The organism is Terriglobus saanensis SP1PR4, assembly GCF_000179915.2.
GTDB classification, from domain to species: domain Bacteria; phylum Acidobacteriota; class Terriglobia; order Terriglobales; family Acidobacteriaceae; genus Terriglobus; species Terriglobus saanensis.
In genome coordinates, this window is the sequence record NC_014963.1 from 1,840,736 (window position 1) to 1,956,078 (window position 115,343).

Annotated in this window: 77 protein-coding genes (2 of these 77 running past the window's edge); 36 read left to right on the forward strand and 41 right to left on the reverse strand. The window is 54.8% G+C overall.

Features of this window, described 5'->3' with window-relative positions; translation table 11 throughout:
* From ACIPR4_RS07670 to ACIPR4_RS07685, 4 genes are all read left to right on the forward strand, one after another.
* Positions 1 to 687 carry the final stretch of an ATP-binding protein gene (locus tag ACIPR4_RS07670; protein WP_144312611.1) on the forward strand. 738 nt of this gene lie to the left of the window's left edge, so the window shows 687 of its 1,425 coding nt (coding positions 739-1,425); the start codon falls outside the window, past its left edge; it ends in the stop codon at positions 685 to 687.
* Between the two features lie 158 nt (positions 688 to 845).
* Complete coding sequence (locus ACIPR4_RS07675; RefSeq protein ID WP_013568093.1) at positions 846 to 1,613, forward strand: acid phosphatase; 768 nt, start codon at positions 846 to 848, stop codon at positions 1,611 to 1,613.
* 60 nt (positions 1,614 to 1,673) lie between these two features.
* The gene (locus tag ACIPR4_RS07680) at positions 1,674 to 4,382 is read left to right on the forward strand and encodes a TonB-dependent receptor (protein WP_013568094.1); all 2,709 of its coding nucleotides are present in this window, start codon (positions 1,674 to 1,676) and stop codon (positions 4,380 to 4,382) included.
* Between the two features lie 71 nt (positions 4,383 to 4,453).
* The gene (locus ACIPR4_RS07685; protein WP_013568095.1) at positions 4,454 to 5,035 is read left to right on the forward strand and encodes a hypothetical protein; all 582 of its coding nucleotides are present in this window, start codon (positions 4,454 to 4,456) and stop codon (positions 5,033 to 5,035) included.
* A gap of 151 nt (positions 5,036 to 5,186) precedes the next feature.
* Here the strand turns inward: ACIPR4_RS07685 and ACIPR4_RS07690 are convergent, their stop codons facing one another.
* The 3 genes from ACIPR4_RS07690 to ACIPR4_RS23055 form a co-directional block, all read right to left on the reverse strand.
* Positions 5,187 to 6,494, reverse strand: a complete 1,308-nt coding sequence (locus tag ACIPR4_RS07690; RefSeq protein ID WP_013568096.1) for a glycosyltransferase — start codon at positions 6,492 to 6,494, stop codon at positions 5,187 to 5,189.
* Positions 6,495 to 6,895: 401 nt separating this feature from the next.
* Entirely contained in the window at positions 6,896 to 8,476 is a 1,581-nt protein-coding gene (locus ACIPR4_RS07695; protein WP_245536480.1) for a M1 family metallopeptidase, read from the reverse strand.
* Positions 8,477 to 8,575: 99 nt separating this feature from the next.
* Positions 8,576 to 8,935, reverse strand: coding sequence for a hypothetical protein (locus ACIPR4_RS23055; protein WP_245536481.1), 360 nt, complete (start codon positions 8,933 to 8,935; stop codon positions 8,576 to 8,578).
* 136 nt (positions 8,936 to 9,071) lie between these two features.
* Between ACIPR4_RS23055 and ACIPR4_RS07700 the strand changes: the two genes are divergently transcribed.
* Together ACIPR4_RS07700 and ACIPR4_RS07705 are read left to right on the forward strand one after the other, a co-directional pair.
* A complete protein-coding gene (locus ACIPR4_RS07700; RefSeq protein ID WP_013568097.1) occupies positions 9,072 to 9,761 on the forward strand; it encodes an MOSC domain-containing protein in 690 nt (229 codons plus the stop codon).
* A gap of 96 nt (positions 9,762 to 9,857) precedes the next feature.
* Positions 9,858 to 10,001 (forward strand): DUF3309 family protein, encoded by a 144-nt coding sequence (locus tag ACIPR4_RS07705; protein WP_083811990.1) that lies wholly within the window; start codon positions 9,858 to 9,860, stop codon positions 9,999 to 10,001.
* Between the two features lie 92 nt (positions 10,002 to 10,093).
* On the opposite strand, the gene ACIPR4_RS07710 is transcribed toward ACIPR4_RS07705, so the two are convergent.
* Positions 10,094 to 12,487, reverse strand: a complete 2,394-nt coding sequence (locus ACIPR4_RS07710; RefSeq protein WP_245536482.1) for an alpha-galactosidase D — start codon at positions 12,485 to 12,487, stop codon at positions 10,094 to 10,096.
* Between the two features lie 646 nt (positions 12,488 to 13,133).
* On the opposite strand from ACIPR4_RS07710, the gene ACIPR4_RS07715 reads away from it, so the two are divergent.
* Together ACIPR4_RS07715 and ACIPR4_RS07720 are read left to right on the forward strand one after the other, a co-directional pair.
* Positions 13,134 to 16,673, forward strand: a complete 3,540-nt coding sequence (locus ACIPR4_RS07715; protein WP_187290264.1) for a TonB-dependent receptor — start codon at positions 13,134 to 13,136, stop codon at positions 16,671 to 16,673.
* Positions 16,674 to 16,859: 186 nt separating this feature from the next.
* Entirely contained in the window at positions 16,860 to 18,872 is a 2,013-nt protein-coding gene (locus tag ACIPR4_RS07720; protein ID WP_041586542.1) for a glycoside hydrolase family 97 protein, read from the forward strand.
* Between the two features lie 7 nt (positions 18,873 to 18,879).
* Here the strand turns inward: ACIPR4_RS07720 and ACIPR4_RS07725 are convergent, their stop codons facing one another.
* Positions 18,880 to 19,956 (reverse strand): LacI family DNA-binding transcriptional regulator, encoded by a 1,077-nt coding sequence (locus ACIPR4_RS07725; RefSeq protein ID WP_013568102.1) that lies wholly within the window; start codon positions 19,954 to 19,956, stop codon positions 18,880 to 18,882.
* A 120-nt stretch (positions 19,957 to 20,076) separates the two neighbouring features.
* Here ACIPR4_RS07725 and ACIPR4_RS07730 point away from each other — a divergent pair, with 120 nt between their 5' ends.
* Together ACIPR4_RS07730 and ACIPR4_RS07735 are read left to right on the forward strand one after the other, a co-directional pair.
* Complete coding sequence (locus ACIPR4_RS07730) at positions 20,077 to 23,454, forward strand: DUF5107 domain-containing protein (RefSeq protein WP_013568103.1); 3,378 nt, start codon at positions 20,077 to 20,079, stop codon at positions 23,452 to 23,454.
* A complete protein-coding gene (locus ACIPR4_RS07735; RefSeq protein ID WP_013568104.1) occupies positions 23,454 to 24,863 on the forward strand; it encodes a sugar porter family MFS transporter in 1,410 nt (469 codons plus the stop codon). Before ACIPR4_RS07730 ends, ACIPR4_RS07735 begins: the two co-directional genes overlap by 1 nt.
* Before the next feature lie 72 nt (positions 24,864 to 24,935).
* Here the strand turns inward: ACIPR4_RS07735 and ACIPR4_RS07740 are convergent, their stop codons facing one another.
* From ACIPR4_RS07740 to ACIPR4_RS07755, 4 genes are all read right to left on the reverse strand, one after another.
* Complete coding sequence (locus tag ACIPR4_RS07740; RefSeq protein WP_041586543.1) at positions 24,936 to 28,217, reverse strand: TonB-dependent receptor; 3,282 nt, start codon at positions 28,215 to 28,217, stop codon at positions 24,936 to 24,938.
* A gap of 77 nt (positions 28,218 to 28,294) precedes the next feature.
* A complete protein-coding gene (locus ACIPR4_RS07745; RefSeq protein WP_013568106.1) occupies positions 28,295 to 30,622 on the reverse strand; it encodes a glycoside hydrolase family 2 protein in 2,328 nt (775 codons plus the stop codon).
* A gap of 28 nt (positions 30,623 to 30,650) precedes the next feature.
* The gene (locus tag ACIPR4_RS07750; protein ID WP_013568107.1) at positions 30,651 to 32,915 is read right to left on the reverse strand and encodes an alpha-N-acetylglucosaminidase; all 2,265 of its coding nucleotides are present in this window, start codon (positions 32,913 to 32,915) and stop codon (positions 30,651 to 30,653) included.
* Positions 32,916 to 33,077: 162 nt separating this feature from the next.
* Complete coding sequence (locus tag ACIPR4_RS07755; protein ID WP_013568108.1) at positions 33,078 to 34,352, reverse strand: hypothetical protein; 1,275 nt, start codon at positions 34,350 to 34,352, stop codon at positions 33,078 to 33,080.
* Between the two features lie 287 nt (positions 34,353 to 34,639).
* Here ACIPR4_RS07755 and ACIPR4_RS21550 point away from each other — a divergent pair, with 287 nt between their 5' ends.
* The 3 genes from ACIPR4_RS21550 to ACIPR4_RS21555 all read left to right on the forward strand — a co-directional run bounded on the left by ACIPR4_RS21550 (position 34,640) and on the right by ACIPR4_RS21555 (position 38,189).
* Complete coding sequence (locus ACIPR4_RS21550) at positions 34,640 to 35,776, forward strand: sensor histidine kinase (RefSeq protein WP_013568109.1); 1,137 nt, start codon at positions 34,640 to 34,642, stop codon at positions 35,774 to 35,776.
* Positions 35,773 to 36,543 (forward strand): LytR/AlgR family response regulator transcription factor, encoded by a 771-nt coding sequence (locus ACIPR4_RS07765; RefSeq protein WP_041585977.1) that lies wholly within the window; start codon positions 35,773 to 35,775, stop codon positions 36,541 to 36,543. Before ACIPR4_RS21550 ends, ACIPR4_RS07765 begins: the two co-directional genes overlap by 4 nt.
* Before the next feature lie 140 nt (positions 36,544 to 36,683).
* Positions 36,684 to 38,189, forward strand: a complete 1,506-nt coding sequence (locus ACIPR4_RS21555) for an energy transducer TonB (RefSeq protein ID WP_013568111.1) — start codon at positions 36,684 to 36,686, stop codon at positions 38,187 to 38,189.
* Positions 38,190 to 38,284: 95 nt separating this feature from the next.
* Here ACIPR4_RS21555 and ACIPR4_RS07775 read toward each other — a convergent pair whose 3' ends face one another.
* From ACIPR4_RS07775 to ACIPR4_RS07805, 7 genes are all read right to left on the reverse strand, one after another.
* Positions 38,285 to 40,768 (reverse strand): hypothetical protein, encoded by a 2,484-nt coding sequence (locus ACIPR4_RS07775; RefSeq protein ID WP_013568112.1) that lies wholly within the window; start codon positions 40,766 to 40,768, stop codon positions 38,285 to 38,287.
* A 102-nt stretch (positions 40,769 to 40,870) separates the two neighbouring features.
* On the reverse strand, positions 40,871 to 41,314 hold the full coding sequence (locus ACIPR4_RS07780; protein WP_013568113.1) for a hypothetical protein: 444 nt from the start codon (positions 41,312 to 41,314) through the stop codon (positions 40,871 to 40,873).
* A gap of 445 nt (positions 41,315 to 41,759) precedes the next feature.
* Positions 41,760 to 43,676 carry a GMC family oxidoreductase gene (locus ACIPR4_RS07785; RefSeq protein ID WP_013568114.1) on the reverse strand — a complete coding sequence of 639 codons (1,917 nt, stop codon included), beginning with the start codon at positions 43,674 to 43,676 and terminating at the stop codon, positions 41,760 to 41,762.
* Positions 43,677 to 43,689: 13 nt separating this feature from the next.
* On the reverse strand, positions 43,690 to 44,433 hold the full coding sequence (locus ACIPR4_RS07790) for a hypothetical protein (RefSeq protein WP_013568115.1): 744 nt from the start codon (positions 44,431 to 44,433) through the stop codon (positions 43,690 to 43,692).
* Positions 44,434 to 44,452: 19 nt separating this feature from the next.
* On the reverse strand, positions 44,453 to 47,377 hold the full coding sequence (locus tag ACIPR4_RS22905; protein WP_222829267.1) for a c-type cytochrome: 2,925 nt from the start codon (positions 47,375 to 47,377) through the stop codon (positions 44,453 to 44,455).
* Positions 47,378 to 47,542: 165 nt separating this feature from the next.
* Entirely contained in the window at positions 47,543 to 48,922 is a 1,380-nt protein-coding gene (locus tag ACIPR4_RS07800; protein WP_013568117.1) for an HD-GYP domain-containing protein, read from the reverse strand.
* A 455-nt stretch (positions 48,923 to 49,377) separates the two neighbouring features.
* Positions 49,378 to 49,962: a KdsC family phosphatase gene (locus ACIPR4_RS07805; protein WP_013568118.1), complete on the reverse strand. Its 585-nt coding sequence runs from the start codon at positions 49,960 to 49,962 to the stop codon at positions 49,378 to 49,380.
* Between the two features lie 130 nt (positions 49,963 to 50,092).
* Here ACIPR4_RS07805 and ACIPR4_RS07810 point away from each other — a divergent pair, with 130 nt between their 5' ends.
* Entirely contained in the window at positions 50,093 to 51,562 is a 1,470-nt protein-coding gene (locus tag ACIPR4_RS07810; RefSeq protein WP_245536483.1) for a DHA2 family efflux MFS transporter permease subunit, read from the forward strand.
* A gap of 9 nt (positions 51,563 to 51,571) precedes the next feature.
* Here the strand turns inward: ACIPR4_RS07810 and ACIPR4_RS07815 are convergent, their stop codons facing one another.
* Positions 51,572 to 52,936, reverse strand: coding sequence for a hypothetical protein (locus ACIPR4_RS07815; RefSeq protein WP_013568120.1), 1,365 nt, complete (start codon positions 52,934 to 52,936; stop codon positions 51,572 to 51,574).
* A 75-nt stretch (positions 52,937 to 53,011) separates the two neighbouring features.
* On the reverse strand, positions 53,012 to 56,485 hold the full coding sequence (locus ACIPR4_RS07820) for a TonB-dependent receptor (RefSeq protein ID WP_013568121.1): 3,474 nt from the start codon (positions 56,483 to 56,485) through the stop codon (positions 53,012 to 53,014).
* A 730-nt stretch (positions 56,486 to 57,215) separates the two neighbouring features.
* Here ACIPR4_RS07820 and ACIPR4_RS07825 point away from each other — a divergent pair.
* Both ACIPR4_RS07825 and ACIPR4_RS07830 read left to right on the forward strand, forming a co-directional pair.
* Positions 57,216 to 60,506, forward strand: coding sequence for a carboxypeptidase-like regulatory domain-containing protein (locus tag ACIPR4_RS07825; protein WP_013568122.1), 3,291 nt, complete (start codon positions 57,216 to 57,218; stop codon positions 60,504 to 60,506).
* 109 nt (positions 60,507 to 60,615) lie between these two features.
* Entirely contained in the window at positions 60,616 to 60,948 is a 333-nt protein-coding gene (locus ACIPR4_RS07830) for a CHY zinc finger protein (protein ID WP_144312353.1), read from the forward strand.
* Between the two features lie 31 nt (positions 60,949 to 60,979).
* Here the strand turns inward: ACIPR4_RS07830 and msrB are convergent, their stop codons facing one another.
* The 8 genes from msrB to ACIPR4_RS07870 form a co-directional block, all read right to left on the reverse strand.
* Positions 60,980 to 61,609, reverse strand: coding sequence for a peptide-methionine (R)-S-oxide reductase MsrB (gene msrB / locus ACIPR4_RS07835; RefSeq protein ID WP_013568124.1), 630 nt, complete (start codon positions 61,607 to 61,609; stop codon positions 60,980 to 60,982).
* Positions 61,610 to 61,656: 47 nt separating this feature from the next.
* Positions 61,657 to 63,387 carry a cytochrome c biogenesis protein DipZ gene (locus ACIPR4_RS07840; protein WP_013568125.1) on the reverse strand — a complete coding sequence of 577 codons (1,731 nt, stop codon included), beginning with the start codon at positions 63,385 to 63,387 and terminating at the stop codon, positions 61,657 to 61,659.
* Positions 63,388 to 63,644: 257 nt separating this feature from the next.
* On the reverse strand, positions 63,645 to 65,156 hold the full coding sequence (locus ACIPR4_RS07845; RefSeq protein ID WP_013568126.1) for a sulfatase: 1,512 nt from the start codon (positions 65,154 to 65,156) through the stop codon (positions 63,645 to 63,647).
* A 67-nt stretch (positions 65,157 to 65,223) separates the two neighbouring features.
* On the reverse strand, positions 65,224 to 68,586 hold the full coding sequence (locus ACIPR4_RS07850) for an outer membrane beta-barrel protein (RefSeq protein WP_187290265.1): 3,363 nt from the start codon (positions 68,584 to 68,586) through the stop codon (positions 65,224 to 65,226).
* A gap of 222 nt (positions 68,587 to 68,808) precedes the next feature.
* Positions 68,809 to 70,224, reverse strand: coding sequence for an arylsulfatase (locus tag ACIPR4_RS07855; protein WP_013568128.1), 1,416 nt, complete (start codon positions 70,222 to 70,224; stop codon positions 68,809 to 68,811).
* A gap of 451 nt (positions 70,225 to 70,675) precedes the next feature.
* Positions 70,676 to 71,839 (reverse strand): CehA/McbA family metallohydrolase, encoded by a 1,164-nt coding sequence (locus ACIPR4_RS07860; protein ID WP_144312354.1) that lies wholly within the window; start codon positions 71,837 to 71,839, stop codon positions 70,676 to 70,678.
* A gap of 171 nt (positions 71,840 to 72,010) precedes the next feature.
* Entirely contained in the window at positions 72,011 to 75,400 is a 3,390-nt protein-coding gene (locus ACIPR4_RS07865; protein WP_425358316.1) for a TonB-dependent receptor, read from the reverse strand.
* Between the two features lie 511 nt (positions 75,401 to 75,911).
* On the reverse strand, positions 75,912 to 76,712 hold the full coding sequence (locus ACIPR4_RS07870; RefSeq protein WP_144312355.1) for a hypothetical protein: 801 nt from the start codon (positions 76,710 to 76,712) through the stop codon (positions 75,912 to 75,914).
* A 411-nt stretch (positions 76,713 to 77,123) separates the two neighbouring features.
* Between ACIPR4_RS07870 and ACIPR4_RS07875 the strand changes: the two genes are divergently transcribed.
* Entirely contained in the window at positions 77,124 to 78,161 is a 1,038-nt protein-coding gene (locus ACIPR4_RS07875; RefSeq protein WP_013568132.1) for an acetamidase/formamidase family protein, read from the forward strand.
* Positions 78,162 to 78,262: 101 nt separating this feature from the next.
* Here ACIPR4_RS07875 and ACIPR4_RS07880 read toward each other — a convergent pair whose 3' ends face one another.
* On the reverse strand, positions 78,263 to 79,156 hold the full coding sequence (locus ACIPR4_RS07880) for an SMP-30/gluconolactonase/LRE family protein (protein WP_013568133.1): 894 nt from the start codon (positions 79,154 to 79,156) through the stop codon (positions 78,263 to 78,265).
* 373 nt (positions 79,157 to 79,529) lie between these two features.
* Here ACIPR4_RS07880 and ACIPR4_RS07885 point away from each other — a divergent pair, with 373 nt between their 5' ends.
* The 4 genes from ACIPR4_RS07885 (at position 79,530) to ACIPR4_RS07905 (ending at position 84,887) form a co-directional block, all read left to right on the forward strand.
* Positions 79,530 to 82,226: a TonB-dependent receptor gene (locus ACIPR4_RS07885; RefSeq protein ID WP_245536484.1), complete on the forward strand. Its 2,697-nt coding sequence runs from the start codon at positions 79,530 to 79,532 to the stop codon at positions 82,224 to 82,226.
* 74 nt (positions 82,227 to 82,300) lie between these two features.
* Complete coding sequence (locus tag ACIPR4_RS07895; protein ID WP_013568135.1) at positions 82,301 to 83,443, forward strand: sensor histidine kinase; 1,143 nt, start codon at positions 82,301 to 82,303, stop codon at positions 83,441 to 83,443.
* Positions 83,440 to 84,219 (forward strand): LytR/AlgR family response regulator transcription factor, encoded by a 780-nt coding sequence (locus ACIPR4_RS07900; protein ID WP_013568136.1) that lies wholly within the window; start codon positions 83,440 to 83,442, stop codon positions 84,217 to 84,219. Before ACIPR4_RS07895 ends, ACIPR4_RS07900 begins: the two co-directional genes overlap by 4 nt.
* A 176-nt stretch (positions 84,220 to 84,395) precedes the next feature.
* Positions 84,396 to 84,887: a GAF domain-containing protein gene (locus ACIPR4_RS07905; RefSeq protein WP_245536485.1), complete on the forward strand. Its 492-nt coding sequence runs from the start codon at positions 84,396 to 84,398 to the stop codon at positions 84,885 to 84,887.
* 98 nt (positions 84,888 to 84,985) lie between these two features.
* Here ACIPR4_RS07905 and ACIPR4_RS07910 read toward each other — a convergent pair whose 3' ends face one another.
* From ACIPR4_RS07910 to ACIPR4_RS07920, 3 genes are read right to left on the reverse strand one after another with little or no spacing between them, the layout of a single operon-like run.
* Positions 84,986 to 85,393, reverse strand: coding sequence for a c-type cytochrome domain-containing protein (locus ACIPR4_RS07910; RefSeq protein ID WP_013568138.1), 408 nt, complete (start codon positions 85,391 to 85,393; stop codon positions 84,986 to 84,988).
* Positions 85,394 to 85,446: 53 nt separating this feature from the next.
* Positions 85,447 to 86,454 carry an MBL fold metallo-hydrolase gene (locus ACIPR4_RS07915; protein ID WP_041585981.1) on the reverse strand — a complete coding sequence of 336 codons (1,008 nt, stop codon included), beginning with the start codon at positions 86,452 to 86,454 and terminating at the stop codon, positions 85,447 to 85,449.
* Positions 86,455 to 86,486: 32 nt separating this feature from the next.
* Complete coding sequence (locus tag ACIPR4_RS07920) at positions 86,487 to 86,900, reverse strand: hypothetical protein (protein WP_013568140.1); 414 nt, start codon at positions 86,898 to 86,900, stop codon at positions 86,487 to 86,489.
* Between the two features lie 362 nt (positions 86,901 to 87,262).
* Here ACIPR4_RS07920 and ACIPR4_RS07925 point away from each other — a divergent pair, with 362 nt between their 5' ends.
* A complete protein-coding gene (locus ACIPR4_RS07925) occupies positions 87,263 to 88,150 on the forward strand; it encodes a hydroxypyruvate isomerase family protein (RefSeq protein WP_013568141.1) in 888 nt (295 codons plus the stop codon).
* A gap of 163 nt (positions 88,151 to 88,313) precedes the next feature.
* On the opposite strand, the gene ACIPR4_RS07930 is transcribed toward ACIPR4_RS07925, so the two are convergent.
* The gene (locus ACIPR4_RS07930; protein ID WP_222829268.1) at positions 88,314 to 89,843 is read right to left on the reverse strand and encodes a sulfatase family protein; all 1,530 of its coding nucleotides are present in this window, start codon (positions 89,841 to 89,843) and stop codon (positions 88,314 to 88,316) included.
* Between the two features lie 161 nt (positions 89,844 to 90,004).
* Here ACIPR4_RS07930 and ACIPR4_RS07935 point away from each other — a divergent pair, with 161 nt between their 5' ends.
* From ACIPR4_RS07935 to ACIPR4_RS07975, 9 genes are all read left to right on the forward strand, one after another.
* Entirely contained in the window at positions 90,005 to 90,661 is a 657-nt protein-coding gene (locus tag ACIPR4_RS07935; RefSeq protein ID WP_245536486.1) for a GntR family transcriptional regulator, read from the forward strand.
* A 349-nt stretch (positions 90,662 to 91,010) separates the two neighbouring features.
* Positions 91,011 to 94,415, forward strand: a complete 3,405-nt coding sequence (locus ACIPR4_RS07940; protein ID WP_013568144.1) for a TonB-dependent receptor — start codon at positions 91,011 to 91,013, stop codon at positions 94,413 to 94,415.
* A gap of 59 nt (positions 94,416 to 94,474) precedes the next feature.
* Positions 94,475 to 96,427 carry an alpha/beta hydrolase family protein gene (locus ACIPR4_RS07945; RefSeq protein ID WP_013568145.1) on the forward strand — a complete coding sequence of 651 codons (1,953 nt, stop codon included), beginning with the start codon at positions 94,475 to 94,477 and terminating at the stop codon, positions 96,425 to 96,427.
* 59 nt (positions 96,428 to 96,486) lie between these two features.
* Entirely contained in the window at positions 96,487 to 98,142 is a 1,656-nt protein-coding gene (locus tag ACIPR4_RS07950; RefSeq protein ID WP_013568146.1) for a M28 family peptidase, read from the forward strand.
* 111 nt (positions 98,143 to 98,253) lie between these two features.
* Entirely contained in the window at positions 98,254 to 99,258 is a 1,005-nt protein-coding gene (locus ACIPR4_RS07955) for an ATP-grasp domain-containing protein (protein ID WP_013568147.1), read from the forward strand.
* Complete coding sequence (locus ACIPR4_RS07960) at positions 99,248 to 100,297, forward strand: LLM class flavin-dependent oxidoreductase (RefSeq protein WP_013568148.1); 1,050 nt, start codon at positions 99,248 to 99,250, stop codon at positions 100,295 to 100,297. Before ACIPR4_RS07955 ends, ACIPR4_RS07960 begins: the two co-directional genes overlap by 11 nt.
* 1,135 nt (positions 100,298 to 101,432) lie before the next feature.
* Complete coding sequence (locus tag ACIPR4_RS07965) at positions 101,433 to 102,092, forward strand: LysR family transcriptional regulator (protein ID WP_049780804.1); 660 nt, start codon at positions 101,433 to 101,435, stop codon at positions 102,090 to 102,092.
* On the forward strand, positions 102,017 to 102,706 hold the full coding sequence (locus ACIPR4_RS22080; RefSeq protein ID WP_245536487.1) for a helix-hairpin-helix domain-containing protein: 690 nt from the start codon (positions 102,017 to 102,019) through the stop codon (positions 102,704 to 102,706). The genes ACIPR4_RS07965 and ACIPR4_RS22080 overlap by 76 nt, the downstream gene beginning before the upstream one ends.
* Positions 102,693 to 102,986, forward strand: a complete 294-nt coding sequence (locus ACIPR4_RS07975; RefSeq protein ID WP_013568150.1) for a hypothetical protein — start codon at positions 102,693 to 102,695, stop codon at positions 102,984 to 102,986. Before ACIPR4_RS22080 ends, ACIPR4_RS07975 begins: the two co-directional genes overlap by 14 nt.
* A gap of 246 nt (positions 102,987 to 103,232) precedes the next feature.
* Here the strand turns inward: ACIPR4_RS07975 and ACIPR4_RS07980 are convergent, their stop codons facing one another.
* The 5 genes from ACIPR4_RS07980 to ACIPR4_RS21565 all read right to left on the reverse strand — a co-directional run bounded on the left by ACIPR4_RS07980 (position 103,233) and on the right by ACIPR4_RS21565 (position 106,369).
* Positions 103,233 to 103,682: a hypothetical protein gene (locus ACIPR4_RS07980; protein ID WP_144312356.1), complete on the reverse strand. Its 450-nt coding sequence runs from the start codon at positions 103,680 to 103,682 to the stop codon at positions 103,233 to 103,235.
* A 148-nt stretch (positions 103,683 to 103,830) separates the two neighbouring features.
* Positions 103,831 to 103,929 (reverse strand): DUF4113 domain-containing protein, encoded by a 99-nt coding sequence (locus tag ACIPR4_RS23615; RefSeq protein WP_144312357.1) that lies wholly within the window; start codon positions 103,927 to 103,929, stop codon positions 103,831 to 103,833.
* Positions 103,908 to 104,381, reverse strand: coding sequence for a transposase (locus tag ACIPR4_RS22910; RefSeq protein WP_041585984.1), 474 nt, complete (start codon positions 104,379 to 104,381; stop codon positions 103,908 to 103,910). Before ACIPR4_RS22910 ends, ACIPR4_RS23615 begins: the two co-directional genes overlap by 22 nt.
* Before the next feature lie 155 nt (positions 104,382 to 104,536).
* Complete coding sequence (locus ACIPR4_RS07990; RefSeq protein ID WP_041585985.1) at positions 104,537 to 105,070, reverse strand: hypothetical protein; 534 nt, start codon at positions 105,068 to 105,070, stop codon at positions 104,537 to 104,539.
* A 786-nt stretch (positions 105,071 to 105,856) separates the two neighbouring features.
* Positions 105,857 to 106,369 (reverse strand): hypothetical protein, encoded by a 513-nt coding sequence (locus ACIPR4_RS21565; RefSeq protein WP_049780805.1) that lies wholly within the window; start codon positions 106,367 to 106,369, stop codon positions 105,857 to 105,859.
* Here ACIPR4_RS21565 and ACIPR4_RS08000 point away from each other — a divergent pair.
* The gene (locus ACIPR4_RS08000) at positions 106,368 to 106,880 is read left to right on the forward strand and encodes a hypothetical protein (protein ID WP_013568155.1); all 513 of its coding nucleotides are present in this window, start codon (positions 106,368 to 106,370) and stop codon (positions 106,878 to 106,880) included. The genes ACIPR4_RS21565 and ACIPR4_RS08000 overlap by 2 nt on opposite strands.
* Positions 106,881 to 106,970: 90 nt before the next feature.
* Positions 106,971 to 107,369 (forward strand): hypothetical protein, encoded by a 399-nt coding sequence (locus ACIPR4_RS08005; RefSeq protein ID WP_013568156.1) that lies wholly within the window; start codon positions 106,971 to 106,973, stop codon positions 107,367 to 107,369.
* A gap of 11 nt (positions 107,370 to 107,380) precedes the next feature.
* Here ACIPR4_RS08005 and ACIPR4_RS08010 read toward each other — a convergent pair whose 3' ends face one another.
* The 5 genes from ACIPR4_RS08010 to ACIPR4_RS08025 all read right to left on the reverse strand — a co-directional run bounded on the left by ACIPR4_RS08010 (position 107,381) and on the right by ACIPR4_RS08025 (position 111,293).
* On the reverse strand, positions 107,381 to 107,848 hold the full coding sequence (locus tag ACIPR4_RS08010; protein WP_013568157.1) for a cupin domain-containing protein: 468 nt from the start codon (positions 107,846 to 107,848) through the stop codon (positions 107,381 to 107,383).
* Positions 107,849 to 108,090: 242 nt separating this feature from the next.
* Positions 108,091 to 109,167 carry an ISL3 family transposase gene (locus tag ACIPR4_RS08015; RefSeq protein WP_049780806.1) on the reverse strand — a complete coding sequence of 359 codons (1,077 nt, stop codon included), beginning with the start codon at positions 109,165 to 109,167 and terminating at the stop codon, positions 108,091 to 108,093.
* Complete coding sequence (locus ACIPR4_RS23390; protein WP_342612436.1) at positions 109,152 to 109,679, reverse strand: transposase family protein; 528 nt, start codon at positions 109,677 to 109,679, stop codon at positions 109,152 to 109,154. The genes ACIPR4_RS08015 and ACIPR4_RS23390 overlap by 16 nt, the downstream gene beginning before the upstream one ends.
* Positions 109,680 to 110,031: 352 nt before the next feature.
* Positions 110,032 to 110,361, reverse strand: a complete 330-nt coding sequence (locus tag ACIPR4_RS08020; RefSeq protein ID WP_013568158.1) for a hypothetical protein — start codon at positions 110,359 to 110,361, stop codon at positions 110,032 to 110,034.
* Positions 110,362 to 110,372: 11 nt separating this feature from the next.
* On the reverse strand, positions 110,373 to 111,293 hold the full coding sequence (locus ACIPR4_RS08025; RefSeq protein WP_013568159.1) for a lipoprotein: 921 nt from the start codon (positions 111,291 to 111,293) through the stop codon (positions 110,373 to 110,375).
* 722 nt (positions 111,294 to 112,015) lie between these two features.
* Here ACIPR4_RS08025 and ACIPR4_RS08030 point away from each other — a divergent pair.
* From ACIPR4_RS08030 to ACIPR4_RS22470, 3 genes are all read left to right on the forward strand, one after another.
* Positions 112,016 to 112,954, forward strand: coding sequence for a hypothetical protein (locus ACIPR4_RS08030; RefSeq protein ID WP_041585986.1), 939 nt, complete (start codon positions 112,016 to 112,018; stop codon positions 112,952 to 112,954).
* Positions 112,951 to 114,126, forward strand: coding sequence for a hypothetical protein (locus ACIPR4_RS08035; protein WP_013568161.1), 1,176 nt, complete (start codon positions 112,951 to 112,953; stop codon positions 114,124 to 114,126). Before ACIPR4_RS08030 ends, ACIPR4_RS08035 begins: the two co-directional genes overlap by 4 nt.
* A gap of 528 nt (positions 114,127 to 114,654) precedes the next feature.
* Positions 114,655 to 115,343, forward strand: partial view of a hypothetical protein gene (locus tag ACIPR4_RS22470; RefSeq protein ID WP_013568162.1) — the 5' portion only. 373 nt of this gene lie beyond the right edge of the window; 689 of the gene's 1,062 nt are visible here — the first part of the coding sequence; its start codon is at positions 114,655 to 114,657; its stop codon lies off the right edge, out of view.

Here is a 115,343-nt window from a genome sequence, read left to right on the forward strand (position 1 = left end):
TCCCATGATCTGCGCACCTCGATGACTGTCATGCTCGCCACCGCGCAGCTCTCATTGCGTCGCCCGCGCAGCGAAGAGGAGTATCGCGATGCGCTCGAAAAGATCGTTACCGAGTGCCGCACCGGATCGACGTTGCTCGACGCGCTTCTTTCGCTCACGCAGAGCGACAACTTCATGCATGAGTTTGCCTTCAAGAAGATCGACCTCTGCGCCCTTGTCATCAGCGGATGCCGTCGTGTCGAGGATTTGGCCGAGTCCAGCGGGATTCTGCTCGACTGGCATCTTCCTACAGAGACCGTTTTCATCGAAGGCGACGACCTTCTTCTCCAGCGGCTCCTCGGCATCCTCCTGGACAACGCCATTCGTTACACGCCTGTGGACGGCGAGATCCGCGCGGAGGTATCCACGGAAGAGGAGTATGCTCTCGTCGCCGTGCGGGACACAGGCGTCGGCATGACGGAGGAGGTGCGCCGGCGTGTCTTCGATCGCTTTTACCAAGCTGACCTGCGGGAGCGGAAATCGAGTGCCGGTAGTGGCCTTGGTCTTTCGATCGGACGCTGGATCGCCGACGCGCACGCCGCCGAGCTCACCGTGCGCAGCACGCCGCTGGAGGGCTCTGTCTTCGAAATCAGGTTCCCCTTAAAAGCCAGTCCGACCACGCAGGAATCCATGCTCACGATGAAGTGAGTTTCGCGTGTAGAAATTAAGGTTGCTGATATAAACCTGAAATCAACCTTAAGATCAAGAGCAATCTTCGAAAATTCTCGGTTCGCACTGCTATTTAACCTTCCTGTAACCTTGCCGTCTCCCTACATTCACAAACGACTCCTACTCTCAGTCTCGCAATGAGACAAAACAAAGCTTCTTTCAGCGTGGTCTTCCTCCTCGCCATCACAGCGGTGTGTGCCTATGCACAATCCGCCAGCCCCAACCCTGCAAAGGCCACGATCGATGTGGCCGTGCACAGCAACCTCTATCTCGATCAGGATTCGTTTTCTCTCGATCTCATCCTCCCATCACCCCCGCCGAAGAACTCCGCTATCGCTCTCTCGGAACTCGCGGAGTTGCACCGGATCGAAGAGAGGCGCACTGCGGAGCAGGTAGCTCAAGCGCAGATCGACGATCGCGAAGAAAGTATCTTTCTATTCGAGTCGGTGATGGGAAAGCAGTTCAACGCAGACGCGCTCCCGTTGACCTCGGCCCTCTCCAAACGCATTCGCAAGGATGAATCCGCAGCAAGCAGCGGCCTTAAGAGCACGTATCACCGTCCACGTCCTTACCAGGCGGATGCCACGTTGCATCCTGTCTGCACCCTTACACAGGAGCCGAACTCATACCCCAGCGGGCACTCTCTCTCCGGCTATCTGCTTGGCTTCACGCTTATCCAGATGGTGCCGGAGAGGCGCCAGCAGATTCTCGATCGTGCCGACGAGTTCGCGCATAACCGCCTGGTCTGCGGTGTGCACTACACCAGCGATACCGAGGCTAGCCGCCGTCTTGCGTATGCCCTCTTCGGCTCTCTCGCGGCATCCCCGCAGTTTCAGAAAGACCTTGCTGCAGCTCGCACCGAGACACGCCAGAAGCTTGGCCTGCCGGCGGCAATCAACCGATAAAGCGGGCCCACCGCTTGCGATTCACTGCTCTATTCAACGAAGTATTTCCTGGAGGAACTCATGACACAACCCACTCTGAAACGCTGTGCCGCAGCCTTTCTCCTCTTCGTCTGCGCTTTTGCCCTCCCGGCTATCTCGGGCTATGCCCAGACGGCGGCCACCACGCTCTCCGGCGTCGTGACAGACGCGAAGGGCGGCATGCTGGCCGACGTCGTGGTCACGGTGACGGCCACCGACTCGGCAGCCGCCATTCGAACGACGAAGACGGACGCGCTGGGCCATTTCACGCTTGGCGGTTTCAACACCGGAAACTACACGGTCGAGATCGCAGGCTCGGGTTTCAGGCCGAACCGTCGCACCATCCGCATCGCTGCCGGACAGGATCAGGATCTGTCTGCATCGCTCGTTGTGGGCGACGTCTCGCAGGAGGTGAATGTCTCGGGGAATGAGGTAGGATCCATCGCATCGGCTCTTGCGCCGATGGACGCTCTGCTGGATGCGCGCTCTGCACGCACCGAGATCACGCAGCACTTCATTCAGAACTTCACCTCGCCCATCGCCGATTTTGGCGAGGCCGTCCAGATGTCGCCGGGCACCTTCACCACGAACGGAAACGGTGTCGGTCTCGGTCAGTCCAGCACCTACTTCCGCGGATTTCCCGATGGCGAGTACGACATTGACTTCGATGGCATCCCCTTTTACGACACCAACACACCGACCCATCACTCGTGGGCCTTCTTTCCTGCCCAGTTCCTTGGCGGCATCGACTTCGACCGCAGCCCCGGCACAGCCTCCACCATAGGGCCAGCGCCTTTCGGCGGCTCCATCCATTTGCTCTCGAAGAACCTAAGCCCCATGCAGAACATTCGCGGACAGTTCTCCTATGGCTCCTTCAATACCGCTCTTTACGACGGAGAATATGACTCGGGCGATCTGCTTGGCGGCCATAAGCTGAACTTCCAGATCGACGTACATCACCTTCAGTCCGACGGCTACCAGACCTTCAATCATCAGACCCGCAACGCAGGCGCCATCAAGATGCAGTACAAGTTCTCTGATAAGACCTATCTCACCGGTTTCTCCGGCGTGATCCAGCTCGATGCCAACACGCCAAACTTCGCGGCGACGCGCTGCCAGATGTTCGGAGCCGGTACGGGGTACACCTGCACCGGGGCCAACGCTTTCTTTGCTGGGGCCGGTATTAACTTCCTTCTTACGGACAATACAGATCCGGTCAACTACCTCGACAATCAGTACAACAAATACCACGTGCCCACCGATTTCGAGTATGTCGGGCTTCACAGTGAGTTCGGGCATAACTTCATCCTTGACGTAAAGCCCTACACCTATAACTACGACAACGGCGAGAAGTTCTCAAACGCCACGCCAATCACAGAAGCAGCCACGATCAATGGTTCGAAGACCTACAACGGCATCGCCATTGCCCCTTGCAACGTGCCGGTAACCAAGAAAGGTGTAACCGCTCTTCCTTGCGCCGTCGACAAGTACAACAGCTACCGCAAGTATGGAGAGACCTCGAACATCAGCCAGGTCTCCAGGTTCGGCATCGCGCGTGTAGGCTTCTGGTACGAATGGGCCACTACCAATCGTCACCAGACCCCGAGCGACCCCCTGAACAACTGGGCCAACCAGGCTCTCTCGAACTTCAACGAGTCGTTCTGGACCAACTCCTACCAGCCCTACTTCGAGTATGAGTTCCATGCGACCCGCCATCTGAACATCACTGCGGGTACCAAGTTCTCGCATTACAACATTGCCACCAAGCAGTATGCGGACGACGGCAAAACCATCGGCGGTCTTGGCACGAACAATCCCAACACCTTCATCACCAACAGCGGCACTTACTCTGCGTGGTTGCCCTCTATCGATGCCAACTACCGCCTGCGCACCAACTGGTCGGTCTACGGTCAGGTTTCAACCGGAAGCGTCGTTCCGCCGAGCAAAGTCTTTGACTATGCGCAGAGCGCCACCGGCATTCCGGTGAAGACTCTGCCCAAGCAGCAGCGCTCCACCACCTACCAGACTGGCACCGTGATCAAGTTGAAGCGCGTGACGCTGGACGCGGACTTTTACCATATTCGCTTTCAGAACAGCTACTCCTCAACCCTCGACTCCAGCGGCGAACCGGTCTACTTCCTGCAGCCGAGCTCAATCACCAAGGGCTTTGAGGCGGAGAGCAATCTCTATATCGCGCACGGACTCAGCGTGTATCTCAACGCGTCCGTTGGGCGTGCCACCTATACCGGTAACCTCAATGTAAGCTGCACCGCCCCGTGCACTGCCGCGCCCATCTCTGTGGCCGCTCCGTCCGGCCTCTGGGTTGCGAGCACGCCGTCAGACACGGAGACTGAAGGGGTGACCTACCAGCACAAGGGATGGGACCTCGGTCTCTTCAATAAACGTGTCGGTACCTTCTACCAGGACAATGGCGCCTACCATAATCAGGCCACCATCAACCCCTTCAGCGTCACCAATATGTTCTTCAACTACACCATCCGCTCTGGTGGCCGCTTCGATCAGACAAAGGTCCGCCTGAGCTTCAACAATCTCTTCAACCAGCACAGCATCACCGCCGATTCGATCACCGGAACCGCTGCGACACAGAACATCGTAGCCAGCGGAGCCAACTACGTGGACCCCTTCAACACTGTCGGTCAGACGCCCATCGCTGCGGGAGATAACATCAGCATTCTTCCTGCACGTAGCGTCATGCTGTCGATCACCTTCGGCCTTTCAACGAAACGGTAACTCCCGGGCCGTGTCTCCTGAAACGTGACACGGCCTGATTGTCTCTGGTACTGATGAATCAGGAGATCTCCATGCGCTTCTTCATCGCCGTGCTCGGTCTTACCCTCTCGTTCGCCGCATCGACTGGTCTTTCCGCGCAACAGAACTATCTCGCGAACAACACCATCCTCATCGTGCGCCACGCCGAGAAGAGCCCCGAGAGCGGTACTGGCCTCACGCCGCAAGGCGAGAACCGCGCTCAGCTCTACACCACCTACTTCAGGCCCTTCCACGACGGTGGCCTCAACCTCACGATCGATAGCCTCTACGCCGGAGCTGACTCGAAAAAGAGCTTTCGCCCGCGCCTGACGCTTGAGCCTCTCAGCAAAGCCACTGGCATACCCCTACATCATGAGATCGGCACCACGGACCCCCAAGCTCTCGTGAACGACCTCAAGACGCACCCCCATGGTCCACACCCTCTGATCGCATGGCGTCATAGTGAGATTCCCAACCTGATTGCAGCCTTTGGCGGGTCTCCCTCATTGCTTCCCGAGAGCAGGTGGCCCGACGAGACCTACGACTGGGTCGTCGTACTCACGACTGGCCCCAGCGCGGAGGTCACCTCTGCCAGGCTCATCCGCGAAGACCTCAAAGTCCCCCTCAAGCGCTAACCAGATCGGCCCGGTCGGTATTGCTGGTTTCGACTAACCGCAGAGTGATTTCTCATCGAGATTTGATGTTGCTTGTCCACGATTGAGCAGTTCTTTACGTTGTCGCACAAGTGCCTGTAATTAATCGTTATGAGTCAGACAGAAGGGACCCTTACGCGTGCGACAGTTCAACATTCTCTCCTGACGTAACAGTCGGCCGATTCTCTCCGAACACTCGTTCAATCGCGTCGGCGGCTACGTCCAGCCCTTGGGTCTTTGCAATTACTTTTTTGAAGAAAAGAGCTTTCTTGCGATAGCTCGGGCTCTCCAGCACCTTCTCGATCAATCCTTGGAGGCCTTCCGACGTAAGGTCCGCTACTTCCACAAATTCACCGACTCCGTGGTACGCAATTCGGGCCGCAACACCCGGTTGGTCATAACCAACGGGAATCGCCACCATCGGCACTCCCTGACCCAGCGACTCGAGCGCTGTATTCAGACCGGCATGGGTAATGCAGAGGGCGGCACTCTTCAACAACTCAATCTGAGGGGCTGTTTTCACTACAATCACATTTGACGGAATTGATCCCAGCTCTTTCACGTTGAGATTCTTGCCGATCGAAAGCACAAGTTGAACGTGTGGCAGCTTTTCGACTGCGTCAAGAATATTGCGGTAGATCTGGGGCAAGCCATTCACGAGCGTTCCCAGTGACGCATAGATCAAGGGCGCTCCAGTCAGCTTGTCCCATGGAAACTCCACCGACTCCCGTCCCCCGTCGTCATGAAGCGGACCCGCATAAACAAACTGTTCGGGCCAGGGATTCTCTGGGAAATCGAATTCTTTTGGCGTCTGCGAAATGATTGCCAGCTTGGAAATCGTTGAAGTAGGGTCATCCCAGTTCATCTCCAGCCCTAGCTTCACAGCATGAGGCTTCGCAGCTTCGATCATCGGAGCCCAGAGTTGGCCCACCGCACCCAGTACCGCTGTGTTCCTGCTTATGGCTTCGGGAGTCGTCTCGTATGGAAAGCTTACAAAGCATGCGGGCGTTTTTCCCGAAAAATCCACATGAAGGATGTTCCAGATGTGTACGTAAGGTATGCCCATACTCATCGGGATCATTTCGAGGTAGAAGCAGATGGTGTCGAATACCATGGCTTCCACTCCGGTCTCTGCCAACTTTGCTGGCAGGTAAGTTAGACCAGCTTCAACAAGGCTCGGGAACAAATTGTTGCATGAGTAGTCCACTACCTCCAGGCCATGTCGATGGGCCACTTCGCTAAATTTTTCGGCGATGGAACCCACGGGATATTCTTTCTCAGCAAAAGGGGTAAATTCCAGACCGGCTGCCCGAGCAAAGGGTTCTACGTCCGGAACGCCAAAAAACACGATCTCATGTCCCCGCGACTGCAGCTTGCGCGCGAGTGCTGTCATCGGATTCAGATGGCCCGACAGGGGCATGCTTACAAAACCAATTTTCATCGTTACTCCTTCTTAGTCACGAACCGCCTCTCTCAACTGGCGAGGATCAACCCGCAAGTCCGGCGATACCCTGTGACCTATCTCATATGACACCCACAATTGTTTTTTTATTCCCTCCATGGAAGGCCAGTAGACTGCGGAGACTGGTCGATTGCGACAAGAGAACATACCTCAGATGGCTTCCACTCGGTCGGTTAGCAGAGTGGGTACACGAGACCCGAAGCTAGTCGCTCATCTCTATCAAAATGCTGGTGTTGCAGAGGCCGTACGAGAAATCAGGTATCGCTAGAAACGTTAGATAAAAGGTGACTATCCCCAAAGAGCTTGTCCGCTATTAAAAACAACGACCGCACCTGGAGTGCGGTCGTTGTGCTTGTTCAGGAAGAAGTTGATCTCTACGACTAAGGCTTCGCCGTGTTGTTCGTCCGGTTGCCATCGGGGACACGGTGATCCGGGTCGATGGTTGCTTCGACGATCTTCTTCGTGGTGGGCAGGGGCATGTTGTAAGTAGCCTTCTGCATCCAGGTTTCCGCTGGTAGTTTGATCTTCAGGTCGGTGCCGTCGTCGTACTTGATCTGGATCCACACCGGCAGAACAAGTTGGCCGTTCTGCTCAATGGTGACGTGCGCTCCTTTGGATGGATCGGCCGCATCGTTGTACTTCACGTCCTTCGCCACCATATCCATGGTCCAGTTGTTCTCATACCAGCCACGCCAGAAGTAACTCAGGTCTTCGCCGCCTTCGCTCTCCATCTCGCGAAAGAAGTCAGACGGCGTCGGATGTTTGAAGGCCCAGTCGGAGATGTATTTGCGGAAGGCGCGGTCGAAGATCTCGTGGCCCAGGATCTCTTCGCGCAGCAGATAGAGACCCTCTGCCGACTTGAAGTAAGTGATGGGATGACGATGCTTTTCACGGATAGCGTCGGCGCGCATCAGGATGGGCGGCGCTTCGGGATCGGTGTTCACCTTGGCAATCTCATCTGCGGGATAACCACCGCCGGGAGCGTATTCGCCATCGCGCTTCGGACCCCAAATACCATGATTGAACTGGTCGGACTCGTAGATGTCGATGAAGGTGTTGAAGCCCTCGTCCATCCACGCATCGCGACGCTCGTTGGACTGCACGGTCATGGGGAACCATGTGTGGCCGATCTCGTGCGCTGTCACGACGAAGAGACCTTTGCCCTTCGAGTTGATTCCGTCGAAGACAAGACCCGGATACTCCATACCGGAAGAGAATCCAGCGACGTTGATGCCGGCGGGGTAAGGATAGACGTACCAATCCTGCGAGAAGTGCTCCACGGCATCTTTTAGATACTCGGTGCAGCGACCCCAGCCTTCGTCCCCTGCGGCTTCTGCAGGATAGAAGCTCTCTGCGAGCGCGGTCTTGCCGCCGGGAAGATTCATCTTTGCGGCGTCCCAGATAAACGATGGCGATGCGGAGAAGACTGCGTCGCGCGTGTGGTCCATGTGGTAGTGCCACGTCAGCGTGCCGTCCTGTTTGGGGCGGCTTGCTGGATCGTGGACTTCGTCCTTCGTACGAATGAAGATCGTCTTGTCGCTCGTGGCGGCCTGCTTCAGGCGCTCCTGTTGCGTTTTGGTCAAAACCTCCGCGCCATTTACGAGAGCGCCGGTGCCAGCGACCATGTAGTTGGAAGGTACTGTGACATAGAAGTCATAGTTGCCGAACTCGGTGTAGAACTCATTGCCGAGGAAGGGCTGCGTGTCCCAGCCGTGGAGGTCGTCGTAGACGGCCATGCGCGGATACCACTGCGCGATGTCATAGATGGGGCCATCCTTTACCTCGCCAACCGACGTGCGTCCGCCCCATGCGCCAGGCACAGTGTAGTGATATTTGATGAGGATTTTGATGCTAGCGCCATGAGGCAAGGGCATGGGCAGACTGATGCGTGCGCGGGTGTCACTGATGACATACTCGGCCTTCATCGGCTTCGCGCCTTTGACGGTCGAGAGCAACTCCATCGACTCGAAGATTGTGCCTTCCGTGTTGATGTTTTCGGCACGCTGGCGGCCGCCGCCGGAGAAGGCACGCGAGCGGGCATCGGCGCGGTAGGTATTCTGTTAGACCTGCAGCCACAGGCTGTTGAGCGCTCCAGGGCTACGGTTGGTGTAGGTGATGGTCTCGGCGTTCGAGAGGACCTTGGTCGCAGGGTCGATGCTGGCATGCATCTCGTAGTCAGCCGAGTTCTGCCAGAAAAGGGGATCGGGAGCGCCGTCCGCGCCGCGGTAGGCGTTGACCGGCTGCGGCATGGTGAATGGCGCAAAGGTCTTCAACGGATCATAGGTGGCGGAACGACCGCCGGTGTCCGGCATCTGCGGGCGGCGGCCCTGTCCCTGCGGCGGTTGTGCGGCCATGGCTGCGGCGAAAGCAAAGACTACGGCTGCGGCAACAGCGCGGCGCACGACACACGAATGCGTCATTAGATCTCCTGCGAGGCAAATTAAACAGATGTAGCTGTATCAAAACAGGTAGGGAAGGATCGGGCAAGTTCTCATGCTCGACGCTGATGAAAAGACTTCACATCAACCGGACTCGCGACCTACAATCGAGGGCGTGATGAAGCGCGCTGTGATCCAAGCCGTCTTCACCGGCCGTCCAAAGTCGATCTCGGATGATCGAGGGACGTGGACTTCCTCGATCATCCGCGACCGTGCGGAAGGGCCAGTCCCTGTCTCTCTCAGGGGCCTTGCCGGAGACAAGGTCGCCCAGCCGTATCATGGCGGCCCGGGCGCCGCGATCTGTGTCCACCTGGCCGATCACTATGCCTTCTGGAATGTCCGATACGACATGAACCTGCAAGCAGGAGTCGTTGGCGAAAATATCACCCTGGGAGATATCACCGAAGATCAGATCTGCGTGGGTGATCGCGTGCGTCTTGGAACGGCGGTGGTTCAGGTAAGCGGCCCGCGCGTCCCTTGCGCGAATCTGGCGCGTCGGATCGGACGCCCCGACTGGGTGAAGCTGACGATCCTCGAGAATCGAACCGGTTTTTATCTGCGCGTGCTCGAACCTGGTGCAGTGCAGGCAGGAGATTCCTGGATTCTTGAAGAACGTGTCAATGATGCCGGTTCGATCCCCGCAATCAATCGGTGTATGTATCTGGAGTTCGATCCAGAGTTTGCGCGCGCGATGCTTGAAATGACGGGCCTGGAAGCGTGGTGGAAAGAACAGGCTCGCCAAAAGATTGAGGATGGTGCTGGCCATTGGACCTCAACCATGAAAGATCCGCAAAAAATCCTCCCATAATACGCAGACAATCCGAATGGACTATCCTTGGCGCAGCCTTTGGCTCTTACTCTGCATCACACAGATACGGTCGCTATCACCGTCGTGGAGGGTACAGTGCTCATTCTTTTAGTTATCTTGATTCTGGTATTCGGTTTTGGTGGCTTTCGTATGGGACCGGGACTTGGGTATTATGGCGGCGGCGGATTGAGCCTCATCCTGACGATCGTGCTTATCCTTCTCCTTTTGAAAATAATCTAAACCACTCTACGAAGGGTGAACTGGCTCCGTCCTCATACGAGGAGGAGCCAGCTTTCTTTTGCTTTTTCAACTAAATATCGCGATCAGTGATCTTACTTCGCTTGGCTATTGCTTTCCAGTACGCCAACATCAGCTCCGTTGTTTGCAGAGAAGACGCTGTGCACTGTGAAGATACTGTCCTCTCGACAGGCAGGAGAAAAAGCGAGCGGGATTTCAAGCGTTGTCACCCCGCCTGGAGAGATGTTTCCGAGGGGCAAGGGAACGGGCAGGGGCACCAATACCTTGCATGTTGTGTCGCCGCTTGCCGGCATAACGGTGAAGCTGTTTAGCCGGGCATCCTTTGCCGGTGCTGTGCCCTGGTTCGAGACTTTCATTCGCCAGAATCGGAGATCTCTTAGTCCGCTGGTTCCAGTAATCGCGCCAATCAGATTCGAGTTTGTAACTACCGGACCGACCGTGATGCTGTCGAGGCCGGGCGCGAATCCGGAGGAGCCAAAGACGATGCGATTCTGGCCGCCCTGAAGTTGTACTGGCATGGCCGTGTTTGCAGGAGATTCGAAGCTGCTTCCGTTCAGATCGAGTTCTATCGGAGGATTGCCGTTGATCGCGATCTGGAACGAACGGGGACCGCTGGTGAGGTACTCGATGCCGAGTTGATAAATACCTGGATGGGGTACGGTTACATCCGCGAATGTGACCGTGTTTGCGTCACCTGCTCCAAAGCTGCCGATGGAAGCACCTCCGGAACAGAAGCTGCAGCCTGAGATCGTTGCTGTGCCGCCTAGAATCGCCGCCTCCGCTTCATAGGTGTTGGATTCGGGTGCGACTGCGTTTCCTGTGCCGCTGACGACGATACGATCGAGGTCTACCGCATAGGTACCCGCGTTATAGAAAGTTATGCTATTTACACCCTGTTGCAAGGTGACCGATACGGTTGTGCTTTGCGGTAGATTGAAGCTGCCGCCGCCCATGTTCAACGTGGTTGAAGGCCCGTTATTTGCGGAAAATATCAGCGCGCGAGGCCCCTGCGTCATGGCATCGACCTGCATGCGATAGGTGCCAGCCTTATCCACGCGGACGTTGGTGAAGGTGACTGCGTTCGAGGTTGCAGAGGCGCCAATGTAACCCACCTTCGAGCCACCGGAGCATGCTTGGCATGCATATACTGTTGCGTTTCCGGTCAGCACTGCCGCTTCTGCTTCATAACTCTGTCCTTCCGCCGCGTGCACGACGCCTTGAGGTCTCACTTTTAACAGGCGCGATCCATGCGGCAATACGACCGTGCTGAAGCTTCCAGTGGAAGGCCCCAGATCGATGCGGTTCCATAGATCTTTCATGGAAGTTACGTTCGTGAAGCCGAGATCGCTCCAGCGCACCGTTACCCTGGAAGGGATGTCATTCAGATTGAATAGGGCCACGTATCGGTTGCCGGTACCTGCATCTGACAGCCACACGGGCTGCATTCCTCCGGTAATCTGTGTTGCGGGATGCCCCGATTGGTCGACCGCGAGCAGTTCGTCATTGCTGAAGGCGTTCTTCGCGAACGCATCGAGTTTGGTAAGGTCGCCACCAAGATAGAGCGGTGCATTTGCCATGCTCCAGATCGTTATTGCAGACTGCTTCTCTTCATCACTCAGACCATCCAAAGCGCCATCGCCCACGTCCAATGTGTCCAGATCGTTCCACCCAACGGAAGGGCCCGCGTCCTTCTCCCATCCCACCAGGTCATATTGCCGAAGCACGATGCGCGGCCAGTTTGTGAGCGTAGCGCAGCGGCCTTCGCATTCCACATCGTCGTCGATGCGTCGAGCATTCGCATACTGCTGCCATGTGTTTAGGTAGTCCTTGCTGAGTTGCCAGGAGATGGTCAGCCAAATCGGCTTGCCGGTTTTCGCGATGGCGTTGGACCAGGCTGCGACATCCTCCCGGTTATCGATGCTCAAATCATCGCTGTAGGAGCCTGGAGTGACCGCATCCAGTTTGATGAAATCGAAGCCCCATGACGCAAAGAGCGCAACGACCGAATCGATGTACTCGTGAGAGCCCGGTTTCGAAAAATCGATCTTATCGTGATAGGGGTTGGGAGAGGCGCCACCAAAGGCGTTGCCTGCGGTCAAAGGCTTCACCACGATGTCCTGCGTGTGGTAAGGAGTGCCCAGGATCGGATAGTTACCATCTACCGCTGGCTGCTCTATACCAGGGATCCAGTAGATACCAGCTTTCTGTCCATTCGCGTGGATGTGATCGACCATTGCCTTGATGTCGGGAAAGGTCGTCGAATTCGGAATAGGTCTGCCGTTTCCGTCGAAGCTGCCTTGCCAACCTGAGTCCAGATTGATGTATTGAAAGCCATGTTGTTGCAGACCGGAATTGCGCAACGCATCCGACTGCGTTTCCATCGATGCCTGCGTCAGAAAACCGCCATCCAGCGTCTGCTGGCTGAAGCTGCTCCATCCTAGATAAGGCTTCTGTCCTGCTCCGTTCACTTGTGCTTGCAAAGTGGAAAGGGCAAGTGCGAGTGTGACGAGTAGAACGGCGTTTCTCCACGTGTGTCCTATGTTTTGGGATGAATATTTCAGCCTGGCTTTGCTGTGTCGTGAGACTAAATCATGGGGGATCATCGTATAAGCTCCATTCTGCTGTGTTGTGGTCGCACTAAAGAGGCGGTGGATTTATGGTCCGCCTCAGTTCCGACGCTTTGATCAGAGCAATGCATCCTTGGGAGAGATGTTTGAAATAAAAACCAACAGCAGATTTTTGGGGCTTCGAAAAGTTCTCTTGAGAACGCGCCACATCATAGCCGTGTACGAACACGGATTGCTATAGAAAAAGCAAAGAAGGTATATCAACCAGGTTTTGGTGACTTCCGAAATGGAGGGCAAGCCGCAAACTCGCGAAAAGAACCGCGACGGCGGATTATAAAGTTCTCGTTTGCCGTGTTCGTACACGAAAAGAAAAATTCCTTTAATTAGGCAATTTTTGATCAAAAGATAAATTTTGTTGACACACGTTACCGTAAGCGTCTACGTTGGCTGCGTTTCGTGGACAGGAACGCATTTTCATTTAGACGGATTTCTCCACGGCAACGAAAGAGGGCAATACATGCGAAGCTTTTCTCTTCAGGAGAGGTTAGTGAAAAGAGTTTTGCGCTGCCTGCTGCTTGCGGCGGGTCTCATCTGCGCGAACTCAAGGGGCTTGCTGGCACAAGTCGATCAGGGCGCAATCACCGGTGTGGTGACAGATTCTTCGGGCGCTGCGGTGACGGGGGCGACTGTGACACTTATCGCTACAGATACCGGGTTGGAATTACAACAGACGACCGATCGATCGGGCATCTATACCTTTGCTCCGGTCAAGATTGGCAGGTACAGCGTCAAGGCATCCGCAGCGGGATTTGCGTTGACCACTCGCGAGAACCTTGTGCTCAATATTCAAAGCCGCTTGAGTGTGAATCTGAGCATGAAAGTCGGGGAGCAATCGGAGACGGTAACGGTTTCAACTGCGCCTCCTCTCCTGGAAACGCAGACAGGCGCGATCGGCCAGGTGGTTGAAGCGAAGGTGATTAATGAGACACCGTTGAACGGTCGTAACTGGGTCTTCATTGCGCAATTGACCAACGGCGTGACGCCTTCGCTCGGTAATACGCGAGGTTCCGGCAAAGGCGACTTTATTGCTAATGGCCAGCGTGCGACACAGAACAACTTCATCCTCGATGGCGTTGATAACAACACCAACCTTGTGGACTTTCTTAACGGATCCACGTTCGTGCAGCGACCGCCGCCGGATGCTCTGGCCGAGTTCAATGTACAAACGAGCAACTACAGTGCGGAGTTCGGCCACTCGGCTGGCGCAGTCATGAACGCCAGCATCAAGTCCGGAACGAATGCCATCCATGGCAATCTGTGGGAGTACTTTCGCAGCGACAAGATGAACGCCAAGGACTGGAACGCGCAATCCGTTCCGCGGTTCCATCAGAACCAGTTTGGAGGCACCATCGGTTTTCCTATCCTTCGCGACAAGCTCTTTTATTTTGGAGATGTAGAGGCGAATCGACTTAGTATTGCCAATGTAGGTATTTATTCGGTGCCCTCGGCGCTTGAGCGGCAAGGAAACTTTTCGGAGTTGCTCAACCCCTCCATCAGTGGCTTCAGCCAGCCGATTCATTTGAAGCAGCCGAAATCCAACGGGACGGTGGATCTGGGTACGCCGTGCGGCCGCGCGGAGAACGTCTTCTGCGATGGTGATGCCGATGCAAACGCGTTGCGCATTCTGAATCTGTATCCGACAGCGAACAGCGGGAGCACTCTTCTCAACAACTATGTTGTGAACGTGCCGAAGTTAGATAACACGGTACAGTTCGATCATCGCGTGGATTGGAACTTAAGCCCAAGAGACTTGCTCTACGGTCGCTTCAGCTACGTACATGAGATCGTCAAGAACCAGTTGCCTCTCGGCCCTGTGTTGGACGGTAGCGGATATGGCGGTTACATCCAATCCAACCTGGCGGAGAACGGAATGGGTTCCTACACGCATACATTCAGTCCGTCCGTGGTCAACGAATTTCGCTTTGGTTATAACTGGGGCGTCTTCAATTTCGATACTGCCAACGGCAACAATGGGACGATCGCGAGTTCGCTGGGTTTCGGCAATGTGCCTTGCCTTCCAGGATTTTGCGGTTTGCCACTTGTGCAGTTGCAGGGCTCGGTGGGACTTTCGCAGTTTGGCTCCACCGGTACTTCGCGCGAATCGCAGAACGTCTACCAGATCCTCGATAACGTTTCGTACACAAGAGGGAACCACTCCATGAAGTTCGGAGTTGCATTCCAGAACACTCGCTTTTACTACACCTATGCCGACAGTCCGCGCGGCAACTTCACTTTCAACGGTGACTTCACCAAGATTCCAGGAACCTCACTCAGTTCAGGTGTCGCTGACTTTGTTGCTGGTATCGTCTCGAACGCATACATTACCAATGCTCCGCCGATTCACGATCAGGGATGGTACAACTCGTCCTATGGTCAGGATGACTGGCGTGTTACGCCAAAGTTTACGGTCAATATTGGTCTGCGCTGGGACTTCTACCAGCCATATGCAGAATCACGAGACAAGCAGGCGAACTTTCTTGTGACGGGGCCCGTTGGTGTCGGTACCGGGAGCGGTGTCTTCCAGCTGCCGACCAGTATTCAGAACACCTTCGCGTTGGCTCCGGCATTTGTAAGTACTCTGGCGGCGAGTAATGTGGGGGTTCAGTATGTCAGCGATAACCGTTTGGTTTCGGCTCAGCGAACCAACTTTGCGCCACGCCTAGGCTTCGCGTACCAGTTCGACCCTAAAGCTGTGATTCGTGGTGGCATCGGTATCTTCTACGGAGGATTGGAAAGCAATGGAAACGGGAACCTTGGCGCAAACTATCCCTTTAACTTGTCGCAGAACTTTCCGGAGCCAACCTGCCAGCCTGGAAACTGCACAACAAGCCTCCCTTATACTCTGGAAACTGGGCTGCCAACGCTGACACCTACCTCGTCAGCAACGGCGTTTCCGGGCTTCCATTCCACAGATCGCAACATTCAGACACCCTATACGCAGAACTACAGCGTATCGATGCAGTACTCCTTCACTAATGATCTGGTCGCGTCGATCGCGTATGTAGGCAATGAGTCGCGTCACCTCACCACGTACTTTGCGCAGAACTCGGCAACGGCCCTGTATAGCAGCGGTACAAACACCCAACCGCTCCTTCCTTACCCCACGCTCGGCGGCATCGGTGCGACAACATATACCGGATATAGCAGCTATAACTCGATGCAGTCGAAGCTGGAAAAACGCTTCTCGAATGGGCTGAATTTCCTCGCTACCTATACCTGGGCGCACGCGATGGACAATTCAAGTTCCTCGGGAGGTCTGTCCACAGCGGTCGGAACCCGCTCTTACTACCTACTCGGCGGGCCCAAGGCAGAGTACACAAATTCATCCTATGACGTTCGCAATCGCGTGACCTTCAACGGTCACTACGAACTGCCCTGGGGACATGGCCGCAAATACCTCAACAACAATCGCTTTTTGGATCTGGCCATTGGCGGTTGGGAGATCAGTGACACCTTCACCGCGCAAAGCGGTACGCCATTTGGCATCAACACGACCGGCTCCAATGTCTCCGGCGCCAGCGCCAGGGCCTTCATGGTTGCGGATCCGTATGCAGCAACTGGCGCCTATAACTCCAGCGGTGGAAGCGTGCCTTGCCCTACAACGGTTCGTAATCGCGACCACTGGTATAACCCATGCTCTTTCGCCGAACCATTTCGCACGCAGACCTCGGGTAACCTCATATGTGCTGTCGGCGCCACGGTTGGTACCAATGGCTGCGCCTATCCGGCAGGAGTTACAGATCCCTCTCTTGTACTCCAGTTCCTCGGCGGCAAGCAGAATATCGTCTATGGCCCTGGATACTGGCGCAACGATGTATCGCTCTTCAAAAACTTCCCGATTGTGAAGGAGCATTACGTTCAGTTCCGAGCGGATCTTTTCAACGTTTTCAACCATCCTTCGTGGGGCAACCCGTCCACCCAAAACAACAACCCACAGGCAGGTGGCGTGATTACGCAGCCCAAAAACTTCGGGTCAAATACCCCGGATGCTCGATTTATTCAACTGGCGGCGAAGTATTACTTCTAACGACGCAGATTTCTCTCCGGACAGGGCGTGGACTCGCCCTGTCCTCATTTTTAGGTCGCTCATGTTTGGTCTATTGACAATCGTGAGGAAACGCAGATAATTATCTCCGGTAACGTACACAATATGGGAAATATGAAGAATTTGCCAATCGATCCGCGCATTGAGAAATATTCGGAAAGACGTTTTGTGAAACACGTGTTCTGTCCTGCTGTCGCAGCCTTCGCTTTTTCCTCCATGCTGCTCGCCCAGAAGGGACTTAATCTTTCGTCGCCAAATGGCAAGCTGGTCATGAGCTTTTCTTTGGACGCGTCGGTGGCTGGCGCGAGTGATGGTAGCGGGCGGCTGCAGTACTCGCTGATGTACCGGGGCAAGTCGCTTATCGATGCATCGGCGCTCGGTCTGGAGTTGGACGATAAAGCTCCTCTCGGATCGAGAGTGACGATTACCGATTCGACTCCGAACCAAGGCGTAGATGATTATGCTCTTCTGTTCACGAAGGTCAGCCATGTCCATGACCCGTACAACAGCCTATCGCTTACGGTGAAGGAAGCTTCGAACAGCGGTGGCAGAAATGGACGGTCCATGGTCGTAGAAGCGCGCGCCTATGACACAGGAATTGCATTCCGCTATGTGCTTCCGTCCCAGGCTTCGATTACACAGTTGCATCTCAGAGGCGAGCAAACGGAATTTCGCTTTAGCCAGGATGATACCGCCTGGGTACTTGCGTTACCTAACTATCGTTCCAGCTATGAGAGCGAGTACCTTCGCTACAATCTGTCTGCGTTGTCGAACCAGGGTGGTGTAGCCAGCAAATTTCTGATCGGATTCCCAACGCTTCTGCACCAGCCGGGCGGTGCGTGGATGTCCCTGATGGAAGCGGACCTGGAGGGGAATAGTTCTGCTTATGTGACGAACCCAACCGGAAGCTGGGCCGGTCACATGCTCTCTGTAAAACTCTCTCCTCGCTGGGACGATCCTGCCTATGCCGTAACTGGCACGCTGCCACATCATTCGGCATGGCGTGTACTCGGTGTCGCGGATGAGCCCGGCAAGTTGATCGAGAATAATCTTCAGACTGACCTGAGCCCAGAAAGCCGCGTGAAGGATACTAGCTGGATTCATCCAGGTAAAGCTTCGTGGAACTGGTGGGTCGACAACGTCAACGGAAAGGGCGAGTCGGGCAATAAGGAATTCACGACCGAGACGATGAAGTATTACGTGGACTTCGCGGCGAAGTCGGGCTTCCCGTATTTCTTTTTGGATGCCGGTTGGGCATCGCAGGACATTACCAAGACCAACGGGCGTGTCGATGTTCCTGAACTGGTAAGGTACGCGGCCGCCAGAAACGTTAAAGTCTGGATCTGGCTTTACTCCGAAGCCGTGATGAAGCAGATGAAGGAAGCCTTTCCTGTGTATGAACAATGGGGAGTTGCCGGGATGAAGATTGACTTCGTCAATCGTGATGACCAGGAAGGAATTCAGTTCTTTTACGACGTTGCTCGCTACGCGGCGGAGCATCACCTGATGGTTGACTTTCACGGATGCCACACGCCCTGGGGCTTGATGCGCGCGTACCCAAACGTCATGGGCTATGAGTCGGTGTTAGGTCTGGAGAATAACAAGGTTGGTCGGAGGGACAGCCCGGTGGACCGTGCAGTGTTTGCCTGGACGAGGCTTTTGGTGGGGCCGATGGATTACACCGCAGGTGGCTTTGACAATCAGACAGAAGATTCGTTTGTCGCCCGAAACGCCACACCGCAAGTGATGGGCACGCGAGCTCAGCAGCTCGCGCTGTATGTCGTGTACGAGAACCCGATTCCCATGGTCTCTGATAGTCCGCAGAATTACGACGGCGAAGCGGCTCCGGCCTTTCAATTTTTGAAGGATGTGCCCACGACCTGGGACGAGACACACGTTATTGGAGGCGAAGTGGGTGAGTACTCCACCATCGTGCGCCGCAACGGCAGGGAATGGTATCTGGGGAGTATGACGAACTGGACACCGCGTGACTTGAGCGTGCTTCTTTCGTTTCTCGGTTCCGGGCGCTATGTGGCTGAGATCTACGAAGACGGAGCGGATGCAGCGACGTCACCGAAACATGTCCATATCCGTAAAGAGACTGTCACTGCGAAATCAACTCTCAAGATCAAGCTCGCGCCGGGAGGAGGAGTTGCGATCCACTTTATTCCTGCAAAGTGATTGCGTGCTAGACGATCGCGTCGGATGGCTCCGTCACCTCGGAGCTGAAGAGCGAGAGATTACTGCGGAAGACGACGTGAGGCGCCAAGCGGATGTATGGTTGGTGCTGATCTTCTCCCAACAGATACGCAACCAGCTTTTCAAAGGCAAGTTTTCCCTGGGTAAAGGGGCGTTGATGAATAGTGGCGGTAATCTTGCCAAGCTCTATAAGAGGAATCAGGGCGTGATACAGATCGGTCGTCACAACATGAACTTTCTCAAGCAGGCCGAGTTCTTCGAGGGCGCGCAGCACGGGAATGCCGTTGGCCGTGCTGACATACAGGCCTTCGGGCCGATTTCTGCCTTGCATCAATCCCTTTGCCTGCTTGTAAGCAGCCGTGGGCCTTTCGTGACTTTCCAGCGTGGGAAGGAGCGAAAGATGCGGGGCCTGCAGAGCAAGCGTGGCAGCAAACCCGCGCAGCTTCTCGGCGTGGTCCATCGTAGAAAGTTCACCGGAGAAGACGGCAACATTGGCCTTCTTGGTCATCTTCATGGTCAGGAGCTCTGCTGCGATCGCTCCGCTCACATAGGCATGTGTGGCGACCGAGCCGATGCGGTCACTGTTCGGAGCATCACTTCCTACGCACATCATGGCCGTGCCCGCGCGCGAAAGCTTGCTGATGATTGGGTCGAAACGGCGCATGTTTCCAGGAAGGAAGATGATCCCGTCGTAATGCTTCGACGTGGCCTTGGCAAACGCCTGCTCTTCGCCGACGCTCAGCCGTGGATACTCGTGGAAATCCAACGCAACCTGCGTTCCTACCGTGGCCGCCGCCGCGGCGCGGATTCCTGCGCGGAGAGGATCGAAGAAGTGCGAGATCTCTTTAGGAAGAATCGCGGCGATCGAGATGCGGCGGTTCAGCCGAAGAGACTGAGCTGCGATATTCGGCCGATAACCAAGCTTGTTGGCCATCTGCAAGACGCGATACTTCGTCTGCTCGCTGACGCCAGGGCGATCATGCAGCGCGCGATCGACTGTGCCGATCGACACTTTCAGTGCACGAGCGATGTCTTTGATTCCCGCCTGGTTGGAGGACTGCAGCATGCGTAGTTCTTGCCTCTCAATGCACATCTCTTGCGTGAACTGCCGTATTGTCTCATGCACTTCGCCTGGGATGTCTTTCCTGCTGTTCGCGATGGCAAGCCTAGATTTAGGAGATGCACAGTGAGTGAGGCCGTTAAGTCATCCAGGCTGGTTTTGCCGGAAGCGCCTCAAGCGGAGCGTGGGCCGGTGAAGGGCTGGCGCGAACCGGTCACGATACGTACGTACCGGTCCTGTGCGCCGGATAAAAATCCGCTCTTTCTCGAAAAGAGGGTCTACCAGGGCAGTAGCGGCCGGGTGTATCCACTTCCGGTCATCGACCGCATTGAGACGGACGCGGAGCCACAGGTTTGGGACGCTTTCCACATTGAAAATGAGTACATCCGAGTGATGGTGCTGCCACAAATTGGCGGAAGGATCCATGTCGGTCTAGATAAACGAAACGGCTATGACTTTTTCTACCGGCAGAATGTGATCAAGCCCGCCCTGGTGGGGTTGGCAGGCCCCTGGATCTCAGGTGGTGTGGAGTTCAACTGGCCGCAGCATCATCGCCCCGCAACGTTCATGCCTGTCGAAGTCGAGATAGAGCGTGAGCTTGATGGTTCGGTGACCGTCTGGTGCAGCGATCACGACCCGATGACTCGGATGAAGGGTATGCACGGTATCCGGTTATCGCCAGGACGAACCTACATTGAAGTGCGTGTGCGGCTGTATAACCGCACTCCAGATACCCAGACCTTTCTTTGGTGGGCGAATGTGGCAACTCGTGTGCACGAGAGATATCAGTCCTTCTTTCCTCGCGATGTGCGCATGGCGGCCGATCACGCCAAGCGCGCAACGACGACCTTTCCACTCAGTGAGAGTAAGTACTATGGAGTGGACTATGGAGAGAGAGGGCGGACCGGCGTGCCTGCGGAGGAGATGCCATCGCAGTTTGTGCCGGACGGCAGCTATGCTCCGAACGATCTGAGTTGGTATGCAAACATCCCCGTGCCGACGAGTTACATGATTGCGGGATCCCGGGGCGACTTTGCTGGCGGTTACGATCACTCTGCACACGCGGGACTCGTCTATTTTGCGGATCATCACATTGCACCTGGTAAAAAGCAGTGGACGTGGGGCAATCATGAGTTCGGTTATGCATGGGACCGCAGTCTTACGGATGAAGACGGTCCGTACGTGGAACTGATGGCCGGGGCTTATACCGATAATCAACCGGATTTTTCATTTCTGGCTCCCGGTGAGACGAAGACCTTCAGCCAATACTGGTATCCAATCCGCGCCATCGGCGTGCCAGACCTGGCGACACTCGATGCCGCGCTTCACATCAAAGCTACCGAAGACCGTCTGACGATCGGCATTGAGGTTACTCGCCAGATTGACGCCGCCGACATTCGCGTCAGAGCCGGAGGCAGGGAGATTGTTCGCTGGCAGGGGGTGCTTTCGCCTCTCGATCCTCTCTCATTCCATTTGGATGGATCGTATGACGAGGATACTGTCGAATTCACGTTGGGAGACAAGGAACGCATAATTCTTCGCTATGTTCCTTCGGAGATTTCTGCAGCCGATCCGCCGCAGGTTGCAAAGGAGCCACCACTGCCGAGCGGGGTCGCAACGCTCGAAGAACTCTACTTAATTGGCCTGCACTTGGAGCAATATCGGCACCCTACGCGCTATGCGGAAGAGTATTGGGAGGAAGCGATCCGCCGCGACGAAGGGGATAGTCGCGCAAATAATGCGCTTGGACGTTTTTTCTACCGGCGCGGTGAATTTGAGAAGTCGGAAAAATATCTGCGACGCGCCATTGCGCGATTGACTGAGCGTAATCCGAATCCCTATGATGGCGAACCGCTCTACAATCTTGGGCTTGTAGAGTCGATGCAGGGCAAGACCGCTGAAGCATATGACCACTTCTATAAAGCAACATGGAACGCTGCCTGGCGCGGGCCTGCCTATCAGAGGCTTGCGGAGATTGATTGCCAGCGCCAGCAATGGAAGCTCGCACTCGACCACATCGAACGATCGTTGAAAGCCGAAGCGGATAATCTGAACGCTCGAAACCTGAAGGCAGTTGTTCTGAAGGAACTGCAGCTTGAGCGCCAGGCCATCGCATTGCTGGAAGAGACCCGTGCACTCGACCCTCTGGATATCTTCAGCAAGTATCTTGCGAACGGGGACATGCCCCTTGATTCGCAACTTGCATTCGATCTCGCGCTCGATCTGAAGCGTTGCGGCCGTCTCGAAGATGCGCTTCATGTCTTGCACTTCGCTGCGGGGAAAGCGAGCTCAACTTTTCCCCTGTTGCATTACGCTGCTTCGCATCTGCTTGCAAAGCTTGGCAGGCAGGAAGAATCTCTTCACGAAGCCCGGAGTGCGGCGAGCGCATCGCCAGACTATGTCTTTCCAAGCAGGTTGGAAGAGATGGTCTTTCTGCAGGAAGCCATTGTGCGAAATATTGAGGACGCCCGAGCCCCGTACTATCTTGGAAATCTTTTGTATGACCGCAAGAGGCATGAGGAAGCGATCCAGCTTTGGGAGAAGGCTTCCGAACTCGATCCGGGATTTCCCACCGTCTTTCGCAATCTGGGCTTTGGCTACTTCAATCTCCGTCACGACCAAGAAGCGGCAGTGCGGGCATTCGACCGCGCCTTCGCGTTGGATCTGCGGGACGCACGTGTTTTCTACGAATCGGACCAATTGCAGAAACGCATCGGTCGGCCACTGGAAGATAGACTCGCACGTCTTCAGGAGCACCCTCAGCTTGTCCAGATGCGAGACGATCTATCGCTGGAACTGGCGACGATCTTGAGCAGCCTTGGACAGCCAGACAAAGCGCTTGATCTTCTACTGGCACGTCACTTCCAGCCATGGGAAGGAGGGGAAGGACAAGTCCTCACTCAGTACATGCGTGCTCATATCCTGCTCGCACAGCGTGCACTCAAGGCAAACGATCCCACCTGCGCGCTCCAGCATCTGGATAAGGCGGACTCACCTCCGGTGTCCTTGAGTGAAGCGAAGCACTTGTTGATGAATCGTAGTCATATCGACTACTTTGCAGGATTGGCGGAAAAGGCGCTTGGCCATGACGACACAGCAAGAAGACGTTGGTTGCAGGCGGCACGTTCGCAAAGCGATTTTCTCCAAATGCAGACACAGGAAATATCTTCGATGACCTTCTGGAGCGCAATGTCTCTCAAAGAACTTGGGGAAGAGAAGGGTGCTGCCAAATTATTTGATCGCATTGAAGCTTATGCGCACGTCCTGTCGCATACAGAACCGAAGATCGACTACTTCGCGACATCGCTGCCGACCATCTTGCTCTTTGACGAAGATTTGAAAGCAAGACAGCAGGCACAGGCAGATCTCCTTCACGCGCAGGTGCTTCTGGGTAGAGGAGGTCACGGGCTTCAGCGTGGGCACGAAGTACTCCAGCAATTGTTAGCGAAGGATCACGACAACGGCGCGGCGCTCGACTTGCTCGATCTCTTTGGTGGCCGTTGATGCACGGACTTATCCCCCAGGCGAGCCCTTCCACGCATACTGACGAACTCCGTATGGGTTATGTGTGGTGGATCGCGATTGCTGCGGCACTCGGCGGACTCCTCTTCGGTTATGACTGGGTGGTAATCGGAGGCGCGCGTGAATTCTATGAGATCTACTTTCACCTCACCTCATCCAGTCTTATCGGATGGGCCAACAGCTGCGCTCTGCTTGGGTGCCTCGTAGGTTCCTTGCTCTCAGGTGCTCTCACAGAGCGCTGTGGCCGCCGACCGTTGTTGCTTGCCTCTGCTGTTCTCTTCGGTGTCTCGTCCGCGTTGACCGGTCTTGCCCATTCGTTTGAGGCATTCATTGTGTGGCGCATTGTGGGAGGGGTTGCCATTGGTCTCAGCAGCAACGTATCTCCCATGTACATTGCGGAGATCAGCCCTGCTGCGGTTCGCGGAAGGCTTGTCACACTGAATCAGTTTGCAATCGTCGTGGGCATTCTGATCGCACAAATTGCGAATCTGTTGATTGCTCATCCTGTCCCGGTAGGGTTGAGTGCCGAACAGCTACTCACGACCTGGAACGTTCAATGGGGATGGCGGTGGATGTTCATCGCTATCGTCCTGCCGTCAATCATTTTCACGGTCTGTACTCTCTTTCTCCCCGAAAGCCCACGCTGGTTGCTCAAGCGCGGATACACGGACCGTGCGAGAAAGACCCTTACCCGTATTGGCGGAACGGCGTATGCCGAAGCAGAGATCTCAGCCATCGCAAAGTCGGTGCAATCGCTTGAAGCCGAGCGGTCTTCGTGGTTCGAACTCTTCAAACCTGGTGTTCGCAAAGCACTGTGGATCGCCGTTGCGCTAGCGGTATTGCAGCAGTGGACAGGGATCAACATCCTCTTCAATTATGCGGCTGAGATTTATCGTCGTGCAGGCTATGGCAATTCCAGCGAAATTCTTCTGAATATCGTCATCACAGGCGCGATCAACTTACTCTTTACGGTGTTAGCAATGTTTCTGGTGGACACCGTTGGCCGTCGAAAGTTGATGCTTGCGGGTTGTACTGGGATTGCGGCTTCACATCTTCTCTGTGCTCTGGCGTATCGGCAAGCATGGCCGAGTGCCCTTGTTCTTGGACTTACGCTAAGCGCGATTGCCTGCTATGCCGCAACACTCGCGCCAGTGACCTGGGTGCTGATTGCGGAAGTGTTTCCAAACCGCGTGCGAGCATCGGGCGTTTCTGTCTCTGTCAGTGCTCTGTGGATCGCATCGTTTGTCTTGACCTATACCTTTCCACTGATCAACGCGGAGGTTGGGATGAGCGGGACATTTGTGCTTTACGGCGCGATCTGTCTGATGGGGTTTTTCCTGGTCAATTTTGGTCTTACAGAGACCAAAGGGCGTTCACTCGAAGAAATGTAATGGATGCCCCACAAAAAAATACGGTGGATAGAGAGTGTCTCTATCCACCGTTTCAAAGAAAACGTATTCGACCTAGAAAGTCAGCTTCAGGGCGGCTTGTCCTACTCGCGCAGGGATCGCACCGGTTGAAGTGATCTGACCGAAGTTTGAATCGTCCGGGTTGGAGTCCGGCTGTCCAAAGCTGGGATGGTTGAGAGCGTTGAAAGCCTCGAAGCGGAACTGAAGGTTATAGCGGTCGCGGTAGATCCAGTTCTTTTGTACGCCAAGGTCTGTCGTATAGATCGGCGGTCCCTGGATGAGGTACTTCGGAGAATTTCCTGCAGTGCCGACGGCGTTGTTCTTGAAGGCGGCCTTGTTGAAGTACTGGAGGAGCCACTGTTGTTTGCTGCCTTGGCGCACCTGGAGAGGCAGACCCGTCAGATCTGCACGATCCTGATACACCTGGAAGCCGGAGTTATTATTGCCGTTACCACCGTTGACGGTGAAGGGCGGACCCGACTGCAGGGTGATCAGACCGCTCACAGACCATCCACCCAGGATGCCGCGAACGACTGGGTTCCAGGCGTTCAGCTTGGGTGCCTCATAGACAAAGTTGGTGACAGAGACCGTCGGATAGTTGAGTGAAGACGGACCGTGATCATGGCCGATATTGTGAGGATCACTGACACTCGATTCAAACGAAGGATCGCCAGAACCACCTACGTCAAAGGTGTGCGACCAGGTGAAGTTCGACTGTACCTGGAAGTGATGCGAAAGACGCTTTTCGATACCGACCTGGAGGGAATTGTAGTTGGACGTACCGCCAATCTGTACCTGGATGATCGAGCTGAACTGTTGAAAGAGAGGACGTCCGTTATTTACGGTGGAGCCCAAAACTCCGGGGTTCATTTCGATTGGTGTTGCGAGATGGTATGTTTCACTGCCGACGTACGCGAGGTGGAAGGCGAGTGTATCGGTAAACTGCTGCTCAAGAGAAAGGTTCCAGCTCTGCGCGACAGCAAGACGGAAGTTCTTCGGGAACACCGCGCCAAGCTGCATCGGGGTGGCAAAAGTAACATTTGATGCAGGGCTGAAGCCAGGTGAAGCGAACGGCGGGAATGGACTCGTATTATTCGTAGCTTTAAAATTCGCCCAAGGCTGGTCTAGATTGATGGGGGTTGTCGTGCTCGCATTGAAGGAGAATGAAGGATTGAACGGTGCTGTGTCGTAGACATGGTTGTAGCTGGCGTCTTCAAGGGGGGTAGTGAAGAGCCCGAAGCCTGCACGGATCGCCGTTTTCGGAAACGGCTGATAGGCAATACCGATGCGAGGTTCGAAATATTTGTAGGAGGTCGGCATGATCGCGCTATTTACTCCAGCATCCCCGGGGAACACTACTCCTGCGGGAGCACCGGGGTAGCGGGTGCTCTGCTGGCCGGGTACGAAGGCCGCCCCACGTCCACCTTCGATACTGAAGGGAGTGTAGGGATCCCATCGAAGGCCCATGTTAATGGTCAGGTTCGGGCGCAGCTTGAATTGATCCTGAGCGTAAAAGCCGGTCATCCATCCGCTTACACTGCCGTTTTCTCCGCCATTCTGGGAAAAGCTGGTGACGTCCCCGAGTAGAAAGTCCGAAAGCGTGAAGTTTGTGAAAGCGTTCGTAATACTGACGTTTGGATTCGATCCGGCGCCAGAGCTCTCGTGAGTGTAGCGATGAAGTACGTCGGCGCCAAAATAAAAAGTATGTTTTCCGGCGATCCAAGTGACGGTATCAGAGAAACCGTAGTTGCGACGGCGCGTATCGTTGACTGACCCACCAAAAATAGTAAATCCAAGCGCACCGCCATAAAGCGAGTTGCCATCGATTGCAGAGAAGCCTCCGATGTAGCAGGCATCCACCGGATCGGCGACGTTGATGAATTTTGAAAGGCAAGCCTGATTGCCGCTGCTGTCAAAGAGCGGTGTCCCTGAGTCGAAATCGAATGACTGGTAAAACGCTGTAATGCTATTTAAGAGCCGCGGGCTGATTGTCCAAGTGTGATTGATGGCATCGTTCAGGTATACGCCGCGCAGACCCTGAACGCCTGCAAGAAAGTTGCCAGGAATGGTTGCGCCAGGTTGCTTGAAGTTATAGATGAAGTTGCGGACAAAGAGGTTCTGCTTATCGTTGATCGTCCAGTCGACACGCCCAGTACCTTCGTCGTAGTTGGAGCGGCGCTTCGGTCCGACAAAGTTAGTAAGACCCGTTGCAGGGTCACCGCCGAGAGGAAGCGACGCAGCGATCTTTAAAGCACCAGGGCTGAATTCTGCAGGATTGATCTGATTGCGCTTGCCGTTGATAGTTGAAAACTTCTTTGGGTCGAGATCCACAGCAACCGCACTAAAGTCACCATTGAGCATGGCCTGTGTAGGCGTATACGTCGCATTCTGAGTAGCTGCGGTGCTTTCGCGCGTGCCTTGATAGTTTCCGAAGAAAAAGAGCTTGTCCTTGATTACAGGTCCGCCGAGGTATCCGCCAAACTGATTCCGTTTGAGCGGATCCACCTGATGGCTGAAGTAGTTTGCTGCGTTCAGCTTGGAGTTGCGAAGAAATTCAAAGACGCCACCGTGAAGCCCATTGGTGCCAGGCTTGCTTTGAATGCTGACGACGGCACCTGGGGAAAAGCCATAGCGGGCATCGAAGTTATTCGTAATGACGCGAAACTCCTGCGTTGCATCTGCATTCGGAAAAGGTGCCGCGAGCAGGGCGAAGTAGTCCATGTTCGTCACACCGTCCAGCAGATAGTACGTGCTTCCTTGTCGTCCACCTGCCGCAGATCCGCCGGATTGTGTAGGAAACGAGTTGCTGCTCGGGAGCGTAGAGGCTTGCGACTGCAGCTCATTTGTAACGCCTGCGGATAAAAAGACAAGGCTTGAAGGATCGCGGCCATTGAGGGGAAGACTCTTGATTGAGCTTTCGTTCACAACCTGGCTGATCTCTGCTGTGCTGGAGTTAATGATGGTCGGATTCGATGTGACATTGACGGTCTCACTCTCTCCACCTACCTGCAGCGCGACGTTGAGACTCGCATTCTGACCGATGGTCAAGACGATGTTGCTCTGCACTGTCTCCGCAAAGCCTTTGGCCTTTGTCGAAATAGTGTAAGAGCCAGCCGGAAGAGTGGGAATATTGTATTCGCCATGATCGTCAGCGACGGCGTGCGTCACGGTATTGGTATTGGTATTTGTAATCGTGAGTTGAGCGCCTGGAACGGCCGCATTGCTGGAATCGGTTACGATGCCGGTCAGTCTGGCGCCAGTCACCTGGGCGAAGACGGTCACGCTGAGCGTGAGCATCACCATGCTAAGGAAGAGTGTGCGAGCGAACTGCTTCATGGAGTAGTCCTTTCGATCGCGCTGTTGGCCGATCTTTGCATAAGTCGAAAGAGAGTAAGAGTTGCGTGGGCCGTCCATTAGTTAAGCGATGATTCTTCGTGCGTGAAAGTGAAGGTCAATGTCCTGGTGCCAAAGTGCGCGTGCGTTGCGCGCAGTGTTGCGGTTCCAGGCCGCGTGGTGCTACGAATCCAGAGGGCGCTCCGTCCACCGCTCAGCGCGAGTGGAGATTCCCCAACGAGAACAGCAGGACCCTCCAGAGTGAGAAGGATAGGATCGAAACAGAGTGGGCGAGGAGCGCCGTACTGATCTGTTACCCGCAAAACGACGCGAGTGGCATCGCACCCGTCCGCACTTAGCGCGATGTCGTCTGCAACCATCTCAAATGCCTGATCTAGACCCTTACTGGAAAGACTTTTTGAGACGACAAGCTTGCCTGCGACGTAGCCATCCAGACGCAAATCGCCCCAATCGTCGTTGCCATTCGGCAGAGTGAGAAAGAATGGTGGATAGTCGAGATGCGGGAACTCTGCCTTTGCCGGGAGTAAATCGATGACAGGATGCCATGTGCCCTCCACGCCGATAAAGCAACGAATCTGCTCACAGTTGGACGAGATGATGGCACGTTCAAGGCCACCGGCTTGGTCATTCATGGCAAAGTGAAAACCGGGTTCCAGGACCGGCTCTTCATGAGGAGAGCATTGCGAACGAAAGAAGCCTGCTGCGGGTTTTGGCTCGCGAAAGATATCCATCACGCCGTGATAGCAGACGTGATCACCAGAGCCGAAGTCGGCGTGCGTTTGATAGTCGAAGGCGCACCATCCCAAAACACCCGCATAATCTGCACGGCTGTTGATCTGATTGAGGATGTTCGCATAGCGAAGGATGTGTTCCTTGTTCTTCGCGTTGTCATCCCAGGGACGCACTGGAAATTCTGCGCCCACGACCTCTGTATTTAAGTAGAGAGGATGATTCGGAGCCTTGAGCGGAAACTGAAAGTCATTCATCGAAAAGACATCTTCGAGGAACTCGGATTCTTGAAAGTATCGAACGCCAGTGGTCTGGCGGTGTGGATCTTCCGTGCGAGCAAGCTGATTCGCCTGTACATAGAGATCGTGAAAGTCGCGCGACTCATTGATCCGAATGCTCCACAAGATAATCGACGGATGATTCCAATCGCGCCGAATCATACGACGTGTATTGTCCAGATAGCGTTCGCGCCAGAGCGGGCCATCCCCAACATGCTGCCAGCCGGGTGTCTCGTCGATGACGAGAAGACCTAACTCATCGCACGCATCCAGAAAGTGATGCGAAGGTGGATAGTGCGAACAACGAACGACGTTGCACTTCAGTTGTTGATTGAGCACTGCAGCATCGTGTCGTTGCACGCGCGCAGGCATAGCTGGTCCAGCATAAGGAAATGTCTGGTGCCGATTGAGGCCACGAAGCTTCATCACCTTGCCGTTGAGCAGAAAGCCTTTTGGCGTAAACCTGGCTTCGCGAAAACCGAAGCGCGTGCTTCGCTCTTCGAATTCATCGGAACCGGAAATCCGCACACGCAGGGAATAGAGCTTTGGCTGAGTAAGTTCCCAAAGCTCAATCGGAGAAAAATTCTGAAGTTCGACCTCAAAGGTGCCTGCCGCGTACTCTGCTGGCGATAGCTTACGGTGAAGGGAAGACAAGATCCGTGTTCCATCGAGAAGTTCTACGTCAAGCAACAGCCCTTTCTTCATCGAAGCTGCACCATCGAACCAGACCTGAGCGCTGACGCGAGGTTTGGTCAATACGTCCAGAGACGCCACACGCACGTTCTCGATGGAAATTGCTCCGGTCGTGCGGAGAGAGACGCCACGATAGATCCCGCCAAAAGTGAGGTAATCCACCTCGTACCCGAACGGAGGAACCTCCTGTAGCTCGCGCGAGTCCACCTCAACACTGAGAACGTTCTCTCCCTCGATGAGATGGGACGTTAGCTCAAAAGAGAAAGGCGTGAAACCACCAAAGTATTCCCCAAGCAGCGAACCGTTCAGATAGACCTTTGACGCTGTGAGCACGCCTTCGAAGTCGACAAAGACGCGCCGAGAATCCTGCTGCTTAGGCAGCGTGAAATGACGACGGTAGAGCGACACAAACTGATAACTCTTTTGATCGGTGCCATGCCACGGTACAAAGACATTGCTGTGCGGCAATGTGACGGCCTCAAAGCCGCTGTCGTCGAAGTTCTTCTGATGACCGTCCGGAGGTACTGTGCGGCTCCATCGCCATCCATCGATTAATGGATAGACACGATGCTGCGGACGTGACGGATCCTCAGCGAGAGCGAAGAGGGGCGCAGCACCCTGAGCAAGGGCCTGTCCGATCACCAGCGTGCTGCTCGTCTTAAGGAAATTGCGTCGATCCAGATTCATGCGTTTCGTTCTTTCATAGAGGAGGCCATTAGCCAGCGTGCTGTGTGTCGTTGAGCAGAGCCTGCGCCTCTGCAATCAAGTCTGGAACTTCCATTGGTTTGCTCGGTTGGTAGGGAGAGGACAGCCATGTCTGTTGCCATATATCGAGTGAGAACGGGCGCCCGGCGTGAAGGCTGGCAAACCAAGCCTCCCAGCGCGAAGCATAATAGTCGCGCGTCAAACCAGACCATGCGCGCGAGGCATAATCGGAGAGCTCCGGCCATCCCCAGGTCGTGATCAGGCGACGGGCATTTTCATCGTAGTAAGCGGCTTCGTCATCCGATTTCGCATAGCTGCGTGCCGCCTGCATCCATGTTTCGAGTCGGCGATCGGGCCGTAGGTTGAGCAAAGCATCCATGCGCCCCATCCAGCCAAGCGCATGTGCGGCATACTCGGTTGCGACCTCATTCTGATGAGACTGCCCCGCCTGAACAGCGAGCGAGAAAGTCTGATCCACACTGCCACCCGCCGCCTGCACCACGAGCTCAATCAGATCGTTGCGGTAAAGTTCCTTCTGCCCAAGTTCAGGCGCACAGGAGAGAAACAGAGCCACGGCGCGGCGGAAGGTAGGTCCCGCATCCACGGAAGCAGCGGCGGGTGCAAGGCTCGGCTCCGTCTGCCAGGCCTGGTGTGTCATCCAGATATGCGCGCTGTAGGCGCTCTGCATCAAGAGAGTCCAGGCTTCCAGCATCACGGGCGGGCATGCTCCGTAGCGAGAACGGCAGTAGGCCGGAATCCATTGCTTCAAATCAATCGCTTCCCGCTGCCACCCGGCATCGGTCATCAACTCGTAGACCACTTCGTTGGTCTCGATCCCTTCGGGGCACATGCCCCAACCGACAAGGTTTCCGCGTTCCGGACTGGTGAGTACAGATGCAGGCTCTGACGCCATGAGCTTCAGGTTGCCCTTCACATTGTTGTTTCCACCAAAGGTGTGGGCCATGCCGTTGATCCACTGCTTGCCGAAGAATGCCTTCTGCGTCTTCCACTGTCCAGGTGCATACTTGCCCTTCACTGCTGGAGCCAGATCGTTGGCATAATCGATGATCAACATACGATCGTTGGGAATACCGCGGAGCAGGGCGGCCACCGATTCGCTGTTCCAGAAGGCCACATCGTAGACGAAGAGCCATCCCTGCATCACCCAGGTTCCATTCGGATCTCCGGCGAGAATGCCCTCATAAACCGTGCGGCCAAAGCGCTCCAGATCCTCGAAGCGATGCTCCTCACGCACCGGCACGGCCAGTTCATTAAAGGTGTCCGCAAGGTAGTACTGCACCTCGCCGTACTCCGCCTTGTACTCTTCGATGAACTTCTTGCCGATCAGGCGATAAAGATCCTGCTCACCCGGATGGAGGATGAAGGTCCGCGTGCTGCGCGGAATGGTCTTGAACTCCTCGGGCAGCCACAGGAGCGTAAAGGTCTCCGCCTTTGGATGCAGGCGTTTGAAGCCTTGCGGCACAAAGCCTGAGAATGCTGGAGCCACAGGTCGCATGCCCAGGGAACGCATACGGTCCAGGATCTTTCGCTGCAGGACACGCTTCTGCTCGATGAAATGTTCCGGCAGGGGACCGTCGATGTTGTTGACATTGCCCATCCGGTGCCATGGCAGGTGCGCTGGCCCAGTGGAAAACTCTGCGATCTCGGCCTCACTCAATCCCAGGGAGCGCCATACGCGATCCCAGATCGCCTCCTGCCCTTCGAGCGCCAATGGCATGGTGATGCCGTGCAGAGCCATCCAATCCAGCTCCTTCTCCCAGCGAGCCCAGTCCCAGAACGCCATGGTGTAGCCGTAGGTACAGGGATTGAAGTACTGCACAAACTTGTAGGGGCAGACCACCCGTTGCATTGGAGCGTCGGGAAAGGCCGCAGGAAGTTCGACGTGGCGACCACTCCAGGTGATCATCACGTTGCACGTTGCGCGTAGATAGCTGTAGGCTCCCCGGCACATGGCGACGGCACTGCTTCCGGCAAGGTACACACGACCGTTGGCTGCAGAGATCTCGTAAACCTCATTGCCCCCTTCGAGGGGAATCAGCTTCAGCTCAAACTGACTGGCACGTTCTCCCAACTGGCGGTAGAGGAGCGCTCGCGCGGCCTGAACCGGCGTCTCGGACAGAGGTTTGGAACTTTCTTTTTTCGTACGCTCTGCGGGAAGGGCTGGGACTGCCGCGCCTGCCTCATTCGAGCGGAGGGCGGCACTTGCAACACCGGTACTGCATGCCGCCTCTATAAATCTGCGTCGTGTCCACATAGCCCGAACGTTCTCCTGGGAATACGCGACGTTCGCATCCCAGAGGGGCGTTGCCAAGCGTTTTCACGGTTCCAGGAGCGGGTTTCACCGTTGATGGATGTTGTCTTTTATTTTCAGTACGTTACTGACGGTTCGACAGGTTGTTCGAGCCCGAAGACTGGTTCAGGGCTGGATCAGTCGATAAGTGACGACGCGCGCCTCTGGGGCGTTGCCCCCGACACTCATCGTCTCAAGTAGAACCTCGAAGTACGGCATGTGGTTCCGCGTCGCTCCAATGGTTCGGGCGAAGTTCCTGAATTGCACGGGGCTGAAAGGGAAGTCGGCTGCGGATTCTGTTCCGGCCATGCCTGTTCCTTCAAACAGGAGTGCGTCTCCGTTGCCGTCGATGCCCGGTAGAAAGGCCATGACTCCATAACTCTTCCGATCAGAGTTGGATAGGGTATCCCGGTAAATCGGCTCCTCTCCCGGTGCCGGATGCTTGTTGCGGACGTATCCCTCGGAGGCCTTCCAATCCCAGTTCACATCAAAGTTGAGCCGATCCTGGAAGAGGCCGACCCAGGGATTCGCCCCTACGCCGCCGATCAGGATTACATTCCGGCTTTTTAGGTCGTCGATACGGAGCACCCGCGCGTTCCGCGTCTCAACGTCCGCTTTCATGGCTTGAGGGAGACGGCCAAGGCGGAGAGCCAGATTCAGGTCCGCCGAACTGGTGTACTGATGTGACGCAAACCACTCCGGGTTGAGTGCCATGCCCCCCGCAGCAGGAAGCGCCGACTTCGTTTGATACGTTCCACTTAAATAGTCGTCGAGTGCTACCTGGGTTCGCGTGAACTCCTGGAAGAGAACCAGCGCGTCGTCGGACGGAACGATAAATACCGTACTTCGAGCTGGAAATAGCTGATTCCAAAGAGCGTCTGCAGCCGTCTCCGGTGTGCTGTGTGGGTAGAAGAGCGCCACTGCACCGCCAAGGATGGCCAAAATTGGCAGTGCGAGCAGCCACTTGAAATAGCTTCTCCTGGTCGCAGTCGCTCTTGCAGCCTGTATCGACTCACCATCTACTGCGGAAGGAGTACTGAGCGCCTGGCGTGGTGTGGGGCGAGGTTCGAATACCGGAATATAGCCGCCACGAGGCACTGTGATTACGACAGGCGCCTCGGGACACTCATGCTCGAAGTACTCTTCCAACCGCTGACGCAGGAGACGAGCCTGTGTGCGTACGATGCTGTCATCCGCGGCGTTGTAGCTGGGAGAGCGACCGAAGACCTGGATCCCGATCTGCTGTTCATTGATCTCGCGGGCATGGCCCTCGATCAAGGAAACACAGATGAACTCAAGAAACTTCGTGAGGCGTGGCGATTTGGTAAAAGTACGGGACGCAACCACCTGTTGCAAAAGCTGGAGGCGCTCATCCGCGCGAGACTGAGGCTGACTCGGCAAGCCGGGATCCGTATTCGAGATATTGTTAGCGATGGACTTTGCCGCCGCAATTGAGTCGCAACCGCATACTCCATCATCTACAGGCCGCCGTTGAGGGTCAAGCGCCTGATTGCGCGCTTGGGAAAGACACGAGTGACCCTTCCACGGATAGAGTTCCCTGCAGGTTGGTTGGGATTGCCTGCAAACTGCTCGTGATTTGATCCGAATGTGTAGAGACTTATTCTAATTGAGTCAAGTAGCACAGCGGATTCGTACAATAAACCAGCCGTTCCTGCGGAGGCTTACCGATGGGTTCCCTCACGATTGCTCTCAACGAACCGAACTCAGCTCCGGTTCAGACTATTCTGCAGCCACCGGCGACCGAGCGTTTGTCCGGTATGCGTGCCTGGCATATCATCCTGCCGCTAACTATTGGCCTTGCGCTAACAACAGCAGCCGAATGTCACTCGATCTTTAACCTGGGTTCTCTTCGATACGGCTTTGTGCTCTCGGGTTGGTGGGGTGCGATGGCTCTCGCCATGTGGCATCTTGGACAGGCGAAGCCAGCGGCGCTCCAGATAAAACCGAGGGTGCTGTTTTGGCATGCGATCGCTGCAACGATATTGGGTATTCTCCATCTCCTGGCGATGGCGGGGGCCGATCGTCTATTTTTTAGCTTTGCCATCCGAACCCAATTTGGTCTCACATGGAATCACTATTTGGGTCTGAACCGATGGGGTCTGGAGATGTTGGTCTACGGTTTCATCTACGGTGCCGTCACCGTGGTTCGCCTCCAGTTGCAGGCTCAACAGAGTGCCCTTCAGTCCCTCGAACTACAACGCGCGCTTTCGGCATCCCAACTTCATGCTCTGCAAATGCAGGTCGAACCGCACTTCCTGTTCAATACGTTGAACTCGATCACTACGCTTGTGGAACTTGGGAGACAACAACAGGCTGCTGCGATGCTGCATCATCTCAACGTCATCTTGAAGTCGACTCTCAGAAGATCGACGCCGCAGAAGATTCCCCTGGCACAGGAACTCGACGCCGTGGAGAACTACCTAGCCATTGAGCAGATTCGTTTCGCTGACCGACTTAAGCTGGAGTTTCGCATCGATCCCTCCGCGCTCAACGCTCTGGTGCCTAGCTTTCTCCTTCAGCCGTTGATGGAGAATGCCGTCCGACATGGGATTGGACGATTGGAAGACGGTGGTCTTATTCAGACCTCGATAGAGAAATCTGATGGAACGCTTTTCCTTCACGTACAAAATAATGGACCGGGTGCGGCCTCTGCCTCAGTCGAGGGGCATGGGATCGGATTACGCAATACCGCAACGCGGTTGGCGCATTTTTATCCTGACCGGCATTCTTTTCAAGTGGGACAGCCTGAAACGGGTGGTTTTCAGGTGAGGATCGCAATCCCTTACGAGACGGCAGAGGCATGATGGTCCGGGCGTTGATCGTGGACGACGAAGCCCTCGCGCGCACTCGGATGGCGCGACTGCTTGGGGCAGACCCCGAAATAGAGGTCTGTGGCGAGTGCAGAAATGGACGCGAAGCGGCTTCCTTTTTGAAATCGAGATCTGTCGATGTGGTGTTTCTTGATATCCAGATGCCTGGAGAGAATGGCTTCGATCTCATTGAGACCATCGGCGTCCGCAATATGCCGGTCACGGTCTTTGTGACAGCGCATAACCACTACGCCATTCAGGCCTTTAAGGTCCATGCACTCGATTACCTGACAAAACCCGTCGAAGAGGAACGCCTGACGTCTACCGTCGAACGTGTAAAAGAGAGGCTCGAATCCCGGAAGGGATTAACAGAACTCGCCATGCGCTCGCTTCTTGAGAACCTCGATCCAGCCAAGAGGCCGTCCCCTATCTATGCGAAGAGGCTCCTGTTGCCGGACGGAGGTAAGACCGTCTTCCTCGACGTGGACAGGATCGAGTGGATTGAAGCAGCGGACTATTACGTCTGCATTCACTCCGGGCAGAAAGAGTTCCTCCTGCGAGAGAGCATGAAGGATCTTGCGATCACTCTTGACCCGTCCCGGTTTGTACGAATCCACCGTTCGGTGATCGTTAACCTGGAGCAGATTCGTGAAGTCTTTCGCGAGGGGCGAGGGGAAGGCACCGCCATCTTGAAGAACGGTCGCCGATTGCGGATGAGTCAGGCGGGCTGGCAGGCGGTTTTAGAGGCCAGCAGAAAGTAGTAACGAAGGTTATGGACCTCGCGGCGGCGCATATCCATTAGTGTTCAATTCCACCGTCGTGAGGCAACAACTGACAGTTTTCCGTGTCTAATCTGCTATGACCGTGCTTTGTTCACGGCAAGGAAGGGGTTCGCCCTCGAATGTTGCAACCTCTGCAGATCGAAGATGTGTCCTTCCGCTATGCGAATGAAATCAGAGAGTTGCGGGAATTTTTGGTGAAGGCTGGTTTCGTTGTGGAGACTGCGGAGACTCTAGGCAACGTTGTCGCCCGGCTGCCGCGTGACCGAGCTTTTCGTCGCGATCTGACCTCCCATGTCTGGGTATTGATCGATGGGGGTGATCGGCAGATCAGCTTTTCCGACCTCCTTGGTGTAGTGGCCATCGCCGCCGCTGGCACGCGCTTTGCCGCTGCGGCAGACGAAAAGGACGCTCATGACTTGTTGCGCTTCCTGATGGAAGCACGGCGCTCCCTCGATATGGCGCCGGAGAAGAGGGAGGTGGTTCCGGTTCTTCGGGATGCCGCACCCGTACCCTACCTCTCGCCGAAGCCAACTGAGCCGCTTAAAACTGTGACTGACAGAGGACAGGAGGTCTTTCGTGCGCCTATACCGCCTCTACATACTGAAGTCGACTCCATAGAAATGCCACCTGATGGCGACGGCAAACGGAGACGTATCCTCTGGGTGGCTGTCGCTGCATGCCTGCTGATGGCTTTGTCGATCGGTCTGTGGCTGAATCGCCGTCCGGCTGCAGACGTAAGCAATACGCCAGTATCTGTGCCTCCTGCCCCAGACGGAACTGTTGGAACCAATTCGTTGCCGGAGAAAAACAGCGCTTCTTCCAGTCTAAGCAGCAGTGAAGCAGCGACCACTACTGGCATGCACTCTCCAAATGAGATGAGGAACTCGCGCCAGACGCCGACGCCTGCACCGTATACATCGGCGCATCCCTCGGACGCTCCAACGCAAGCCACAACTGACACCACACGCGGGCCGGTTTCCACACAGGCTATGGGATCTGTCCCGACTCCGGCATGGACGGCGCGCTCTTCGGTTTCTTCCGTTACCCCGCCTCCCGCGCCTCGCGTGACAGGGATCGCGAATCACGCGCCTGTCGGTGTTTCGGCTGCCACATTGAGCAAGAATTTAGGTTCACGATCTGTTCCCACGGACTCCGCAGCGGCTGGGGATGACAGTGCTGCTGCGAACCGCCCCCACCTCTTGCGCAGGCGTCCCCTTGCGCCATCCTCGGCATTTTCAGAAGATCAACAGAATCTGGTTGCAGCGATCCGGCCAGCGGACGTGTCCGCCACATCCGGAACCAGCCATGTCGGAGATGCCAACGTGACTCCTGGAGGTACGGTCCTGCCTACCTCGTTGGGTATCATGGCAGCCAATGTTTTGTACAGTCCTGCGCCGACTTATCCCGCGGCCGCTTCCGCCGCACATGTGCAGGGAGCAGTGACGTTGCGGGCCGATGTCGACCGGGACGGCAATGTCGCTTCAGTTCGTGTCATCAGCGGACCTCCGTTACTGCGCGATGCGGCGCTGGACGCGGTACAGCACTGGCGTTATCGCCCGTACATGGGCTCCGGCAAACCGATGCCAATGACCGCGATGGCCATCATGGATTTTCAGCTTCCCTAACTGGCTGCTATCACGTGTACGCCCAACAGATAAGACAAGAAGGCCTGTAAGCGCAGTATGGCTGCATCAGCCGTAGAGCTAACGGTGACTCAGCGTCAAAACGTCTTCAAATACTCGATCAGCGCGCGCTTGTCCTGATCGCTGAGACCCGGTCCACGTTCGCGCAGGGCTGATTCTCGGCTCTCACCCGGCTCGACATAGTCCGTGCCAAAGTAGTGACCGCGATTGACGACAAGGTCCGGACATTTACTCAAGTGAAGTAACTGGGGAACCTGTTTACGGAAGACGGCGCTGGCTTGTTCGTCGGTCGCGTTAGGGCCTAGCTTTTTGAGATCGTGATCGAGATCAAAGACGAGCTTGGCCACGTCCTTCTGGTGGGTTGCGGCCTTCGCTGGGTCCGAATCATCCGGCAGGGGATTCAGGTTGACGAGCAGTCCCACCGGCGTGCCGGTTGGTATGGGGCCAAGCTGAATTCCGCCCTCTCCAAAGATCCAGGGTGCAAGTGCCTGCCCCAAACTGTAGAAGGGCAGGAGAAAGCCAGGCAAGTAGCCTAATGGAACGTGGAGGTGGCTTTGCACGGTGGTGCGGTCGATGGTTCCTGGCACCTTGGTCCCGAGCTTGCTGTCATGATCCCGTTTCTCGGGCCAGAGCATCTGTTCGATCGACGCGTTGAAGGACCGCATTCTTCCGTCGACAGATGGATCTACGTCGAATGGGCCGACAGAATTGTTCTGGAGAAAAGGAGCCGTAGACCAGACGCTTACCAGGGACGCCGGGCGTGTGTAGCCACGTCCACCTGCGGGCATGTTGTATTGGTTCGGCTCTCCTGTAATCGGGTCGTACCAGGTGATCGTGCCAACGGAGGGCAGATCTTTATAGCTCTGCGAGGAGAAGTTATCCCAGATGTTGCCACTCAGTGCGTTGGTAGCAAGCGGACTGCAGGCGTTGGTGTGGAGCAGCGTGACGGGGACGCGTAGTTCGGAGGACAGGTAGTTATCTTTCAGGAAATCGTCTGCGAGCACCATCTGGCGCATCTGGTCTTTGTACTCGGCGGTCTTGGTCCACTCCCAATACCGGTTCCAGCAGTTCATGTAGTCCTTGCCAGCGCATCCATTGGGATCCATTCCCGGAGCAGGTTGAGGCTGCTTGCTGGAGTGGCAGCGGCCGCAGTTTTCCGCAAAGACGATCTTGCCCTGTTTCAAAGTAGCGCCGTTGGCTTGGAGATACTTGTCGCCCGCATGGTCGTGCACATCTTTTAGAAGGTGAGCGTCGGTAGCCTTCAGAAAGAATGCAGCCGTGGCAAAGGTCTGGTTCTCAGTGGCGGCAAAATAGGAGGAGTTTTCTCGCGCAACTTTGACGTCGATGGGGGTGATTGCCTTGCCACCGACCAACGCATTGAAGTGTAGCAACCACTCTTCGCTGAAGACGCCGATATTGAGATACACGCGGTTGAGAGCGCCCATCACTCCAACCGAGTCTGAACCGTCTTTCAATACCCTGGGAGTCATGACGATGTCCGGCGCTTTGTAGTATTGGCTCAGCGGCCCGGTGGATACATAGTCGTTCAACTGGCGGTTGCCCTGATTTGCGGGAGACAGCGTCTCTTTACCCCAGCGCTTCGCTTCTTCCAAGCGCTGTCTGAGCAGGTAGACCGCATTCATCGTGCGTGGATTGTTGATGCTGTCAGTGGAGACGAGAGAGGTATCGAGCGTACCGGGACGCGAGGTGTGGAAAAGTTGATAGATGAAGTTCTTATCGTCGGCGCTCCAGTCAAAGATGCGATCGATCCAGAAGTATTGCGCTCCAACATTCGAGCTGAGGTTTTCGAACTTGGGATGATTGCGATCCGCGGGAGGGTTCACCGGATTTGGACCTACATGGCAAAACCCGCAGGACATGCCAACGCGGTATGGCTTGATAAGATCTTTCGACTCGTAATAAGTCGGGTCGGTGTAATACCGCACCGGGTCCCACTTCTTCGCGGCCTTTTCATCGAAGGCGGGGTTAGGGAAGAGGCGCAAACCCATGATGCCTGTCGCGTAGCCATAGAAGGATCCTGCCGCAATATTTTTACCGCGAGCGCCGTACTTCACGCCTGGAAATTGGCTTTCGTCTTCAAAGGGATCTTTGGGGCAGTCAGCCCGCCGCTTGTCGAGCCACAGGCCGTATCGGTCGGGATCGGGCCCCGTGGGTTTATCGAAGCAAGGTTCGTTGACGAGTCCCAGGTAGTCCCAGCGATTATCGCGGCTCGCCTTGAGGCCCGGATAAGACGAGATTGTTTTCAGGAAGTCGAGCGCTCCGATACTCTTCACCGAGAGCACATCCCAGAGGCGGTCATCGCCTGCTGTCCACACGATCCAAGTGTTGCGCCCCTGCCTCTCCTGCGATGTGAGCGTTATTCCTCCATCCATATCGTGGAAATAATCGCTATCGGAAGCCTTGAAGTCTGTGGCCTTGACTCCCGCTAGGAGGGCCTCATCCTTGACATGTCCGCTGATGGGACGTTCGAGGTACTTGATGAGGAGAACTGCCGAAACGATCACAACCAAAACTACAAGTAACGCGAGAAACTTCTTCATCGCATTTCTCCTCATGTCTCTTTCCACTTCATGGGCAGAACGGAACTACCAGATTGAGTGAACTGCAATGACATCGATTTGCACCGACACTTATGTGTGGCCCTAAGCCGTTACAGGAAATTCAAGACAGAAATCAATCAACCGTTTCTTCGACCAATAGACCTTGCCGAGATAGAGTCCTGGTTGGATTAGACGGATCTCATCTCGGATCCATTTCGCTACGATGGAGGTCTTGGAGTAATCCAGCACAATGCACTCCTTACCATCGAGCCAACTATCGCCTTTGTAGACCTCGGCAATGATTGCATTCAGCCCAAAGTGCAGCAGGCGGTTGGAGAGAACACCATGTTCGGCATCGAACGTCTTCCCCTCCCATGCGAAGAAGCTCACGAACTCTGCGATCTCCGGGCTAAAGGTTGTTCCAGGAGCGACGATCGCAGTCCCCTTTGCTTGTCCATTCGGGATGGGGCCAGCAACGTTGGCCGTGAATAGATTGTCCAAATCCTGCTGGCTCATTTTGAGTAACTGCTCGACGTTGTATGCCATGCTAGCTCCTTATCGATTGACCTACCTTCCTTGCACGCGTCGGTCAAGCGCGTCCCCGCGTATTACTGCTAGGAAAGGCTGCTTCCTCCCGTGGCGGGATGTCTAATACTCTAAACACATGTTCGTCGAATCTATTCCCTAGACCACCAATCACTTATTGGAACTCAATCAAGGGCGATATGACTTATACGAAGTTGCTACTTGGATAGAAAATTCTTTTTTACTTATTCCCAATCTGGGAACGAACCTCGGAGAGATAACACTAGAAGTTATGCTGATTGCATCTGCATACGTTCGTACCTGACCTGGATGGGCACACTGAGCGCAGGCCCGTTTGAGTAATTGTTCGGCATCGTATGGCATAGAAGCTCCTTTTAAAAGGAAAGGGCCCATTGCTGCTTTACGGCGCGATCAATGTAACACAGGGATGGAATTGTTGACTCTGTTAATCTTCAGGAAAGGAATTGCTTTGCTGTGGTGAGTTTGCACGCTCTGCCAGGATGACTCCAGCGGCCTTTTCTCCGAGCATGTACGTCGCGCACGCGATGAAAAATCCAGGGATACGTGGGAAGGCAGAGGCGTCGACGACGCGCAAACCCTGGGTCTTATGCACGCGAAAGTTGCTGTCCAGTACGCCGTTCTGCTCGATGGGCCCAATCGAACAGGTGCATGAGGCGTGATGTCCCCAGCAGTTGGAGCGGATGTACTGCTTCAGGTCATCGTCTGATTCGAGGTGCTCGCCTGGCAACTCTTCCGCTTCGATCATGCCATCCTCTTTCAGCTTCGTGCTGAGTCGGCGAACGAAACGAATGCCATCGACTACAGCGGTAAGGTCTTCATCTCCGCCGTCCTGAAAGTAATTGAAGTTGATGAGAGGCGTGTCTTGAGGATCGTCTGACCGCAGCGTGATCTCACCGGCCCGATTGCGCGTGTGTGCCTTCAGCACCACCCAGGTCAGGTAATTTAGTTTCTCCGCAAAGACGCGTGAATACGAAGGAAAGTACCCCGAAAAGCGAGCGAGAAGGGACATGCAGAAGAGGTCCGGCACCTCGTCGGCGACGGGAGAACGACGGAAGAGTGTGAGCACGGAGCCGTTTGTCGAATAGATCCCTCCACGATCCCTCTTCCATCTGCGGAACTGCCGATCGTCAGAGGTAAAGCGGGCTCCTTTGTAAGCGCTCCATGCTTTGAACTTCATCCGGTTGACGACGCTGATCTCGTAGCGGTCCTGCAGGTTTTTGCCGACACCAGGAAGGTCGACGCGTACCGCTATGCCGTGTTGGTTAAGTGTCTCGCGCGCACCTATGCCGGAGAGCATCAAAAGCTGCGGCGTGTTAAACGCTCCTCCAGCCAGGATCACCTCACGTGAAGCGTAGATCGATTTCTTCTCTCCCGGTTCGCGATTGGGGTTTGTATGTGCGCGATAGAGGCGATCGCCTTGAAGATACTCCACCCCGATCGCGCGATTGGCCTGATCGAAGAGGACTCGAGTCGCCAGCGCGTTCATCACGATTTTCAGATTTTTTGGAAAGCGGTTTGCCACATCCAAAACTCGCTCTCGAGAACTCGTGCGTGCATGATCCTGCGTTGTAAGCGGAAGATAGCGGATGCCTGTCGACCGGTCCCGGACCAGACGCCAGTCATTCGGATCGAGACCGCTTTCGAGGAACCACTTGATCCGATTGAATTGTCTGCCGTCTTCTTTGAAGGCTTCCAGGCCAGCATCAATCACCGCTCGCGCAAGGGCTCTGTTGAAGAGGAGAGAAATTGGCAGGGCGCGTTCGGTAGAAAGCCAGCCGCGCCAACCGTGACGCGTCGGATTCAAACCGAGCTTCGCTAGCCATCGGTAGACGGGACGGTGTTCGCAACGCTCCATACGTTCGAAGCACAGACGCATCTTGTCCGGACGCCAGCTCTCATCCCCGGTCAACTCCGCGATGTAATCCCAGTCTTCATTCTGCGGATAAACAAAGATCATCGCGTTATGAGCGGTGCAGCCACCCAGCGTTCCGGCACGAGGATAGAGAACACCGCCAAGTTCCGGGCGATACGAGGGATCAAGCTGCTGATCTGCTTCTTTGCCATAGTGCCTTACAAAAAAGTCCCACTTCACTGCGGAGTTTTCAGAGGCCGAACCATGGAATGCAGGAACTTCGTAGTCGGCTGGAAGGGTGTTCTCGTTGGGGCTTAAGGCATTGCTTCCAGTAAGTTGGGTTGGGTCTCCCCCGGCTTCCAGCAGAATGACTTTGCAGCCTTCTTCCGCCAGCCGCGCAGCGACCGTGCCGCCGCCCGCGCCCGATCCCACGACGATGTACTCCCAATCTGTATCAGTTTCGTTTGTAACAGGGTCTGTTGCCGTCATACCAGAGTTCGCATTATCGGAGAGTTTTGAGGTACATATCGAGTTGGTCTTTCTCCTGCCCTTTCAGGCCTGTTTCAAGATCTTGCAGGTGTTTCCGAAAGATCGTTCCGGAACGTGGATTTTGACTATGTTGCCACAGCGCTGAATCGACGATCACGATGTCCGACTGCAGGAAGCGTTCCCGAGTCTTTGGGATCAATATATATCGATAGATCAGCTTATCCGCGACGGATAATTTAGTAGCCATGGAAATCTCATCCAAAAGATTGTCAGCATTGAAGCGCGGATCCTGCGCGCACTGCTTATAGAAAGCCAGAAGCCTCTGGACCTCAGCCGTATGGCCTGGTCCCGCGGCGAAGACCGTCGGGGCGGCATCCGGCCCGTTGGAGGTGGAGTATGCATGACAGAGCGCGCAGTTGCCAGCTACACGAACATAACCGACTGTCCGCTTGGAAAAGCCCACGGGCATTTCCAGGGTCTCCTCCCACGAAAAACCGAGAGAGGCATATCCTCCGGGACCAGGTAGATATTCCGGAAAGATGCGGGGAAGGGTGAGCCAGATCCAGTAAGGGATGCCTGCGGATTTTTCTGCATCCACAGATCCATAGAGAAAGCTGTTTCTTGCATTGGCATTGATCCATGCGGGCTGGGCTGCCACGCGAAACATTTTGTACCAGATCCCAAGCCCGGCGAGGATGCCTGTCAAGAGAAGAAGCCCGACGATCAGAAGATATTTTTTACTGTGAGTCACTGTCATCGCCGGTCTCCGTATGGATTCAGAAAGTCTTAAGGTATTCGAGCAAGGCACGCTTTTCGGCAGGCAGCAGGTCCGTCCCGTAGGCTGACCCCTCATGTCCTTGATGGCCGTTGCCCACAGCGGTCGTGTCATAGGCAAAGAACGACATGCCATTCTGTTCCGCAACGTTTGAGACAAAACCGACATTCTGCGGATCGTAGACGTCATTGCCGCGATAGAAGGTGACGGACCGATTCGCTGAGGGCTCAAGCAGCTCGCGGAGATTTGGGACGGAGCCGTTATGCAGATATGGAGCGCGTAGCCAGATACCGTCGAGCGGCGAGTTGGCATATCCCTGCGTCTTGTGGAAGTGTGAGAAGCGCTGTGGATAGGGTGGGCCAAAGCCCCAGTCTTTCTCGTATCCCGCGTAAAGCGTTCCCTGGTTAGCGGCGACAAGGTACGTGTAGGAGTCAAGCCGGGAGCGGTCTGTACCGATCTTCTCGATCGGCACGACCTTGCCAACTTGATCGCCGTGAAAGGGTGCGTTGCGCTCACCGTGACAGTAGGCGCAGTGTTGCGCATAGATCGGTGCTCCTTGTTGGGCCAATTGCGAATCGATCGGATAAGGATAGGGAAGCGGCTTCGCGGTCAACAGCCAGGTCGCCGTTCGCTGCACGAGCTTGGCGTCGAGTGTGGGTGGATAGGCCCCTGTGCCGAAAGCCGCAGAAAGATTGCGCTCATTGACGGAAGTGTTGTTGCCATCCCAGTGGAGTTGCATGCCTTCGCGCGGGCCTTGGTTCCAGATCGATGGAAAGTCTGCGTTGCCCATCATTTCTTTCGGGTCGGCGTGGGTCATGTTGAAGTTAAGGAGTGCCTTCGGTGCATTGAAGGTGTCTACGCGTCCCGGTCCCCATGTGGCGGTATGGATAAACCCGAGGCGCTGGTTGAGCATCAGCATCTTCTCGCGCATCAGGTAAACGGCATAGTAGCGAAAGATGAGCCTGTTGATCAGATCAGGCTTTTCAATGAGGCGCTTCGGATCGTTTTCCATGGCGTGGATCTGATCGAGCATGTGTTGCGGTGTGAACTTCTGATCAAGAGGAATTGAAGTCAGGAACTTCTCGAAGGCACCCAGGTTCAGTCCCTGAGCGGGCATGCCTGAGATCACACGCGGCTTGGCACCCTCCGAGTCGCGAACGGTGCCGGTGTGACAGACGGCGCAGTTAAGGTAAACCACATCGATCCCTCGAACGTTGCGTCGGGAAACACCGACAGGTAAGTCGTAGCGCGGGTCTTTGCCCTCCTCGTAGATCATGCCTAAAGATTGGTAGCCGCGGCCAGCCTTGTGGTCGGGTAGATATTCGGGGAAGATCTCAGGGAGGGCGACCCAGAACCAGTAGGGAATCCCCATGGTTCGCTCGCCTCCAGTCGACCCATACTTGAAGTGCTGTTCATCGTCGGCATATTCGACTGGGCGATCACGTGTGAGCCGTACTGTGAGATAGACGCCCGCTACAAGGAAGACCACAAGAACTATGAGCGATGCGATCTTGAGCCACCGCCATCGGCTAAGCCGTTCAGAGGGTAGATAGGTAGAAGGGTTCATGTCTGGTGTTCCTTCTTCGAGTGGAGAACTCGGTGCCTGAGTCAGGAAGCGCTCCAATCGTGGAATGAGGCCTTCGTTTTCCCGCGCGTTGCGTTCCTGCACGCTGGCTGGGCGACTCGAAACGCTTGCAGGATAGACGACTTTTCGAACTTCGGTGAGATAGCCTTGTGGCACGAGACCGCGGCCAGCCACCGGGTCGAAGTGGAGCGTCTCCTGGTCGATGTAAATTTCTTCCTCGAAGCGAATTTCCGCGATGGGCACAAAAGGTTCGTGACGGTTTCCAGTTCGCTGGGCCTCGATGCGGAGAGTGCCGTGTCCGGCCACCACCTGTGAGAGGCCCCGGTCACGCGCTGCGGGATCCATCGGAGCACCGCCAAGCTCTACCGCATCTGCACCGGCTACTAATCTGAACCACACCCCAGAGCCCTCCTCGAGGCGGTACGGTATCTGCGCGAAATACTTGTTATCAAAGAAGTTATAGCGATGAAGGCCGAAGTTCCACCCGCCCGTGGCTAAATTTAAAACCAATTTCCAAAGCCTGTCTCCACCAGCAGTACAGAGCAGATCGAGGTCTTCCATCGGACGACGCTCCAGTCGGATCTCCTCTGGAGAGTCAGGCGAGAAAATTCGAGCCGCGATGCTGGGCGCATCGGGAATAAGTTTTGCCAGCCAACTCGGCATGCCTTTCTTCATAAGGCCCATACCGATGCGTAACAACACAGCGCTCTCGCCGAAGCTTTTCGCTGCTTTCGCGAGGGCCGGCTGTTCTGGATTCAGGGACAGGATGGTGCCACGGAAAACTCTGCCATCAGGATGAAATGTCCTCGCATTGCGAGCTACTCCGCTGAGAAAGCCGAAGAGAGCTGCGGCGAATCGTGGGAGAGGTCGCTCTGCGGGCAAAGTACGGCGGACTTCCGCCTGCCATGCCGATAGTGTCCACAGGAAACCTGAAAAATCTGAGATCGAAAAGGCCAGTGCAAGTGCGCCAGGAATCATATTCCGATACCAGAGGATCGCCATCACTACTGGAACAAGCGGGCGGTCGAGCATGGAAGCAAAGATGAAACCCTGCGAGCTCAGGCGTCCGCTCACCACATAAAGCATGCCAAGGCCGGAGACAAGTAAGCCCACCAGTCGAACGTAATGCGATGTCTCCTGACTGAGTGGGGGCAAATTCAGGAGAGAAGAAACAAAGAAGGGAGCGAAAAAGATAAGCAGACCCAATGTGAAGTCAAACCAACCAAATAACTCCACGGTGAGCGCAGGATAGGTCTGCCCCTCCGCTTTGAATACCTGAACCACCATCCAGCCAAGTGGAGGAGTAGACGACGGGCTTTTTAGGGTTTTCGTTTTTTGCACTGGCCCGATCAAGAAGCGCCTCCAGGAAACCGATTCACCATCCACGGCCGAGTGCGCAACATAATACACCGCAGAAAGGAGGGAACTGGAAGGAGTTTGCGCTCTTGTTCTCGATGGCACATCGCCGAAGCGGCGCCTCAAAATCCTTAAGGAAATGCTTTTCGTTTACGCTGCAGCGTGAAGAGCAGCTGTGACGTAAAGAGCATGGACACAGCGGGGATCAAAGGCAACAGGAGTTGCTGCCTCAAGCAGGGAATAGACTGCCTTGGGTGACATCCTCGGTTGATACGGACGTTCGGAAGAGAGCGTATCGAACACCTCCGCTACTCCCAAAATACGCGAGAGCACAGGGATCTCTTCGCCCTTGCGACGCAGGGGATAGCCAGAACCGTCCAGGCGTTCGTGATGTCCCAGGATAACTTCCGCGACTTCTGAGAAGCCTGGGGTGGCCTGAAGCAGATCGTTTGCCTGCTGGGTATGCCGATCGCGTAGAGTCAGTTCATCCTTCGTCGGTTTGGCCTGCTGCTCCGAAGTGGGGGGTGGTTGCATAAGATTTCCAAGATCGTGTAGAAGCGCAGCGCGACGCAACACTCCCATGCGATGTTCATCGATACCCATCTCTACTCCGATCGAGATCGCAATTTGCGCAACCCGCTCCGAGTGCCGGTATGTAAAACGCGACCGTGCGTCGATAATGCGGGCAAATGCAACGCAGAGACGGTCGATCGTTGAAGGCGGTGCAGGAAGAAGACTGTTCTGTGGTCCGAGACGCAACGCGGTTGCGACCAAATTCTGGGACTCCATGTCGTTCCAAAGAGGTCCTTGATCATGCAGAAGTGTTGCCGCAGCCACAAGCCCGGGATCGAACCGATTCATTGATCTGCGATGGAGCAAGCGAATCGCGCTTTCGTGCCCTTTGGCTGTACCAACCGCTTCCAGCATCTGTGCAATACCTAAAATGCGGGAGAGAAGCGGAATCTGTCCATGTCGCTTGCCCGTTGGTCTACCAGTGCCATCCCAGTATTCATCACGATGGAGGACGGTCTCTGCAGTTCGCGTGGATAAACCCAGCTCTTGAGCTACGGCATATCCTTCTTCGCTACTGGATCGATTGAGCCCGCGCGCGATCCTGTTTTTATGAAGGGCCACTCGAAGGACGCGCTGTATTCCAACCGCAGGATTTGGGCCCAGACGCGATTGTTGTAGCAGTTGAGGGAGATGGTTCCAGTGAGAACTGTCCCACGGTCGATTGCGAAGAAAAAGCTGCGCGTTCGTGCTTTCCAGTGCAAGCAGATCGAAGACCTGCGTCCTGCGACTTGCGCTGCCGACATCTTTGAGGAGTGCCGCGAAAAAGAGATCGCTTATTTCCGATTCTGAAATTCTGATCCTTCGAGCGAGACGCATGCTGAGGATGCACGTGCGCAGTGCATGACCTATGGGCATGCCTTCCGCCAGATCCAATGCGCATGAGAGACGTGCAAGAATGTCCGAGAGAGGGGGATCGCTTGCCTCGTCCCATTCCGGGGGGGCGTAATGGTTACTCATGGATTAGCTCTTTCAACATGCATGTAAGACCAATTCTCAGAAATTCTGATCGCGATACCAACAGTGATATCTTCGTCGCTGATAATCCGCATCTTCAGGCCTTATCGGCAGCCATGAATAAATGTTTAGCGCAGAATAATTCTGGTGCTGGAACTCTCCGAGATCTGTGTGGTAGCCCATCGAATAGGCGACGTCTCGGATAATGAAGTGTTGCTTGTTCGTTGGGACAAACGAGAAACTCGAACATGGAATCAGGTTCAAGGCGCCCTCAAAGATTTATCGCGCGATTGTGCCCTTCGGTCCGTGAGCAAGCGCTGGGAAAATAGCTCGCATAGAGCACGATGTGTGGTCGCGCACCTAAGTGAAAACCCAACCTAGGATCTGCTCTGCGGTCGCACGATGGCCTAAGATGTTTTTAAAAGCAGCTACATGCGATATTTTTGACGGTATCCGAACTAGGCCAGCGCCAAGGGAACTGCTTCCTCCCAACGCCCTTGTGCTTTTAAAATAAGTTCGATTACCTCACGCGCCGCTCCGCGCCCGCCCTTGCGGCTGGTCGTAAAATTGCAAACGGTCTTCAGATCCTCCACACCATCGGCTACGCATACTCCTAAGCCGGCGCGAAGTGCCAAAGGAATATCTGGAAGATCGTCGCCCATGTAGGCGACCTCATCTTCGGTCACTCCCGCCTTTTGCAAACACTCCTCAAAGGCCTGAGTCTTGCTCGCCTGTCCCAGGTAGACGAAGTTGACCTTCAACTCTTCGGCACGCTTGGAGACCGCTGGTGAAGATCTACCCGTGATGAACCCTGTCTGGATGCCCATCGTGCGAGCCAGCGACAGCCCTTGCCCGTCCTGAGCATTGAACACTTTCATCTCGGTCACCGTCGGGGCTTCGGTTGAACTCGCTACAGTAGCCGAGATCAGGCAGACTCCGCCATCCGTCAAAGTTCCGTCAACATCCATCAGGAAGAGTTTGATCTTACGGGCGCGGGCCAGAACATCAGGCGAAGCAAGGTCAGACAGAGCGAGAGGGAACATAGGGCAACTCCGGAAGAAAATGTGTGATGCGCCTGTTTCACCGAAACCGAAAAGCATTTGCAAGCGGAACGCTCGCGTGCATCCCAAAGAATAGGCGCTCATCCACTAAGATAGTCACAGATGCACGTACTTGCCTTCCTCCATTATGGATCCAGCTGACGCTTCGGTCGTTCCTCCATCTCCGAATTCTCCCTCCGCTGCTTCGAGACGCCTGTTGCCATGGCTGGTTGCTGTTGCGTTTTTTATGGAGTCGCTGGACACAACCATCCTCAATACTGCGGTCCCGACGATCTCGGCTGCCCTGGGTGTGGCTCCGCTCAGTATGAAGGCTGTACTGGCAAGCTATACGCTCAGCCTCGCGGTATTCATTCCGATCAGTGGCTGGATGGCAGATCGTTTTGGTACCCGCCGTGTGTTCTCTACGGCGATCGGCCTGTTTACGCTTGGTTCGCTCCTATGTGGCATATCGAGCGATATCCATCTGCTCGTCGCCTGCCGCATCCTGCAAGGATGTGGTGGAGCCATGATGGTGCCGGTTGGCCGGTTGACGTTGGTGCGGACCTTTGCAAAGTCGGATCTTCTCCGCACGATGAGCTTTGTTTCCATACCGGCTTTGGTCGCACCCATGCTCGGCCCGATCGCCGGCGGGCTCATTGTCGGCTATCTCCATTGGCGCTTCATTTTCTTCCTGAATATTCCAATTGGGCTCGTAGGTCTCATCCTTGTTTACAAGCACCTGCCTGATTATCGGCAGGCCATTACGCCTGCCCTGGATATCGTTGGACTCATTCTTTTTGGCTCTGGAATCGCATTGCTTTCGTATGTGCTGGAGATCTTCGGCGAGCATGCTCTGAGCGGGCGAGAGATGTCCGGACTGCTGGCCCTGTCCTTCGTTTTACTGGCAGGCTATTGGATTCACGCGAAGGGTTTACCTTTTCCGCTACTGCAGCTGCGACTCTTTAGTATTCGTACTTTCCGGGCCGCCGTAAGCGGTAGCTTTTTTACGCGCCTCGGAATTGGAGGCGTACCCTTTCTTCTGCCGCTTCTTTATCAGGTGGGTCTGGGCTTCACTCCGATTCAATCGGGTCTGCTCATCATGCCTCAGGCCATCGCATCGATGGGAATGAAAACGATTATGCCCTCTCTTTTGCGTCGCGTCGGCTATCGTGTTGTGCTCGTATCCAACACCCTCATCCTCGGCGTACTTCTGTTGGTGTTCGCGACGATCGGTCCGGGAACACCGGTCTGGCTGATCGTACTGCAAGCTTTTATCTATGGAGCTTTTTCATCGCTGCAGTATTCCAGCATGAATACGCTGGTCTATGCCGACATCACGGATAAAGACACCAGCAGTGCAAGTTCGATCGCAAGTACCATGCAGCAGATGTCGGTCAGCTTTGGCGTTGCAACCGCAGGTCTGGCAACAGCCTTCTTCATTCCCAGTACTCATTCCAATGCGGTAGAGATGGTGCATGGCATCCACAAGGCGCTCACCGCATTAGGGGTTCTTACCATTGCCTCGACGATGGTCTTTCGTAGTTTGAAATCCGGCGACGGTGACGATGTGAGTATGCACAAAGTGCTGCATCCCGGGGGATGAGGTTGCTGCTTACTTGATCATGGCTTCGCCAAGTGGGCCGCGGTCGATGCCCGCCTGATCAACCACGTGGATGGAGATACGTCTGGTCTCAGCTGGCGGATGGATCGATGTATTAAGGTGGATCTGTTCCAACGGATTCAAGTTCTCCAGTTTGGATATGCCCAGAGGGTTGCCTCCACTGCCGTAAAAATGAGCCATCAGGACGCCCTCATAAAAGCTTCCGAATTGTCCGGTGAGAAGCGTACCGCTTGCGGATGCAGTTGCCTGCAGCGGTGTTTCTACGATGCCGCCGAAGGTGACTGCTTTGAGTGCTTCGCCGCCGCGTGTGGGAAACCACTGCGTATCCATGGCGTAGGACTCCCCAGGAGCGAGCTCGACGATGGGACTGTTGACCTCTGCTTCCATGTAGAGAACTTCAGGATGCTCATTTTCTTCGTCGCCAGCATGGTGCTGGCGTGGCGCATTGACGTAGAAGATCATTGAGGCTTTGTCTGGATACTTCGCTTGCGGTTGGTAGCGAACGCGCTCGATCATGGTGTAGCCGCTCGCTCCATCGGCGACGGCAAGCCATCCTTCGTGTGAGTCGATCCAGACTTCGCCGGAGCCGTTGGCTTTTGCCGGATGGACTTTGAATAGATTGTCTTCTACGGAATAGGTGGAGTTGCCTGCCATGCCCGTGCGTACATGGTAGCCGTTCAAGTATTCACTCGAGGGGTTTGCGGCGGCAATACCCCAGAGATGCGGGTTGATTTTGCTCGTGTCATCGACGGAGGCGGTGTTGTACTGCGAGACCGATTGTTCAGACCAGCTTCTCGGATATCCACCGGTATTCTTCATCACGGCGTGGAAGGAGATGATGGGAGAGTCTTCGCCGAGACTGATCTCGCGAATGTACTGCTGGCCGGTGAAGGGGTCACTTGGGCCCGTAAGTCGTATGGCGCAGGTCGGGCCCTGCGAGAGCACATCCAGCTTGTACGGAGCGCTGTCGAGCAGAGAGCCTTCTGCGCCGGGCCAGTGCTGTTCGTCGTCGGAGCCCTCGGGCATCGGCCAGATCTTATCTCCTCCGTAGTTGTTCCATGCATGGCTGAGAGGATCGGGTGGGATGACCTTTCCCTTGAGCTGATCGCTGACGAAGAGAAAGTCATGCTCGCCGAAGTGAACCTGCATCAGACGTCCACCCAGCTGAGGGACGATGGTGAGTTCAACCCAGTGATTGGATATTTTCTCCGCCTTCCATCCAAAGTAGTCGTTGGACTTGACCGTGCATCCCGAGCTTGCGAAGAGCCGTAGGGGAGTGAGGCAGAGCGCTAGAAGAACGCATGAGCGAAGTAGAGATGCTTGTGGACTACTGCGCCTGAGTCTTTGAGGAAACATCGATCCTCCGGTACCGATTGAAGCAAAAACTGCGGCGTACCTCTACAGAAGAGATACGCCGCAGCCAACGTTAGTTTAGAAGCGGTACTTTGCGGCGACCTGGAAAACACGCGCCTCCTCTGCGCTTGTTACCTGGCCGAAGTTCCCACTGGTCCTGCTGCCGCTTGGATTGTCGAATTGGGCATGGTTGAAGGCATTGAAGGCTTCGATGCGCAGCTGCACCACGTTTGCCTCATGCAGGCGAATGTCGCGGAGGATGGCGAGGTCGGTATTGTTGATGCCGGGTCCGTGGAAGAAGCGGCGATGCGAGCTACCGAACTCACCGACAGCCTCCAGGGGGAAGGCGTCAATGTTGAAGTAGGCGTTGCGGTTGCGGGGGTTGTGATCGCCAGCCAAAGGGGCACCCGTATAGTTTGGGCGGTCGGCTCCGGTGCCCGTAAGGGAGTGATCGTCGTTCTCGGACAGGGAGACGGGAAGTCCTGAAGCAAAGCGTGTGATGCCCGAAATAGCCCATCCGCCCGTAACTGCTTTGGCAAAGTGGTTGTTGACGAGGCGGTCAAAAGGAAGGCGAACGTTATAGCTTGCGACGAAGTTATGGGTTACATCAAAAGACGAGAGACCATAATCCGCCTGCGGTCGGTAGACGTACGTGCTCTGCGTCTGCGAGGAGGAGTTATCGAAGGAACGGCTGAAGGTGTAAGCGAAGAGAACGTCCCATACTGCGCTTGTATGCTTGAGGCTCGTCTGCAGTGAGTTGTAGTTGGCCTTTGCCGAGGTCTTGAGATAAGGATTGCTGCCGAAGGCAAGACCGAGTGTAGGGCGGGTTCCTTCCACGATGGAGCCATTGGCGCGGGTGTATGGCTGTGTTTCAAGGTTCGGTCCGCAATCCGTCTCTCCATCGGCGAGTGCGGCGCCCTGCAGCGAAAGGCAAAGCGCGGGATCACCAGGGTTTGCTTCCACCGCATTGGCGAGATGACGACCAACGTTACCAACGTAGTTCATGGTCATGACGGTGGAACGTCCGAGATCCTGCTGGATTCCAATGAAGTAGTTCTGGTTGTAAGGCACAGTGTTCGTGGTTGCCACGGCGAAGCTGGAGCTAAGAGGGAGATAGCTGGCCCATGGCACGTTGTTGTCAGGATTTGAGGCGCTTACGTTGGTGGGCGGAAAGACGAAAGGGAACTTCTGCGCCTGCACGGTCTGTGTTGCACGGTTGACGTAAGGCTTCTCCAGCATGACAGGAACGGGTGATTCCCAGAAAAGACCGTAGGGAGCATCACCGATCTCTACGAAACCGGACTGATCCTGGAAGCTGGTATAGAAGAGACCATAGCCGCCACGGACGCTGGTCTTGCCATTCCAGAATGGCGGAACATAGGCGAAGCCAAAGCGCGGAGCGAATTTGTTCCACTTGATGGGAGCGAGGGTTCTGGGGACGCCAGGATCACCGGGAAAGACCCATCCCTTGGGTGCGCCCGGGAATACGATCGACTGTTGTCCCGGAACGATGGTTTCCAGCTTGTTTTGCGTGTCGTACCACGGCGTTGTAACTTCATAGCGAATGCCCACGTTCATCGTGAAATTTGGAAGAAGTCTCCACGAATCCTGAGCGTAGCCGCCAGCATAGTAACTGCGCGAATCCAGAAGCTGTTGCGTGGCCTGGACGAAATCGTTGGGCGCTCCTAGAAGGAAGTCGGCCGTATCGACACCGGTCTCATTACCGGCACTAAAGTCGAACTGGCCATTTACCGCATAGTTGTTACGGCCATTGATCTGGTCATAGTGATAGTTCACTCCGAACTGCAGGGTATGCCTGCCCTTCACGATCATGTAGTTATCCAGCCACTGGAAGGTATTGTTCACGCGAACGTTCGTTGCGATCGGATTGCCGAAGCTCACATTGCTGAGGGAGATGTTGGGAACGCCCGCGAGATTGGGATTGACGACGTCTATTCCCCCTGTTGGTCCCCAGGGCGTTGTGAACCCAAGGGAGGAAAGCGTCGTTCCCGATTGCGACGGGTTTCCAAGATTGATCGCATTGCGCGTGTAGGTGAAGCGGAAAGAGTTGACGGTGTTGTTCTTAAAGATCGTTGTAAGGCCGAGATTGCCCATCTGAGCACGGCCGCCAGTGGTTCCGCCGAATCCAGGAAGGGAAGAGTCGGTATAGGGATCAACCACCGTATCGTCATCCAGGAAGTAGTAACCGAAAAACTGTCCGAAGCGGGTGTTCAGGTCCACACGGCCCGCGCCCTTGTAGTCGGTTGTTTTAGAGGAAAGGGCGGACGAGTAGTTGGAAGTGCTGGTCACGTTATTTGGTGCGGGTATGTACTTCGAGAGGCCTACTGCCGCGGGAGAGAAGGCAGCTTTGGGGATAATCGCGTTCGGGAAGACGCACTGGCTGGTATCCGCGCATCCTTTAAAATAGTAGGGCTCGTTCTGGGCGACAGCATATCCAAGTCGGCTGGAGAGGACGTTTGCCCAACCAACACCGGCGACGGAGACGCCCGACTCGGCGTAGGCGGCATCAAAGTCACCGGCACGATTGCTTAAATCACCAGCGAGATTCGCTGCAGTAGGCACCGTTACATTTATAGGAGACCCCTTCGTTTGCTTTGTGGCTTGAAAGTCCCCAAAGAAGAAGGCTCGATCTTTCCTTATAGGAGCACCGAAGATTCCACCGAAAATATTTTGATTGAACTGCGGCTTTGGTGTCGTTGAAGTGGTGAAGTAGTTCGTCGCATTGAGCGAAGTATTGCGGAAGAACTCAAATGCTTCGCCGTGAATCTGGTTCGTGCCAGACTTCGTCACGACGTTCACCTGTCCGCCGCTGTAGTTGCCATACTCCGCATCGAAGTTACTGGTGATGATGCGGAATTCAGAGATGGAATCGAGAACAGGAATGATGGCTGCGCCGTTCTCGAGGCCATCATTGACGTTGCCGCCATTGATCATGAAGCCATTGGACGCTTCCCGGCCACCGTTCACTGATTGGTTGCCAGGGTTTAGGCCGCCAGAAGTAGAGGCGCCAGTACCTTCTGCCGTCGCTTTGTAGGGAGAGACGCCCGGCTGTAGAGCGAGAAGGTCGGTATAAGAACGTCCGTTCAAAGGCACAGCGACGATCTTCTCGCTCTCAATGACCTCACCAAGCTGCGTATTCTGCGTCTCAACCTGAACGGGATTGCTGGTGACCTGTTCGATCACATCCACGCTGCCGACCTTGAGCGAAATGTCGTTCTTGATGTTGGAATTGGCGTCTACTTTCACGCCAGTGACTTTGCCTGTTTCAAAGCCGCTCATCGTTGTGGTGATGGTGTAGGAGCCTACGTCCAGAGCGTTGAAGCTATAAAAACCCTTGTTGTCGGTCTGACCTGTGAAGGTCACTCCTGTCGCTTCATTGCGAACGACCACGCTTACTTTTGGAATGGCAGCACCCGAAGCGTCTGTCACTGTTCCTGAGACGATACCCGTAATGGCGGCGTAAAGAGGAGCCGTCATAAAGAAGAAGCAAATGGCAAACGTCGCCAAGGCGAACACTTTAGCAAAGCGCATTTCTTTCCCTCCAAAGTAATTGCTTGCGTCTTGTTTTGCTTTCTATTTGTCTGTTCGACGGACCCACTGAAGGCGGGGACGACGGATCTCAGGGACGGACCTCGCTGTGTGCTGTTTCTTGTTGATTTAGAACGGAGTATCGCCACTTATAACGAGAGTCGCAGATGAAGTCAATGGGTCAAATGCCTTACGAAGGCGGATCTCTTACGAGACGCTTAGCTCGATCGACGAAGCCACAAAGCAGCACGGTCAGGTCATCCGTCTGGGTAGTGTCGACCGCTGCTGGAAGGACGTCATGATCCGATCTACGACTCCGAAGGAGACAGTTTGGCAATTTCGCAGAGCAGGAAGTGGAGACGTAGTTTCTCAAGCGAGTCAAAGTGAACACTGTCAACATTGTCTCTGTGGAGATTGGCGAAGTCGCACGAAAACCTTGGAGTATGGTTCGCGTCTTGGTAGACGCTGGCCGATCGCATCCTTATCCATCCGCAACGGCGCGATACCGCTAACTATCCCGAAGAACACCGATATCTCTTGGAGATATCTCCGACGGCCTGAACTGCTGCATGGCACGACGAATTTATTTTTGTTGACAGTGTGACTGCCCATCCCTATATAGTTCTCGCCCGACATAGTGAAGAAGCACGAGCAGAGCTGAAACTTACCGTCCTGCCGAAGTGCCTATTAAATTTGATACTCATACTAACCATTGGAAGGTTCAGAGGTCGTAATGAAACGGTTACTATTCGTTGTTCTCATCTTGTTCGTTTCGTCCGTAGGTCTGGCTCTTGGCCAGGCCGTCGATAGTCAGCAAATTACGGGCGTTGTCACCGACCCTGCAGGTGCGGCGGTTCCTCACGCTGAAGTGACGGTGACCAATGAAGCCACCCGCGTGGCCCATTCAGTACGCTCCAACGACGACGGCAACTATACCGTCCTGAACCTTCCGGTCGGTGTGTACACCGTCACGACGGTTATGCAGGGTTTTAAGAAATCCATCCTCAGCGGCGTGAATGTGGATGTGGGTGGCAAGCCCGCTGTTCCCGTACAGCTTGAAATCGGACAGGTGACGGAGTCAGTCGCTGTAAAAGCAGGTGTGGTGTTGATTCAGACAACGACAGCGGAGATAGGTGGCGTAGTTACCAGCACGGAGGCAACTCAGATCCAGTTGAACGGCCGCAACTACATTCAGCTCCTGACGTTACAACCGGGGGTCTCGCAAACGGTGGCCAGCGGCTTCGCCATCTTCGGTACGTACGGTGTCAATGGTAACTCGCAGTCTGTAAATGGTATCCGCACCGATTCGGCAAACTTCTTTATCGACGGTGTAGACAATAAGGACAATGGCGGCGGAGGCAATAACTTCGTCAATATCTCGCCAGATTCGTTGCAGCAGTTCCGCAATGTCGCATCCAGCTACGATGCGAGCTACGGAGGCACCTCCGGTGCAACTGTCTCAGTCGCGATCAAGAGCGGTGGCCACGACTTCCATGGCAGCGCATACGAGTACATCCGCAACGACGCCATCCAGGGGTATCCTTTCCGTGCTATTAGCTCTTTGAGTCAGGCCCCAATCAAAGCGCCGCTGCGCTATAACGACTTCGGTTACACCATCGGCGGCCCCATCTGGATCCCGGGTGTACTCAACCGGAATCGGGACAAACTTTTTTTCTTTGCCGCTCAGGAGTACAAGCGTTTGCGCACCTCTACGGTAACGAACGCGTCGGTTCCGACACCAGCGGCCATCGCGAGTGCGATCGCCACTGGACCATCCACCGCAACGGGGCGCGCTTTGGCCGCAACGGTCTTGACGGATCCCAGCGGCAACTACCGTTATCTGAGCCTGGGAAACAACAACCAGTCGGAGTATCTGGTGAAGGTGGATTACAACCTGAACGAGAAGAACCAGATCAGTGGACACTATGTTCACGACAACGTGCTGGTTGTTGGCAATCCGACTAATTACATCATCTATGACCGTACAATCCCGGGCCTCACAGCCTCTCTATCCTGGACGCACACCTTCAACTCTAAGACTGTGAATACCGCGACGGGCTCTTTCTCTGGAAACATCATCAATGAAGGCGGGAATATCCGGACGAACCCGCAGTTTGCGAATAAGCCGATCAACCGTTCCGACTATGGCCTGACCTACGCGACGCTGTATAACGCCTCGAACCGCATTCCGCAGATCACGATCACGGGCTTCGGAAATCCTGGCGTGACTCCCAGGCAGTTCGATAACTATCAGCGCATTTTTGCATTGAAAGATGATTTCTCCCGCGTCCTGGGTAATCACTCTGTGAAAGCTGGTGGATACTTCTGGCGTGCACGAAAGAATCAGACCGCACCGCCGCAGCTGAATGGCGCTTTCACCTTTAGCGATCTGGCAGGACTCGTAGCGGGTAATTTCGCAAGTTACACCGAAGGCAGCAATATCCCACAAGTGCAAGCTCGCTTTCTGCAGTTCGAGACTTATGTGCAGGATGATTGGACGGTGGGTCGTCGGCTGACCGTGAACCTGGGTCTCCGCTGGCAATACATGCCGCCCATCTCCAGTTGGCCAAACAATGCAGCGTTTTTCGACCCTAACTTCTACGATGCAACCAAGGCTGCGACTATCGATCCCGCAACTGGCCTCATCACCACTGCTCCTGCTCCGTATAACGGCCTTGTTCTACCGGGCACCGGTTTTTCAGACAAAGCAAAGCAGGTAGTCGCCGCGTCCGTGTACAACAATCCACAAGTACAGGCGTTGTTCCACAATCTGCCGGGTGGTGTGGTGAACACCGTCTACAACACCTTCGCCCCGCGCGTTGGATTTGCATATGACTTGAGCGGCAGGCAGGAAACGGTCATACACGGCGGCTACGGTATGTCGTACGAGCGTGTGGAGGGGAACTACTACTACGGTGCGGTTTCCCAGTTGCCGTTCACCGCCGTAGCTTCGCTTGCCAGCGCAGGCAATGCGGATAACCTGGGCAGCATCGGTATCAACACCTCTGCACCGACCAACATTTCCAATTCGGCCGATCGCAACCTTGAGCCGCCTCGAATTCACAATTACAGCGTCGGTGTACAGCGCAAGCTGTTCAGCAACACCTCTGCGGAGGTGAACTACGTGGGCTCGCGTTCTACAAATCTGACGTATCGCAAGAACCTGAATCAGGGAGCGGCAGGCATCGAGGCGGCAAATCCTGGTGTAGCAAGAAATGCTCTCCGCCCCTATAAGGGCTATGGCGAAATTTACCAATACAGCAACGGCGAACATTCCAACTTCAACTCGCTGCAGGCGCGGTTGCAGACACGCTTTAGCAAAGGCGGCCTTGTTACCCTGGCCTATACCTGGTCCAAGTCGCTGACCGATGGATCCACTTTCGATTACCAACCACAGGACAGTACCAACATTCACGGCGACTACGGTCCGGCCAACTACAGCCAACCCAAAATCTTCGTCGCCAGCTATGTTTATCCCCTTCCATTCTGGCAACATGAGCACGCGTGGTACAAACAGGTCCTCGGGGGGTGGCAGCTATCGGGCATCACCCGCATCGCGAACGGCCTGCCGATCAACGTGATTCAACCCTCCGGCCTGTCGGTCGCGGGCAATCTAGTCACGACGGCTAACGTCGCACAGCGCCCGAACCTTGTAGGTAATCCCTATGCTCATAACGGCCAGCAATACTTGAACTATGTCGCCTTCCGTGCGCCAGCAGCGGGAACCTACGGTAACCTGCACTACGATGACATCAAAGGACCACTGTTCAATAACTGGGACGCGGCATTGCAAAAGAATATTTCCATTCACGAAGAGATCGGAGTGGAATTCCGTGCTGAGATGTTCAACGTTCCAAACCACATGTCTTTCTTCGCCATCGGCGGTACGCTCGGCGCTCCGCAGGCGGACGGCAGTTACCAGCCGAACTTCAGTTCGACGGGCAGCTTCCAGAACAGCTTCGGCCAGGTGACCAGCGCTACCGATCCTCGCACTATGGAGTTCGTATTGCGGGTCCACTTCTAACCAGATGTGACTTCAAATAGCCCTACTACTTGGCCGTCCTAGATCCAGATACAGGCGGGGCCTGCCGGAGCGATGTGCACAAATTCTCAATTCTTCTATCCTGATGTGGATGAAGCGAATCTTTCCCCATGTGATCGGAATTGAGCTCGATCCGCAGACCCGTTGTATCCACTATCGGAGCCGGTTGGATATTATCTCGATCAAAATGAAGTGCTGCGGTCTCTACTACGCTTGCAAAGACTGTCACGCAGCCCTCGCGGATCATCCGGCCCAGGTGTGGCCCTGCAGCGAATGGGCCCAGAAGAACGTTCTCTGCGGAGCCTGTGGTGCGGAACTCACCACGCAGGAATACCTTGACTCTGACAACCAATGTTCAGCCTGCAACGCTGCCTTCAACCCGGGATGTCACAATCACTACCACTTCTACTTTGAAGCAAAGTAGAAGTGGTACTTCTTCACCATCTCTGAGTAACTTAGGCGAGCTTTGCGAAGCGCATGGAAGCAGAGTTCATGCAGTAGCGCAGCCCCGTCGGGCGAGGTCCATCGTCGAAGACGTGACCGAGGTGGGCGGCGCATCGCTTGCAGGAGACTTCCGTCCGCTCCATTCCCAACGTACTGTCCGTCTTCTCTACGACGTTTTCCTTCGCAAGCACCTGCCAAAAACTCGGCCAGCCAGTGCCGGAGTCGAACTTTGTATCGGAACTGAAGAGCGCCGTATCGCAGCAGATGCAGCGGAATAGACCGCGGTCGTGCAGATCCCAGGAGTTGCCGGTGTAGGGCCGTTCAGTTCCTTCGTGACGAGCTACCTCATAGGAAATCGAAGACAGTTCATGCTTCCACTCTGCATCGGGTTTGGAAACCGTAGGCACTGTGACTTTACCCGTTGGCTTGCCATTCGAGGCAAAATCGATGATGGTGACGGTAGCCGGTAGGGAATCGCGTTTTCCGCCTGCTGCGGCTGCGATCAGCGGCTTTCGCAGAGACCAAACTGCAAGAGCCCCGACTGCAGCTGCCGAAGTCGCAAGGAACGTGCGACGAGTCTGAATCTTGACTGCGGCCTCTCTTGATGCCGTTTCTTCAGATTGCTTAAGGAATTCACTCATGAGTGAACCTCTTTTCATGGATTTAGACGTTCTGGAACGCGCAACGTTTAGCCAAACGTAAAGGCATAAGCCTGGGCACCGGGTGCCAGAAACTCGATGCGAAAAGTCCGGTCCGTAACCTTCGTTTGCTGCCGAACCAACTGATAGAGCCGGTTTTCCATGATGATTCCGTAGCCTTCCGCATCGGTATCCATGCCATGGTCCAAACCTGGCGCTTTGTCGTCGATGGTGACGCGGAAACGGATAGGAGCGCCGATCTTCATCGATCCGAGAACCAGATGAAGATCTCTCGCATGAAAGCAATAGGAAATGCTGGCACCGGCCACAAGGGATGTCGCAATCTGGCCACCATCGTTCCACTTACCGGTAAAGCCCCACTGATTCAACTGGAGTGAAGCAGGAAGACGATAAAGCTGCGGATCGTCCTGATTCAAGCCACTGGGCGAAGCGAAGTTCTGGGCCCGCTCATAACCGACATAGGTTTCGGGAGACTTAACCTCATCTGTATCAGGAGGAGCTTCGGCGCCACTCGCGGCGACGTTTGTGGCGGAACCGGGGAGTGGTTTGTGGTTGGCCTCTTCCAAGAGCTCTCGGATCCATTTCTCCGATTCGTCGTAGTTGCCTTCCCCGAAGTGATGAAAGCGGATCTTCCCCGTCGCATCGATGAAGTAATGTGCTGGCCAATACTCGTTGTGGAAGTTCCGCCAAATGCTGTAGTCGTTATCCATTACGACCGGGTAGGTCACGCCGAGGTCATGCACCGCTTTGCGGACGTTTGATTCGTCCTTCTCGAACGGGAACTCCGGCGTGTGAACGCCGAGGATGATCAGGCCACTGTCTTTGTACTTTTCATTCCAGGCTTTGAGGTACGGAAGCGTCCGAAGGCAGTTGATACAGGAGTACGTCCAGAAGTCGACGAGCACAACCTTCCCGCGAAGCGACTCCGGGGTCAGCGGAGGAGAATTGATCCAGGCAGTCGCTCCAGACAGGCTGGGCAACATAGTCAGTGAACTATCTGAGACCTCGACGGTCTCATTCCTCGTGACTCTTTTGGGGGCGTTTGCAGGATGGAAGCGGTCAACGAGACGCTGTTCGAGGCCACCTGTACTCGTCAGTGAGAGGCGTGTAAGGACTCCACGATCCAGGCCAAACGCAACTGCGACGACGGCTGCCAGAACACCCACGCCCAGGATCCGGCGGATCCATTCTTCCGCACCGAGTGAACGTTTCATCGCCGCGAAGACGCGGCCACCGGCAAGCAATGCTACCGTCAGCGACGTGGCCGCTCCGGCCGCGTACGCCAAAAGGAGCAGCACCGTATGGGTACTCGCTCCGCCCAAGGCCGCACCCGTGAGGATAAGGCCAAGAATCGGTCCCGCGCAGGGTGCCCAAAGTAGCCCAGTCCCAATTCCGAGGACAAACGAGTTCAGGAGCGGAGATGTAGGATCGGAGTTCTTTGAAATGCGGTTGCCGAACTGAACGAGTGGACGTGAGAACCGGTCCGCAAGTGAAGAAAATAGGAGCGTCAGACCGAAGAATCCAAAGAGAACCAGTGCCGCAATACGGCCTACCTGATTCGCTCGGACTGCCCAGCCGCCCCCTACGGTCGCAAGGCTGGCGATGAGGGCGAAGGTAACGACCATACCGGCGAGAAGCGGCAAACCACTCCTGCGAAAAGGCTGATCGGAACGCGCGAAGACAAACGGAAGAACCGGAAGAATACACGGACTCAAAATGGTAAGGACGCCACCCAAGTATGCAAGGAAAAGCAAAAGCATAATTCTCACCAACTCCTTCGAAAAACCACAGCCAGCAACATCTGACCCGATGTCATAGCAATGGGACTCGCTGTGTCTGCAAAGGATACGGATTTGATGAAGTTTTTAGTTCGAACAATTTTCGATTGAGTGATCGACGAAATTGCGGGCGTCCATTCGTTATCTGTCGTCTTCGCGCACGCCGGATCAAACGGCAGATTCAGTGCTGCTTGATCCGGCGTCAATTCTCCTTTACCAGGTTCTTTGCGATTCTAAAATCAAGCTAATCTTTGTTTTTCTCTGTATTGCCGTATCAGTTTCGAAAGCCGATCGCGAGTCACGGTGTGGCGGTGGGCTTCGGCGAGGTTCGTCAACTCGAACGGGTCTGCGTGCTCATCGAAGAGCATGCGCCCGTTCTCACCGTTCACACCGAACTCCGCATAACGCCACCGCTCTGTGCGCACTGCCAGCCCGTGTACGGTCTTGCCATCTTCGCTCCAGAGACTAAACGCTGGTTGGTCCCAGGAGGCCTGGGGATGTTTCAAGAGAGGGCCAAGGCTCGTCCCCTGAAGTCCTGAGTCGGGGGTTTGCAAACCGCAGAGCTCGACAAGCGTCGGATAGATATCCAGCGACTGCACAATGCGTGTGGAGGTGTGTCCATTTCCCGGGGCTCGTGGGTCGTGAATGATGAGTGGAACGCGTGTGCCCATTTCAAAGAGGGACCCGGCCTTGGACCATTTCCCCTTTTCGCCCAGTTGGTATCCGTGGTCGGCGACAAGCACGATGATGGTGTTTTCGCGCAGGCCAAGTGCGTCCAACTCGGCGATGACTCGACCGAGATTCCAGTCAACCCAGGAGATCGATGCCAGGTAGGCTCGGATCACTTCCTTCGCCTCCGCTCGACTTGCGCCACGGCCGATGAAAAGATCAGCATTCCGCATACGGATGGCGGCCTTTGGGAAACCTGCAGGAACTGTCGGCCATGCGGCGAAATCCGGTGTGAGTTCCAGTTTCTCAAGATCGTAAAGATCGAAGAAACGTTGCGGCGCAGTAGGCGGGCTGTGGGGCTTTGAGAATCCGCAGCCGATGAAGAAGGGTTGATCGCGATACTTACGGAGATATTCGATGGCGGTTTCCGCGACGCGATTCTCGGGGTGTCCTTCTCCATTGCCATCGAGTACAAGAATCTGGTCGGAGTGTGCTGCCTGTTGATTGTCGATGGCCAGAGGCGCGATGACATCTGGAGGAGCAGGCGGGACAGGATAGTTAGGGATGATTTTCTTTTTCTCCACTGGGCTAGCCTGATGCTCGGTGTTGTCGTTGCCACCACCGACCGTCCACGCAAGCGGATCGTCGTAGATGCCGTGGAAGATTTTTCCGGTGCGGGCTGTGACGTAGCCCTTCTCGCGGAAAAGCTGGGGCAGGCTTGTGAGATCGGGACGCGTGTCGCGAAAGTTGGTGCGGTTGCCGAGCACACGGGTCTCAAAGGGAACCTGGCCGGTGAGCAGGGAAGCGCGCGAAGGATTGCAGAGCGGAAACTGGCAGTAGTTGCGATCGAAGCGGACACCGCGTCCAGCCAGTGCATCGATGTTGGGCGTCTGTGCGTGGAAGTGACTGCCGTAGCAGCCCAACTCCACACGCATGTCGTCGGACATGAGAAAGAGAACGTTGGGGCGTTTGGAAGAGTTAGATAAGGCGCGGGCGCTGGCTGGAAGCATGCCAGCCAAAGCGGTTCCAGTGGCTTTCGTCAGGAAGTCGCGACGTGAAGAAGCTTTGGAATTTTGTGACATAGGTCGCTCCAATTTTTAAACAGGACGTGTATACCGCCGCGAAGGTTTCCTTGCGCGGCGGCAGAGGTTAGAACACGAAGCGTGCACCGATCTGCAGTTGACGCGCAGCGTATGCCGATGTGATCGTTCCGAAGGTCGAACTGCCGTACGTGGCCGACGGGGTGGTCAGGTTGGTGTGGTTGAGGGCGTTGAAGACCTCTCCACGAAGCTGCAGAGCGCGGCCTTCGCCAAAGCTGACCGCTCGAATCAAAGAGAAATCCAGTGTGGCAAAGCCGGGTCCGCGGAGGCTGTTGCGACGCTGTGTGCCAAAGCTGAAGGTGGCAGGCTGCGCGAAGGCTGCGGCGTTGAGCCACTGTTGACTTGGTCCACGCTGTCCGCTGGAAACATAGGGATCGCCGACAATGTTTGCCCGCTGAGAACCAGAGGAGAATGAGTTTGTGTTGTTGGTGTTCGTAGTGACCGTAAACGGCGCGGCGGAGTAAGCGCGAGTGACGTTGCCGATTGTCCAGCCGCCAACCGCGTGAGCGAGAACTCCGTGGTTCAGGAAGGCGCGTTGCGGACCAAAGGGAAGTTCGTAGACGCTGGAGAATACTAATTGGTGGCGAATGTCGTTTGAGGATGGGCCGTAGTCGGAAGCGCGATCGTAGTAGTTTGAGTAAGCTCCCCCATCTGCACCAAAAGAAGAACCACCTTCGAAGGAGTTATTGAGAAATTTCGAGTAGGTATACGTTGTGTTCAAGTTGAAGCCATTGCGGAATCGGCGGCTGATCCGCACCATTCCCGCGTAGTAGTTGGAGTCGCTGTTTGTGGGGACAACCACGGAGACGTTGCCAAATTGCGGGAAAGGACGGTCCTTCTGCGAGCTATGTGCCGCGCTCAGGATCGCAGGGTTGATCTGGTTGATTTGCTGCGTCGCACCTGCAAGTTTATGGGCCACACTGCCGAGGCCGGAGACTTCGAGCACGAACTGCGTGGGGAGACGCTGCTGGATATCCAGATTGAACTGGGTGGTGTACCCGGTGCGCTTCTTGGTATCGAAGTAGCTGACGGCTGTCGTGGCCGCGGCTCCCACGGCAACCGCTCCGAAGCTGTCATTGAGTGGTGCTCCTGCGTTGGAGACATTGGGAACGCCGTTGGCCAGCAAGAAGGGTGCTGTGATGCCGTTGTCCGGAGTGTTGAGGGATTCGGAGAGGCTGTAACCCAAGGTTGCTGCATTGGGCTGGCCCGAATCAAAGGGATGCGCGAAGAAAACACCGGCACCTCCGCGTACGACTGTGGAGCCAGCTCCAAAGGGCTGATAGGAGAAGCCGAACCGCGGAGCGAAGTTGTTGTAGTCGCCGTTGTACGGAGTCGTGCGGTATCCGTTGATGCCGAGAAACTTGACCACGCCGGGTGTGCCAGAGACAGGGTTGATCGCTGTGGCGTCGAAGCTGTTCATGCGGTTGCTTTCGTCTTTGATCGGTGTGTCAGTTTCCCAGCGCACGCCGAGGTTCAGTGTGAGCTTCGGCGTGATATTCCAATCGTCTTGCAGGAAACCAGCCAGGTACCAGCTCACACGTGAGATGGGTTCGGTCTGTGCCGCACTGAAGGCGCTAGGAAAGCCGACGAGGAGAGACGCAAGACCGTTTCCGGTGCTGGTATTTCCTGGAAGACCTGTTGGCTGTGTAGCGAAGGTAAAGGCGCCTGAGGCAGTCGAAAGACTGACTTCGTGATCCATGGATCGCCTGACTTCGACACCGTATTTGAGCGTATGGCGGCCAAGATTTTGTGAGAGGTTATCGACCAGCTGGTAGACCGTGACCGGGTATTGCTGGCGTTCCTGCGAGTTGCTGCCGAGGGGACTGAAGCCCGCTGGTGCGAAGTAAGGGAAGGCGTTTGAAGAGACTCCGTTGAGTCCAAGTGACGTTGGAAATTTACCGACACCGTCCGCGTACTGGTGAAAGACACGGACGTCGTAGAGGAAGCGGAGATCGTTCACGACGGTCGGCGAAAACGTGTGCGTGTACTGTGCATAGCCGATGTCGTCGGTGGAGGTGCTGTTGGTTGTGGGATCGGCGGCGGGGAAGGGATAGACGGAGTTGTTGTCGGTGACGCCGTCGGAGTGGATATAGCGAAGGGCGAGACGATCCTTATTGCTGATGACGTGATCGACGCGAGCAAGATAGAACTGCGTATTATTGCTGCTTACATCGTTGGCGCGGAAATTGTTAGCACCAGCGACGTTATCCGGCGTGCGATTCGCTAACGGGTAAAACTGCATCAGCGCGGCTGCGACTGGGTCGAGCGCTGTAATACGGTTTCCAGCGAATTGGGTTCGTGTGGTCACGCCGTTCACGGTCTTTGTGGTGGAAGGATCGTAGATCGGGATGAGCTTGCCCGCGGCCGTGAAGGTCTGGGAGAAGTCTCCCGCGCGCTGCAGCAGTGTGGGTACGGTCAGAGTGACGGTCGAACCCGTTCGCTGACGCCCACCCTCAAAGCCAAAAAAGAAGAAGGTGCGGTCGCGGCGGATTGGTCCTCCTACGGTTACGCCATAGATGTTGTAGCGGAGCTCTGGCTTACTCTTGCTTCCGTCTGCGTTGGTTCCGGCGAAGTATCCAGGCGCATCAAAAGCGTCGTTGCGCAGGAACTCGTAGGCTGAGCCATGGAATCGGTTCGTGCCGGATTTTGTAGTCTGGATCACAATGCCGCCAGCAGAGCCGCCGAACTCTGCGCCGTAGTTATTGCTGATGATGCCGATCTCCTGCACCGTATCGACCGGGGGGCTGACCTCTGCGGTTCCAATGCCGATGCGTATGTTCTGGCCAGAGCCGCCATCGAGCCACGTCATGGAACTCTTCGTCCGTCCGCCGGAGAGGCTGTAGTTTGCGGAGTCGATAAACACAGCGCCTCCTGTGAGAGCTACGATATTCATCGAAGTTCGGTTGCCGAGCGGAAGTTCAGAGACGCTCTTGGACTCGATGGTCTGACCGATGGACGAAGTGCGGGTATCCAGTTCCGGCGCGCTTCCTGTCACGTTCACGCTCTGCTCTACGGTGCCAGCTGCGAGCTTTGCATCGACACCGAGTACCTGATCGGTGGAAAGCGTGAGACCGGTGCGGCGGTAAACCCCGAAGCCTTCGCGTTCCACCATGACCGCGTAAGTTCCCACGTTCAGCGCGGGTACGTTGTACTTACCGGCCTCGTTCGTAGTGGTGTCGATGGTGACGCCCGTGGCGGTGTTCGTTACGTGAACGATTGCACCTGGAATGATGGCGCCTTGTGTATCGGTAATGATTCCGTTGATAGTTCCCTGCGTCGATTGCGAAAGAGCGCGCTGAGGGAGCAATAAAAGTCCGAAGAGCAATCCCAGGGATAGAGCGGACACGGAAGAAAGAGAGAAGCGGAAGCGTGATGGCGAGATATTCAAGGGAAACCTTTCGAATGATTCCATGCCAATGCAAAGCTGCCTGGCGAAAAGGATCAGAGTTGAAGCGCGCAAAAACTTGCTTCGCATAGAGCGAGAGCAAACTTAAAAATTGTCAGGAAGTTAGTTACAACAGAGACAACAACCAGAACACAGGTACGCGAGGCGCCCGGGGAGGGTGTCCGTGTCACGTACCGAAAAAATCTGTCTGTCTGTCATCATGAGCTAGTTGGATCTGTTGAAGAGAATTTATGCGGGATCGGGATATTCCACGGAAGCTTTGTGGGTTTCGCGAATGTGCTGTTCGATGCGAGAGACAATCTCAGGATGTTGCGAGGCGACGTCAACAGTCTCTGCGGGATCGGTATTGAGGTTGTAGAGCTCCAGCGGACCGCCTCGTCCGTGACGGACCGCCTTCCACTGTCCCCAGCGCACGGCCTGTTCGAAGCTCGGTTCGTAGAACTCCCAATACAGAAAACGATCTGTCGCCTTGCGGTTTGGGTGGAGAAGATACGGCTTCAGGCTGATGCCGTCGGAGTGTTGCGGCGCGGCTCCTGCCAGGTCGAGCGCGGTGGGTACGAAGTCCGGGAAGAAGACAGGAACGTCGGTCGTGTGGGCAGCAGGGATGTGACCCGGCCAGCGGGCAATGAGAGGATCGCGGATACCGCCTTCGTACATATCGCGCTTATAGCCATGCAGCGGTCCATTCGAGTCGAAGAAGTTGATGACCTTGGTCTGTTCGGGTGTGGGTTCGGAACGTGGTCCATTGTCCGAGGCAAAGAACACGATGGTTTCATCGTCCAGGCCAGATGCTTTGAGGGTCTCCAGAATTTGGCCCACGCCGTTATCGAGATGTTCGATCATGGACGCATAGGTCTTTTCATCTTCGTCCCAAGGCTCGTTCGCATACGAACCAAGATCGGGCGCTAGATACGGACTGTGCGGCGCATCGTAGGCCACGTAGAGGAAAAAAGGCTCGGCAGCGTGGCTCTTAATGAAGTCCACGGCATCCTCGGTAACGATGGTCGTTCCGTAAAGGCCTTGCTTGCCACCAGCATTCTCAGGCAGGTCGATCAACGTCTCGTTGTGGTAACGCTGTTCGGGGAAGTAACCCTGTGTGCTTCCCGTCTGGGTAAGCCAACCCTTGAACGTTTGGAATCCGTGACGTGTCGGAATGGCCCCAGGGTCATAGCCGTCGAGGTGCCACTTGCCCATGAGCGCTGTGGCATAACCGCCCTTGGCAAGATAGTCGGCAATCGTGCGGTCGTCTTCGATGAGACTTGCCCGGCGAATCACTTCCTTGCCCTTATGACCGACATGACCTCCGGCAAGAGCGAAGTTATCACGCACACGCGTGTGGCCGGTGTTGAGACCAGTCATCAGCACGCTGCGAGACGGTGCGCATACGGGAGCACCCGCATACGCCTGCGTAAAGCGCAGACCTTCAGACGCTAGGCGATCAATGTGTGGGGTACGAAACTTCTTTTGCCCATAGACGCTGGTGTCGCCGTAGCCCATGTCGTCGGCAAGGATGAAAACAATATTGGGCCGACGGCGCGACGCCGTTGTCTTGCCTTGGGCATCGACTGCGATTGCTGCGATCGAGGTCGCTGCAATCGCAGTCCAGAGGAAGTTTCGGCGGGTAAGGTTTTGTTTGCTATCCACGGATCAGGCCCAACATTTCCTTGGCTATGAGGAAAGAACCTCAGCAAAAGCTTATGTGGGCACGTCCGAAAACAACAAAGCCCACGAATTCGTGGGCTCAAAGCATTATCTGGAAAAGAACCGTTAGCTACAGTCTTCAAGACAAAGCATATTCGCGCCACGTTCCTGCACAGAGTGACAACAACAGAGTTTCGGCGCGAGTTGATAGAGCTTTTTCATGCAATAACTAAAAATAACACAGAGTGCATCCATGTCAAAGCTAATGCCTTCGCGACGGTCGTGGATAGTCGCAACAAATGATGGCAAGTAAATAAGGACGGTTGTTCGCGGATGCAAAATTCTTGACACCGAACTTTGTCAAAACGGGGCCAAACCGAGCCACGCAAACTGAAATCTCCAATGGATCCGCGGAGTACCTGATAGCTTGTGGTGCCAGTCGACCGCCGTTCGATCAAAAGTTGGGATCGAAATTGAAGTAGATTGGATTCGACAATCCGATCATGTTGCCGCTCAACTTCATCGATCCAGGGACCTGCGGATAGTCTGTGGGTGGGCCAGTAACTTCGACACGATAATAAGTGCGGCCGATTGCTATCGGAGTATCGGTGAATTCCGCAGTGGGTGTCTTGCCCTTTGCCTCCAGCGTCATAAACGGATTGCCATCCTTTACTACTTTGATGGTGTAGGCCGTGTCTGCAGCTATATTGCCTGTCAATTGCACGCGAAATTTTACCGGCCTGCCTGTCGACTTTGCGTTGTCACCCATCATCATATCCATCCTGCCGTCCTGATCGAGATCGGCGTAGAACTCGACGCGGGGCGCATAGGGATTCGCACTGACTGAGACGCGGCCGTTCGTTAGAGCATCAACCACAGCCTGCGATGTTTTCTCCTTGGAGAATAGCCATGTCGTCGGCGTGCCAACATAGTTGGACGTGGCCTGATAGCTGTTTTTCGTTGCCTTGTCCGGCGTATCGGGAATGCCATGGTGTTCATCGCTTCCTCCTCTGCCGGTCAGTTTGCGGCCCGAAGACAGCATGTCATCCCAGATCATGATGGCGTTGGCATTCTTTGGCCAAACTGCCGAGTTCCACACTTCAATCGAATCGACCATATCGTAGGAGTACCCAAAGTGGTCTTTTCCGCTCGGGTGGTTTGCGGACAGATGGATTCCGAGCTCCTTCTTCACGGCTCCCACGACGATGTCGCGTTGATCGCGAACGTCATACAGCTTCTGATGGTCATAGGGCACGGCCGAAATGGCGGTGCCATGCCCGCGAGTCGTTGTCCACTCTGCGCAATACAGCAGCAAGACAGAGTTCGACTTGAACTCTGGATCGCTCCATGTGTTGTGTGCCACATCTCCATTCACATGGTTGTCATGATCCGAGATGCAGAGATAGCCCATGCCGACGGACTCAGCAAAAGAAATGATCTTCGCCTCGGGGTTATTGCTGGATTCCTTGCTGTGCCGGGAATGGTTGTGGAGATCACCCTTCAACCACACGCCCTCAGTTAGGCTGGCGATGGGCAGCACTTTACGCAGTTCGGTAGGAGCCCAGGGATTGACATGGTCTGTCTGTCCCTGGGCTGAGCCGCCTATACAACTTGCCATAATCAATCCAGCCAAAAGAGCGCGCATACTCAATTCCTTTCGAAACATATCGGATTAAGTTCTTTCCGTCTTTGCGGGTATGGATCACGATCACAAAGACAGCAATTCGGTGTCCGTATGCCAGAGCTAGAACTGCTGGCATACGGATTTCACTCGTCTGTAAAGTCATTTTTAGAAGTTGAACTTCGCTGCAAATTCGATCGTGCGGTTCTCGTTGACTACGGACGAGATCACGCCGAAGGACGCTGGATTGCTGATCGCAGCACTGGGAACGCCGAAGTTAGGATGATTGGCGACATTGAAGACTTCTCCGCGAAGCTGCAATCTGTAGCGCTCTCCGATGCTCGTGTTCTTCTCAAGGTTCATGTCCCAGTTTTGATAGTGGGGGCCCCACAACAGGTCATACGCAGAGTTGCCGAAGGTATAAGGTGCGGGTGCGGCAAAGGCGGCAGGGTTGAACCATTGTGTTTTCGTTTTGTTGGCCGGATACAACGGCACACCCGCGACACGGTCTGCACGACCGTTCGCACCATACGTCTGCGAACCCGGTGCTGTGTAGGTGACTGAAAAAGGCTGGCCGCTTTGGAACGAGCTGATGCCAGCCAACTGCCATCCGTTGATGAGTTTGTTTGTGAATCCGGTCGCTCTACCAAACAGCATCTTGCCCTGTCCGAACGGTAGCGCGTAGGCGTAGCTGACCTCGAGCGTTTGCGGTGTGATGTTGGAGATGTTGCCGTAGGAGTCGCCGATGGCTGTTGGGGCCTGGTGGTTCTCAACGCCCAGGACGCGAATCCACTGATACTCAGCGTTGATCATGAAGCCATGGCGGTATTGTTTGTGCAAACCCACCTGCAGGGAGTTCCCCGTAGTATGGTAGATCGGATCGAAGGCGTCCGTGATGGTTGAAAAGGGCTGAAACGGACGACGGGACTGTTCGGTGGTCGGACCGGGGGCCGAATAATTTATATCTGGTTCCGTATTGCCCGGACCTCCATGATTGTTCTGATGGATAGTGCGTTGGCCGACGTAACCGATACGCAGGTCGACTGCGCCGGGCAACTGTTGCTCGATTGCGAGATTGTACTGTTCGGTGTAAGGCGTGATGGTTTTGTGCTGTGCAATGGTCGAAGGATTAGCAGGAACAGAGGCAGTTGCGACGAATGGAGCATTCATCGTAATGCTTGGCGAAGCGGTGTTTGTATATGTGAGGCTGTTGACGAATGGCAGGTTGCTGAAGCCATTGTCCAGATAGGAAGAAGGAAGCAGGTTGTAGTACTGGCCTACCGCCCCGCGGATTACAGTCTTCGGGCGAAGCTGATACGCAAAGCCGAAGCGCGGTGCAATGTTCGTCTTCGGCTGGCCGAGATAAGCGAACATGCTGGTCGGCAAACCGACTGAGGGCGCAACCACCGTATCCGGGATGTAGAGGGGGTTCGTTACAGCCGGATACGACTTCGCGAAGACGACCACTTTTCCAATGCTGGGTACAAAAAGCGATTCGGTGCCATACGGGTTATCGTGGAAATGCTGCAAGTCATACCGGATGCCGTAGTTGAGCGTCAGGTTTGGCAGAAGCTTCCAATCGTCCTGGATGTACATACCATATTGGCTGGAGTTGAACCGGACGATATAGTCGTGCGGCGTTGAGTTGGACGTCGTGTTTGGAAAGCCCAAGAGGAAGTCAGCATACGCGATTCCTGAAGTCTCCCCGGACGGTGTCGCCCCCGTCGCGTTCGTCGTATAACGTCCAGTGAAACTGAACGAGCCGTGTGAAGTGGAGCTATCCTGCCAGGAATCGTTATAGAGATAGGAGAAGCCAGCTTTGATCGTGTGCTTGGGAAGTACTTTGGTGATCGAAGTATTGCCTTGGTACGTCTGCTCAAGGTTCTTCGAGCCGGCTTCAGTCACTGCAGTGATATTGGTGATATTCAGGGTTGGAGCACCTTCCAGCAGTTGCGGCCCCAGTCCGGGGATGATGGACGAAAAGTCTGTCCGGAAGTTCTGTGCGTCACGAAAAAGAGGTAGATGCAGGTAGGAGACGTAGCTATCCATCAGCAGGGTTGGTGAGAACGTATGTGTCCAGCCAAGCACAAAGATGGAGTTGTGTTCGCCATCGCGCGCAACGCCACCCGCGAGGCTTGATGTGCCCACGTCTGAAAATGGCCCGTAGAAGGCCCGAAGCCAGGTTCCGCGAATCTGATCCTTTTCGCTGATCTTATGATCTATACGAAGGTTGAAGCGGGTGACCTGAGTGGTGTGCGGAATCAGTTCAAACGTATTTACGCCAGTATTTTGCGTCGTGGACTGTGGAAACAAGAGACTCTGCAGCGTCAGGTCTACCTGGTTCAGGGGGACATTAATGACATTGTTGGGAAATCGTTGACCAGTGGACGGATTATAGATACACGTTCCGCCGTGACCTCCGTGAGCTACGTCAATGCAATTTCCGTCTGGCCCGAGGAGGGAGCTGAAGTCACCTGCGCGCTCCGCTGCCGTAGGCTGAGTGCTGTTGACGGGGTTGGATTGAGTGAGATGAAAGCCTTCGTAGCTGGCGAAGAAGAAGGTCCGATCTTTGCCGTTATAAAAATGCGGAATGTAAACGGGGCCGTTGAGGTTCGCGCTGTACTCGTTGCGTTGGTAGGGTGGCCGAACGGGTGCGGAAGCTCTGGATCCGAAGAAGTAGGGCTTCGCAGCTGTACCGCGGCTACGGTTGAACTCCAACAGTTCGCCATGCACCACATTGGTGCCACTGGCGCTGGCGACGATGACTTGATTCGGTTGGTTGAACTCTGCGGGAGCACCCTGGGTGATGACTTTGAACTCGGATAGAGCGTCAAGCGGTGGTACCTCTCCTTCACCGCGCTGCAACTCAATTTCTTCGTTGATTACGCCGTCGAAGGTGAAGCCTGCGTTTCCATAAGAGTTCCGCTGGTTCGTGCCGAAGGCCAATGTCACACCGCGGACGGGAACCTGATCTTGCGCTGCGACATCCTGAACGCCGGGGACGAGGTTAATGAGGCCGAGAATACTGACATGGCCATTCAGAGGAGTATTCTGAATCGTCGCAGTGTCGACCACCATTCCGACGGACGAAGTTTCGGTCTGGATGACAGGAACTTCGTCCGATACATCCACCGTTTGCTGATCTGAACCAACGGAGAGCTTCGCGTCAATCTGCGCTACTTGGTCGATCGCGAGCGTGATGTTGTTTTGCTCAGAAATCCTGAAGCTGGCCTTCTCAACTTTCACGCTGTATCTTCCCGGCGGCAATTGAGTGACCCTGTAAGATCCGATATCAGAACTCGTGACGCTGCGAATGCTGTTTGTCTCTACTTGGCGAATGGTGATGGTTGCCCCAGAAATTGTTGCGCCGCTCGAATCAGTTACGATACCGGCGATTGACCCTGTTAATCCCTGACCGAATGAAGACGGTTCCCACGCCAGAAAAACGGTGAGCAGCACGCTGGCAAATAAAGCGAAACAGCCAGTCCATCTCTTGTTTCGCAACCCGTGCGGTCTTGGCATGCGGGTTGGCCTCTCCAATAACAACAAAAAACTCATCGCTTTCTTCCTCTTCGTTTCCAAATCGACTCGCGCATTGGGAATACAACGAACGGAATCCCTGTAGCTCCAAGTATTGGGGGACACAGATCTCAGCGGTAGGGGTTATCGGCGTGTGCAAATCGAAGGGTCACGTGGGAATCAGGAATCTCATTGATAAGAAAGAGCTAAAGCCCAAGATGTTTAGTGTTCTTACACGGGTGTTCGAGGCGTGCAGTCACAGGCCATTCATCGAGCATTCATAAAAGAGGTCGGGAGCGTGGCTTCTCCACTCGTGCTGTTGAAAAAATAAGGATGCGAGGGAAGGTATGGATGGAGCGACGCGAACGCGCTGCTGGGGAGTCAAATCATCGACGCTCAAATGGCGCGGCGATCTTTACAAAGGATGGTCAGGCCTGTAAGGGCTATAGATAGCTGTTACATCGTGACATGGTTCAGATGAAGATCGCTTTACAACGACCTGCTAAATTATTCAAACGCAATCATTGACCTAACCGAAACGGAAAAGGGACTAATGACTGTGAAAAATGTGATGATGGATGTCAGGCCAGAACTCTTTGAACATGAAAGTCGCCGCGTCGATACCAACGCTCTGACCCCATTTATCTGCCGTATTCCCAAAGGTTCGTTCCCGAGAGGGATAGTAGAGATTCGAGATTCCAGCAGCAGCTCCCGCACCGATGATCTCCGACGCATTGAAAACCTCCTTGCCTTCATCATTACGGGTAATGAAGACACGGCCTAGAGAATACTCGGTACGTTTGAGAAAACCACCCTTTCCAAGGGTGTAGTAGCGACTGTCCTGCCTGAAGAGCACTGGGCCGATGAACTCCACGAAATAGTTTTCGTCCGCCTGGTCAGCATAGGAGTGCCAGAAGTACCGCCCGTACCCTGCGGCTCCCTGATGAAATTCCGGAGTTGCATTCGTTGCCTGAGAGTAAGCGGCCACCACAGCAGGAAGCAAAATCGAAGAGTAGTCAAAGGAGTCCTGCGTAGCAGTAATGAACTTCTCCTTGACCGATTGTGGCGGAAGCTGAACGTCGGCACTCACAGCGCGAAAATTCGGAATGATTCCGAGAATGCGCTTGGTTTGCCCATCGTCATGGCCTGTGGGCTGTTCTGCGTTACTCTGGGGGGCATCGGGAAGATCTATGTCGGCCCCTGTGCCTTTGAATGAAGTGGCGGTGGCCATCTCTTCGTAACCTGTGGTCGTTGCGGAGCGTAGAGAACTGCTCACCATGGGTTGTGCCGTGAGTACATGACACAAAGCTGACGCGCAGACGACTGCAAGAAGAAGATGTCGTAAAGCCATTCGCTCGAGAGTTCTCATTTTTCTTAGACGCTCTAGAAGCATTCCGGCTTCGTCAAAAGGTGCTATTTTTTGGAGTAAGGCGAGTGCATCGAAATTTAATTCTTAGGTAGTAGCGCTGTATCCCACTTGCCGCTGTCTTGTCATCCGGCGCGCTGATCTGGGAGACGCTTTCAAAGGCACGCAGCACCTGGTTCGCAGAAATATCGAAGATCTCTTTATTTCCAACGCCCGAGGTAGTCCTATTTCCCAGTCGCTGAAATTAGCTGTCCCGGGTCAATGTTGCGAGCCGTGATCATCCCGCGGAAGGAGCTGCAATCTTGGATACCGTTCGCACTTCGCCCATCCAAAAAACACGTTTGGATAGAGCATGATCAAAGCAGGTAAGATCTTCCAACATCATTGAGGGAATGTATGCGTCGATCGTTTTTGACTTCTGGTTTAGTCTATGGAGTTTTTCTGGCGATCTCTCTTCCGGCGAGTGCCGAGGACCACAAGCTTCTTGCGACACCCACCACGATCGAGTGGGGTCATTATGAGGTGACCAAGCCGGCGATCACGGTGAGGAGCGGCGACACGGTGACGCTTCAGACGCTCTCGACCTGTGGGCCAAGCGACCGGTTGATCGCACGTGGCGTCAAGTCGGAGGATATTCCGGCCTACAACGACGCGATCTACAAGGCGGACATCCCAGGGAGTGAAAAAGGGCCAGGCGGACATATCCTGACAGGGCCGGTGGCGATTGAGGAGGCTGAACCCGGTGATGTGCTAGAGGTTCAGATCCTGAAAGTGGATATCGATGCTCCGTTTGCCTGCAATGGCTTTGGGCTGCATCGCGGCTTTCTGCCGATGGAATTTCCCTATAGCCGCAATCGCCTCATTCCTCTGGATCGCGCGAAGATGATCGGGCACTTTGCGCCGGGAATTGATATTCCATTGCGTCCGTTCTTTGGCAGCATGGGCGTGGCGCCCGGACAGGGAAGGATCGACAGCGCTCCTCCATTTGCTCATGCGGGCAACATGGATAACAAGGAGTTGGTTGCGGGTACGACCCTCTACATTCCTGTGGCAGCGAAGGGTGGTTTGTTCGTCGCGGGTGACGGGCATGCCGGGCAAGGCAATGGCGAGGTCGATATCACCGCGATGGAGACGTTCCTTACAGGCACGTTCCGGTTTATCGTTCACAAGAAAAAGCAGTTAAACTGGCCACGGGCCGAGACGCCGACTCACTACATCACAATGGGCTTCAGCCCTGACCTGAAGGAGGCGACAGAGCACGCACTGCGCGACATGATCGACTTTCTGGTAGAGGAAAAGCATATGACACGGGATGATGCGTACATGCTGTCGAGCATGGCCGTGGATCTGGACATCACTCAACTGGTGGACGGCAACGTGGGTGTCCACGCTATGTGTCCGAAGAATATCTTCACTGCTAACGCGGCAAAATAGCTTTCTGCTTGTGGCGATATCAGCTATCGCAAGATACCATCCACGGGCTCCAACTCTGCATACGGGCCGGCCCCGAAGCGCCACAACCGCTCCTTCGGTATCTACCATTTCGGCATCGGAATTGAAACTGCCTTGCCGGCTCCGCGTTCGGCAATCCAGATCGTGTTACCTGCTGGCTCGACCGCGGTTGGCGTCTTGAGTCCTTCCTTAATGACCATGACGCTCGCCTTGTCTCCATGGACCGTAATGACGGAGATTTTGCCGCTACCATTCTCTGCAACAAGGATTTTGCCATTCACCGCGCGCATGCCATCCGGCCCCTTCACCGGCTGGTCCATCCAGATATCAACAGGCTGCCCCGGTTTGCCGGCTGCATCCACCGGGATACGGTAAAGCTTGTTGAAGATCACATTGTTTATGTAGAGCGTGCCATCCAGGAAGGTGATGCCGTCCACACCCATCAGTGTCCGATGCTCCAGGTAAAGTTCCGCAGCGGAGCCATCGGCCGGCAGTCTGAAGATTTTGCCGTTTGCAGTGTCGGTGATGTAGAGCGCCTTGTCCGGGCCGATCGTGAAATCATTGCAGGTGCTGTTCTCGTCGGGCAGGTTCCAACGAAGCTTCTGCGCGCCCGTTGAGAGATCAAAGCCCCTCAGTGCCGTATGGCGCTTCGCCGGTGTCGCACCTGATACCGGAGTCAACTGACAAGCCCACAAAGTATTGGTAGAGGCATCGGCAAGCATACCGAAGAAAAAGGTACCGGAACCTTCAGCGCTTGCGTCCACGAACTTTTCGGCTGTGGCAAAACCTGGGCGCACCTTATATATGAACGGGGTACTCGCGCTTCCGACGATCAGTATTCCGCCCGGGGCAATCGTCAGGCTTTCCGGTTGGGATTTCGCGTCGGTGATAAGCACTTCAGAGGCGGATGCGGCCGTTGCAAAACTCGCTAACAATACGACACACGCGACGAACTGGCGTTCACTCAACTTGCGCATGATTAATCTCCTTAGTTTTAGGTTTCCACGCCGAATCGATCATGGCTGAATATCTTTCCAGCTACACCGGCAGTTCTGAAGACAGGGTCGTGCATGCCGATCCAGCTTATCAGCCTTCAGGTTTCTTGGAGATGCGATTTCACAGTCTGCCGCTTTGACGCTGAGGTCGGCTGAAGCCTCATGGATCGAAAAAATAGACGAAAATAGCCTTCGTTCGCCTCAAAGAAGCCCTTACTCCCCGTGACGATCTGGCCCTTCCTTGCAAAGGATTGGATCCCGATCATTGTCTCTGCGATGTTGATCTCCGGAGACGAGAGCGATGAATCATAATTGGAACAGGGCAGCAATATGGGCTGCAGTGCTATTGCCTTCCATGGCATTCGCTCAGCAAGCCTGCTCAAACGGAGCACAGGTAGACGGGACGATTACTGATCCAACTGGCGCGGTCATCCCCGGAGCCCAGGTGCAAACCGCCGATGGCAAGAAGACGATAACCGATGCGGCAGGTCATTTCTTGTTACCGTGCGTCCGGATTGACTCCAACCAGATCACAGTTGAAGCTGAGGACTTTACTTCTGAGACAGTCACAGTTGACAAACAGGTGGGTGGAAGCATTCATCTCAATATCCCTTTAGGGATCGTCCACGTGAACACAGTGGTTCAAGTCGACGGCGATAGCAGCTCTACTGATCGCGGCTCGGGTACCACCACGTTGAACACGAAGGATGTACAACTGCTTGCCGACGATCCGGATGATTTTCTCCGGCAATTGCAGGCGCTATCTGCCAGTAGCGGAGGCTCCCCCTCTTCATCCGTTATCCTGATCGATGGCTTTCAGAATGGAAGTGTGCTTCCACCCAAAAGTTCCATCGCCTCGATTCGTGTCAATCCGGACCTTTTCTCTGCCGAATACCAGACTCCTCCATGGAGCGGTGGAGTCATCGAGATCGTGACCAAGCCTGGTGCAGATTCTTTACACGGGGCACTCTTCTATTCGGACAGCGATAGCAGCTTCAATGCAACCAATCCCTTCTCAGCTACGCCAACTCCGGCCAGTAGGCGACGGTACGGATTTGAGCTAAGTGGCCCCGTCGTCTCAAAAAAGAGCGGCTTTACCCTCGCACTGGAAAAGCGCGATATCGATGAGTTCAACATCGTAAATGCAGTAACACTGGATGGAAGTGGGAACCAGGTACCGTTGCGGCAGACAGTTTCAGCTCCACAGAGGCTTTGGATAGCTTCGGCTCGTGGCGACTGGCAGGTAACTTCAAAAGATACTGCGGCATTTTCTTTTTCATCCAATGTCAACAATTTAGGAAATCAGGGTGTTGGCGGGCTCACGCTGGCCGAGGCGGGGTATTCAGGCCTGTTGAGTGAACACGATCTCCGATTTACCAATACGCTGATACCCAACGCTAATCTGTTGCATACAACCCATGTCGGTTATTCATGGAAGCGCACAAAACAGTCCCCGTTGTCGACCTCTCCATCGCTCCAGGTCTCCGGTTATTTCAATGGAGGCGGTTCAATCGCTCAGAGTCTCGATAACCGGGAGCGTGACCTCGAAGTAGATGACGACCTGCTGATCGCCCATGGCAAACATCAAGTGAAATTTGGTCTGCAGTCGCTCGGTATCTTCGGCCATAGCGATAACCCAAACAACTTCAATGGTACCTATATCTTTGGTGGCGGTAGCGCGCCAGTTCTTGACGCAAACAATAACCCGACCGGACTGACGACAACGATCAGCGCGATCGAGCAATATCGTCGCGCTCAAGTGAACCTTCCAGGAGGCAGACCCACTACGTATCAGGTGACTAGCGGAAGCCCACTGGTTCCGATTACGCAGTGGAGGTTGGGTCTCTATCTGCAAGACAACATTAAGCTAAGTCCGCGATTCGCCGTGAATACCGGCTTGCGATTCGCTCTTCAGACGTCACCCGACAGCGTATCTAATTTCGGCCCGCGTGCAAGTTTCTCGTGGATTCCTGACAAAAAAGAGAAGTGGGTATTTCGTGCCCAGGTCGGGCTCTTCTCCGAACTTATCGATCCTACCCATGCTCTCGAAGGCGCGCGACTTAATGATGTGCGGCAAAAGCAGGTGACAATCTACTCACCAAACTATAATGACCTGCTGACACCAGTCGTCGGGTCCATTGAAGTCGGTACAGTTCAGCAGCTTCCGCAGCGGCTGAGTCAGCCGCTAGAATATTCCAGTTTCTTCACCGTAGAGCATGAGCTTCCGCAACACTGGAATGTGAGGGTTAACTTATATCTCGGCAAGGTGTGGAATGTGCTTCGGAACAAAAACATCAATGCACCCATGGTAAAGAGCAGCATAGGCTCTGCTCCTGATCCCTCAGCCGCTCTGCTTGCGCCCCGGCCTACAGTCACAAATAAAAACATTTTGGAATATCAGGATTCGGGTCACTTCGCAGGAAATGTACTCGCCTTCGTCATCAACCAGCATAGCTATAAGCGCTTCGGTTTATTTGCATACTACGCATATCGGAACTCCTGGACAAATGTCAGCAGTGGCGACGGGTTTCCTCAGTCGAGTTACAGTGATGTGGGCGACTCTTCCAGGGCTGACTGGGCGCACACTCACAGCTTCTTCCTGACAGGAAATATCAATCTGCCCTATGGGTTGACCTTGTCCACGGAGTTCGATGCGCAGCAGGGAACTCCATATAACATCATTACTGGCACAGACAACAATGGCGATGGAAACTTTAATGATCGTCCCTCATACGCTTCTGCACCCGGTGCTGGAATATATAGCACGCGCTTTGGATTACTCACCGCCAACGCGGTGAACGGGGATGTTCCGCGTAACTTGGGAACTATGCCCGCAACGATCCACATGGATATGAACTTGAGTCGATCATTCAGCCTGAGTGCTGCGGACAAGGCGCACTCGCGCACACTCACGTTGAATGTCCGTACGGCAAACCTGCTGAATCATACGAACGTCACCGCGGTTCGAACCGTTCTTTCCTCAACCCTTGGGCAGCCGCTTTCGGCCGAGAACTCCCGCAGGGTAGAGTTGGGCGCCAGGTTTGCTTTTTAGTCCTTGCAGCAGGAGTATGGAATCAGGCGATGAAGATAGGAAGAAAGTGTTGGTGATCTATGAAAGGGATGCCGATGCGGTATTTAGCTTTGAGAGCCCCGGATAAAAAGGCTACAGTCTCTTCGCTGGAAGAGTCGTTGCCCAGGGCACACGGGCAGCGATCGATCAGGGCCCGGGATTGGCAGGTCTTCCTCGCCGTCAGTATCGTACTTACTCTTCTTATGGCGAGCGAGTGCAGATCCATCACCGCACCTGCGTCTCTTCGGTACGGTGCGATCTTTTCGTGGTGGTGGGGCCTCGTTGCGCTCGGCCTATGGCGACTTAGACTATGGGCGCCTTCGGCTTTACGTTTCACTCCAACGACAGTGTTCCTTCACTTATTGGCTGCTGTCGCTCTTGGTCTCCTGCATCTTCTTGTCATTGGAATCGTCCACTCTCTGATTCCAGGATGGCCTGTTCATGGAAACGTCCAACATCTCTGGCTGCTGTACTTCGATCTCAATCGTTTTGGAATTGAGCTTCTGGTTTATGGCTTTGCTTTGGGTGTTACCGGACTATTGTTTTCACAGTCTCAGAGACAGCGGGATGCAATCCAGACACTCACTCTTGAGAGACAGTTATCGCGGGCCCAGCTAAAAGCCCTGCAAATGCAGATGGAGCCCCACTTTCTGTTTAATACGTTGAACGCCCTTGCAAGTCTGGTAGCACAAGGAAGAAATCCAGAGGCGACAAAGACACTCTCGCATCTTGACACGATTTTGCGCACAACTCTCCAGCGTCGCACACCGGAGAAAGTTCCTTTCCTGGAAGAACTCAGAACCATCGAGAGCTATCTGGCGATTCAACAGGTTCGGTTTGCCGATCGTCTACGGGTGGAGTTTGATACGACCCCGGAAGCTCTGGAAGGTCTTGTACCGTGTTTCCTGCTCCAGCCGATCATTGAAAACGCAATCCAGCATGGAATTGCTCCGATGGAGGCAGGCGGTCTGATCGAGACTCGCGTGGAGCGCGTGGGAGACAGCCTCTGCATACGAGTGAGAGATAACGGTTCCGGCTCAACCACTCTGCTTACAGCGGGGCATGGAATCGGTCTGCAGAATACACGAGAGCGCCTTGCCTTCTTCTATCCTCATACGCACGACTTCGCGGCGGCTCCACTTGTAAGTGGCGGATATGAAGTCACGATTGAAATACCGTACGAGCGTATCGTTGTATGACTTTACGGGCTGTGCTCGTCGACGATGAGTTGCTTGCGCGGCAGCTTCTCCGGCTGCTGCTCAGTCACCACACCCATATCCAGATCGTCGCAGAATGCAAGAATGGCCGAGAGGCCATTGAGTATCTGCAGTCAGCGCCGGTGGACCTGCTGTTTCTCGACGTGCAGATGCCGGGGATCACTGGTTTCGATGTAGTGGAGCAAGTGGGACTGCAACATCTTCCTCCCACCATCTTTGTCACGGCTTATCAAGAGCACGCCGTGCGGGCATTTGATATGAACGCAATCGATTACCTGACGAAGCCCGTGCAAGCAGAGCGACTTCAAATTGCGATTGGAAAGGTCCAGGAGAAGATCACCGCCAAAACTGCTCTGCTGACTCAGCTACAACTCGTAGAGGTGCTGAACGAGTTACGGAATGTGAGCGGGAAAGTCAAAACTTATCCCTCTCGCCTTTTAGTCAAAGATGGCGTCAAAGAGATTCTTCTTCCGGTGGAAGCCATCGAGTGGATTGAAGCGGCGGAGTACTACTCCTGCCTTCATTCAAAGGGACGCAGGTTCATGTTGCGCGAAACGATTACTGATCTCGCCAACAGATTGGATCCCGAACAGTTCGTTCGCATCCACCGATCCTCGATCGTCAATCTCAACCTGATACGAGAGATTTATCGTGAAGGACAGGAAGATGGCTGCGTCGTGCTGGTCGATGGTCGAAAGCTCAAAATGAGCAAGGCAGGTCGACAGAGGTTAACTGAGACTGGAAAGGCTTCGACCTAGCGTTTCCTGGCCCGCTCCGAAGCATGCGAGATTCGCCGGACTCGTAGCGGCGGTGCGGCAATGCTACCGACGTCGGCACGGTATTCGAACTTTCCTTCAGCATGGCCTATTTGACCTCACTTCGTCAGATGCCCTCGACGCACCATTTGTAAGACACTATGACTATGAAGAACCAAATGGATCGATCGGAAATCCTTACAGAGATCCGCGAGAAGGCCGCCAGCGCTTCCTCGCTGACTGTCCTGCAAGAGCAAATCGTTGGAGTGCTGGCAAATAATCTTCCGCACTACTCCTGGACCGGGTTTTACATGCTCGACCCTGAGGATCCGGACACCTTGGTCGTGGGTTCTTATATCGGCGATCCGACGCCCCACGTTCGTATTCCGGTATCCCAAGGCATCTGCGGGGCTGCAGTTGCGACCGGCAAGACGGTGGTCGTCGACGATGTTGGCTCCGATCCGCGCTATCTTTCCTGTTCCATCGAGACCAAGTCTGAAATCGTGGTTCCCATTTATGCTTCCGGAAGGATTATCGGAGAAATCGACATAGATAGTCATGATCCTGCAGCATTCACGAGCGCTGACCGCGATCTTCTGGAAGAGGTAGGCAAAATCGTCGGCAGCTTTATAGAAAATTCTTTAACGGATACGGATTTGAGGAAGTCTTAGTTTTGCCCATCCGCCCTGCACAGCTCCTACTTTTATGCAAGAAGCGATGGCCGAAATTATCTGTTGTACTGACTGAACAGGCTGAGATTCTCACCTGACTATTTGACTGGTGCAACGGGCATTGCGGCCCCCGCTTTGACCCAGTCTTCGACGATCTTGATGTCGGCATCCGAGAGTTTTTCGCCCTTAGGGGGCATGTTCTTGGGATCGTCTTTGGGCCCTTCGTGCCGGATGAGCTTGATGAGGAGAGAGCTTGTGGGATCGCCTGGCGCAACGGATGCGCCGTCGCGTCCGCCTTTCAAAAGAGATTCGCGTGTATCCATGTTGAGACCGCCCCGATGGTTCGTTCCACCATGGCAGCGGGCGCAGTTTGCGTCGAGGATGGGTTTGACCCGAGTGGTGAAGAAGGCTGCCTTTGTATTGTCCTCGCGTGCTTGAACGGTGCTGGTTTTAAGGGCGAGCGAGAGCGGGACGGTGAAGAGGATGGTCGGGATAATGGATCTCATGGCGTCTCCAGGGAGCTTCGAGGGGTCAGGACTGCGGTATCGTGGTGTGCCGATCAGGGTTTTGTCTGGTCCCACATGTGTTCGAGTTGATACTTCTGAACCTTGTCGAAGACGGATTGTGTCTTGTCTGTGAGGCGGAAGGAAGCTCCCACAGGCCAGAGTGAGAAGTCGCGGTAGGCGATACGCTTCGGAGTACCGTGAAGCGAATCCAAAGCAGCCTGCATCTCAAGGAGAGTTCCGCGCGAGAGGGAGAGCTCGTGCTCATCAGGCTGATAGATGGTCCCGACGGGGTAATCGAGGAACGGGGTGCGCGTCTCCTCGATATGGCAGCCCAGAATGTGAGCGACGGGCTTGTCCTTTGTGAAGTTGACGAGACGTGTTGTGCTGCGCACGAAGGCGTCGAAGTCGCGAATGTAGATACGACCCGGATAGACGCTGTCTCCGGTGAGGAGAATGGCGGTCTGCCTGTCATAGAGTGCGACGCTCACGACATCGTGACCAGGGATGGGGACAGCATCGAGGACACGGCCTCCAAGGTCAATGGTGCCGATGGCTTCCGGCCAGTTCTTGATGCCGTAAAGAGCCTTGGTCGGTTCTACGGCGGCAGCGACGAAAGTGACGGGCATCATGGGATCATGAAGGGCCTGTATGTTGGCGTCGCCGGCTACGTGATCTCCATGCGAGTGAGAGTGGACCACGAAGAGTGGTATTGTTTTGCGTTGATTTCGTAGCAGCCACTGATGCACAACGTGTTGCAAGGTGGGAGCAAGGTTACCTTTGCGTGATCCTGTGTCATACAGAAGGGCACGAGCGTTACCGAAGAAAAGATAGACGAAGGGTTTTTCGTAGTCAGTGCATCCGCTTTGGCGAAGGATGAAGAGATCAGGGTTGTACTCATGCACCTGCCACTCGGGCATCTCCATGCACTTCGGCCCGCCCGTAGACCAGGTGAGAGGAAGAACGCCAGGACGAACAGTGCCTCCATCGGGCTGAGCGAACTGAGCTTGCGTAACGGCTGGAAGAAGAACGCAGGCTAGAAGTGTGTATGCAGAAATTCTCAAGAAGCATTCCTCTTTCCACGCGTATGTCCCTCTCATGCAAGCTGGAGATGACGTGAAAGTCTTTCTGATGATCGATCGATATCGATGAGGATTGCGACGTGATTCCCAAAGAGCAGATAGGTAAACGGGCCTTCCCAATGCACGCAGATGTTCTCGCGTAGAAGGTAGGTGTCCTCGTTGTACTGCATCACCTGCACGTGTGGATCTTTGTTCTTGGCCGCGATTACGGACCCGTAGATCCATCGGAAGCCGATCGTTCCGGGCGCGGGTCCTGCGCACTGGTAGTCATGAACGATCTCCTCCGCGGAATGCAATGGAACACATGAGTCCGTGTTCCGCGCCTGAGGAGGATTGAGTGGACTGGCAGGGTTGCCGTTCGGGTACACACGACCCGTCGCGGACTGTGGATTGCCACTCAGTGCCGGGTTGTAGGAGGGTGTCTGCATAGAATTCAAACCGTCTTTCGTTCATGAAAATCCAACGCATAAGGCATCCCGCTGAATGCAGAAGCTCTCTATGCTGTAAAACCTGGGAGGTTCTTACAGAATAGACAGCTTCTGCCATCGCTCTCATTGTTATGGCCTTTCTTTATCGCTGCGATAGCTAAGCACGCGAAGAGACGTTCATGTGTTCATGGAATGCTGGGGGCACCGATTTCGGTGCGGCAGAAAAGGGCTAAGTGAACCAGGCGCGACGGGGAAGGAACTGAAGCAGGATAAGTATCTGATGCGATCTTGCCAAAATGCTTTCCCAGGGTGTGCCTCCATCGATACACTCGTCTCGCGCCATGTGAAGCGTCAGGAGTGTTATGAACCGTCGCAAATTCGGTCAGTTGATTGTGGCAACCGCACTGGAAGGAACATTCCTTTGTGTGGCATCCCAGCTAGAAAAACCTTTAGCTTCGAGTCCCAGATTTTCCTGCGAGATTGCGACACTTAACCTCGCTTCCTTCGACCGGTGTATTGAGATCGTCGCCGAGGCGGGCTATCAAGGCGTAGAACTGACAGGATATTTCCAGAAGTGGACGCCCGAAGAGCAACGTCGCCTTATGGGCAAGATGCGTTCACTCGGTGTGATGATCGACATGTTGAGTGGTCTTCAGGCAAGTTTTGCCATCCCTGACCAGGCGGAGGAGTTTGTGACGCGGGTTACCTCTCACTGCCGCGTTGCTAAAGGGCTTGAATGTCCGCAGATCAATATTAAGTCTGGCAAAAGGCTTGACGGTGTCGAGCCACAAGTTCAGTTTGCGGCGGCCGTAGACAATCTGAAGCGAGCCTCTGATGTGGCCGCCAGGAACGGAATCAATATCGTGATCGAACCGATCGATTTGATCGAAAATCCTACCATCTTCCTGACTTCGGTGAAGGAGGGATTTGAGATCGTACGCGCGGTCAATCGCCCCAACGTCAAGGTGCTCTACGACTTTTATCATGAGCAACGTGGAGCCGGGAATTTGATCGAGAAGCTCGAAGCAAACATCGACTGGGTGGGTTTGGTTCACATCGCGGATGTTCCAGGCCGACATGAGCCGGGTACGGGCGAGATTGACTACACAAATATCTATCGCAGTCTGGGGAGATTGCACTACAACGGCTTCATTGCGATGGAGTACGGCTCCACGACTGACGCCGTCGCCTCGCTGCGAAAATCGAGAATAGAAGCGCAGAAGGGATTCGCTGAGGGGCTTCGGCTGTGACTTGCCCGCGTTCCGAGGGCATCGATCGAGCAATCCGGGAAGGAATTCGACTATTGAGCACAAGTCCGGCCAAGATCCCGTAAACTACCGCCCAGCTCTTTACTTTGTGACGTCAAGTTTTCACGTACGAACCCACCTAGATCGCAGATGAGATTGCGCCCATCTAGACGTGCGGCTGAATCACAATAGCAGGCTTGCCTGCGAGCACGCGCTCCAGATTTTCGCATTGCGGGTCGTTGGAGCTTTTCATGTACTCGTGCAACGCCTGTGTCATTCGCTGAATGCGTTTACGGTGTTCAGTGCGATCCATCAGATTCACGCGTTGGCCCGGATCTTCCTGAAGATCGAAAAATGCCATTGATGTGCCTGTGGTGAACTGCTCAACACGTGCTTTGATCTGTGGGTCCGTTTCTGCTGCTTTAACCATGGCGGGGTAGGTGAGTCCCTGCATCGATTCAATGCGAAACTTCAGCCTTCCGTCGCACCATGGCGTAAACATCAGCGAATAACGATCATCTTGAATCGCGCGAGAGGGATACTCCGCTCCGGAGTTCACACCGTTCACATGGGTCACAACGAATTCGCGGCCCACGCCTTTAGCGCCATGCATCCGTGGAATCCATGAGCGTCCATCCATACCCTTGGGTGCTGTAACTTGCAATAGATCCAGCAGCGTTGGCATGTAATCGATATTGCAGGTGAGATCCTCAAAAGTCTTCGGCTTACTCATGCCCGGATAACGAATCAAGGTGGGTGTCCGCGTTCCATAGTCGTAGGTTGTGGCTTTTGAAAACGGAAACGGCATGCCGTGATCGGCTGAAAAGAACACGATTGTATCGGACTCAGCCCCTGAGTCTTTTAGTGCCTGTAAAGCCCGGCCGATGCTGATATCCATGCGCTGCGCGCTGTTGTAGTACTGGCTCAATTCTTCGCGAATAGCTGGCAGGTCTTCGAGAATCGGTGGAATATCTACCTCCTCGGATCGGATAAGGCGAGGAACTGCATACTCTCCTTCATCGTTGTGGTCCATGGTCGCCGCCGCCCGTGCTCCGTAAAAAGGCCTGTGAGGATCATTGATGTTGCAGACTACAAAGAACGGTTTGCTCTCCTTCTGTGCTGCGGCGATCGCATCCGAGACGCCCTGTCCATATTCCGAAGGCTTCCGGTTCTCGCCGGGGATCGCGTGGTCCCATGGAAAGCAAGAGGGTGGTTGCATGTGTTCAGTCTTATGAATCGTTGCGTTGTAATACGCAGCGTCCTTCAATACCGTTACCATCGTAGGAATACCTGCATCGATCGGTGTGAATCCCAAGGCGCCGCTGCGGTGAGGCACACGCCCCGTCATCATCGCTTCACGCGAGGGTTGGCAGATCGGTGCTGTCGTGCGATTCCGCACGAACCGATGGGACTGTGAAGCTAATTTGTCCAGGTTTGGAGTCAAGCCGTGCCTGCCTCCCATGAAGTCTGGAAGTGACCAGTTCATATCATCGACAGTAATAAACAGGAGGTTGCTAGGTTTCCTGGCCGATGAGAGCAACGCGACGTCAGACACCGAAGACGCGACCAGCGCCGCAGCGGATCGCTTTAGAAAATCCCTTCGTCTCATATCTTTTCTCTCCGCCGGACGAGACGGAAACACTGCCATTTCATCGATACCATGCGTGCCTCTTCTATGTATGAGCCCAATAGGCATTTACGCGGAACATGCGGAGAACTGGACCAAACAGCAGCTTACGTCATTCCGCAAAACAGCAAGTAGTTAGCGTAGGAGTGGATGTTAGTTTTTTTGGATAGAATACTTAGAATACAACCCATCCCCATTCACACATGGTCCAGAAGACGCGCGCGGAGAAGATGCAAAAACTACCTGTACAGCAAAATCTGACGGCGCTGGCTTACGAGAGCATTAAGAGGCATATTCTTGAGGGCAAAGTCACCGCTGAGGTACGTCTGACGGAAGAATCTCTGTCACAGCAGCTCGGCATCAGCAAGTCGCCGATCCGAGAGGCTCTCAATGGCCTTCAAAATGAAGGCCTGATTCGGATTGAGCCGCGGCGCGGGGCCTATCTCCGAGTCTTTTCCTTGCAGGAAGTTAAAGACCTATACGACCTTCGAGAGGTATTGGAAGTCTATGCGGTTTCCACGGCCAGAATTACGCCGCAGCTCCTCGATAAATTGGAAGCCAGCATTGAGCAGACCGGACAGTTCCTGCAATCGGATGACAGGATTGGGCATATCGAAGAGGATGCACGTTTCCATGGACTCATCGCCAAAGCCGCAGGTAATGAAGAGCTCTGCCGCGTTCTGGGAACGATTCAGAACCAGATCTGGCTGCTTCGGTGCCAGACATACGATCTCTCCTCGAGTTCTGCACCTGAGGCACATAGAGCAATTTTGAAAGCACTCCGGAATGAAGATAGTAAGCAGGCAAAATCGGCAATGCGGGAGCATATCAGTCTTGTGCGGAAACGCCTCTTGACTCATCTGGCGGTAGACGAGCTTCAGAAATAGCTGCAAGGCCACCAACTTTATGGCAAAAAACTGTTGACCCGATTCTGATATCTGATATATCTAACTCATGCACAAGAATGACCACATGATCGAAGTATTGTTCATCGCTGCGTCGCTGTGCGTCCTTCCTTGTCGATGTCGCTAACGACATTCTTTTTTTCTCTCTCATAAAAAAATAGGTACCGTGCGCACAGAAGCGGTATGGCCGTAGCAACTTTTTTGTCTGCTATTCGCTGATTTCGGTAAAGTGTGCCTTCCCGCATATTTTGTTGCGCTGAAGCGGTACGAACCCTCAGAACGGCGTGTCCGCACGCCATTTCTGCGCGAATGATTGCGCAATAGGATCAACATGACTTCATCTAAATTTCGCAAGTTAGTGCTTGCTTTGCTTTTTCTGATCTCCTCGGCCTGCCAGATTCATTCGCAAACTCTCACCAGCGCTACGGTGGTTGGAACGGTGACGGACTCTTCGGGAGCTGTCGTGCCGAGCGCAGTCGTCCATATCCGGCAGCCGGATACAGATTCGTCCAGTACAGCCACGGCCGACTCGAACGGAGAGTATAGATTTCCCTTCCTCAAGCCAGGCGAATATGAAATCACCGCCGAAGCCCCCAGCCTTGCGAAAGCTACCTCACGCATTCGTCTGCTGGTAGGGCAAGAGCAGTCAGTCAACCTTGTTCTCAATCTGCAGGTTACTCAGCAGAGTGTGGACGTCGATACCACAGCGGGTGTTCTACAAACGGAAAACGGAAATTCTGTCACTTCTTTCAATCAACAATACGTTGAGAACACACCGGTGAATGGCGGAGACATTACAAATATCGCCTTCAGTACACCAGGACTTCGTCTCAACGTAGGTGGTGGAAACGCTAACTTCAATGTGAATGGCCTTCCATTCAATTCGACACTTTTTACGATGAACGGCGCCGACATTGTGGAGCCCTATAACCTGAACAACAAGTCTGGAGCCAGCAATAATACTCTTGGTGCAAATGACATCTCCGAAGCCGCTGTCATCACCAACGCTTATAGCGCCCAGTACGGGCGCGAGGCAGGAGCCCAGGTCAATTTCATCAGCAAATCGGGTACGAATCATTTCCACGGAAATCTAGTAGAGAACTACAACGGTAGTTTTCTCAACGCGAACGATTACTTCAACAACCTCACAAAGACGCCGCGCGGTCGCTCCGTTGCCAATCAATATGCCGCGTCCGTTGGCGGACCTATCCTTCGCGACAGGGCTGCTTTTTTCGTCAATACAGAGGGGCTTCGCTACGCACTGCCAAGCACCGGCGTCGTTTCGCTTCCGTCCGCTCAGCTACAGCAGTACGCGCTGGCGCATGCACCTGCGTCCTCTACCGGGATCTATCAGAGTCTGTTCAATCTCTACAATGGCGCTCCTGGTGTTAGTCGCGCCGTCGCAGTGACCACCGGCACGTCCCCTCTGCAAGACAGCACCGGACATCTTGGTTGCGGCAAACAAACGTTCACGGGCACCTATGTCAATGGAACGAGTGGCCCACGGTTTGGCGTGGACACGCCATGCGCTGTCGCCTTCGGAACGACCGCTTCCAGCATCAACACGGAGACGTTTATTTCTGGCCGGATTGACTACAACATCAACGACAAGCAGAAGATTTACTTTCGCATCAGCCGGGATGCAGGCGTCCAGGCCAGCGCCACGAGCCCGATTAATCCTGCGTTCAATAGTCGAAGTGTCCAACCGTGGGTTATCCCGCAGGTCAATTACACCTATGCAATCACTCCTCGCCTGGTAAACAACTTCATTCTTAACGGGAATTGGTACTCGATACTCACAGGCGTCGATGATTTTCAGGGTACCCGCACGTTGCTACCGGCTTCCTTCAGCTTCTCGGATGGGGGTGCGAACGGCGGAGGATTTGCGGCGATCGGCCCTGCACTTCCCACTGGCCGTCGCGGTCAGCAGCTCGGCATCATCGACGATCTTTCCCTCAATCTAGGACGTCACACACTCCAGATTGGAGTAAATAACCGCAACAACCGTATTACTGATTCCAGTGTCGCGAGCGCCTCTGTCGTCGGAAAATACACCTTCCTCGACCTGACCGATTTCGCCGTCGGACAGGTGAACAGCACAGGCAAAAATAGTCAATTTACACAGTCATTTCCTCTTTTGAATGCGGTTCACACGCGCCTCAACTCTCTCGGTTTCTATGGTCAGGATGAATGGAAGGCGAAGAAAAACCTCAATCTCACGTTCGGTGTTCGCTTTGAGCTCCAGGGCAATCCCTCCTGCAAGGAAAACTGCTATTCGCGAGCGAATACAGTTTTTCTCGCGAGCGGATATCAGGCGGGCATCAATGTTCCCTATAACGCAACCTTGCAGACGGGGCTGAACAAAAACTTTAAGGGACTCGAGGGCTTTGTAACGGAACCTCGCTTCGGTTTTGCCTATTCTCCACTCGGAGATGGAAAAACTGTGATCCGCGGCGGTGTGGGCCTGTTTGCGAACACCTTCCCAGGCAATATCACTCAAAATATTTTTGGTAATTCACCGAACAAATTCTCTCCAACGGTAAGCACCGGCACGGTGGGTATCGCGCCCACAGCGGGAAGTTCGCAGGCAATCGGTATCGCGTCCAACACAGCGTTTCAAAGCGGATTTTCGCAGGGATACACGCTTCCTCAGCTCACGGCCGCCATGGGCTCAGGTGTAAAGTTTGCTACCCCGACTCTCTATGTTAACCCAGACGAGTTTCACACGATCAAGGTTCTGGAGTGGAGTCTTGAGGTAGAGCAGCCACTGACACGCCATGATGTTCTATCGTTCTCCTACGCCGGAAATCATAGCTACGATCAACCGCTTTCAAATGCCGCGGCAAACGGTTATGTGAATAACACGTCTTTATATCCAACAGGCTTTGGCGGCCTTCCGACCTCAATTCCCGATCCTCGTTTTGCTGTAGTCACGCAGATACTTACCACCGGCTACTCGAACTACAACGGCGTCACGGTAACGGAACGTCACGCGCCACAACACGGACTTCAGGGGCAGGTGAGCTACACCTGGAGCCACGCACTTCAACTGGGCACCGTCTACAACCCGACACTTTACACGGCTGCTAACTCGTCCACGCAGACAGATGCTGGGTACGGTCCGACTGCCTTTGATACGCGGCACAATCTCACCGCCGACCTCGTCTACACCACGCCAAAGCTGAATAATCGTCTGCTCGATAGAACGCTCAGCAATTGGTCGCTGGGAGGAAAGCTCTATCTCTACAGTGGTCGTCCATTCTCGGTCACAAACAGTCTTATTCCATCCAGCTTGTCTAGCAGCTTTAGTGGCACCGTGCTGGCGGACGTCACCGATCCGAAGGCCTTTGGTGCTCAGTGCGGAAAGTCTGCAGTCCATACGGGATGCTTGTCCGCAAGTCAGTTTGCCAGTGTCGTGACCGCATCGAATCCGAATGGTCAGCGAGATTTCGGCAACGTGAAGCCTAACGGTTTCCGCGGGCCCGGTTTCTTTTCGATCGCTACGCAGTTGAGCAAGCGCATTCCGGTCACAGAGCATACGCGATTTGAGTTGGGCGCGGATGCCTATAACCTGCTAAACCATACCAATCTTGCCGTTCCAAATAGCAATCTGGGTGGAACCGGTTTTGGTCTCATCACGACAACTGTGAGTTCCCCCACCAGCATCTACGGGACCGGCCAGGGTGCCATTGTTTCGGGTCGCGTTCTGGTGGTTTTTGGCAAGTTCATCTTCTAAGCAATGGCGGATGCTGAACTGAGGTTGAGCATCCGCCACACGCAGGTCCTGGAGAAAAGATGCGAAATACGGCGTACAAGTACCTGGCACTTTTGCTCTCTCCCGCGCTTTTGTTTGGTCAGACAGAGCGACTCACCATAGATGATCTACTCGGAGCTGGTGGGTTCGGACGAGGCGGAGAAGGTCTCCTCTCGCCGGACGGCAAGTATTTTGCTACACAGGAGCGTGGTCAGATTGCTCTGAAGCCTGTTGAGGGCGGACCCGCAAAGCTCATCACACATTCGCAGGAACCTAAATCGGAGTTGCAATGGTCCCACGATGGTGGACGCATCGCCTACATCAGCAAAGGAGATGTTTGGACTGTCGAGGTCAGTGGAGGGGACTTAAAACAACTGACACATGATCCCGCCGGACCCGGGGATCCCCGAGGCGCAACGGACCATCATCCCTTGTGGAATCCCAACGGCAAATGGATTCTCTACCAGTCCGGACGAAAAGGCTTCAACGAACTCTACGTGGTCGGCGACGATGGCAAGGAAGAGAAACTCCTTGCTGCGACGGAGATCTACGAAGGCGACGATGTGATCGCCAATACGGCACAGGATAAGGGCGATGCTGTCTCTTCCGATCGTTTCGATCCCAATCCATCATGGTCACCCGATGGCACACGAATCTCCTACACAGAGCGGTCGCGGCAGTTCTTCTCAGGAAAGCTGAAGGTGCTGGTGTTTGACCAGGCCACAGGAACTGCCGGGGCCTCGATCGATCTCTACACTGCGAAGAACGATCCCGGTGGTGCATGGGCAGTGAATACAGCCTCCTGGTCGCCCAACAGCAGCAAGCTTGCAGTCATTCTTCAGGAATCGGCCTGGGACAAAATCTGGCTCATCTCGTCGAAAGGCGGCAAGCCCCAGCAATTGACCAAAGGAACCGGGGAAGATGAAAATCCTGTCTACTCTCCGGACGGGAAGTGGATCGTCTTCACGTCGAATCGTGATCTCGCAGAGGAGCGTCATCTCTGGCTTATTCCAAGCTCTGGTGGAGCGCCTCGTCGGCTCACGCATCTGAGCGGCAACGAATCCGCACCGCAGTGGTCGCCAGACGGCACGAAGATTTACTTCTCCCGCAGCACAGCATTGCATGGACCGTCCAGCTACGTCGCGGAAACAGCCGCTACGGGGGAAGCTCATCCGTTGGAGCCAGTGAAAGATTCAAAGTATGAACATCTGGGGATCAATCCAGAGGTTGTTCATTTCAAGAGTAAAGATGGTTTGGTTTTAGTTGGCATTCTGTACAAGCCTTCGAACTTCCAGGTGGGAACAAGGTATCCCACGGTGATCTGGGCTCACGGCGGACCTGAAGGACAGGTGGGTCTCAGCCTGAGTCCCTGGTCACTTTTCCTGGCGCAGCAAGGATATGTTGTTCTGGAACCAAACTTCCGCGGAAGCACGGGATATGGCGAACGCTTCCGTAACAGCAACGTAGAAGATTCGGGCGGTGGAGAGATCGATGACATCGCTGCTTCGGTAAAGTATCTCGTAGACGCGGGGATCGCCGATTCGAAGCGAGTTGCTATCGGGGGCGGTAGTCATGGAGGCACTGTTGTAGCAAACGCTGTGACGAAACTTCCCGATACCTTCGCAGCAGGCATTGAGATGTTTGGCGTGGTCGACCGTGCTCTCTTCCTTCAGTACACCAATCGGAATTCGAAGATCCGCTGGGAGACAAAGATGGGCGGTCCTCCGGAAAAGAAGCCAGCCGTCTACCGTAAAGCAAATATTCTTCCTGATGTGACAAGGATCAAGACGCCTCTCCTCATTCTTCATGGCGAGCAGGATCCGCAGGTGCCTCCGCAGGAGTCGGCGGAGTTCGCGGCTGAGCTCAAGAAAGCGAATAAGGAATTTATCTACATCACATATCCGCACGAAGGCCACGGTTTCCAGCAACGTGAACACCGCCTGGACTCTTACGAGCGGCAGTTGGCCTTCCTCGATAAGTATCTAAAACCTTAGACCGAAATAATCGAAGGCCGCATCTTCTCTGGGTGGGTGCGGCTCCAACTGGAGCCACAATGAATCTCTTTCGTGGATACACCGCTACGATGCTGCTCGTAACGACATCCGCACTTTTTGCACAACAGCGGCCCGCGAGCGGAGGCTATGATCCTGGCATCCGTCCTACAACTCCTGCAACCCTTCGACAAGAAAAGGAGGCGGAGGATGCGTGGTTTGGTCATCTTAAAGTGCTTGCGGGAGACGAGCTCAAAGGCCGTCTCACAGGGACGCCTGATTTTATTCATGCTGTGGAGTACGTCGAGTCGCAGTTCAAGGCGATTGGTTTGAAACCAGCAGGGAAGGATGGATTTAGACAGGCCGTCGGTTTTCGAACAGTTACAACAGACGTCGACCATTCCAGTTTCCAACTGGCGCGCGGAGGAGATGTACAGGCTCTGAAGTTAGGCACGGAAGTTGTACTGAACCCACACGTCCAGGATTCAAATCCTGTTGAGGCGTCGACTGTCTTTGCGGGCTATGGATTTGCCGTACCAAGTCAGGGCTTCGATGATCTGCAGGGAGTTGATCTGCATGGCAAGATTGCCATTGTCTTCGCAGGATCGCCACCTTCCGTGCATGGGCCCCTGAAGGCTTACTTTCGCACTCCAGCCGAGCGCTGGAAGGCGCTGAAGGGCGCAGGAGCGATCGGCCTTATTACTATTCCCGAGCCCCGACAGCTTCAAGGCGGTCCGCAACGTGCCTTGACTGGCGTTCGTCCGTTCACACTTCTCACAGACCCGGAACTCGATGCTCTAAGTGGACTACGTCTCAGCGCCACTCTTCCTATCGCATCCGCTCAGGTACTGTTCGCAGGCTCGGCTCATTCTCTGGACGAATTGCTATCTCTTGCCAAAAATGGCCAGCCTCTGCCGAAGTTTCCCCTCGCGGTGAGCGTTCGCGCCACAACGGCAACGCATGAGCTATCCAGGTTTGAGGCACCCAATGTCGTCGCTTTACTTGAAGGAAGTGATCGAAAGCTCAAGCACGAATATGTCGTGCTCAGCGCACATCTCGACCATCTTGGCGTGGGGAGGGCGGTGGACGGCGATTCGATCTACAACGGGGCGATGGACAATGCTGCTGGCGTGGCCTCACTTCTCGAAACAGCAAAGGCGTTGGCAAAAGGCTCTCAACCAAAGCGATCGATCCTCTTTCTTGCTCTGACAGGAGAAGAAGAAGGCGAACTTGGTTCTCAATTCTTCGCGCGCTACCCCACCGTGCCGCGTAAACAGATCGTCGCGGAACTCAACATGGATATGTATCTCCCAATTTTTCCTCTTCGCTTCCTTGAGGTGCAGGGACTAGGAGAATCAACCCTGGGGAATGATGCCCGCGCCGCGGCACAACTCAACGACATCGAGGTTCAATTTGATAAGCAGCCAGACGAAAACCGTTTCATCCGTTCAGACCAGGCAAGTTTCGTAAAGTATGGGATCCCTGCTTTAGCCTTTAAATTCGGCTGGCTTCCCGACACTCCGGAGCAGAAGGCCTTCAATGATTGGATCAAAAATCGTTACCACCGCCCGAGCGACGACTTAGAGCAGCCGATTGATAAAGCCGCCGCAGTGCAATTCGACCACGTCCTGCTCACCTTGATCACGCGGGTTGCAAACGCCACCGCGAAGCCTGGTTGGTATCCGGAGAGCTTCTTCAGCACCATACCCAGAAGCTGATCTGGGTTTCAGAGAGGCCGATCCAGCACTCCCGAACTCTCCGGATTTTCTAGAAATGGGTGCTTGCGAGAGGCCGAAGCATCGAATAGAACACAGAGTGGAGGATGTATTGTGACAACCCAGTTGGAAGCTTCGATTTCGGAGAAAGCTCCTCGCAATTCAGGTGCGCCTCTCGCCTTTCTATATGAACATCCACAGTGGTTCAACCCTATCTTCTCCGAGTTGGAGCACCGAGGAGTTGCGTTCGACAGGATATTCATCCCAGATCACTTCTACGAAATTGGGAAAGAGCAGCCAACCTTCAAGGTGCTCTTCAATCGCATGAGTCCATCTGCGAACAGCCGGGATCATGGATCCGGGATCTTTCACACTCTTGCTTATCTTGAGCACCTCGAACTCCACGGAGTCCGAGTTCTCAATGGAGTGAAGGCATTTCGTTATGAGATCTCGAAAGCGGCGCAGCATTCCTTGCTTCAATCCCTTGGAATTCGATTTCTTCCGTCTCGCGTGATTCATCGTGCAAGCCAGGCAGTTGCCGCAGCAGAGGGCCTGCGATATCCGGTTGTCGTTAAAGCAAATATCGGGGGTAGTGGTAAGGGCATTGTTCGTTTTGACACCAAGGAGCAGCTTAAAGCTGCTGTAGATGCTGGGGAGCTGGATCTTGGTTACGACAGTATCGCGTTGGTGCAGGAGTTTATACCGGCCAGGGGCGGGCTGATCACCCGGGTGGAGACGCTGGGAGGTAAATATCTTTACGGAATTCAGGTCTATCTCAGCGGACAGACGTTCGATCTCTGCCCCGCGGATATCTGCCAGACCTCCAAGGGGGAAAGCCTCAACAATGCATGCGTCATCGAGGCATCGAAGGCGGGTTTGAAAGTGGAAGGGTACACGCCACCTGCAGAGGTCATCCATACGATTGAGCGCATCGTTCAAGCGGCCGGTATCGATGTGGGCGGAATCGAGTACATCGTCGATGATCGAGACGGTGAGATCTATTACTACGACATCAACGCCTTATCGAACTTTGTTGCGGATGCCCAGCGCGTCATAGGCTTCAACCCGTTCGAGAGCCTTGCCGACTTCCTGGAAGAACAGGTGCGAAGTGTCCGCTAAGAAGGGGATCCGCTATGGCTACTGGATGCCTGTCTTTGGTGGCTGGCTGCGCAATGTCGAGGATGAGCAAATGGAGGCCAGTTGGGAGTACACCCGCAAGCTCGCCCAGCGTAGCGAGGATCTGGGTTTCGACCTGTCTTTGATTGCAGAACTCAATCTCAACGACATAAAAGGGACAGATGCTCCCAGTCTCGATGCCTGGTCTACCGCAGCCGCATTGGCGGCCGTCACATCGACGTTGGAACTGATGGTGGCCGTCCGTCCGACCTTCCATTCGCCCGCGCTTTTTGCGAAGCAAGCAGCCAACATCGATCGCATCAGCAATGGCCGTCTGGCGCTCAATGTAGTTTCCTCCTGGTGGGAGCAGGAAGCGCTTATGTACGGCGTAGATTTTGAGCGGCATGACGACCGGTATGGACGCACGGCAGAGTGGTTGGAGGTCGTCAATGGTGCATGGACTGAAAAGGTCTATAGCCACAGCGGACGATACTACAAGACCGAAAACACCGTCCTGGAGCCCAAACCAATTCGGACGCCGAGGCCGCCCATCTATGCGGGAGGCGAATCCGAGGCTGCGAAAAACCTGATCGCGCAACGATGCGATGCGTATGTCATGCATGGCGACTCACCACAGCACGTTGCCACCAAGATCGCTGATATGCGCGACCGAAGGGACCGCTTTGGACTTCCCCCTATGCAATTTGGATTGGCCGGCTATGCCTTCATTCGAAACACCGAGAATGAAGTGAAACGCGAGCTTGAGCGCATTACCGACGTCAAGCAGAATGCCAAAGGCTATGAGAACTATCAGCAGTGGCTCCAGGGAACACAGTTAGAGCAGACGATGTCAATCCAGGAATACTCGGTCTCGAATCGCGGCTTGCGATCGGGGCTGATTGGAACTCCAGAGCAAGTTCAGGATCAAATCAGCAGATTTGAAGAGGCAGGAGTCAATCTTCTGCTGCTGCAATTCAGCCCTCAACTCGAAGAGATGGAACGGTTCAGTCAAAGCGTGATTCGCGCGGGGACAGGTCAGTGAGCTTGCGGTTTGCGTCGGGATTGGCTTCCACTTCAAAAGAAAATATCTTGGATTAGGCTTCCGTTCGCCGTGCCTCGGCCCACATCCGGCAGGCGCAACGTTTGTAGAAGCGGTCGGAAGCTTTGCTACAGTCCTTCAAATGCCGCCGATAGAACGTCAACATAATGCATCTATCGAACGTGTACCGTACACGGCATTTCAAGGATTCCGTAAATGATTGAAAATAATAAATTTAAGTATGGTGGAGGCGGTGGGAGTCGAACTGCTCTAAGCGGCTGATAACACGTAAGTTGCTGATGGTAGGTCTGACTGGAAGCCTAGAAATGCCACGATTTACAGGTCTGCTGTACAAACGTTGTACAAAGAATGGAGATTGCCACGAAAGCCAGCCAGCGGTAGCGCGTTCCATCCCCGGTGCTTCGACGCATGCAAAAAGGTGCGTTTGGTCGACGCACCTTTGAATGAGTAAATTTATGCTTTTCTCGGCTGGGCTTAGGACTGATTTTTTTAGGCTAGGCCTTGGAGCCGTCTATGAACCCGTTGCGCAACGCGTTCGGGAATCCGCATCGTTGTGTATCTCCGCTTTTGACGCGTTTCTTCGTGGGCGATTTTGAGGACACCAGGCTCTTTTCTGAACAACCTCCGAATTGTGTTCTCGCTGAAGCCCCACAGCTTCGATAACTCTCCCACGGAACAATGGCGTTCCAAGGACACCGCGCCAGATTTAGGGGTAGCAGGCGTATGAAGAGGTGGCTGGGGAACTGCTTCGAGTGTCCCTTGGGGCCAAGCTGCAGTCTCGCCGCGTGTCGACGTAACCTCTCTGGTACGAATTGGTTCAACGCTTGCCACAGTTATAGAACATCTCCAGATGGTGGAATGACGACATCGATAGACGTCGTGAAGTGTTCCTAGCCTCTCCGGAGAGGAGGTTGGTGTCCAATACTTTTCATCTATCGGGTGATAACTGCGAGTTATCGGGGTGCTGGAAATGGCACCACGACAGAACGACGGAAAAGTAAATTTGGCCAAACCCATGATTTTCATTGCGACCGATAACTCCGACTGCCAAGATTTCCTCAGGGGACGATCGAGCGTCCCGAATCGAGTGAGGTGTTGCTTCTACGGGACTTGAGCAGTGCATGATTGGGCCGAATTTCGTCACTTCCGCTATCTGCTTGCCATCCTGGAGAAGCAGGGTTTTCGCAGTGCAGCCGAGCATCTTCACACTTCGCAGCCCAACCTCACCGTGCAGGCACGGCAATTCCGGGAAAACTCTTCGGTAAAGCTCTATCGCAAACTTAAAGACGGCCGGATCCGGCCGACTGAGACAGGCACCGCATTTATCGAATTGGCACGCTCTCTTCTCCAGATGCGCGACGAAGTGATCGACGTACTCATTGCGATCGAACGAGGAGAGGTCTCACAGGTTCGTCTCGGATCCAGCCCCCTCGTCGATCAAGAGCTGTTTCGCTCTTTTTGCTCCATGCACAAGACCATCCTGCCCACGGCTTTAGTTCGGCCTACCCATGGCGATACGCTGCAACTTGCCGAAGAAATTTTGGTAGGAACAGTCGATGCGGCTGTGGTCACGCTCCCGCTCAAGGAACCGGATCTGCACATCGAAGAACTCCGCCGTGATCGGCTTGTGGTTTGTCTGCGCAAAGACAATCCACTCGCGTCTAAGGTTGCATTGAAGCCCTCGGATCATCGCGCCGTCGCTTGCGGAAGCAGAGCGCGGAGGCGCTCGTCAAATCCCGTCAAGAGTCAGGTGCCTTCCTCTCGGCTGAGGATCTAGTTTCACGTGTTCCTGTTCTCAACCGGAAGGAGCTCACGATTCTCGCTCGGGTGGGTGCCCTGAACAGGCTTGATGGAATCGAGCATCGTCGCGATGCGCTTTGGCAGATCGAGCGGGCGGGGAAAATGGAAGGACCTCTGCTCAGAGAGAAGAGTCACATCCTACAAGAGGAGACCTTGAGCCTACCCCTTCAGCAAATGACCACCGAAGAGCGGCTCATCTCTGACTATGCTGGAACAGGCCTAACAATTGGAAAGCATCCCATGGCGTATCGAAGAGATGCACTCCGGAGGCTGCGTGTCTCTTCTGCCGAAGAGCTTAAGACCCTGAGGGATGGAGACTATGTGAAGACCGCAGGTATGGTCATCGCGCGGCAGCGCCCTGGAACAGCAATGGGCTTCATCTTCCTTTCGATGGAAGATGAAACCGGTATTGCTAATGTGATCGTCACGACCGATCTCTACGAGCGTGAGCGTCTGGTCGTCACGCGGGCGAAGTTCATTCAGGCTGAAGGTTTGTTGCAAAATCAGGACGGTGTCATTCATGTGAAAGCCGTGAGTTTGAAACTGGTGTCCGATCAGGCTCTTGAGGTGCGTTCCCATGACTTCCACTAATCAAGATCCGCACATCGGCGGCTACCGTAACGAAGTGGACCATCAGAAACTCGGTCCAGCTCTAGTGATCGCCTCCAGCCTTGTCCTTGCAATCCGTACAGCGCGATGGAGCCCTACGCACAGCGATGGTCTCTCGAATGTCGAATGGGACAAAGAGGTTGAGCACAGCATTCGAATCGCAAAGGTTGTCTTATCCCAATTGACGGGACGCAGTCCCGAGCTCTTCCAAACCACCAAGGTTCCTTGGTATGTTGCGTCGGACGAAGATGTGCCGAAATGAAATAGCGTCGCAGCATCGAGCAATGCCGACCGGCGGGTTGCGAGCCAGCTCGAGATGTTGATGAATGCACGGTCTCATTGAAGTGGAGCCGGCCGGGCGCAGCAACAGTGGGATTCTACAGGTAAAGGAAGAACGACAGTCTCTCAGCGGTCAGCTTTTGGAGGGCTCGGTGTGCCAAATACTGCGATCAAATGTTTGCCATATTTTTTGAAAACTACACGCGACATCAGAGCTAGTCGTGATCCCTCAGCTCTCAGGCAGAGCTGGGGGTTCAACGTATGGACGTAGGTTTGCACCGCGCAATGCCTCACGCGCGGAGAAACGCTTTACAAGCATCTCTATAGCTGCCGGTTCAAGCTGTTTCTGCAGCTCGTTGACGAGCGAGAGATTGAATTCCAAAAGGTTCGTCACGTATTCTCGCGTCTCAGCATCCCCATCTTGGCGACTACCGATGTCCGCCAGGTCATCAAGTCGACCTATGAAGCGCCAGAGAGTCAGCGCAGACTCGTCTCTTGCAGCTTCGACCGAAGAACCTATCTCTTGATCGAGTTTGGCGACGAAATTCTTAAGATTAGAGGCAATGGTTTCTAGCCGCAGTCCACGGGATTCTGAAAGGATGATCTCACCAGGAGATGGAATCTTCCTGTCCAGTGTTCGCAGCCTGGCGAAGGCTTCACCACCAAGGAACTCCTTCAAAGACGCTACTTCGTACTGTGCCTTCAGGCGGAAGACGTCAAGGCCAAGCCCATCCCCAGGTGGCAAGGGACTCGACTTCGTACTGCCAAACAACTTCTTCAGTCTGCTTATCACACGTGATTTATACACTTTCCCCTTGGTGTAGCGATCATTTTGCTGTCACTGTTGGCAGTTCATCCCATCTAGTAGTCCGCCGAGGCGAGCGGAAGTCTGTTGCTTTGAGAACTATTTGGGTTCTTCCGTACATTTGGTGAAGGACGTTCCTGCTGGGTCGATGTTCGCATAGAGCTCTGTTTTCAAGCCTTCTGGAGGACGCGCAGTCTTAGCAGATCGAAGCTGGCGCGTCCGTACATCTGCCGTTTGAGCAGCTTGAGCCGATGGACCTGTCCCTCTACCGGGCGTGTTGCTCCACGGCAGATGCAAGGCGGCTTCGACGGCGTCCCGATCGCGTGTGATCCCGGAGACGAAGCGGCTTAGGGCGGTGTGTTGGGCATCTTCAAGCCACTTGGGCCACACGGCAAGATCGCGACAGCGAACGATACGGAAGAATTCCTTTCCGAGATGCGCGAGCTGGGCGATTTCGGGAGAGGCGCGATAGAGCTCGTCGAGATAGGGCTTTGCGGAAGCTGTTTCCTTTAGGATCAGCCATGCCGTATGACGTGGTGATGCATGCACGATGGGCTTTACGCGCTTGTTCAACGAATTCTGCTTGGCATGCCCTTGATGTTTCCGAAGCCAGTGCCAGACACTGCTGAGCTGGCCGCGATAGCCGTGCTGTCTTAGTTCTCGCCAGAGCTGGCTGACGTTACGGCAGCCCTGGAGCAGGCGTTGGTCGAGATAGCTGCCATAGGCGTCTACCGAGTGTGGGTACCCTTCATGGCATAGCCTGGTTTTGACGAGGTGACGAGCAGGTCGCCGGGCTTGATCGGACCGTTTTCGGTGCTGACCTTGGTTGGGACGATGCCAGTCATAGCCATCGGCACTTCTTCCTTCATGTGCGCTCTAGCAGTGAATTGACGTCTGCCTACGATTCCCGGCTTGGTGGAATAGATACCGGTGACGGTGGTGGAATACGGCACAGATGACCTGAGGAAGTTGCCTTCGATGGCGGGATCAGTCACCAGCACATCACCGGGTTCGTAGTTTTCATGGTCGCCAGAGACGTTGACCGATTCGGCGTAGTCACCCCCCGAGAGGACGCCATTCCATGCGGTGCTCTGGATCGTACCGTCCGGATAAGTCATCGATGCTCCGCTGCCAGCGGTCAACTTTACGCTCCCGTTGACTTCAAATGCCGCAGTAGGCGTCGTCGTGCGGATGCCGATATTGCCGGAAGCGCTCAGCCAGAGTGCCGCATTACCGGCCCTTGTTGTTGCGTCGACATCCATACCCAACCCGAGGGAAGTAGTTGTCCAGTCGGAACCTGTAGAGCTACGATAACCATAGATCCCAAGATGCTCTTCGTTAGTTGCTCCAAAACCGAAACTCGCTAATTTGAGTTCGCTTCCTGCTGCCGATCCAAGGAGCCCAGCATGTGTAGATAGTATTGGCGAATTGGCGGAGTTATTAAAAAATCCTCCTATAGAAAGTAGACTCGTTGACGTGAACGTGCCTATTCCGACCTTGCCGCCTGCGTTCAAGAGCAGTTGCTGTGATGTACCGCTTGACGTGACCGCTACTATCCGAGCGTCGGACGAAGGAGTCTGAAAGAATATCTGACTCCCACCGCTTCGCTGGGTATGTATGTCACCAACAATATCCAGTGCGGTTGCGGGGTTCGTCGTGCCAATCCCGACGTTACCGCTGGCGGGGAACGTGTTCTGCGCTAAGGCAACTGTCGTAAAGAGCAGAGACCAAAACAAGTGGTGCAGTCTAACGCGCATTGGAGATCCTCAAAGAGATTCTTGTGATTCAGCTGTCGAGCTTATGACGGGACATACAAACTGACGCATTAAATAAGCGGACGAATTCTGTAATGGTTCCCAAATGGGGAATCCTTATGGTGCTGCTGCGCCAAAGTTTAAAAAACGGAACGAAAAATTTCCTTTGGCTCTTTGCGAAAACCCATCGCGCACTTCGCTTCCCGAAGTCGGCGCTGACCACGGGAACCAAACGCTTGATCAGTAGACACGCCCTCGCGCGTAAACACGTTCTTGAAGCTCACAGTCATGTTGCTATTGCAACGTGACTCCGATCTCGATAACGCCAGTGCCCACATCGAGATGGCCGAGTGCCTTACCGATCACGGCGCCGAGCATCTGACTGCGATCAGTGCCTTTCATGGCGTATCCGGGCCGCGAAGATGTAACCAACAAGTCCCCTGGATGGATCGGCCCGTTCTCTGCACTTACCTTGGTCGGCACTATGCCGATCATTGCCATCGGGACTTCGTCTTTCATGTAAGACAGGTCCGTCTTCTGCCTGCGACCACGAGCTCCAGGTTTCGTTGAATAGATCCCCATCACAGCGGTGGAATAGACTTGCGAGGATAAAACAAAGCCGCCCTCGACCTTTGGATTGATCAAACCACACGCATGGAGACCAGGCTTCAGCAGGAACAGGCGCAGGCGCTTGCCCGTCAGCAGCAGGAGCAGGCATTGAAGCAGCAGCAGGAACAGACGAAGACCAAAGAGCCGGAGATTGAGCGCGAGCGCTCCCGTGGGTTTGGCATAGGAAGGTAGCACCATGAGAGACGATGAGCTGTTAGCGATCTACGGAGCCACCCGCCAGCTGGCAGAGGGCATGACGGCGCGGGACGCGGAGCTGAAGCAAAGCACGGCTGCGCTTGAAGCCACGATCGCTCAGGTGCGGCAGTTGCCGGCCATGCTGGGCCAGCAGACCAGCAAGTACATCGCCGCCGGCATCCGGGAGGTCGTGCAGGAGGACTTCAAGCAGCCCATCGAGAAGGCTGTCGAGGGGCCGATCCGGTCGATTGAGGTGGCGGCTTACCATGCGCGGGAGGCGGTCGAGCAGATTAAGCGGGAGGCCCGTTTCCAGACCTGGACCGTGTTCGCCTTCATTCTTGCTCTTGGCATGGCTCTGGGCGGCGGCGGGGCTTACTTTTTCTTTGCCCGGCAGGTAGCGGCGTTGAACGACCGCTTCGACTACTTGCAGCATCTTCTCCTTGCGCTCACACCTGCTACAGCGGACACCCATGCGCCGCCGAAGCCGACCGGGAAGAAGCCTAGGCAGCACTAAAGGCAGGCTATGGATTTGACGCGCAAGCGCTTGGAACGAGCATAGAGCGCTCGTCCCACAAACCCACAGCCTCGACGACGGAGTTTTACGATGAGCCAGGAAGAGATCAGTAATCAAAGGATGATGCTTGAGGTAGTACATCTACAGCGGCTTCGGGCGGCTCTGCTGGTCGATCTAAACCGTGCTTACCCCAAACGGTTAGACAGCCCATCGCTGGCCGCGTTGAATTCGGAGCATGGTCAGCGGCGCATTGTTCGAGAGCTTTGCTACTTGAAAGAGCTGCGGTTCGTGAGTGTCAAGCAGGGTAAACGGTGGCGCATTGCCGCTCTAGGTAGAGACTTCCTGCTCGGTTTGGTTGAAGCAAATGGCATCATGCAGCCGTCGATGCTCCCCTCTATAGTGGCTTATTATGCCTATTCAAATGGCTTTTTCAGTTTAGAGCTGCTGGACTTTGTATCGAGGTATCTTTTGGATTCCATCGATAGGTGAAAGACAACACATTAGCTGGGGAGAGGCGGTCCTACAATGTAGCAGCCGTAGCTTGCTGCAACTTCCAGAATTTTACTTGCCGGGCTATTGCGAATGGTTTCGATGCATCTCTCGAAACCGCCGGGCGTGAGGGTAACAAGCAGGCGGCTGGGCTGATCAGAGATATTCTTCCAGGCATGCGGCGTTTCACGAGGGGCTGTAAAGCTAGCGCCAGCTTCAGCCTCAAAGGTCTTTTCTCCGATCAGAAACCGGTACCTGCCGGCGAGAACAATAAAGTGCTCTTCCTCATTCTGATGGAGGTGTGCAGGTACACCGCAGCCAGGATCTGCAATGGACTCCACGACAGCATATGCGCCATTTGTCTGCGCGCTGGAAAGGCGTACTGCAATGCGTTCTCCGGTAGTTCCTTCATGCCATGGTCCCTCATCGTTCATCTTCAGAGAAGCGCTGTTTGGTGGAGGCGGTATTTTCTCGGGCATTCATTGTTCCTTTTCTTGTTTTCCGGTGCCGCAGCTATTCTATGGAATGCGGCTATGAGGTTACGTCACTCTTGAATCAAAGAGGCTTTCCGCAAATAAAGATCCGTTTTGTTGAAGCTCTATTTTAGGTCAAAGTAAATCCTTGGTTCATCTAGTCTGTGGTTTGAGGAATTATTTGGGCTCTGGCTCACTTTTGGTGAAGCAGATACGTGAGCTTGCGAACGCGTATCCAAGCGTCGAAGTTAGGTGGAGTGGAGGACGCGCAGCCTGAGTAGATCGAAGCTGGCGCGTCCGTACATCTGCCGCTTAATCAGCTTCAGCCGGTGGATCTGTCCTTCCACAATGCCGTTGCTCCATGGAAGCTGGAGTGCAGCGTCGACGGCGTTGCGATCTCGTTCGAGACGGCGCGCGAACGATGCTAGGGGCGAGTGTGCAGCGGCCTCAAGCCATTGTGGCCACGCCACAGCATCGCGGTTGCGGATCATTTCGAAGAAGCCTCTCGCTGTACGGCCGAGCGATTCCAGCTCGGAAGAATCTCTATAGAGTGCCTTCAGGAAGCGATGTCTTCGAGGATCGGCTTTCAGCATCAGCCAGGCGACATGCTCAAGGCAGAGAGGCGGTCTTCTCTTTATGGGTGGTGTCATTCCGGATGTTCGCAAGGATACGAAGCGACGCTGTAGCCAGCGCAATACGCCGGAGATATTTCCTCGGAAGCCCTGCTGCCTGATCTCGCGCCAGAGTTGTGAGGCGTTGGTGCAGCCTTCCGCAAAACGCCTCTCGAGATAAGGTCCGAACGCATCGACGTGGCTTGGGAAGACCCGGTGCTTGCGCTCTGGAAAGACTCCGGTTGCGGTCCATCGCTGTACGGTTCGCAAGCTGACACCGACGGCTGCTGCGGCTTCAGACTGGCTTTTGCCACGAGCGATTAGCTCGGTCATCTGCTGGTAGAGCTCAAGGCGGCCCTTCCTCTTCTGCTGTGTCCTCTGCGATGCGAGCGTTTGCGGATCTTCTGGACCAGAACTACGGACGAGCTGGGTTTCTGGAGGAGCTTCGAGGCGACCGCGGACTTCTCTCACCGTTCCACGATGACGCTCAAGCGACCGGAGCAGCGTATCTACAAGGTTGTTCAGCAGGTGCCATCGGTCCGCAACTTGTACGGCGTTCGGAGCACCCTTACGGATAGCGTCCGCGAAGGGACCTGCCCGATCCCGGCTCACAACTTGCACGCTCGGATGCTGACGGAGCCATGCTGCTACGGTCTCTGAGTCGCGGGTTGGAAGCAGATCGATGACGCGGCCCTGCTCTAGATCGCACAGCATCGTTCCATAGCGATGGCCCTTCTCCGGGCCCACTCATCGATCCCGAGAACCCTTGGTGCCGACGGTGCAGATGAAGGCGCCCGTCTGCGAAGCTCATGAAGAAGTGTCGTTCTGCTCGCGAGCAAGCCCAGCTTGCGGGCGAGTCTTGCACCGGCCCGGCCACCGAGCGCGAGGGTGACCCAGCTAAGAGCTTCGCTGGCGCGGTCGCTCCGCCGTGCATAACGGCTTACGGTCCCAGGGAGTGGTTCGGTGAAGATGCGGCGCGTGCAGCGCCCGTCCACACAGAAAAACTTGCGGGCTCGAAGAGAAATCTGCACCGGGATACCTTCCCACGGCAGGTCTGCGAGCGTACGCCAGTAGCGACTGTGCACCCGGGATGAGCGGCTGCCGCAGCCTGGACAGAAAGAGACGGCTTGGCAAGCACGGAGTTCCACATGGATCAAGCCGGCCTTCGGGCGAAGGCAGATCAGATCAACCTCTGCACTGCTAGGGATCAGCGTTCCTCGGTTCATGCCTCTACATCTACACCCGCAACCGCCTCGTCACCAAAAGCGTGCCAGAACCCAAATAATCTGATCAGAATGCGACACGGATTGTGAAAAACAACAGCGGACAGCGACGCTGCAATACCTGCCCGTAAAGACGCTGAGGCATCGTGCGGTGGTGATGACGTTCTATGCGACCGGCATGGGCCAGGCCCACCGTGCCGACTGTCCGACACGGTGGGCTCCTACGTGATCGAAGGTTGGTCTGCTATCCGGCCATACACGCTAATAAAGGTAAGGGGCGGAATGTAACAGAACAGGTGGAACTATGATCGGCAATCGAGCCCGACTGAAGGTCGGGAACTTTTCGGTCGTGGTGCTAAAATTCGACGGCTTTCGCCACGATCTGGGAACCGATGTCTACAGCCTTCGTGATCGCATCGATCACCTTGGCGACATCTCCTAGATGATCGATGGTGGTCTTAAGACTCGTCTCTTCTGTATTGAGCTGGATGACGAGCTCCATGATCTCAGGGTTGTCGTCATGAAGATTCTTCTTCACGGCGGTCCAGTAGTTTGTCCGGCTCTGAGCTATTTGTGTACGCAGCAGATCCAACTGATTTGTCGTCGCTCCCTGCTCTGTCAACGCGCTGAGGCTACCTCTCAGTAAGAAAAATTGATTTTCAAGTGCCTCTATGGACTGACTCATTACGTTCTCCTTTAGATGAGGGATGCAGACCATGACTGAGCCCAATCTTCGACGAGCTTCAGCGAGAAGGGAGCTCCGCGAAGAGACATTGGCTTTTCGGTAGCTACTAGGTGTACACGTGAACTCATTTCGCGAAGTGATGCAAGCATCGCAGCTGAGGCAGACTCGTCCTTTTTCATAGCCTCGTCCGTTGCGTGCTGGAGCCGGGAGAGTGCCAATGTCTTCAATGAAGATTGCATTGACAGACTTGGAGGTAGGGCTCTGAGATCGAACGGTTTCAGCGCAGGAGCGAGCATTGGACTTGGATCGACGGCATTCGATTTAAGGAGATCCTGAGCGATTTGGCTAGCTTCGCGATCATGGGTTCGTGCGATGGAATCATAAGTTGGCTTTTCCTTCTCGAACAGGTCTGCGACAGCTTTTAGTGTTTCGTCGATGGCACGAGCCGCTTTTTTCTCTTCATGCTGCTGTACGATTTGCAGCAGAAAGTTTCCTGCTTTTCCGACCGCGTCAGGAACCGATGAGCCGCCTGGGAGAGCTTGAACTGCGATCAACTCATTACCTAGCTGCGTTGCCGAAGCTTGCACGTCAGACGCCGCCTTAGAATTTGAAAGCGTGGACATCGCGGACGCTAGTCTCGCAAGCGCGTCCGCCAGCTCTTTTCGCTTTTGAAGTTCTTCCCGCGTCGACTCAGAGAGCTTTCGATCATCATCTCCAAATGGGATTCCGGAGATTGCCCCGTCCAGCTCATAAAGAGAGATCGTGCCAGCGAGCCTCGCATCCAGCGCTGAATAATAGTCGTTCAACGCGTTTGCGGTGGATGTCATTTGTTGCGAGGCAGCAATTGCGTCATCTGACACCTTGCAGGCCACAAGCGAACTGATTAGCCCGCTGCAAATGAGGGTTATGCAAAACTTCCTTGCTCGGGTCATCGTCGATTCTCCGTTCTTTGGGCAACTCACTCAATACCGGGTCTGACATGGGAACTAGTTTTGTCGCACACGCGACAAGCTTTGCTTTGGCCTGAAGCAAGTTCATACTCAGGATCCAAGCAGGGCAGTCATTGTCCTCAACGGTCGTCCACCGCATGATGGAGACATCAAAGGGACTTGTCAATTCTTTTGTAAGCAGATTGGGGAAGACGTCACCGAAGCCGTGTTCCAAGAGATCACAATACAGATCGATGTAGGTCCCTATCCTGACACAAGGGAACCCATCGATGACCTGCTGGTCGTGCTCATGGAAAGTGGGCTGAACGTTGCTAATGGGAAATGCAGTTTGCTTCCAACTGCATGTTGAACCCGGATGAAACTGAGCACAGTCTTTCTCCTCGGCAAATTGACCCTTTGTCGCTGCAGTGCGGACAGCCGGGATGATCGCAAGGTCCTCGATGTCGGCATAGTGCTGTGGAGCGTCGTCGGATAATAGGCGAGACGTTAGAAGCTGGTGAACAATGCACTAACTACAAGGCCACCCACTTTGGCCTTTTGGCGACGGCGCTAATTTCCTCTAGCGCCATCCCATATCTCGCGCTATGATTCGTTGCCGGCCCCCGTGACTCCATCTCCTCCGCAGAAGTTGAGCCCCCGTCATGCCAATAACTATTACTCTCCTAGCAAAAACCTTAGACGGTTTCGCTGCCGTCGATACCTCCATGACACTCGACATTGTTCAGACCGTCCCTCTCCAGCAGACGATTTTGCACCAGGTCGTCCCCAACTTCACGGGCGAGTACATCGTCGAACTCGAAGATCCCGACACCTTCCCCATGTGGACGGTCACCCTCTCCCTCTCCCGCTATGACGCCGGCCCCGGCTTCACCTTCATGCCGCGCGGCAACCCCAATCCCAGCCACACCTTCCACGTCGCACGCCTGCCCTCAAGGTGGGAGTCTGTCTTCTCTTCTTTGGGCGAACTTCCCGCTGACCGCTTCGATCCTTTCAAGAAGGTCCTCTCCGTCAGCAAGACCGTCGATGTGAAGAACGGTCCCATCATAGGCGACCTCCAGGCCGCCTATGATACCCTCGCCGGCACTCAGCAAATCCTCGCCAAGGCCGCCCTACTCAACCTCTTCGCCGTCCTGACCGATGAGGTCGACCCTATAGCCATGATCCCCTGGTATAGCTACGTGCGCAAGGTTGTCCGCATCGACCAGGAGCGCTTCCTCGCCGAGGTCGACCCCGCCCTCTTTGAAAACGTCCAAACCATCCTCAACGAACTCACCAGCACCTACGCCGCCCAGGGCTTCTTTACCGAGCCCGCCGCCGATCTGCCCCTCCATATCCCCAACATCCCCACCGCTTACCACAGCGACCAGAATCTCAGGCAGATCATCACCGTGAAGAAGGACTACGAACAGGGAAACCTACAGCTCACCCTCTCCTTCCTCGTCGTCGACGGCGTCGCCGTCCACCTGCTCGACTGTGACATGGATGAGCATCGCAACATCATCCTGCACAGCTTCGACATCCTCGCCCACCTCGTCAACGGCGGCACCAACCCCATCGCCATGCATGAATACATCGTGGAAGACTCCGCCCAGCAATCCCCCACCCGCCTCTCCACCATCAACCTCGGTTACACCCTCGTATGACCCGCATTCTCACCCTACTCCTGTCCATCGCACTCCTCACCATGACACTGCCCGCCATTGGCCAGCAGTGCATTCACCCTCCAGACGATCTCATTCCTGCTGTCGGCTCCTCCCCTACGGCATCTCCAATGGTCGTCGTCGCCTTTGGCACTTCGCTCATGTGGGGCGACGGCCTGCTGGAACAGAACACCTTTCGTTATCGCACCGCCCAGTGGCTCGCCACGTACTCCCTCCGTCCCGTCCGTCTCGCCACCTACGCTCACTCCGCCGCGGTCCTGGCAGCGCAACTCGGTGCCTCGTATCCAGTCAACCCCGTTCCAGACATCGGAGACCTCAATTACTCCCTCCCCTCCGTCGACGACCAGATCGCCTGCGCCGCTAGGGCCCCGGGTCTCGCGCACCCTGACCTCATCCTCGTCGAAGGCTGCATCAACGACGTTGGCGCTGAATCCATAGCACTTCCCTGGACCCAGCCCGGCCTGCTCAAGAGCGAGACCGAGGCTGCCTGCGGCCCCGCCATGTTGAAAGAGCTCCAGAAGATAGACGCCAGCTTCCCCAACACCGCAGTCGTCGTCGCCGGCTACTATCCACTCGTCTCAAAGAAGTCCACCGTCTTCGGCTTCTTCGGTCTCTCCGGCACCCGCCGCGCCGTCAACCGTGCCAAGCGTATTCGCGATCAAAAAGCACTCACCCGACAGAAGACTATTACCCCACCTCAACCGAAAACCTCCATGAGCCATCTCCAGGAGCATGACAGCATGGCCGACAACTCGGAGCTCTTCTACCAGACCTCAAAGAAAGCTCTGAAAGAAGACATCCAACAAGTCAACGCTTCCGCTTCCTCACCGCGCTTCTTCTATGCTCAGCTGCCCGAAGGTAACTACGGCTACCCCGATCCCACCGTCAACCCCAACTTAGCCTACGGGGCACCCAACCGCCATCTGTGGATGATCTCCTTCCGCTTCTTCCACCTCTTTGCCTTCTACAAGGACCAGAAGTACTGGTATCGCGTCCCCCTCTGCGATGACCCACGCAACGTTCCCGATCTTCTCGAACGGCCTATTTGCGAGACCAGCCCCGCCTTCCATCCCAATGGCTCGGGCTCCCAGGTCTACACCGACAGCATCATTCAGTCCATTCCGAGTGCCATTAAGGACACCTGGAAGCATTGACCTGATTCACCTCGGCCCTGAAGCGGCCGAAATGGTTCACGAAGCACGACGGCGCGCCCACAACTCTATCTTCTGAACCGCTGGCCACAACACGCTTTCCTACCGTTCGGATCTCCGGCGTCCTCGCCCCAGCAAGGCTCCTGTGCGCAGCTCTGAGCAGGCTTCCTTCGCTGTATCCTCGGACAACTCCTAGATCATCACCCCACTAAGATTGTGCTCAACGACGAACGCTCCCTTGGCCTCCCCGCTGATCGGGTCATAGAACGTCCAGAAGGCGTCGCCATCAAGAGCCAAGGTGTCTATAGCGCAGAGACGTGGAGATCTTGGGGACTAGCCTCCGACTGGTCGGCTGAGCAATCCAGCCTTTGGGGAGGTCGCAAGGTCGGCTCTGGTGAAGCCGCTTTTAAGTGTCCGCTTGGCGACGATTTTGGCGCGGGCGTTCATGAGCGGATTCCACGCTTTTTCTAGAACAGCCGAGGTAAGATTCTTAGCGGAATCCTCTTCAAATTCTGCCGCAGGTCAGACGAGATGCAAGATGCATTTAAGGCCGCATGGAATAATCGGGCGCTTGGATATGTGTTGCTCGGCGTAACAGCGCTGTCTGCGATGTACATGCTTTGGAAGGTACCGAGCCCAGGGGTCGCGGTTGCTGTGCTTGGTGTCGCTTCAGGAATTATCGCAATCAGAGAGTTATCGGCGATTGAGCGTGTCGTATGGGTATTTGTCTTATCGTGCTTACTCTATGCGGAACTGCATGCCATCCGTACTGATCGAAATACGCAGGACCAGAAGCATGCTGCAGAAGTCAAAGTGCAGACTTCGGAATTCGAAGAACAACAGAAGCAATTCAAAACAATACTCGACACCGAAAACGCGGAATTCAAGGACACCAAAGATCGCATCAGCAGAGCCCTCGACGCCGCAGAAGAGACGTTAATCCAGACTGCTCCACGAGCAGATTTGCAAATTGGGCCAATACTTATTTATCCAAAGGACCCAACGCCAGAACAAACTGCATCCGACCCTAAATCGCTCAGCTTGAGGCGGACGTTTACAATCACTATCGATTGGGCTAACAGGGGGACTGATGAAGCACGTCGATTGAAAATTCTTTCGAACGCGTATCTTGTGCCGGAATTGGAAGGGCTGTCGCCAGTCTCGGCGAAGGATAGCTTTAATCGAGATTGGCAGAACTTTTTCAGAGCAGAAAAGAAGCC

What these genes read in the sequence shown, in the direction of transcription:
- ACIPR4_RS07675 (WP_013568093.1), top strand. Translation starts at nt 846, where the DNA reads ATGAGACAAAACAAAGCTTCTTTCAGCGTGGTCTTCCTCCTCGCCATC.
- ACIPR4_RS07680 (WP_013568094.1), top strand. Translation starts at nt 1,674, where the DNA reads ATGACACAACCCACTCTGAAACGCTGTGCCGCAGCCTTTCTCCTCTTC.
- ACIPR4_RS07685 (WP_013568095.1), top strand. Translation starts at nt 4,454, where the DNA reads ATGCGCTTCTTCATCGCCGTGCTCGGTCTTACCCTCTCGTTCGCCGCA.
- ACIPR4_RS07690 (WP_013568096.1), bottom strand. Translation starts at nt 6,494, where the DNA reads ATGAAAATTGGTTTTGTAAGCATGCCCCTGTCGGGCCATCTGAATCCG.
- ACIPR4_RS07695 (WP_245536480.1), bottom strand. Translation starts at nt 8,476, where the DNA reads ATGGAGTTGCTCTCGACCGTCAAAGGCGCGAAGCCGATGAAGGCCGAG.
- ACIPR4_RS23055 (WP_245536481.1), bottom strand. Translation starts at nt 8,935, where the DNA reads ATGACGCATTCGTGTGTCGTGCGCCGCGCTGTTGCCGCAGCCGTAGTC.
- ACIPR4_RS07700 (WP_013568097.1), top strand. Translation starts at nt 9,072, where the DNA reads ATGAAGCGCGCTGTGATCCAAGCCGTCTTCACCGGCCGTCCAAAGTCG.
- ACIPR4_RS07725 (WP_013568102.1), bottom strand. Translation starts at nt 19,956, where the DNA reads ATGCTGCAGTCCTCCAACCAGGCGGGAATCAAAGACATCGCTCGTGCA.
- ACIPR4_RS07735 (WP_013568104.1), top strand. Translation starts at nt 23,454, where the DNA reads ATGCACGGACTTATCCCCCAGGCGAGCCCTTCCACGCATACTGACGAA.
- ACIPR4_RS07740 (WP_041586543.1), bottom strand. Translation starts at nt 28,217, where the DNA reads ATGAAGCAGTTCGCTCGCACACTCTTCCTTAGCATGGTGATGCTCACG.
- ACIPR4_RS07745 (WP_013568106.1), bottom strand. Translation starts at nt 30,622, where the DNA reads ATGAATCTGGATCGACGCAATTTCCTTAAGACGAGCAGCACGCTGGTG.
- ACIPR4_RS07750 (WP_013568107.1), bottom strand. Translation starts at nt 32,915, where the DNA reads ATGTGGACACGACGCAGATTTATAGAGGCGGCATGCAGTACCGGTGTT.
- ACIPR4_RS21550 (WP_013568109.1), top strand. Translation starts at nt 34,640, where the DNA reads ATGGGTTCCCTCACGATTGCTCTCAACGAACCGAACTCAGCTCCGGTT.
- ACIPR4_RS07765 (WP_041585977.1), top strand. Translation starts at nt 35,773, where the DNA reads ATGATGGTCCGGGCGTTGATCGTGGACGACGAAGCCCTCGCGCGCACT.
- ACIPR4_RS21555 (WP_013568111.1), top strand. Translation starts at nt 36,684, where the DNA reads ATGTTGCAACCTCTGCAGATCGAAGATGTGTCCTTCCGCTATGCGAAT.
- ACIPR4_RS07775 (WP_013568112.1), bottom strand. Translation starts at nt 40,768, where the DNA reads ATGAAGAAGTTTCTCGCGTTACTTGTAGTTTTGGTTGTGATCGTTTCG.
- ACIPR4_RS07780 (WP_013568113.1), bottom strand. Translation starts at nt 41,314, where the DNA reads ATGGCATACAACGTCGAGCAGTTACTCAAAATGAGCCAGCAGGATTTG.
- ACIPR4_RS07785 (WP_013568114.1), bottom strand. Translation starts at nt 43,676, where the DNA reads ATGACGGCAACAGACCCTGTTACAAACGAAACTGATACAGATTGGGAG.
- ACIPR4_RS07790 (WP_013568115.1), bottom strand. Translation starts at nt 44,433, where the DNA reads ATGACAGTGACTCACAGTAAAAAATATCTTCTGATCGTCGGGCTTCTT.
- ACIPR4_RS07800 (WP_013568117.1), bottom strand. Translation starts at nt 48,922, where the DNA reads ATGAGTAACCATTACGCCCCCCCGGAATGGGACGAGGCAAGCGATCCC.
- ACIPR4_RS07805 (WP_013568118.1), bottom strand. Translation starts at nt 49,962, where the DNA reads ATGTTCCCTCTCGCTCTGTCTGACCTTGCTTCGCCTGATGTTCTGGCC.
- ACIPR4_RS07815 (WP_013568120.1), bottom strand. Translation starts at nt 52,936, where the DNA reads ATGTTTCCTCAAAGACTCAGGCGCAGTAGTCCACAAGCATCTCTACTT.
- ACIPR4_RS07820 (WP_013568121.1), bottom strand. Translation starts at nt 56,485, where the DNA reads ATGCGCTTTGCTAAAGTGTTCGCCTTGGCGACGTTTGCCATTTGCTTC.
- ACIPR4_RS07825 (WP_013568122.1), top strand. Translation starts at nt 57,216, where the DNA reads ATGAAACGGTTACTATTCGTTGTTCTCATCTTGTTCGTTTCGTCCGTA.
- ACIPR4_RS07830 (WP_144312353.1), top strand. Translation starts at nt 60,616, where the DNA reads ATGAAGCGAATCTTTCCCCATGTGATCGGAATTGAGCTCGATCCGCAG.
- msrB (WP_013568124.1), bottom strand. Translation starts at nt 61,609, where the DNA reads ATGAGTGAATTCCTTAAGCAATCTGAAGAAACGGCATCAAGAGAGGCC.
- ACIPR4_RS07840 (WP_013568125.1), bottom strand. Translation starts at nt 63,387, where the DNA reads ATGCTTTTGCTTTTCCTTGCATACTTGGGTGGCGTCCTTACCATTTTG.
- ACIPR4_RS07845 (WP_013568126.1), bottom strand. Translation starts at nt 65,156, where the DNA reads ATGTCACAAAATTCCAAAGCTTCTTCACGTCGCGACTTCCTGACGAAA.
- ACIPR4_RS07850 (WP_187290265.1), bottom strand. Translation starts at nt 68,586, where the DNA reads ATGGAATCATTCGAAAGGTTTCCCTTGAATATCTCGCCATCACGCTTC.
- ACIPR4_RS07860 (WP_144312354.1), bottom strand. Translation starts at nt 71,839, where the DNA reads ATGGCAAGTTGTATAGGCGGCTCAGCCCAGGGACAGACAGACCATGTC.
- ACIPR4_RS07865 (WP_425358316.1), bottom strand. Translation starts at nt 75,400, where the DNA reads ATGAGTTTTTTGTTGTTATTGGAGAGGCCAACCCGCATGCCAAGACCG.
- ACIPR4_RS07870 (WP_144312355.1), bottom strand. Translation starts at nt 76,712, where the DNA reads ATGGCTTTACGACATCTTCTTCTTGCAGTCGTCTGCGCGTCAGCTTTG.
- ACIPR4_RS07875 (WP_013568132.1), top strand. Translation starts at nt 77,124, where the DNA reads ATGCGTCGATCGTTTTTGACTTCTGGTTTAGTCTATGGAGTTTTTCTG.
- ACIPR4_RS07880 (WP_013568133.1), bottom strand. Translation starts at nt 79,156, where the DNA reads ATGCGCAAGTTGAGTGAACGCCAGTTCGTCGCGTGTGTCGTATTGTTA.
- ACIPR4_RS07885 (WP_245536484.1), top strand. Translation starts at nt 79,530, where the DNA reads ATGGCATTCGCTCAGCAAGCCTGCTCAAACGGAGCACAGGTAGACGGG.
- ACIPR4_RS07895 (WP_013568135.1), top strand. Translation starts at nt 82,301, where the DNA reads ATGCGGTATTTAGCTTTGAGAGCCCCGGATAAAAAGGCTACAGTCTCT.
- ACIPR4_RS07900 (WP_013568136.1), top strand. Translation starts at nt 83,440, where the DNA reads ATGACTTTACGGGCTGTGCTCGTCGACGATGAGTTGCTTGCGCGGCAG.
- ACIPR4_RS07905 (WP_245536485.1), top strand. Translation starts at nt 84,396, where the DNA reads ATGGATCGATCGGAAATCCTTACAGAGATCCGCGAGAAGGCCGCCAGC.
- ACIPR4_RS07910 (WP_013568138.1), bottom strand. Translation starts at nt 85,393, where the DNA reads ATGAGATCCATTATCCCGACCATCCTCTTCACCGTCCCGCTCTCGCTC.
- ACIPR4_RS07920 (WP_013568140.1), bottom strand. Translation starts at nt 86,900, where the DNA reads ATGCAGACACCCTCCTACAACCCGGCACTGAGTGGCAATCCACAGTCC.
- ACIPR4_RS07925 (WP_013568141.1), top strand. Translation starts at nt 87,263, where the DNA reads ATGAACCGTCGCAAATTCGGTCAGTTGATTGTGGCAACCGCACTGGAA.
- ACIPR4_RS07930 (WP_222829268.1), bottom strand. Translation starts at nt 89,843, where the DNA reads ATGCCTATTGGGCTCATACATAGAAGAGGCACGCATGGTATCGATGAA.
- ACIPR4_RS07935 (WP_245536486.1), top strand. Translation starts at nt 90,005, where the DNA reads ATGCAAAAACTACCTGTACAGCAAAATCTGACGGCGCTGGCTTACGAG.
- ACIPR4_RS07940 (WP_013568144.1), top strand. Translation starts at nt 91,011, where the DNA reads ATGACTTCATCTAAATTTCGCAAGTTAGTGCTTGCTTTGCTTTTTCTG.
- ACIPR4_RS07945 (WP_013568145.1), top strand. Translation starts at nt 94,475, where the DNA reads ATGCGAAATACGGCGTACAAGTACCTGGCACTTTTGCTCTCTCCCGCG.
- ACIPR4_RS07950 (WP_013568146.1), top strand. Translation starts at nt 96,487, where the DNA reads ATGAATCTCTTTCGTGGATACACCGCTACGATGCTGCTCGTAACGACA.
- ACIPR4_RS07975 (WP_013568150.1), top strand. Translation starts at nt 102,693, where the DNA reads ATGACTTCCACTAATCAAGATCCGCACATCGGCGGCTACCGTAACGAA.
- ACIPR4_RS23615 (WP_144312357.1), bottom strand. Translation starts at nt 103,929, where the DNA reads ATGTACGGAAGAACCCAAATAGTTCTCAAAGCAACAGACTTCCGCTCG.
- ACIPR4_RS07990 (WP_041585985.1), bottom strand. Translation starts at nt 105,070, where the DNA reads ATGGATGTCGACGCAACAACAAGGGCCGGTAATGCGGCACTCTGGCTG.
- ACIPR4_RS08000 (WP_013568155.1), top strand. Translation starts at nt 106,368, where the DNA reads ATGAGAGACGATGAGCTGTTAGCGATCTACGGAGCCACCCGCCAGCTG.
- ACIPR4_RS21565 (WP_049780805.1), bottom strand. Translation starts at nt 106,369, where the DNA reads ATGGTGCTACCTTCCTATGCCAAACCCACGGGAGCGCTCGCGCTCAAT.
- ACIPR4_RS08005 (WP_013568156.1), top strand. Translation starts at nt 106,971, where the DNA reads ATGAGCCAGGAAGAGATCAGTAATCAAAGGATGATGCTTGAGGTAGTA.
- ACIPR4_RS08010 (WP_013568157.1), bottom strand. Translation starts at nt 107,848, where the DNA reads ATGCCCGAGAAAATACCGCCTCCACCAAACAGCGCTTCTCTGAAGATG.
- ACIPR4_RS08015 (WP_049780806.1), bottom strand. Translation starts at nt 109,167, where the DNA reads ATGCTGTGCGATCTAGAGCAGGGCCGCGTCATCGATCTGCTTCCAACC.
- ACIPR4_RS23390 (WP_342612436.1), bottom strand. Translation starts at nt 109,679, where the DNA reads ATGAACCGAGGAACGCTGATCCCTAGCAGTGCAGAGGTTGATCTGATC.
- ACIPR4_RS08020 (WP_013568158.1), bottom strand. Translation starts at nt 110,361, where the DNA reads ATGAGTCAGTCCATAGAGGCACTTGAAAATCAATTTTTCTTACTGAGA.
- ACIPR4_RS08025 (WP_013568159.1), bottom strand. Translation starts at nt 111,293, where the DNA reads ATGACCCGAGCAAGGAAGTTTTGCATAACCCTCATTTGCAGCGGGCTA.
- ACIPR4_RS08030 (WP_041585986.1), top strand. Translation starts at nt 112,016, where the DNA reads ATGACACTCGACATTGTTCAGACCGTCCCTCTCCAGCAGACGATTTTG.
- ACIPR4_RS08035 (WP_013568161.1), top strand. Translation starts at nt 112,951, where the DNA reads ATGACCCGCATTCTCACCCTACTCCTGTCCATCGCACTCCTCACCATG.